A 115343-nucleotide genomic window follows, 5' to 3' on the forward strand; every position below is an offset into this window, starting at 1 on the left:
GGTTGGTTAAAAAGCCGAATTCGAAAGCTCCTTCCCCATGACGATGGCTTGCGCGCTGCCATGGAGTCAATCCTTAAGCAAGCCGTGTCCTAACCTAACCGGCTTTAGCTATATCTTCAGGCCAGATTTAATGATTAATTGCCATAATGTTTTTTCTGGGAAACTTCTGCGCAGCATTACTAATTGTGCTTAAGGCAAAAGACTCAGTTAAAGCATAAAAGATGCCTCTGTAAGCCGGGCGAATGCACCCCTACTGCATTTGTTGCCGAAAGGCCTCTGCCTTTTTAGAATCGGGAATTTCTGCCGTTAGGCGAATCACTAAATCCTGGGGTGAGAGGTGAGGAAAATCGGCTAGGGTATCCTCGATCAGGTAGTTGGCCATGGGGCCAATACAGCGGGTTAGCACTTGCCGACAGCGGTTCACAAATTCTGGACTGGGGTGCTCTTTGGCGGGAGCTACGGCATCTAATATTGACTCTGGGTCGGCAGCCGTAAGCTCCTGAGAAGTATCGATTAGGCTGGCGGTATTGTCGTCTACGGCAACTTGAACGCGGCTCACAAAATCTGTGGCCTGACGTCCATTGGATAGCTGACTCGCCAAAATTTCAACAAATTGCTCCGGCGTGGCCTGGGGGTGTTGCTCCATCATGTCTTCGACAATCACGCTGGCCATGGGACCAATGCAGCGGGCAAGTTCCTGGCGGCAGGCCTCCATAAAGGAAGGATTGTGTAGCTCAGAGAGGGCTGTTTTGGGGGTAGCAACGGCAGAGGAAGGGCGCCGATGGCCAGACGAAGCCCAAGCCGGTTCAACAGTTAAGGGAGATATGGGGGCTTTAATCGCCTCTGCTAAAGGCGCTAAGCGCTGCATCACATCGCGGGCTGTTTGAAAACGGGCTTTTGGTTTCTGCTGCACCAGCTGGGTGAGAATATTGGCCAAAATTGGGCTCACGCTGGTATAGGTTTGCCAGTGCCACTCCAGCGACTCTCGATCGATCAGGTCACGGGGGTAGCGGCCGGTCAGCAAAACGATCGCTGTCACCCCCAGAGCATAGAGGTCGCTGGAGGGAAAACTCTGGCCCAGGTGAATCTGCTCCGGCGGTGAGTAGCCAAATTTGCCCACCATGGTGGCGGGCTGGGCATCGTCGGCTGCGGTCACCTCGTCCGATAGCAGAGTGCTAATGGCATCGCTGACTAGGCCAAAGTCGATCAGCACCGGCAGGCTGCGATCGCGACAGTACATAATGTTGTCCGGCGAAATATCGCGGTGCACAATGCTCAGACCATGGAGATAATCCAGCACCTGTAGCATCTGCATTAGCCACTGAATGACCTCGGCCTCAGAAAAATGGCTGTTTTGCTGACGGCGCTGCTTAATCAGCTGGGAATAGGGCACGCCATCGATATACTCCTGAACAATGAACAGGCGCTCTTTCTGAGTGAAGCAGGCCAGAAACTTGGGCACCTGGGGGTGATCGAGCTGGTACAGGGTTTTGGCTTCTCGCTTGAATAGATCTAAAGCCTTTTGCAGGTTGCTCCCCGACTTTTTGGTGGGGAAAAACTCCTTCAGCACGCAGGCCTCACCAAACCGTTGAGAATCTTCTACTAGGTAAGACCGGCCAAAACCGCCCTGCCCTAGCACTCGCTGAACGATATAGCGCCCGCCTACCTTAGTGCCAGGAGCCAGGAGCCTTCGGTCTGTGGAGGCTTCGGCAGTTGGCTCAAGCCCTTCTTCTGTAGTGATTGCCGAGGGGCTGGCCTCATTGGGCCCTCTCGGCAGGGCATGGACATGGTAGGCCGGCACTAGCTCTTGAATATTTTTGAGCTGTAGCGGCCCAGCGTAGGTGGTGTCTAAATCTAGGCGTGACTTGACCACGTCGTAGACAATTTTAGAAATGCAAATCCCGCTAGGGTGCGCTTCGGTCTGAAGGCGAGCGGCAATGTTGACCCCGTTGCCCATGACGTCAGACTGACTAAAAAAGACGTCGCCTAAATGGATGCCGATGCGGTGTAGCAGGGCTGGCTCACCCTCAGCATTGACATTGATGCGGTGCAGTTCTTTTTGAATTTCGAGCCCGCAGGTGACGGCCTGCACCGCACTGGCAAAGTACATCAGCAAGCCATCGCCGGTTGACTTCAGCACTTTGCCCTCAAACTGCTCGCAGAGCGCTTCCATCAGCGCCTGATCGCGCTGGAGCTGGGAGAGAGTTAATTCTTCACGTACTGACATGCGGGCGCTAAAGCCGACCGCATCGGTCAGCATAATAGCGGCTAGGGTGCGATGTCCGTGGGTCACACGAGTCAGCTCCAAGGGTTGCTAGATACGTCTAAACAGCTAACGGACCGATGCGGTTAACTACCGTGAACTTCACCCCATGGGCGGCGATTTCTGAAGCCTCCCAGACGGTGATGATGGTATAGCATGCACCCTTACACCTGAGATCTATCGTTTCAGCAGCCGTTTTGATGGCAAAACACCGACAAACTACCGATGAACAATGTTCCTCAGAAAATGGCTTTGGCCCTAATTCTAGCCTACGGATAGACCTCGCGCCGGTCCACAACTCACGCTCCAGAAACCTTGGTAAAGGCGATAGGCGAAGGAATTCACGGGCGCAGTGTTTACGGCTAGGAGCCGAGGGTTAGCACCGCAGGCTGCTCTTTGACGCGAGATTCTAACGGCCGCACTTTGTTGACTAAGGCGATCAGCTGACTTAAATCGGGTGGAGGCGCGTTGGGAATATAGCCCGCATCGGCGGTGAGGTTGGATGGGGCGTTCTGCATGGCCCGCTCAAGGTACTGCTGCTGGTTGCGATCGACGTTGGGGCTGATTAAGACCGCCCCTGGAGGAATGGCTCGGCTGGTATGCAAAATGCGGAAGGTGTCACCCGCAAACGCGTTGCGGTACTGCTGAAAGCTGTCTTCTGACATGGCCCCTGCGGTCACTCGGCCGCCGGCAATCCACTCCAGTGCCGTAGCGGGGGTGGAGGCGAACTCAATGGCCTTGAGAGTGAGGCCGTAGAGATCGTATAGGGGAAGATAGTAGCCTGTTGCGGATCCGGCTTCCCCTAGGGCGAGGGTTTGGTTGGCGAGGTCGCCTAGCGCCTGAAACGGGCTATCGTTGCGCACCACCAGCACCGACTTTTGGTTGGGGGCACCCAGCATGGGGAAGATGGGGAGATAGTTGGCTTCGGCCATGGCGATCGCCGCCAGCCCCGAGGGGGCAAACACCAGCGACCAGTTGGCATCACGAATTTGCTCAACGGCGCGAATTTCGTTGAATACGGGCTCTAGCTCAACCACCGCCTTTAGCTGCTCGGCCAGGTAGGTCTGGAAGCGCTGATATTTTTCTAATGAGCTGGCGCCGTCGTCGTAGCTCACGAGCCCTATGGTGAGTCGCAGGGGTTGGTCGGATACTTTGGCTGTGCCGCAGCCGCTTGCCTGGAGCACCACTACGGCCATCAGACCCACCAGGCATAATTTAAAGAAACGACGCAGACGACTCATAAAGATCCACAAAGTTGAGCGAGGTTTCTACCCGAAACTCTGCACCAGTGTTTGCAGCTTAGATCGACGGCTTTAATAATCCAGCTCTTCTTTGTATTCTGTGACGTTTGGGCTGCTGTGGGGCGATCGCGCTACCCAAAGTAGTCCGGTTCATTGCCTGGCGTCCACTTGATATTGCAGCCGATGCTAGGTTTTTGGTGGCCGGGCATCGCTTCAGCTGCCAGCACTGCATCTAGCGCCGCTCGCAGGTCTGCACCCGTTACGGGCACGTTGTTGCCCGGGCGGCTATCGTCGAGCTGGCCCCGGTAGGCCAGGGTTTTGGCCTCGTCAAACACAAAGAAATCGGGAGTACAGGCAGCGGTGTAAGCCTTGGCAACCTCCTGCGTTTCGTCGAAGCAGTAGGGAAAGGTGAAACCCACATCTTGGGCCTGGGCCTTGAGGTGTTCTGGGCCATCTTGGGGATGGGTTTGCAGGCTGTTGGCGCTGATGGCGACGATGCCCACGCCCTTGGGGCCATAGTCTCGGCCAAGACGGGCCAGCTCTTGCTCCACATGCTTAACGAAAGGGCAGTGGCGGCAGATAAACATCACCAGCAGGGCTCGGGCGTCGGCAAACGTGCCGAGGTTAATGGTTTGGCCGCTGACGACGTCTCTGAGTTCAAAGTGGGGGGCAGCGGTGCCCAGGGGCAGCATGGTAGATTCCACCATAGCCATGGGTTGAAGTCTCCAGGGTGAGTTTTCTTTATCGTACTGAATCCTATTGAGGGATCTGGCTATGACCGCTGATGCTTTGCAGGCTATTCGCAACTACCTGGTGCTTTCGCCTACCCTGGGCACCGCTGGGCAACCCACCGCAGAGCAGTTCAAAGCGGTGGCCGAGGCCGGCTACACGGTCGTGGTGAATCTGGCGCTGTCGACCTCCGACAACGCCATTCCCAACGAGGCAGAAGTGGTGAAAAGCCTGGGGATGACCTACTTTCACATTCCGGTGGTGTGGGAAGCGCCGACCCCGGTAGATCTGGCGATCTTCTTTAAAGTGATGGAGCGCAATCGCGATGTTAAAGTCTTGGTCCACTGTGCTCTCAATATGCGCGTCTCTGCCTTCGTCTATCTCTACCGCGTGCTCCGCCTAGGTATAGACCCTGCGGTGGCGATCGCTGACCTACACCGCATCTGGCAACCCAACCCCACCTGGCAAACCTTCATCGATCAGTCCTTAGCCTAATCCCTCACCCATCCACCCCCTACCCCCCACCCATCCACCTCCTACCCCCCACCCATCCACCTCCTACCCCTTACCCCCCACCCCCTCCCTCCCCTAAAATGTCTCTATGGCAAACGAGACCCATTACCAAACCCTCGATGTGCACGAGTCGGCGACCCAGGCAGAGATTAAACGCGCCTATCGTAAGCTGGCTAAGCAATATCACCCCGACAGCAAGAGCGATCAGGCCTCCCACGATCGCATTGCTCGCATCAACATTGCCTACGAAGTCATTGGCGATCCGTCGCGGCGTACGGTTTACGACCAGCAGCGCCAGGGGTTTGTGGCCGTTGACCCAGTGGAGAGTGCCGCCAATCGAACGAAGCGCACGGCGGATATGCAGGCGGTGTATCGCTATGCTCGCGAGGCAACGCAGTCGTCTGAGGCGCGGGAAGATGCTTGGCTGAAGCTGGTGTATGGACCGGCGGACAGGCTGATAGGCAAAATTCTATCGCCTCTAAGAACGGAGATTCGCAAGCTGTCGGCTGACCCCTTCGATGATGAGCTGATGGAGGGGTTCATGGCGTATCTGGAGCAGGGCCGCACTTGGTTGGGGCAGGCTCAGAGCAAGTTTAACTCGATGGCTAATCCGGCGAGTATGGCGGGGGTGGCGGCGGATATTTACCACTGCTTGGGGCTGCTGGAGGATGGCCTAGATGAGCTGGATCGCTTCACGATGAGCTATGAGGAGAGCTACATTCACACCGGAACGGAACTGTTTCGGCGGGTAAAGCAGCTGCGGGCGGATGCGAAGGAGCGGTTGAAGCGGTTGGTGTAAGGTGTCTCGTAGGGTGTATCCGTGCAGCGATGCACCATCTTCAGGAGACCTTCCCACAATAAAACTGGTATGAATCAAGGATGGGTTTACACCGATCGCATCACCCCCACCGAAGCCGGTCTCTCCGTCCTCGACTTCTACAGCAATCGCTACAGGCACTTTAGTCGGGCAATATGGCGCGATCGCATCACAGCTGGCCAAATTCGCCAAGACGGCATTGCCCTAGCCGCCGACGATCGCCTCAGTGCAGGGGACAGGTTGGACTACCATCGACCCCCGTGGGAGGAGCCGGAGGCACCGCTGGAGTTTGAGGTGCTGTATGAGGATGGGGATTTGATGGCAATCGCCAAACCGTCGGGTCTGCCGGTGCTGCCGGGCGGAGGCTTTCTCACCCACACGCTGCTGCACCAGCTCAGGCGGCGATATCCAGAGAATCCGCCCATTCCGGTGCATCGGCTGGGGCGGGGCACGTCGGGGGTGATGATTTTGGGGCGATCGCCTCTAGCCCGTTCTACCCTCAGCCGTCAGCTGCGCGACTCCACGGCTACCGCCCACGATCCCCAGGCACCGCACCCCATTCGTAAAACCTACCGAGCGCTGATTGGGGCCAGCGATTTGTCCGATGCCTTCACCCTCACGACCCCCATTGGCAAAGTTGATCATCCAGTGCTGGGGTATGTGTATGCGGCCTTGCCCACCGGTCTGCCCGCCTACAGCGAGGGCAGAGTTATCCACCGCACCGCAGACTCTACTCTAGTAGAAGTTACCATCCGTACCGGGCGACCCCACCAGATTCGCATTCACCTCGCGGCGGCAGGGTTTCCGTTAATCGGCGATCCCCTCTATGTAGTCGGTGGCTTACCGCTACCTATCGAATCCTCTGTGGATGGCATTCCCGTCCCGGGTGACATCGGCTACCATCTCCATGCTTACCGCTTAGAACTACCCCACCCGCGTACTAACGAACCCTTGGTGTTTGAAAGTTCAGTACCTTCGGTACTGCAGGGGTAGATGAGCGGATGGGTAGAAGGCGTTTTGCGTTTTTTCTTCCTTACTCCCCTACCTCCTACCCCCTACTCCCTCATCCCCGAGGTCGTACCATGAGCAGCTGCTCAGCCTGACTAAAGCCATAGCGTTCGTAGAAAGGCTGCATATCGGTTGTGCAAAACAGATGAATACATTCCACTTGGGAGAGCTGAGGGTGGTGGATCACCTGCTCAATTAGCTCTGCCCCTAAGCCCTGCCCTCGATAGTCTGCCGCCACAATTACATCAAATACGATCGCCCGATATACCCAATCCGTCAGTACTCGACAAAAGCCCGCCAGGCGCTGCGCCTCCTCGTCCCATAGGCCAAAGATTAGGTCGCTGTTGGCTAGCAGAGGCGACACATCCGCTAGGTCGCGTTTGTTGCTCCACCATTCCTGCAAATACATCTGGTGAAGCTGCTCAACCTGGGCGGAGGTGAGCTGATGGATGACAGTAAACATGAGTAAATTGCGATCTTTACAGTACGGATATCCTGACCCAGCGGCTTAGAGAAAGGGCTACGATCGAGGGGTTAGCACAGGCGCAAGACCTATCTTACTGCCGATGGCAATGGCTGAGGCCACCGATACAGTTTGGGTATAGCTGCAACACAATTCCCTTCCCTGCTTAAAGCAGACTGCACGCGAGATTGAGGGGCAATAGCAAGCTACTCCCGTCAGCTAGGGCCAACTAATGTAGCGCTGGCACTGATTACCCTATAGCGGAGGATGCCTCCATGAAATTTACTCTACTCGCTGGAGCCGCGATCGCCATCCCGTTGGCGCTCGGTCTACCTGCTCAGGCCGAAAACCCAGCCCACGTCCAGCAGCTCCTCGAAACCAACTTCTGCCAAGGCTGTGATCTGTCGGGGGCTGATTTAACCCAGGCTCACCTAATTGGTGCCGACCTACGCGATGCCAATCTGGAAAGCGCAACTCTCCTGGAGTCCAACCTAGAAGGGGCTGATTTAAGCGGTGCTAACCTGACTGGTGCCAATCTCACCCGCGCCTTTTTGACCAATGCCCTGCTTGAAAATGCTACTTTTGACCAGGCTAATTTAACCGAGGCATCCCTTTACTTTGCCGAGGTTACTGGAGCGTCGTTTCTTAACGCTAATTTGACCAGAGCCGACATTGTAGGCACCCCAATTAGCGTTGGCGGTGACTAGCATCCTATCAATAGGTTTGAGTGATAGATGCAGTCAATTAACCATTTTGGCCAACAGAGATCTCTGTTGGCCAAAATAGTTTAAAGCGACGCTCTTCTCTACAGGAGCGGGAGTTCAGGTTGCTGATTGAAGCCACACAACGTGTCTCGTACGATGCACCAATGTAGTGGAAACTGAGAATAGCGAAAATCCAATTAAGGGATGCAAAACGGCGAGGGGAACCGGCACTAAAGACGGCATTTGAAGGTGAATAGTTAAAAATTGTAGTCCCAGAAGAATGGGCAAACCTGTGGCAAGGGCCTTAACACGCTGCGGTAGAGGTAAGTACCAGGCTCCGCCCAGCAAGAGCAAAGACACCCCACTATAGCCTCGCACTAGCCAAACATGGAGATTCCACCAGGTAGGGTTGTAGAAGTAAGCAAGTCCTACGGTTAAAACTTGAGCAGTTAAACAGAGATTGAAGAAGACCACAGCCGCATAATAAACCCGCATTACGGGCTGAGCCGAAGGCTGATGTTCAGCAATTTGATCTGGTAGCTCAGCGGAAAGTTTCATTGTTGATGGTTCCATGCTTAATCAATTGGTTGGTTGAGCTTACGGTTGTCGTTAGTCTCCTGTAACGCGATCGCAGGCACATTGAGAAAAACACAGGGCAATCACCGCAGCAAAACTCGAAATAACGCTGAACGCTGTAATAAGTGGTAAGACTTAAAAGAGTTTCAAGTATCGAGTTTGCTCAATGATGTCAATAGCAATGTAGCCTTTGCCTTGAGTCAGAGATAGACCTCGAACGGGTACACTTTGCTTTTACGGCAGGGGATGTTGCAAATGAGCAGCGCCGCAAAGGTTCTGCTACAGTTGCTTTCTGGGGCGAGCGCCCAAATCTAAACCGAGCTAACCTCAAGCAGTCGATTATGGCTGCGCTAGGCGAATACTTTGCCGCCCGTCGGTGGATGCCGAGCTTTTCACCACGTCACGAGCCGAAGTGGTGGCAAGACTGTCTGTCTATTAGCTTAGGAGCCTAGACCGGCTTTGTTTCCTTCACAAAAGCGAAATTAGTCTGCAAATGCAGCCTATTTGGCTCTTAGCTTATCTCAAGGCGACACCCGGATTCGAACCGGGGGTGGAGGTTTTGCAGACCTCTGCCTTACCACTTGGCTATGTCGCCGCCTTATTCAGCTTTCGAGTATAGCAAACTCGGGGCGCAATCCGGCGATCGCGCCACGCAGCCTTTGGCAAATCATCTTTTCTAGCCCAGAGACCAACAGATTAAATCGGTTAAGTTTCGAGGGGCGATCGCAACAGGCCTGTTCCTTAAACCTCTAGGGCAAATAGGCCGAGTCAGTGTGGGGCTGGCGAAATCGATAAATATCCTCCAGTGCTGTCGCCCAACTGGCAGCCAGAGAGGTGAGGAGCTGCTCCCCTTTTTCCCCAGTGGCTATAGTTGGGTCTCCCAAAACTCCGCTGGCGCTCAGATCGCGAGTTACCCAGGCAAAGGGCAACGCTCCCTCCATGGTGAGCCAGCTATCTGTCGGCAAATTTTGGGGAAACTCGGCTTTGGCTGCAGCCATGCGCACTTGCTCAGGCATAATCGACAGCATCAGGCTAGTTTCGGCATCCCCAGCGTGAATGCCCAGCTCCATCTCTTTAGGTGTCAGCAAATCGCCAGCGCAGTTGGGTACTGCCCATACAAATAGAGGAAACACCATCAAATCATTGTGGATTTGGTGCAGATCTCGTGCGGCAATTTCTAGCACCTGGGGCTGGCCGCCGTGGGCATTGAGCAGCACCAGCTTGCGAAATCCAGCTCGGTAAATGCTTTCGGCGACATCATAGATAACCTTTAGCAGGGTTTCAGCCGAGAGGGTGATCGTGCCCGGAAAATGCCAGTGCTCGTTAGATTTGCCGTAGTACAGGGGCGGCAGGCTGTAGACCGGTACTGCGTCATCTAGTTGGGCCAGGGCGTTGCCGAGCACGGTCGTACAGACGGCGCTGTCTACGGCGAGGGGGAGGTGGGGGCCATGCTGCTCGATGGCTCCCATCGGCTGCACAATCACCGCGTTGGCGCGATCGGGCATGGCTGCAATGTCAGTCCAGGTGAGATAGGCAAAGTAGTGGTGGGGAGGAATAGGACCGTGCATAGCTTTTGAAGATAAAGAATTTGAAGCTGCTCACATAGCTTTAGCATCTGGAACGCGGAACTTGGCTATGCCTTAGATCTAGAGCTGTGAAGCCGATGGTGGGCTTGACATTTATAGGTAAAACGGTAACAATGAATACAGAAACAAATCGTTCATCTCTCTGTGAGAGACGGAAGTAGAGCTCCAGCTCGAAGGAACGCGCCTCTGTTTATACACCTTCATTCATTAAGGAGAGGCGAAGGATGTCCTTGAAATATCGCGGCGTTGATTACGAACCGGCTACTGCCCAGGTCAATGTCTCTGAAGAAATTATCGGTCGCTACCGCGGCGCTGTTGCTACTCGCCATGTAGCACCCCAGGTTCAGGCCGAGCATCCCCAGGGTCTCAAGTATCGTGGGGCCACTGTTCGATAGATTGAGTTTGCCCGGTTAGGCTAAGCGGTGGTTCTAGCTGTAAAGCTGGGGCTGCCGCCGACTATTTCTAGGGTAGGAGATCACCTGAGTCGTCATTTTACTGAAGCACCTCTGTAGGGGTGCTTTTTTGTGCGATAGGCTTGGACAAGACGTGATCGCTGCGGCCAGGGAAAAGCTTGGTTATTTTTGCATTTCTGTTGGGGCTAGCCGCGGGAGCGCTACTGCTATTGTGGCAGCAGCGGCAGCAGCGGCGCCGTGAGCGACGCTTGATTGAGACCCTGCAAGCCACCGATTGGTCTACAGCCTTAGGGCAGGTTGAGCAGCTGGTGAAAACTCAGCCTCAGCAGCAGCGGCAGCTGCGATCGCTAGGCACCAGCCGCGACACCCTAGAGCGCATTTTACAGACGGCTCCCATTGGCTATCTACAGGTCGACGAAGAAAACCAGCTGATCTGGTGCAACGACCAGGCCAACCGTCTGCTCAAGATGAATCAGCCCCTGACAGGGCCGGTGCAGCGCCGCCGTCTGCTGCTAGAGGTAGCCCGCTCCTATGAACTCGATGCGCTGATTGAAGAGACCCGAGAGAAGCAAACCTGCTGTCAGCGCGAGTGGATGCTCTATCAGATTTCGCCGGATCCACTGCATCCTAAAGAAGAGCCTACCTTTCCCCTGCGGGGCTATGCCATTCCCCTCGACGGGGGTGAAGTCGGCGTATTTTTGGAGAACCGCCAAGAGGCCGCGTTGTTGGTGCAGCAGCGCGATCGCTGGACTTCTGATGTGGCCCATGAGCTCAAGACCCCCCTCACCTCCATTCGCCTAGTAGCCGAAACCCTCCAGCCCCGCGTTGATGAGAGCCAGCGCCGCTGGCTCGACCGTCTGGTCAACGAAACTATTCGTCTCAGCAATTTAGTCGAAGATCTGCTGAATCTCAGCCGTCTCCAGGGAGATCAGTTTCAGGGCCTGAGCCTCAAGCCTGTTGATCTGCCTCAGCTGGTTCAACGGGCCTGGGTTAGCCTAGAGCCTCTGGCCGAGGTCAAAGCGCTTAAGCTAGCTTACGCAGGTCCCTCCCACTGCCTCGCTAGTCTCGATGAGCCGCTTTTTCATCGGGTGCTGCTGAACCTGATTGACAACGCTATTAAGCACAGTCCCAGCCGTGCCACTGTATATGTTCGGTTGTCAGAGCCAAGGTCTGCCCTAACCTTGAGTTACGATGCCGAAGATGCAGAGCCAGATACGCTAATCCTCGACGTGATGGATATGGGGCCGGGCTTTAACGCTAAAGATCTGCCCTATATCTTTGACCGCTTTTATCGGGCCGATCCCTCGCGCACCCGCACTGACCCGCTGGTTGACCTGGCTCCTATAAATGCCGGGACCACTCCAGAAATTGGCCGGGGTACGGGGCTGGGCCTGGCCATTGTGAGCCAAATTATAGAGGCCCACAATGGCACAATTACCGCTGCTAATCACCCCGAACTAGGCGGCGGCTGGCTGCGGCTGCGGCTACCGGCTACCCAGTCCGAGTAACCTGTTATGGGAGGCGTTTTGTCGCCCTTGCCTGCTCACCTACTGGCCGAGTTGAGCCGCGATACTTAGAGATCTTAGTAAGAACTTATACTCAGATGCTCTAGATTGCTGCCATAATTGTTAAGCAGGATGACTAAACCCTGCCGGGGTTACCCTATCTATGCGTTACCACGTCATGGCAGAACGGTTACAAAAAATCCTCTCTCAGTATGGGGTTGCCTCCCGGCGGCAAGCCGAGCAGATGATTGAGGCTGGGCAGGTTCGAGTCAATGGGGTCGTGGCCTACTTAGGCCAGCGAGCTGACCCTAGCTGCGATCGCATAGAAGTCAATCAACAACCCCTCCAGGCCCATCATCGGCCTACCCGGCACTATCTGCTCCTGCACAAGCCCCTCGGCATGGTGTCTACCTGTGCGGATCCCCAGGAGCGCCCTACCGTGCTCGATGCTCTACCCCCTGAGCTGCAAACTGTTGGCATTCACCCCGTGGGGCGACTAGATGCCTACACAACTGGAGCGCTGCTGCTCACCAACGATGGTGACTTCACCTTTCGGCTTACCCATCCCCGCCACGACGTCTCCAAAACCTATCAGGTGCGTCTTGATGGCCAGCTGTCGCCCTCAGCTCTCGACGCTTGGCGACAGGGTATCTGGCTCGATCGCCAGCTTACCCGCCCTGCCCAAGTTCGAGTGATCGCCACTAACTCAAACCAAACCCAGCTTGAGGTTATTCTTCAAGAAGGGCGCAACCGGCAAATTCGTCGGGTGGCCAAGGCCTTAGGTCATCGGGTGATAGACTTACACCGGACCGCAGTGGGTTCAGTTACGCTGGGCAACTTAGGTGTAGGGGCTTACAGGGCTTTATCATCTGCCGAAATTGAGGCATTATTAGCTGAGTCATTGGTTCAATCAACCCCTCAGCAAACTGCCTCCGTCACTAGTTAGCTGTTCGCCGTCTTGAGCTAGATTTTCTCTGTATGAAGACAAAAGAGTTGGTTGATCCTAACGCCCTCTACCGAGAACAGCTCTCGGAGCTTGGCACTCTGCTGCGATCGGCTCGCCAGCAGCAGGAGCAAAGCCTAGAGGTCATGGCTGAAAAAACCCTGATTCGTCCTAGCCTATTGACCGCCATTGAACAGGGCGATCTAGACGGGCTGCCCGAACCGGTGTACATCCGTGGTCTCCTGCGCCGTTATGGTGATGCCCTCAACCTCGACGGCGAGACCCTCGCCAGTCAGTTTTTTACTCCACCCCGCATCCAGCGGACCTCTTGGAAAGAGACTCCAGCAGCGCAGCTCCGCCCCTTGCACCTCTATGGGGCCTATTTCGTGCTGCTAGTGGCAGCCGTTAGTGGATTGTCCTACGTGCTGCGTCAGACGGCTCCAGAGGTTACGGTGCTGCCTCCTTTGAACCCTCTTGAGGGGGTTGAGGGGCCGTCTAACCCAGGCCCAAACAATACTCCTGCCCCTGCCGCTGCCGAGCCTGAGGATCCCAACGCTCCTATCAAAGTCAAAATGACGCTCACTGCCCAGTCTTGGCTACGCATCACCTCCGACGGTAGAACCGAGTTTGAAGGTATTTTGCAGCCCGGTGACACCCGTCTGTGGACCGCAGACCAGGTATTAACAGTGCGAGCGGGCAATGCCGGTGCCGTTATGGTCAGCTACAACGACAAACAGGCTCAGGCCTTAGGCCAGCCTGGAATGGTGCGAGAAATCACCTACTCCCCCATCGAAGCCATCAGCTTAGCCTGGTAGAAACCCGTCCTGACGGCCTTTGACCCACTGGCGCTGTTTAATGGCGCCAGTGGGTCAAAGTCTTTAGTCTTTAGGCCATTGAATTAGCCTGGCTTGTCTGTCTCGTCGCCGGCAGCTTGTTGTAAGTCAAAGAGGAGCGGTACGTTGCTGCCTTGACCCATCACCAAGACTCGGGGTACTTGAGCACCGCCTCCTTTCCAAGCCTCGATCGCCTCCTTTTGCAGAACGAGCTGACCGCCCTTAGCCTTTAGGGTTTCAGCGATCAGACGCTGGGCTTCGGCGCGGCCTTTGGCGCGGTTAATTTCGGCCTGGGCTTCCTGTTCTGCCTCTTGGGCGATGTAGACGGCGCGGCGAGCGCGCTGCTCGGCAATCTGCTTGTCTTCGACGGCCTTGGCAAACTCGGTTGAGAATGTCAGATCGACCACGCTGGTATCCAGCACTAAAATGCCGTACTTGTCGAGACGAAAGGTTAAGGCATCATCAAAGTCTTGCTTGAGTTCAGCCCGCTGGGTAATCGCCTCCTCAACGGTGCGACGGGCAGCCGCGATTTTAAATGACTCCTGGGTCTGGGGTGCCACAATTTTCGACACAATGTTTTCGAGCGTGCCCTGGGTGCGACGAATGTTCACCACCTCAGTAGGGTCAAGGCGAAAGTTGATGGCAAAGCGGCCGGAGAGATCTTGCAGGTCTTTGGTGGAGCTTTGGGCTGGCACCTCAAACTTCTGCACCGTTACATCGTACACATCGACCGTAGACACTAGGGGCGGCTTCAAGTGAATGCCTTCTAGCAGCACCCCATCCTGAGACTTGCCGAGAATACTCAGCACTCCAGCTTGGCCTGGGTTAATAATTACAAAACTGCTGGTTACCAGGGCTAAACCCACAATAGCGAGAAAGCTCAGCACCACCGGTGGCCAGTTTAGAGTCGAAGATTTCAACGGATGTTCCTAAAATATGCTGCCCCTCTACGGTATCGGCTATTCAACCAGAACGGGGTAGTTCTTCAGCAAGGCTTTGGATCAACGCTGTCGCTGGGCGACGCTGTGGTGCTCAGGCAGGCTGAGGCTACTCGGGCAGGCCGGCTACCGACCCCGACCCAGAGATCACCTCGCCCACCAGATAGGCCTCGACTTGGTGTTGGGCCAACCAGGAGAGGGCGCGATCGCTCTCTTGGGGAGGAACCACCAAAGCAAAACCCAGACCCATATTAAACGTGTTGTAGAGATCGGCGGCGGGTACCTGTCCCGCCTCTGCCAACCAGCTAAACACCGGGGGCACCGGCCAGCTGCCCTGCTGGATGTGAATGCTCTGCTCTGGCCCCAAGCAACGGGGCAGATTTTCGGGTAGCCCGCCACCAGTGATGTGGGCCATGCCGTGGATGGTGAGCCCTTCCCGGCGAGCCTTGAGTACGGGCTCTACATAGATGCGCGTGGGGGTCAGAAAGATTTCCCCTAGGCTGTGGTTGCCCAGAGCCGGTACGGTTTCGTCCCAGGTATAGCCGGTATTGGTGGCGTCGGTGCGCTGGCCCTCAGCCACTACCTTGCGCACCAGGCTAAAGCCATTGCTGTGCACACCGCTGCTGGCAAGACCAATGATGCGATCGCCCACCTGCACCTGGCTACCATCTAGAATCTGAGACTTCTCGACTACACCGACGCAGAACCCCGCCAAGTCATATTCACCTGGGCCATAGAAGCCAGGCATCTCCGCAGTTTCGCCCCCCAGCAGAGCACAGCCGGCCAGCCGGCAGCCAGCCACAATGCCCTCGACCACCTCCGCTAGGGCAGCAGGCTCAAGCTTGCCCGTAGCTAAGTAGTCGAGAAAAAATAGCGGTTCTGCCCCGCTGGTAAGAATATCGTTAACGCACATGGCCACTAGATCGATGCCGACGGTGCTGTGGCGCTGGGTGATCTGGGCAATTTTGAGCTTGGTCCCCACGCCATCGGTGCCCGACACCAACACCGGTTCACGGTAGCCAGCGGGCAGTTCGCAGAGGCCACTAAAGCCCCCCAGACCCCCTAACACCTCTGGACGGCGGGTGCTGTCTACCAGGGTGCGAATGCGCTGCACAAAGCTACGCCCTGCTTCTACATCTACACCAGCATCCCGATAGTCCATGGGGTCAATCTCCTGTATAGCCAGTCTCTTACCTTAGAAACGGGGGTGAGCTTCGTCAATGGGCAAGGGAGTCAGCGGCGGCGATCGCCTCAGTTAAAACCCTCATCTTCTAATTTTTGGATCCAGAAAATACTATTTCTGGGCGGCTATTTAAGCCGTTAATAGGGCTAATTTTGACTTTAACAGGGCAGCAGCAGCAGGGGCATTTAGTAACCAAAAGCACGCTCAGAATTCCGGCAACTTCACGTCTTGTTGACAGAATTCCTCCAAACAGTGAACAGATTGATTAATCTTACATAACTCGCTTGACCCTATAGATAAATAATTTGAAAGTTGACCGAGGTAGGTTTAAACCCGGCAAGCCCATCTACGGTAATGGATTGAGCCGGTTACCGCAGGTCAGCTACTTTTTTATTTCGTCACGGAGGACTACCCCTGCCGGTAGATGCCCGGATTCGCAATGTCATCCGAACGTGCTAAGTTACATTTCGTCAAAAAACCGAAGACCAATTTGCAATGGGTATGGGATTTAAGGCAATTCCTGTGCTGCCTGTTCTGAGTCATTTTCGTGAACCAGGATCTATCCCCTGCTCTTTCTGTTGAATTCTTTTGGTGTAAATGAAACATCGCGTATTGGGCGGACTGACGGTTGCCGTCGCTATGTCCGTCTTTGGAGCACCTTTGCCTACCCAAGCCCAGGATAGCGGCGACAACAGCCTCCCCCTGGATCCGGAATCAGAGCATCATGCTGACGTTCTTCCTCAACCCCCTGAAGCAGGTTCGCCAGCGGACTCTGACTCTTCAACTTTTGAGCCTAGCCAACCTGACTCAGCGTTATTACTTCAACCCTCTGATTCCACCGACGACATTCTCGAGACAGCTACTGTCTTTCCCCACGCCCTAGAGGCTCGCCCAACCGTTCCTGCTGAACCTGACTCAGCACTATCGCTTCAGCCCTCTGACTCCACCAGCGATACGCTCGAGACAGCCACTGTCTTTTCCCACGCCCTAGACTCCCGTCAGGCAGCGACCGTCTATATTCGCTCGATTCCAGTTGTCACCTTGGTAGGCGGCGAGCTAGAAACCCTGAGTGCCAGCCTTGGTACCGTTGCCTCAAATGCCCAACCCCAGCACCGAGCCGAGACCGTTGTGTCTCGTCTACAGGAACTGGCCGCTAACGGCAATGCTGACGCTATCGTGGCCCGTTGGGACAGCGACGACGAGTCGTTTGTGGTGGCTTGGGGAGAAGAAGCCCTAATCACCCTTGATGGCGAGACGATTTTGCCCGATACCACCGACAACCCTGGTGAAGATGCACTCCAGATCGCCAATCGACTGCGACGGCTGCTAGGCGATGCCCCTCCCCTAGCTAGCGTTGAGGGCCTACCCGAACCTGCGGCTCCTGACACCCGAGTTGGCATAGTAACCTCTACCCTCACCGGCATGGCCTCCTGGTATGGGCCTGGGTTTCATGGACGACGTAGCGCTAGCGGTGAAGTGTTTAACCAAAACGACCTGACAGCGGCCCACCGCACTTTGCCCTTTGGCACTCGAGTGCGGGTGACCAACGTATCTACGGGGCAATCTGTCGTTGTGCGCATCAACGATCGCGGCCCCTTCAGCCACGGCCGGGTGATTGACCTATCAGCCGCTGCAGCCTCTAACATTGGGTTAAGGGCCAGTGGAGTGGCACGGGTACAGCTAGAGGTGCTGTCGGCCGAGTAGTTGATCTGCCCAATTTTGCTGCTCTGGAGGTTGGTTCTCCGGGGGGTAAGCTAGCCCTTTCCAACCAAGTTGGTGGAGAGGGCTTTTGATGGTGTGCCCTAGCCTTGGCGCTACAAGAGAGCTGAAGTAAAGTCATGGCAAAGCAGGGCACTGGCGATATGTCCATGACTTTAAATCTGGTACGGTATTACCTTTGGAGCGGGGTGGCCAGAAGTTCAGCTGTCACACACTCACGCAGTAGAAGGTAGGAAATTGTGCGAGTACTCAAGACGGTTGAAGGAGTAAGATGCTATCTGGACCGAGCCCGCCGCAAGCAGAACGCGGCGGACGGCGTCGCGGTAGGGCTGGTGCCGACGATGGGCAATTTACACCGAGGCCATCTAAGCCTAATTGAACGGGCTCGGCTGGAGAACACGGTAGTTGTGGTCAGCATTTTTGTGAATCCACTGCAATTTGGCCCCCAAGAAGATTTGGCGCGTTATCCCCACACCCCCGAGCAAGACCTGCGTCTGTGTGAACAGGCTGGGGTCGATGCGGTGTTTATGCCCACTGCCGCTGCCTTCTACGGCGCTGCTCAGCCCCAGGCTGAGGCCATGACTCGAGTAGTGCCCCCCAAGCCGATGGTGACGGTGCTGTGCGGCCCTCACCGGCCGGGTCATTTTGAGGGGGTGGCGACGGTAGTGACTAAGCTGTTGAGTTTGGTAGCTCCCGATCGCGCCTACTTTGGCTATAAAGATGCTCAACAGTTGGCCATTCTCAAGCGCTTGACCCGCGATCTAAACTTGCCTGGCCAACTGGTCGGCTGCCCTACGGTGCGCGAGGCGAGCGGTTTGGCCTTGAGCTCCCGCAACAGCTATTTGAGCGAGGTTGAGCGGCAGCAGGCGGCAGTCATCTACCGCGGGCTATTGGCAGCCCAGCAGTGTTTCCAGGCCGGTGAACGGTTGAGCTCAGTCCTAACAGCGGCTGTGGATGCGGAATTGGCCCAGGAGCCATCTCTGCATCCTCAGTATGTAGAACTGGTGCACCCCGAAACCCTGCAACCCCTGGAGTGGGTGGAGACGCTGGGGATGCTGGCAGTGGCGGCTCGCCTGGGCACCACGCGGCTAATTGACAACATTTTGCTACGCGATCGCCAGCCGATTGTGGCCATTGATGGGCCGGCTGGGGCTGGTAAGTCAACGGTGGCTCGCCAGGTGGCCCAACGGCTAAACCTGCTTTACCTCGACAGCGGCGCGATGTATCGGGCGGTGACCTGGCTGGCCCTGGAGCGCGGCATCGATGTACAGGACGAGGTTGCGATCGCAGAACTCGTGCAGGACTGCGAAATCCGGCTAGAGGCCTCGGGCCATGACTCTGCCTTTGCTGCCTACCCCAGTCGCATCTGGCTCAACGATCAGGAAGTCACCCAGGTTATTCGTAGCGCAGCCGTCACGGCTGAGGTCTCGGCGGTGTCAGCCCAGCCTGCGGTGCGCGAGGTTCTCCTACGCCAGCAGCAGCAGTACGGCATCACCGGTGGTGTTGTTATGGAAGGTCGAGACATCGGCACCCAGGTGTTTCCCCAAGCGGAGCTGAAAATTTTTCTCACCGCGTCGGTGGGTGAACGGGCTCGCCGCCGCCAGAGCGACCTCGCTGCCCAAGATCAGCCAGCCGTATCCCTCAGCGACCTGGAGCAGGCCATTGACGAGCGCGATCGCAAAGATAGCAGCCGCCGGGTATCGCCCCTGCGTCAGGCCGATGACGCGATCGCCCTCAACACCGACGGCCTCTCCATTGAAGATGTGGTGAACAAAATAGTTCAGCTCTTTGAATCGAGGGTAAGGCTATGAGTAGATGGCTAGGACGATGGGGGAGGTAGGGGAGATAGGGCAGTAAATTCAACGTTCCTAGATAAACCTCGATCGTTCTGCTCCTCATCTCCCTCACCCTCCTCATCTCCCTCACCCTCCTCATCTCCCTCACCCTCCTCACCTTCCCCATCCCCTCACTCCCCAATCCCATGCCCATTACCGGAACTACCCAAATCCTCGGCGTCATTGGCGACCCGGTCACCCATTCCCTGTCACCCGTAATGCACAATGCTGCGCTGGCAGAACTTGGGGCCGACTACGTCTATGTGGCCTTTCCAGTAGCGGTAGACGTGCTCGAGGCGGCGATCGCTGGCTTTAACGTCATTGGGGTGCAGGGGTTCAGTATCACCATTCCTCATAAGCAGGCTATTCTGCCTCTGTTGGCGACGGTTACTGACGAAGCTCAGGCGGTAGGGGCCGTCAACACGGTGTGGCGCACCGAGCAGGGTTGGGCCGGTACCAATACTGACGTAGCCGGGTTTGTGGCCCCGCTCAAATCATTCAGACCTTGGGTTGGATGCACGGCCTTGGTCTTGGGCAACGGCGGGGCAGCCAGGGCTGTAGTAGCAGGCTGTGCGCAGCTGGGATTTGAATCGGTGCAGGTGGTAGGTCGCAGGGCCGCAGCTCTGGATGCCTTTCAGCAGGGCTGGGTCAATTCACCTCTGCACCCTCCGCTCACAGTTCATTCCTGGGAATCGTTGCCAACCTTGCTGCCCACTGCCGATCTGATTGTTAATACCACTCCCCTTGGCATGCACACCACCGCCGGGCAGACGCCCTTGGCCAAAGAGGATCTGGCTTTAGCTCCGTCCCATGCCGTAGTCTATGACCTAATCTATACGCCCAGGCCTACTCAATTGCTGGCTCTGGCCGACCAGCGCGGGTTGGCCACCCTAGACGGGTTAGAAATGCTGGTCCAGCAGGGGGCCGCTGCTTTGGAGATTTGGCTAGACTGCCCAGCACCTGTGGCCACGATGCGCCAGGCCTTGGTCGATTGGCTGGAGCGATAGCTAAACGTTTGAGGCAGCTTTTCTGCTGTGTAGAGCGGTTGAATCGCCTGACTCGTCTGGGTTATACCGAGTTCAAAGGCGATCGCTCTCTCAGGGCAAGAAGGTTCTAGGATGGGTAGTTGCATCCTCCGCTCTGGCTATCCCATGCTCAAAGCCGTTGTGGGTGAGCAAGTGCTGAATGACCCCAGCAACAATCTTTTGCATAGCCGTGTCGTTGCCGCTGTAGTCGAGGGTAGCGGAGATGATATAGCGCTGACCGTTCACCCTGACCGCTGTAGTAGTGCCCAGCACCTTAGAATTGCGGCCGGTCTTTTCCCCCAACCAGTCAACGGGGGGATACACAGCTGCGTGGCCTAGATTGCGATCGCGCTGGTTGACCAAAGCCGCTTCTATCAGGTGGGCTCCCGAAAACTCCCGGTTATAGATAGCTACCATCATGTCGGTTAGCTCGTCGGTAGTGATGACGTTGGGGGCGCTACCGGCGTTGGCGGGGTAGGTCGTTTCTCCCACCAGCTTTCTGGTGACGCGAGTGGCCTGGTAACCTTGGCTGTGTAGACTTTGGTTGACACCATCCCACCCGATGTAGTCGATCAGCTGGTTGGTGGCAATATTGCTGCTGGCACTAATCATGTCGGCCATGATTTGCTCCAGGGGATATGCGGTTCTGACTCCAATGGAACCGGCATCCTCGGTCCAGTTGCTGGGGCTGACCCAGATAGCTGTACGGGGGGCAGTGCCCTCCTGGTGAAGCTTGGTCATGAGCGCGATCGCTACCGGCACCTTAATCAGGCTGGCAGAGCTAGCTGGCGGACGGCTGCCCTGCCACCGTCGGCACTCTCGCCGCAGCGAGCACACGGTCAGGCGCACCCGCGAGGCTAGACCGGCTTGTTCAACAATGGGCTTTAGGAACCCTGAGCGGGCCGTGTCGTAATGGTAAGCAGCGATCGCTCGCTGCCGCTCGTACTGCTGTTTTTGAGCTACTGCCTGGGCGGCTCCAAACGTGTCGGCAGGAACCTGGTTCAGCGCCGCTACGGCTTGGCCCCAGTGGATGTAGGCGGCGGCTAGTTCCTTGGCGGTCAGGGCGGTGGGAGCTCCTAGGGCGATCGCGGCGGTGGCAGCTTGCTCGGCTCGCTGCTGAAGCTGTCGGGCGGTTTCTTCTTGCTGTAGACGAAAGTTGATGGCCCCCAACTGCTCCAAGAGAGCAGCGGGCGGTGGCTCAACCGCTCCCAAAATTGTGGGGTAACGGCTGAGTTCAACCCCTAGGCGATCGCGCAGACGATGCAGCTCCGCTAAGGTTTTAACCTTGGGCAAGGCGACCGTTGCCTGGAGGTTTTGTTCAGGTGCCGCTACCGGAAACTTGGGCAGCGCCACATTGGCCAGCAAAATACCCACTATGACTGTGGGCTTTAACACCTGCAACCAGACAGAGTGCATCCCCCGAACCTCAGTACGGTATCGAAATTGCCTGAGGCAACCAGATGTTACGAAACTTAAGCCCTTTCTGAGCCAAAAAAAGCCAGCTAAGGCACAAAATCTCGGTTTCTGAGCGTTAGGTGAGGGTTGGTGCTAAATTTTGCTGCAAAATCGCTTGCCAGCTAGCGCTTAAGTCGTCATCGCTGCGGTGGGCCTCCCAAGGGCCGGCGTCGAAACCGCCAATACTCCACTGCCCGGTAATGTAGTCACCGTCTTCAGACACTGTTCCTATGTAGTCGATGGCCGCTTGCCCCTGACCCAAATAGCGTTTGACAAACTGGACCCGGCGCCCAACCACGGTGCCGCTGAGTTGGGCCTCGCCCAGATAGCCGCTGTCGAGAATGCTGCCGCTCAGGGCGTTCCCCCCCTGCACTAGGGTGGCCTCAAAGCGGGTTGGGATGTCCCGCTGCCAGTAGGTGCCCAGCCACATGCCGCTCAAATCTGCCATTGCCCACCTTACATTCACAGCCTTACACGTACAATTTAAATACTGAGCAACCTTAGGAGTTTGTCCCCATTTACACCCGTCCCCTGGCTCGACTGATCGAAGAATTCCAGCGGTTGCCGGGGGTTGGCCCTAAGTCGGCCCAGCGGCTGGCGCTACACGTTCTCAAGCGCCCCCAAAATGAAGTGCAGGCCTTAGCCCAGGCGCTCCTGGAGGCCAAAGCTCAGGTAGGGCAGTGCTCGGTGTGCTTTCATCTGTCAGCCGAGCCAGTGTGCGATATCTGCCGAGCTGCCAACCGCGATCCTCAAACCCTCTGTGTGGTCGCCGACTCGCGTGACGTAATTGCTATTGAGAAAACCCGCGAATATCGAGGCCGCTACCACGTGCTGGGCGGCCTGATCTCACCTATGGATGGCATTGGACCTGAGCAGCTGAACATTGGTCCCCTAGTGCACCGGGTCAGCAAAGAGGGCACCAAGGAGGTGATTATGGCCATTAGTCCCAGCATTGAGGGCGACACCACTACTCTCTACGTGGGGCAGCTGCTAAAGCCCTTTACTCGGGTAACGCGCATTGCCTTCGGTCTGCCCATGGGGGGAGATTTGGAATATGCCGATGAGGTCACCCTGGCCCGTGCCTTAGAGGGGCGCCGAGATCTAGACTAGGCCAAGATTTGGCTGAGCCTTATACAATTCTGAACCTGTTCTGGGTTGCCCGGCCCGTAGGTTAGATTAGGGATGATCAGCCCTTTGCCGTAGGTTGAGTATTTTGGGCTTGCTGGGCGAAGGTGGTTCCAGGGCACTACCGCGATTGTTTACCGCCAGGCACCAATGGGAGTTTTTCTCTATTTTTTACGGCACGGCCAAACCGCCTATAGCCTCACGGGGGGGTACTGCGGTACGCCCGAAAACGACCCTGGCCTCACCTCCGAAGGAATAGCCATGGCCCAGGAATTTGCCGAAACTTATGCCCATTTGCCCTGGAGCGCCGCCTACGTCAGCCCTCTGCGGCGGGCGGTAGAGACGGCTCGACCGCTGTGCGATGTGCTGAACTTAGAGATGCGGCTGCGCGACGGGCTGCGGGAGGTGATGTATGGCCGCTGGGAGGGCATGCACCCGACCGCTGTCGACCGCGAGCACCACGACGAGTATGTGGCCTGGCTAACCGACCCAGCTTGGTACGCTCCGGTGGGTGGTGAACGCGCTGTAGACATCGCCCGCCGATCGGCCCAGGTACTGGACGAAATTGAGCGCACCCATGCCAGCGGACATATCTTGCTAGTGTCTCATAAGGCCACCATTCGCATTATGCTCTGCACTTTGCTGGGCATTGATGTGGGCCGCTACCGCGATCGCATGGATATGCCGGTTGCCGCCGTGAGCGTAGTCGAGCTGGGCTCGCGGGGGCCACTTTTCCACACCATTGCCGATCGCTCTCACCTGAGCGACCAGCTGCGATCGCTCCCCTCCACCTGAGGTCAATTGCCCTATGCCCCTGAGGCTTTACCTACTCCGCAACGCTGAAACCGAGTACTGCCGTACGGGTCGCTACTGTAGCCAAGATGGGGTAGCGCTGTCGGCCCAGGGGCAGCAGATGGCCGATTATTTTGCCAAGGCCTACCACCACCTCGACTGGAGAGCGGTTTTCTGTAGCCCGCTCAGCCATGCTGCCGCCACCGTGCAGCCCCTGTGCCAGATCACGGGGCTGACGGTGCAACGTCGCGAGCACTTACGAGAGCTGTCCTTTGGGCGGTGGGAAGGTATGGCCCCCGCCGAGGTCAACACTACGTTCCACGACGACTATATTCGCTGGCTGGCTGACCCCGCCTGGAATACGCCCACCGATGGTGAAAAGGCCATGCAGGTGGCCCGCCGCAGTTCCGATGTGCTGGCCGAAATCGAAGAGGCCTATCCCGACGGTAATGTGCTGATCGTTTCCCACAAGGCTACCCTGCGGATTATGCTGTGCACCCTACTGGGGATTGATGTTGGTCGATACCGCGATCGCCTGGCCATGTCCGTCACCGCTGTGTCGCTAGTTGAGCTGATGGAGTACGGCCCCTTTGTGCGCCAGCTCAACGACCGTGCCCATTTGCCCCTTCACCTGCGGCGTCCCTGGGCTGGCAATGGCTCTGACGGCTGAGGGACGTTCCTGGCTCGGCAGCTCTGTCTGTGGGTAGATGGCGCTGGCTATAGACCCCAGGGAGATTGGTTATGGAGTGCAATCGCGATCGCTAGCGGTCACTCACTTTTTTTACCACATATGTTTCGGTTGCCATGGTGTCTAATCGGTTTACCGCTATATTCGCACCCTGTCTTGTACTGTTGGCCCTGGGCAGCTGCGCCTCAGCCCCTAGCCCCACCGCTCAGGCTCCGACCGACACTGCCCAAGTTGAACCTACCGAGGCTCCAGCCCAGCCCAGCCCTGAGCCAGTGGTGAATCGTGTTGAACCTGTCACGGTTGTGGAGGGTCTAGAGCATCCCTGGAGCATGGTCTGGCTACCCAACGGTGACATGCTAATCACCGAGCGACCCGGACGGCTGCGCCGGGTCAGTAACGGCGCCCTAGACCCTACTCCTATTGCTGGGGTACCCGAGGTGTTAGCTTTTCGTCAGGGGGGGCTACTAGATATTGCCTTGCACCCCGAGTTTGAAAACAATGGTTTTATCTACCTAGCCTACGCCGACGGCACTCAGCAGGCCAACCGCACCCAGGTGGCCCGGGCACGGCTAGAGGGCAACACCCTCACCGACTGGACGGTAATTTTTACTAACAACCGCGACAAATCAGACGGCCAACATTTTGGGTCACGCCTGCTGTGGCTGCCCGATGACACTCTGTTGGTGGCCCTGGGCGATGGTGGTAATCCCCCGTTACGACTTGATGGTGAGCTGATTCGTAACCAAGCCCAAAACCGCCAAACTCTACTGGGCTCGGTGGTGCGCCTGACCGACGAGGGCGAGGCTCCTGGTGACAATCCCTTTGTGAATGATGCGGGCGCTAACCCGCTGATTTGGAGCTACGGTCACCGCAATATTCAGGGCCTGGCCCTTGACCCTGAAACTAGCCAGGTGTGGTCTACAGAGCACGGCTCTCGAGGCGGGGACGAGCTCAACCGCCTGGAGCCCGGCAAAAACTATGGCTGGCCAGTGGTGACCTACAGTGAAGAGTATTCGGGCGGTCCGGTTTCCACCGAGCGCTCGCGTCCAGATATGGTTGATCCTCTGACCTACTGGACGCCCTCTATTGCGCCCTCAGGGCTGGCGGTGTATCGGGGCGATCGCTATCCCCAGTGGCAAGGGCAGCTGTTTGCCGGTGGGCTAGTCTCCCAAGATGTGCGCCGCATTGAGGTAGATGCCAATGGCGCTGTGGTCGATCAGGTTTCAATTCCCATTGGTCAGCGGGTGCGAGATATACGCCAGGGACCCGACGGGTTTCTTTACGTACTGACCGACGATCCCAACGGTCGCTTGGTTCGTCTAGAGCCAGCCTCGTAGCTCAGCAACCCCTAAGACTGTACGAAACGCGGAAGGGCGCTCCAACAGGGGCGCCCTTCCGCACATTTATAGCTGCCCCCTGGGCATTGTGACAAAGAATCGTTCGGTGGTTGTAGCCAGCTGTTCCAGGTTTGGCAGCAAATTAATCAGCTGTGTCCTCGGTCAGCTGGCTAGGGCTACAAAGCTTGGCTTGGCGATTAATTGAGCGTGGTGCAATCAGTGCCTAAGCTTTTACAACAACCAAAAATTAAAATTTGGGCGATCGCCAAGCTCTAGCTATGGCAAGGCGTTAACTTACAGAATCCGATAATTCATCCTTAGCCTGACGGGATTCCATCTGAGTCTTGGACATCAAAAACTTCCCGCCCAATTAGGCAGCATAGTCAAACACTGCGTCTAGGTATAGACGATTGATGCGGCGATCGCTGATGCCGTTCTGCATCAGAAATAGTGACAGCGCCGCACAGAACACCCGGTGTTGGCTCCACGATGGGTGGGTCTCTACATAGTCACGCATGGCCTCAAACAACTCCTCCGGCACTTCTACACTGAGGCTGATTCTCGATGCCATAGCCGCCATTGATTGCTCACTCATCTTCACTTCCCCAATCTGAAACTAGACAGCAAAATACAGCCCCTATCAACTGTTTAACAGGCCGGATCCCTTGCTGGAAGGGAACTTAGAGCCTTTAGACAAGCTGGGACAGAAGCGTTGTGTAAGCTGGTCGCACCATTGTCACCACAGGGCAGGGGGATGTCAATCTTGCCAACTCCACCTCAATCCGCTACTCCCCATCTTTGTCAACGAGGACTCAAGGGTTTCAGCGATCCCCATTCAGGCTATTTGTAATTGTCAACACACAAGCGATCTAATGTACCTGTGGAGAATCCCGATTCCCAGTTTTGGACTGAATTACTACTCTGCCATTGATTTCTGGGGAAAACTCTGCCAAATCTGGGGAAAACCCTGGGGAAAACCCCACAAGAAAAGAAAAAAAATATAAAATCCATCAGGGTTTCAAATTTTTAATATCTAGGCAAGCAAAGCGTCAGAATGTTTCACAAGTCGGCAACCCTAGACTTTGGGGGCTGCCCCTTATCTGACGCTCTTTTCATCTAACTGCAAGCGATTAACTAGCGCTGAGTAGCCAGAACCCTACGATTGGATTCTGGTCAGCACTAAATTCAAGCCCAATTTGACTAGCTCAGGCCGTTGTTCTCGGGCCAGTCACCGTCGCTAGACTGCGGATCAAGACTATCGTTAGATCCATCTAGGTCGTGGCGTAGATAGTCAAGCCTTTGCTTTTGGTGGCGGCGCGATGGGCGACGATATTTTTTGGTCTGAAGTCGGGGCTCCTGGCGTTGCTGCCCCTGCTCTCCCGTTCTGAGCTTAAGGGGGGCGTCGGGGTCGCGCTGCTGCTGTTGGCCCTCCTGGTACTCAAGAGCTTCCTTCAGCAGGGTGAGGTAAAAGTCATAGCGGGGCCAGTGGGGGTCGACGGCGCAGCCTGGTGCATCCCGGTGTAGACAATCGTTGAATTGGCAGATACCCTCAGCTAGGCGGGATCGAATTTCTGGAAAACACTGACCCAGGACCAGCGGAGTCAGGGCCAAATCGGGTTGGTTAAAACCAGGGGTATCCGCTAAAAAACCGCCCCCCGGCAGCTCGAATAGCTCTACGTGGCGAGTGGTGTGTCGGCCTCGCCCCAGCTTGCCAGACACCGCTCCTGTCCTCAGGCTGGCCTGGGGAATGAGCCAGTTAATTAAGCTTGATTTACCTACTCCAGAGGGCCCTGAGATGATGGTTGTGCGACCCTGTAGCCGAGGTAGCAGCGCTCGTATCGTTTCATCTTCTTGAAGGCTGATCATCGTGGCTGGGTAGCCCCAGTCGTCGAGCTGCTCCTGCCAGTAGCGGCGGGTGTCGGCGCTCACTAGATCCTGCTTATTGAGGCAGAGGTGAACAGGCACCCCCGTCGATTCGGCTTTAACTAAGAACCGCCCAAGCTGCTGGGGGTCAAGGTCAGGCTCGGCTAGGGCAAAGACTAGGAGAATTTGATCAGCGTTGGCTACGGGTGGACGGTCTAACACCGAGCGACGGGAACCGACTGCAGCGATCGCGCCCCGTCCGTCGGCCCAGTCTATGGCCTCTAGCTGCACGCGATCGCCCACCATCACCTGCTGACCAGTTTTCCTTAAGCGCGCCCGGCGGGTACACAGCAAGATTTGACCTGCAATCTCATCCCCAAGCAGGTCGCTGGTTGTATCCAATCTCACTCGATAGTAGTTGGCTTGTATAGCTACTACCAGACCCCAGAGGCCTGATCTCGACTCAGTTAATACCGTATCATCAAGCTCAGAAGGTGCCATCACCTAATTGGGGCGGCGCACATAAACAACAAAATAGTCAGCGCAATCCTCTAAATGCTCTACTTTGTAACCTTCCATAGTGAGACTGTCAGGTACCTGCTCAACAGGTTCCCCAGCATCAAGCCATACCTCTAGCAAAGCTCCAGGCGCCATTTTCTCCAGCCGGAGCTTCGTCCGCACAAAGTTGATGGGGCAAGGTGTGCCCCGCAGATCTAAACGCTCATCGGCGGCCGTAGAGTAGCTCATCCGCGAAACAGCCCCCCCAAAAAGCCCTCAATACCACCTCGGTTGACCTTCTCACCACGAATTTCTGCCAGTTTTTCAACCAGCTCTCGCTCCTCTGGCTTCATGCGGGTGGGAATGTCAACCTGTACAGTGATCAAGTGATCGCCGCGGCTAACGGGGTTGCCCAGCTTAGGCACACCACGATTGTCGAGGGTGAGAACTGTACCAGGCTGTGTACCGGCAGGTACGTCTAGCTCTTCTGGGCCATCAACAGTATCAATAGTCAGCTTGCAGCCCAAAATTGCTTGAAGATAGCTGATTTTGAGATCAGAGAGAATATTGATGCCATCCCGCTTAAAGGCAGCATCTTCGGCTACAAACAAATAGACGTACAAATCTCCAGCAGGACCACCCCGTAGCCCAGCGTCCCCCTCATTAGATACCCGCAGCCGAGTGCCATTATCGACGCCAGCCGGCACAGTAATTTTGAGTTTTTTGGTTTCCTGATTCTGCCCGCTACCACCGCACACGTCGCAGCGGTCTTCAATCACCTCGCCTGTACCATTACAGGTCGGGCAGGCCGATACTTGGGTAAAACTGCCAAAGGGAGTGCGGGTAGCCCGGCGAACTTGGCCAGTACCGCTACAAGTGCCACAGGTAGAAGGGCGAGTACCCGGCTTAGCACCACTGCCTGTGCAGGTGCCACAGGTTTCCAGATGGCTAATTTTAATTTCTTTCTCGCCGCCAAACACCGCTTCTTTAAAGTCAAGCCTGAGGTCAAGGCGGAGATCATCACCTCGAGTTGGCCCTCGTCGCCGAGTACCTTGGCCCATGCCTCCCGAAAAGCCGCTAAAGAAGCTCTCGAATATGTCGGCGAAGCCACCCATGTCACCCATGTCTTGGTAACCGCCAGCACCAGCACCAAGCCCAGCTTCTCCGAAACGATCGTAGCGAGCCCGAACTTCGGGCTCAGAAAGCACCTCGTAGGCTCGGTTGATCTCTTTGAAGGTGTCTTCAGCCCCAGGATCTTTGTTGACGTCGGGGTGGTATTTGCGGGCTAAGCGCCGGTAGGCTCGCTTAACATCGTCTTGATCGGCGTTGCGCGAAATACCGAGAATCTCATAGAAATCACGGGCCATAGGGGGCTACCTAGACAACTCCAGCAACAATCAACATTAAACCATTTTAAAAGGAGTGCCCACCTTGGGTAGGTGGGAATACCCGCCCCCTTAGCCTTAGTCTATGGCTTCGTAATCGGCAGTAACGGTGGCGTCTAGCCCCATATCATCGTCGTAGTCAGGGTCATAGGTCTCTTCGTTCCCCGCTTCAACGTTGGCATAGGCTGTTGCCGGGATGCCCATATCTACCTCGGCTCCGGTGTCTACGTCGCGGTAGACGTTGGTACCGACTGCAAAGATGGCCGACTGTAGGGAATCAATACATCCCTGAAATGTAGCGACATCAATGCTGGGGTTGTGGGTAGCAGCGCGGAGCTGATTGACTTTGTCGTCTAGATCAGCCCGAGTTGCATCATCTAGCAAGTTGCCATGGTCGCGCAAGGTGGCTTCGTAGCTGTAAAACAGGTTGTCAGCTCGATTAGTCAGTTCTGCTAGCTGTCGTCGTCGCCCATCTTCATCGGCATAAGTCTCAGCCTCCAGGCGCATGCGCTCAACTTCGCTGTCGGTTAAACCGCCCGTGTTGGTGATGCAGATGCTCTGGGCACGACCCGTACCCTTGTCGAGGGCCGCCACTTTAAGAATACCGTCGGCGTCGATTTCAAAAGACACCTCAATTTGCGGTACTCCGCGAGGAGCAGGGGGAAGACCGGTAAGCTCAAACTTACCCAGACTTTTGTTGTCCTTCGCCATGGCCCGCTCACCCTGAAGAACGTGAATTTCTACAGAGGTTTGGCCATCGGTGGCGGTCGAGAACACCTGAGACTTACTAGTGGGAATAGTGGTGTTGCGCTCGATAATCTTGGTAAATACTTCTCCCAAGGTTTCAATACCTAGGGAGAGGGGGGTGATATCGAGCAGTAGTAAATCTTTGACTTCCCCCCCTAGTACGCCCGCCTGAATTGATGCCCCTAGGGCTACAGCTTCATCGGGGTTCACAGAGCGATCGGGAGCCTTGCCGTTAAAGTAGGCGCTAACCGCCTGCTGCACGGCCGGGATGCGGGTAGAGCCGCCTACTAGCAAGATGCGATCGATCGCGTCAGGGCTTAAGTCTGCATCCTTAAGGGCCTGCTTAACCGGATCTAGGGTGGCCTGTACCAGTTCCGACGCAAATTGCTCGAATTGAGCGCGGGTCAGCGTCATTTCTAGGTGCTTTGGGCCAGACTCGTCGGCGGTAATAAAAGGGAGGTTGATGGAAGTCGAGGGCATACTCGACAACTCGACTTTGGCTTTTTCGGCTGCTTCGCGGATACGCTGTAGCGCCATGCGATCGGCAGATAGATCAATGCCTTCTTGCTCGCGAAAAGCAGCAGTCATCCACTCAACGATACAGTTGTCAAAATCGTCACCGCCTAGATGGTTGTTGCCAGCGGTAGCCTTGACCTCAAAGACGCCATCGCCTAACTGTAAAATAGACACATCAAAGGTACCGCCCCCAAGATCAAATACCAATACAATCTGGTCTTGGTCTTGCTTGTCGAGCCCGTAGGAGAGGGCTGCAGCAGTGGGCTCGTTGATAATGCGTAGGACTTCTAAGCCCGCAATGGTGCCAGCGTCCTTGGTTGCTTGGCGCTGCGCGTCGGTAAAGTAAGCCGGTACGGTAATAACGGCCTGGGTTACTTCGGCTCCTAGGTAAGTCTCAGCATCCTGCTTGAGCTTTTGCAGGATCATTGCAGAAATTTCCTGGGGCGTAAACGCCTTGCCGCGGATCTGCACGTCTACAGTGTTGTCACGACCGCTAACGCAAACGTAAGGTACGCGGCTACGCTCCGCTTCGGTGTCTTCCCAGCGACGACCAATAAACCGCTTGATGCTGTAGACCGTATTCTCTGCGTTGGTGACCGCCTGGCGTTTAGCCAACTGGCCTACTAACCGCTCGCCGTTTTTACCAAATCCAACAATGCTGGGTACCGTACGGCCCCCCTCAGTGCTAGAAATTACAGCTGGTTTGCCGCCTTCGAGGACAGCGACACAACTGTTCGTTGTTCCTAGGTCAATGCCGATTACTTTACCCATAGCCCACGGTGCTCAACTTAATCGTTCGCTTTACCTTCGAAATTAGCCCAGGCCCACAACGATCTGAGCTAATTGTGATTAGGTTGCCCGCTTACACCAAAGAAGTTATCGTCCACTGCGGTAACTTGTTGACTGCACTGCCCAGATGCGGGTGTTGGTAGAACCTAGAGCACAGTGATAGGGCTTCCTGACCCATCACAACCAGCAAGCACCCAGCTAATCGGTTGATAGATTATTCGAGGGACCCAGAACTCTCAATTTCTGGGTTTTGAGAACTATCCTCTGGGGGAGCAGCTACTTTCACCATAGCGTGGCGCAGCACCCGATCTCCAAGCTGGTAGCCCCGCACGAACTCTTCGATCACCACCCCCTCGGCATGGTCGGCAGTTGGTTCGCGCATGACGGCCTCGTGCAGTAGCGGGTCAAACTCTTGCCCTTCGGCACGCATGGCTGAGACTCCTAAGCGCTTTAGGGTTTCCACTAGCTGCTTGTAAACACTTTGATAACTTTTATGAATAGTCATCTCGGCTTCGGTCTGGGGCTTAATCTGCGATCGCGCCCGCTCAAAGTTGTCAACCACTGGCAGCAGCTCGATAACGGTGTCGCCCTTAATCTGAGTGGCCAACTCGTCTTTTTCCTTGCTGGTGCGTTTGCGGTAGTTCTCAAAGTCAGCTGCAATGCGCATTGATTGGTTTGCCCGATCTTCAAGCTGGGCCTTTAACCCCGCCACTTGGCGCTCTAGATCAGTCACTAAGCCTGCATCAACGCTACCCCCGTTAGAGGGCGGTGCTGCTTCAGCGTCTTCAACCGTAGCTGCTGCGGCTTCGACCACGTCATCAAAGTCAATATCCACAGCGTCTTCTTCAAGAATCTCTTCGATAGCTTCAGGGTCAGAAGCGGGATCGTGGGCAGTGTGATGAATGTCGTCAACCATGCTGATATGTAACTCGGCGGGTGAATGCAACAACTTTGCTTAGGCCCAAGTCTATCTCAGCGACTTGCCTTTAGCACTGCTTTCAATTCTATCGCGGAATGTGGGTTTGACTGCCGTGGGTTGAGGCTCTGCCTTGCTCCCAAAGATTGACGAGCCATTGACCTGCCGTGGTGCAGATAAATTAGATAAGGGTATTATCGACACTACGGGGTCAACACGGGTAAGGCTTGCGATCGGGCAAGCTTAGGGGTATATCCCCCCGTTCAGGGCATACTGCCTGCATACAATTGGGTTTAAGCCTGTTTCACACCAGCACTTTGGCATCAGCGTATGACTAATTCCTCCTCCCGGCGAGCTCTAGTACTTCAGCGGAGTTTTTCGCCCTTCGGCAACAAGCTTATTCAAGCGGGCTATGTTGACTCTGAGCAGATGCAGAAGGCCTTGGCGGAGAGCCGCAAAAGCGGGCAGTCGCTGACTGATGTGCTTGAGTCGCTCACCGGCCAACAGCTATCTCCCGAACTGCTGCGGCAGTACAAAAAACAGCAGCTTTTTGAGCTCAAAATTCTTTACGGGGTTGAATCCCTCGATCCCGAACTCAACGATATCTCCCCAGCTCAAGTTGGGCAGCTAATCGATACCCTGGTGCCGGTTGATATCTGCCGTCGTCACCGCTTGGTGCCTCTTTCCAAGGATCAAGGTGAGACCCCTTCGGTGCTCGTTGCCATGGTCGACCCAGAGAATTTGGAGGCTCAGGACGACCTCAACCGTATTTTGCGGGCCCAGAGCCTCTCTCTTCGGCGCATGGTCATTACCGTTGAAGACTATCAGCGGCTGATGTCTACCTATCTAGATGATGCCGTAGCTAAGCAGAAGAAAGAAGAACTAGATGCCGCCGTTGACGTTAACACTAGCCTGGAAGAGCTCGACTTTGGCGCAGGTAGCTTAGAAGATGTTATCGACGAAGAGGCGGACTTGGGCATGGCCCTTAAGGATGCCGGTGCGGCTCCGGTCATTGCCTTAGTCAACAAAATTTTAGCCAAAGCTCTACAAGAGGGCGTTTCTGATATCCATATTGAGCCTCAAGAGGAATATCTGAGGGTGCGCTTCCGTAAGGACGGGGTGCTCAAGGAAGCGCTGCCGAAGATGCCCAAGAAGATTATCCCGGCGGTTACCGCCCGCTTTAAAATCATTGCCGAGCTAGACATCGCTGAGCGCCGAGCACCTCAGGATGGTCGTATTCGGCGGGTGTTCCAGGGGCGCAAAGTTGACTTTCGAGTCAACACTCTGCCCAGTCGCTGCGGCGAAAAAGTGGTGCTGCGAATTCTAGATAACTCAGCGACTCAGCTAGGTCTAGATAAGCTGATTACTGACCCCGATTCTCTGCGCATTGTGCAGGAGATGGCCTCTCGGCCCTTTGGCCTGCTGCTGGTGACCGGCCCGACCGGCTCAGGAAAGACAACGACTCTCTACTCGGTGCTGTCTGAGCGGAACGACCCTGGTATTAACATCAGCACTGCCGAAGACCCGATCGAATACACGCTGCCTGGTTTAACTCAAGTGCAGGTAATTCGCGAAAAGGGCATGGATTTTGCCTCAATTTTGCGTGCTTTTCTGCGTCAGGATCCAGATGTGATTCTGGTGGGTGAAACCCGCGATCGCGAAACGGCTAAGACGGCCATTGAAGCCGCTTTGACAGGGCACTTGGTGCTGACCACGTTGCACACTAATGACGCTGCTGGAGCGATCGCTCGCCTCGACGAAATGGGAGTAGAGTCATTCATGGTTTCTAGCGCCCTGATTGGGGTACTAGCTCAGCGTCTAGTGCGGCGAGTGTGTACTGATTGCCGCATTTCCTACAGCCCGACTCCTGAAGACCTGGCTCACTTTGGTCTGAGTTCTGCCTCTGAATCAGACATCACCTTCTACAAGGCCAATACCCTTACCGTAGAAGAACTGGTGGCAGCTAAAGATAACAATACTCTCTGTCCAAAGTGTCAAGGTGGTGGCTACAAGGGGCGAGTCGGAGTATACGAAGTGCTGCGGGTCACCGAGCGGCTGCAAAAGCTGATTTCTGAAGGAGCCCCCACTGAAATGATCAAGGAGGCAGCGGTAGAAGAAGGTATGCAGACTCTGCTTTCCTACAGCTTAGACTTGGTGCGACAGGGATACACCACCCTAGACGAAGTGGAACGAGTAACCTTTACGGATACAGGCTTAGAAGCAGAACTTAAGTCGAAGCGTAAAGCTTCTCTAACCTGTGCTAGCTGCGCCGCTGATCTTCAGCAAGATTGGCTCGACTGTCTCTACTGCCTCACTCCCCGCTTCCACGATTAGCAGCTAGTTGACAGGATGTTGTCTCAAATTGGGCATCTTGTTAGCAGCAGCGGACTCTACGGCACCAACTGTTTTATTGGCTTAGCCTAAGCTTTTCTAACGCTAGACTCTCTCGATGTTTCTCAAACCCCATGAGGTAGCCCTATGGAATTGATGATCGAAGACTTGATGGAAGAGGTAATTGAGCGGGGTGGCTCTGACCTACACCTTTCCGCAGGTTTGCCCCCTTATATCCGCATTAGCGGCAAACTTACTCCCACCGAGCACGAGCCGATGACTGCCGAGTCCTGTCAGCGGCTGATCTTCAGCATGCTCAACAATACTCAGCGCAAACAGCTGGAGCAAACCTGGGAGCTGGATTGCTCCTACGGCGTAAAAGGACTTGCCCGCTTTCGGGTCAACGTCTATAAGGATCGAGGTACCTACGCGGCCTGTTTGCGAGCGCTGAGCTCCAAAATTCCGAGCATGGATGCACTGGGGTTGCCCAACATCGTGCGGGAACTGTCAGAGAAGCCCCGAGGTTTAATTCTAGTAACCGGCCCCACTGGTTCTGGAAAGTCAACCACTCTGGCTTCGATGATCAACAACATCAACCTTACGCGGCCCGAGCACATTCTCACCGTTGAAGACCCGATTGAGTTTGTCTATGAGCCTATCAAAAGCCTGATTCACCAGCGCCAGATTGGGGAAGACACAAAGAGTTTTGCCAATGCCCTGCGTGCTGCCCTGCGGGAAGATCCCGACGTAATTCTAGTCGGTGAGATGCGAGACCTCGAAACCATTTCCCTGGCTATTTCGGCCGCAGAAACGGGACACCTAGTCTTTGGTACTCTACACACCAGCTCAGCGGCCCAAACCGTTGACCGCATGATCGACGTATTCCCTCCTGAGCAGCAGCAGCAGATTCGGGTGCAGCTGTCAGGTTCGCTAGTAGCGGTACTTAGCCAAACTCTTGTGCCTAAGGCCAATCCTAAGCCCGGCGAGTTTGGTCGCATTATGGCCCAAGAGATCATGGTCATTACCCCAGCGATCGCCAACATGATTCGGGAAGGTAAAACCCCCCAAATCTACGGTGCTATCCAGACCGGGGGTAAACTGGCGATGCAGACCCTAGAAAAGGTTTTAGCTGATCTCTATAAGGCGGGCACAATTTCCTTTGAGGCTGCCATGTCTAAGACCTCCCGCCCGGATGAGCTGCAGCGGCTGATTGGAGGCGCGCCAGCACCCAATGCTGCTGCTCGTCAAGGGGCGGCGGTTGGACGCCATTAAAACCCTAGGCAAACAACCCCATGTAACTAAACTGGGCACTCAGGAAAATTTGAACTGGGTGCCCTAACCTAGAGAGTGGAAGCACAGTTTTCTATGCCTGTCACTAACTTAGGGTTAGACCTAGAACTAAAGTGACCATGTTGCTAGAGCAAGGCGCACACCACGTGAGTTCGGGTAGATTTAGCGGGTTCGGTAAGCTGGACCCGTCGCTATAATTGCAGTACTTTTAAGCCGTTGAGCTAATAGAGCCATGCCTACCTACGTTGCCATTGGTCGCGATACCAGCGGAGCCCAGCGCAAAGAGCGGATCTCCGCTGAGACTCCTAACGAGGCCCGTAATCTCTTAAAAGATCAGGGCCTTTATGTGATGGATATAAAGGAGGAATCCGGGTTCAATATTGACCTGGAGAGCATTAAAACCTCCATGACCAAGGTGACGGTTAAGGATAAGGCAATCTTTTCCCGTCAGTTTGCTGCTCTAGTTAACGCTGGTGTTGCTCTAGTGCGAGGGTTGGGGGTACTGGCAGACGACTGCTCTAATCCAAAGCTCAAGAAGGCGCTGATGGCCATCAACGCTGACGTGCAGCAGGGCACTAACCTATCTGACGCTATGCGTAAACACCCGGCCTGTTTTGACAACCTCTACGTGGCGCTTATTCAAGCGGGCGAGGTGGGTGGCGTACTCGATGAAGTCCTCAACCGTTTGGCCAAGCTACTGGAGGATTTAGCCCGGTTGCAAAACCAGATTAAGTCGGCTATGGCTTATCCGGTAACAGTAGGATTCTTGGCGGTGATAATCTTTGTCGGCATGACGGTGTTTTTGCTGCCGATCTTTGCTGATATGTTTGAGGACTTAGGGACTGACCTACCAGTTTTCACTCAGATCATGATGATGATCAGTCGGTTTTTGCGCCAGCCCTTGAACTGGGTATTCATGGTGGCGGCGATATCGGCGCTGACATTTGCCTACCGGCGATACTACGCCACCCTCAACGGTCGTCGAGTGATTGACCGTTTGTCTCTCAAGATGCCTCTGTTTGGCGACTTGATTCAAAAAACGGCTACTGCTCGGTTTTGCCGCACCTTTGGTTCTCTTTCAAGGTCTGGGGTCCCTATTCTCACTGCACTGGAGATTGTGCGGGACACGGCGGGTAATCAGGTGATTGCTGAGGCTGTGGATGAGGCCCGTAAGGATGTACAGGGGGGAGGGATGATTAGTCTGGCACTCCAAAAACACGCAGTGTTTCCCGGTATGGCAATCCAGATGATTAGTATTGGGGAAGAAACTGGGGAACTAGACTCAATGCTAATGAAGGTGGCTGACTTCTATGAGGACGAGGTAGAACAGGCTGTGAAGGCTCTGACCAGCATCATGGAGCCGATCATGATTGTGGTGTTGGGTGGCATGGTAGGGTCGATTCTGGTATCGATGTACTTGCCAATGTTCAAGATTATGGATGCGATTGGTTAGGATCCAGTGACCCCTGTGGTCTATCGTTGACAACTGTCTCAAAACAGTGGCCAAGGCATCTTTGCCTTGGCCACTGTTTTGCTGAGCAGCTTAGTAGAGCTAAGACAATAGCCCTTTGCTGAGCCGCTGGATAGCTCTGTGGGCCACCTCGCCATAGCTGACCTCACCACAGAACACCTTCACCATGGTTAGAGTGCTAGAGGGACGTTTCACCCCAGCACGATAGGCCAAGGCTGGTGCGCTGTAGACTAAGCGGGCTATGCGTCTGGCCCAACGCATCTCTTCGCCCCATTCTGTGTTCATTATCTGGCTGTAGTCTGCTAATGCTTGATGCCCCTTTGAGGCTGGGAGTTCACTGTCTTCTTTAAGAGCCTGGGCGATCGCATCTGCGGCCTTAAGCCCGCTAAAGATGGAGGGGCGAATGCCCTCGGCAGTGAATGGATCAACTACACAGGCGGCTTCCCCTGCTAACACGGCTCGATGGGTGTGCAACTCCTGGAACCCGTCCCAAATGAATATAGGATGGCCAAAGTGCTGTACGGTGCTGGCGTTTACGCCAAAGGCGGCAGCATAGTCCCCAACTGGAGTTCGTAGGTCCTGCTTGCGCTGAGCCCCGGAGCGAAAGACACCCCCGCCAATGGAGTAGCCATCGGCTTTAGGAAAATTCCACAGGTAGCCCTGCTGCATGAGGCCCAGGTCAAAATGCACTACGGGCTCGCTGGGAACTTCCAGGCGAGGCTCGGCTTCTAGAGCTGCGGCCAGTTTATACCGACGTTGGGAAAAGCCAAGCCATTTGGCCATTAACCCGCGTGCCCCGTCTGCCGCAATTAAAAAACGTCCCTGAGCTGGGCCCTGAGTAGTGTTGACCTGCCAGAAATCCCCATGGTTTTCGATGCTTTGGGCCTTGGTGCCATCCCAAAGGGTAGCCCCTTGTTTTTGGGCCTGTTGCACAATGAAGTAGTCAAACTCGTCGCGCCGCACCATCCACAGCGCTTTTTCAGCAGGCAGTTCGGCTTCAATGGGGTCGGCCATATTGAAGGTGTAGCGAACCTTGCGCACCTTAACAGAGATAGCAGGAGCAAAGTCAAAGTCAAACCACTGAGCTACCTGTGGCGAGACACCGCCGCCGCAGGGTTTGTAACGAGGGAGTTTGGCGGCATCGAGCAGCAGAACTTGATGACCTGCTTTGCTGAGGTGGTAGGCGGCAGTGGATCCGGCGGGTCCGGCACCGACAATAATGCAGTCGTACATAGGTTTACTATCCTTTACGCTAAGCTGCTTTGCTCTAGGCCAGCCAGCAGGCGAGGGGAAACATTAGGTATTGCAGGAAGAACAGCTTCCAAATGAACTGATAAAACTCGGGATAGGTCAGATTCCTTTGAGCCATGGCATTTTGGCCGCTGTGGGGCACCCGCAAGCTCATCCACCACAGGAAAGCTAGCACTAACAGGTGCGAGCCTGCCAGGAAAGGCCGATTGACCTCATCCAACCAGGGGGTGACTAGCGCCATGCCCAGATAACAGACAGTGAGAATACTCAACGCCAGCTTAAACACGGTGCGCTGACCCAGCTTTAAGGATAGAGTGCTGATGCCGTAGCGGCGATCGCCCTCAATGTCGGGAATATCTTTAAATAGCGCAATAGCAATGCTAAATAGCAGAACAAATGCCGTCAGCGCCCAAACTCGTCCAGGAATGGTGAGGGGAAGACTGAGGCGATCGCTAAAGTGCAGAAATAACCCCAAATTTACAATGGTGCCCCGCACCGCCAAAATACATACTGAGGCCCAAAACGGAAACCGTTTGAGCCGCGCCGGGGGCAGTGAATAAGCAGTGCCGATAATCAGGCTCAGGCCCACCGTCGCCAGCAACCAAGGACCGCCTACGACCGCTAAACCCATGGCCCCTAGGCCTGCTAAGCCAACAATCCAGCGGCCATCAGCAACGGAAAATTCTCCGGCAGCCAGGGGCAGGTGGGGTTTGTTGATGCGATCGATCGCAATATCCTCCAGCTGATTGAGGCCAACAATGTAGAGATTGCCTAGCAGACAGGCTGCCACAGCAATTCCGACTAGACCCAGCAGAGGCTGGAAGGATGCGAGGTTTTCGAAACCTAGATCAGCCAGAACGATGGCGGCAATGCCCACCACGCTGAGACTAGTGCCAATGACGGTGTGAGGCCGCCAGAATTTCCAAAGGGCGTAGAGCCAAGAACGAGGGGACTGGGTAAAGCGCAGCCGCTTCCCCTGGGGCATAGAGGAATTCGGTGGGGCAGCGTTGGTCATAAATTAAATCTTATCGCCAGGGGTTCAGTGTTCTAGCTTATCGGCTGATGGCCTATTTATTGGCCTACTCTAACTGGGCTGGGCCGATTTTCTCAGTCTTGAACGGGTTTCCCTCGCATCGCTTCGATATCCAGCCAGGTGACGATTACCCCGGCCACCGGCACCGCTAGAAAGAGACCCAAAACTCCGGCTACCGTAGCCCCTACAATCAAGGCAAAGAACATGACCACGGGATTAATATCTAAAGAATCTTTCATGATGTAGGGCAGCAGCAGATTTTCTTCAATCTGTTCTACCGCAACGCAAACGACAACGGCTTGGATGGCTAACCATACCCCCTGGGATAGCAGCAGCAAGGATACAATGCTGATCCCCATGGTTGCCCCAATGCCTGGAATCAAATTAAATAACCCGGCAATGACGGCGAGCACCAGCGGAAAGGGCATGCCCAAAAAGGCAAAGACCGCAAAGGTGGAGGTGATAGAAAACACAGCCAGCAGCAGCCGGCCCCAAAAGAAACTCAGCAAATTGTGCTGAATCACGGTGTTGAAGCGCACTTTATTGCGAATGGGCAGGTTATTGAGCAACCACCACCAAATTTTGGCCCCATCCAGCATCATAAATAAAGTGACGACTGCAACGAGAATGGCGAGGACCAGATTGGCCAGGGTTGATTGCAGAAGCCCTAGCCCAGTTGTGAGAATGGCTACGGCCTGGTTTTGTAGCTGAGGCTCTAGACCCTGCAAATCGACGGGCAGATTCAGCGTTTCTAACAGTTCTTCGGCGCTGCTCAGCCAGGGTATGACTGAATCGGAAAAGTTTTGTACGCTGGCAGAAAGCTGCTGCCCTTGGGATAACACCGCCATGCCCAAGGTGAGGGAGAGGCCAACAATAATGGCCAAGCAAGTGAGAAATACAGCGATCGCCGCTACCCCGCGGGGTAGCCATCGGCTGAGCCAGGTGACCGGATGGTTGAGCAAAAACGCCAAAATAGTAGCGGTAACAAACACTACTATTAGTACTTCAAAGTAGGCCAACAGCTGAATAGTGGCCCAACCGCTGGCAAACAACAGCAAGAACCGCACTAGAGTGCTGGTGCCTAAAGCGGCCCAGATACTATCTTTGCTCCGAGGCGACGCTCCTGGGGCAGTTTCTTCCTGGGATTCCTCAGTTTTCATGGACTGGGGCTTCTTGCACGAGCACGAAAGGTTGCACAATCAACGACTGAAACTGCTTTTTAGCGGCTTGATCCCACACTTCTAGCTGTAAGGGTGAGGGCTTGGTGATAAGAGCTTCGGCAATCCAACGGTTGACGGCGGCGGTATTGTCGGTGGCGATCGCCACTCCCACCTCGACTAAATCTAGCTGGCGATCCACCACCACCACCGCCCCCCGATTAGCGTGGGGGCTGATCCAAGCCCAGTCGGCGGGGGCCAGCATATCGGTAAGTTCTTGTTTGAGGTCTTGGGACATGGCTTGGCCAGTGCGATCGCGAACTTTTACAGGCTACCAGATGGGACGGGATGGGGGTGGAGGGGTGGGGAGTGGGTGGATGGGTAGGTGAGGGGATTAGCGGCCAAGGTCGTGGAGGCGGTGAACCTCGGCGGCGCACTGAGCGGTGATTACCTCTAACCCTTCGCGGGCCGTGGAGGGGGGTGGGGCGATCGGGGCACCAATGCGAATCGTAAGGGGAGTGGGGCGGGGTATAGAAGATCCTTTAGTAAAAATGCGCTGGGTGCCCCAAAGGCTGACGGGCAGCAGCGGCACCTGAGCTTTGGCCGCAATCAGCGCCGCGCCGATTTTAGGCTCAGGAATGCGGCCATCGGGGGTGCGAGTGCCCTGGAGAAAAATGCCCACCGCCCAGCCCTGCTCCAGCTGCTTGAGGGCTTCGCGAATGGCGCTGCGATCGGCGCTGCCCCGCTTCACTGGGTAGGCCCCGTAGAGGCGAATGGCCTGGCTGAGCACGGGCACTTTAAACAGCTCTTCCTTGGCCATGTAAGAGACGGGGCGGCGCACGGCAGCAGAGAGCAGCGGTGGGTCAAAGTCGCTAGCGTGGTTGGCGACTACCACCAGTCCCCCGGTTTTGGGCACCTGATCTGTACCGTAGACTCGGCCCCGAAAATATAGGCCCAGCATAGGACTGACCACCGACCATTTGAACAGGTGGTACCACAGCAGGTTAACGGGGGGTTCGCGATCGCGGCTCATCTCGGGCCTATTCTGTAAAACCATCAAAGTCCCTTTGCCTGGAAGACTGGACTGTCGCGCGAGGCTCAGCCTGCACTGGCGACCTGCTCCAGATTACCTACGTTGACCAGCGCGAGTTCTTTGCAGGTGCGCTTGGTCAACCCGGTGAGCACGTTCCCCGGCCCCACTTCGACTACTGTGTCAATGCCTAGTTCTGGCAACGCCAAAGTAATCTCGCGCCAGCGCACAGAGCCTGTCATCTGCTGGATTAGCCGCTGCTTCAACACCGAGCCGTCAGTGGAGGGGGTAGGGTCTACGTTGGAGAGCACCGGCACTTGAGCAGTGGCAAAGGGGATTGGTTCTAAAACTTCCTGAAATGTTGCGGCGGCATCAGCCATCAGCGGCGAGTGGAAAGCTCCGCTAACATTGAGCTTCACGGCTCGCTTGGCCTTCACACCTTCCATCACGGTGGTGACGGCCTCCGGCGTGCCTGAGATCACTACCTGACCAGGGTTATTGTCATTGGCGAGCACCACGCCTGGGGTGGCCTCAATCTTGGCGGCTAGCTCATCAGCGTCGAAGCCCAGCAGGGCGGCCATCATGCCGTCAGAGGCTTGGGCCATTAACTCGGCACGACATTGCACTAGGGTCAGCCCGGTGGCAAAGTCAAAGACTTCAGCGGCGTAGAGGGCAACGTATTCTCCCAGGCTGTGACCGGCCACGACCGCTGGCTGATGGCCCTGCTCCTTGAGCAAATCAACCAGAATGCTTTCGATGACGTATAGACAAGGCTGGGTATAGAGAGTGTTCGAAACCTTATCGTCAGCGTCTTGAACCACATCGAGCACCGCCCAGCCCAGGACAGCCTCAGCTTCGGCAAAGCGCGCTTGGGCTAGGGCCACGGTGGCCAGGTCTGTCCCCATGCCGATCGCCTGGGAACCCTGCCCAGGAAATACCCATGCTGCGTTTGTCATACCTCTACCTTCCCGACTTGCGTGGCGATCGCGGCCAGCCCCAATACCTGCTTTGCCCCATCCCATCATCAGGAACGGCTTGCAAAGCCATCAGCGCTGCCAGAACTACACAAGATACTGTCTCACAAAATGCTCACTGAAACCGCCGTGGGAAGGAGAGCGAGAGTGAGGGGAAACCCAAGTCGACTATCTACTTGGCAACAGCAACTGGCCCGATTGTCTAGCCCCACTGAATGATGGCCGAGCCCCAGGTCAGCCCCGCCCCAAAACCAGCGGTAGCAATCACATCTTCAGCTTTTATTTTCCCGGCCCGCACGGCTTCGTCGAGGGCAATAGGGATAGAGGCGGCGGAGGTGTTGCCGTGATGAGCCATGTTGCTAACCACGCGCTCAGCGGGCACGTCTAGGCGATCGGCCACGGCGTCGAGAATGCGCTGGTTGGCCTGGTGGAGCACCAGCCAATTGATATCGGCGGTGGTGAGGTTGGCGCGGAAGAGAGCTTTTTCGATCACTTCGGGGACGCGGTTGACGGCGAACTTATAGACTTCGCGTCCATTCATGGTGATGGGGGCGAAGGTGCCTTTCTGAACGGTGATGTCTCCAACCAGAACATCGGATTCAGGTTGGTAAGCCAGGTTCAGGCAGTGATTTAAGGAGCCATCACTGCACAGCTCAAAGCCAAGCAGGCGATCGCGCTCAGCCGCCCGCAGCACCACGGCCCCAGCCCCGTCGCCAAACAGCACGCAGGTGGTGCGATCGTCCCAGTCTGTCCAGCGAGAGAGCACGTCGGCCCCAATCACCACCACGTTCTTAAACACCCCGGTGCGAATGTATTGGGCGGCCGTCACCAGGGCAAACACAAACCCAGAGCAAGCGGCGGTGAGGTCAAAAGCCACGGCGCGAGTTGCCCCCAGCGCCCTCTGCACCTGACAGGCCGTCCCAAATAGATCGTCGGGGGTAGAGGTAGCCAGCACAATTAAATCGACCTCTTCGGCGCTCACTGCGGCCATGGCTAAGGCATTGCGGGCGGCCTCCGCAGCCAGAGACGCAAGTGAGTCCTGAGGAGCTGCTACATGGCGCTGACGAATGCCGGTGCGAGTCGCAATCCAGTCATCGGAGGTGTCAACGCGCTGGCTTAGATCGTCGTTGGTGAGTTGTACGGTTAGGCAGGCTGAACCACTGCCCACCAGTGACACACCGGGCATGAACTGTTCCACGGGTTATTCTCCGTCTGCTGCGGGGATGGCCACCCGCTGGTACTGGGCCTGAATCCGGTCTTGAACGCGGTTGTCGACCGCCTCTTTGGCCAGCCGAATAGCGTTAAACACCGAGGGTGCCTGGGAGCTGCCGTGGCTGATCACCGTCACCCCAGCTACACCCAGTAATAGGCCGCCACCATGCTCGGCGTGGTCGACCCGCTGCTTAATGCGGCGCAGGTTGGGCTTAAGAATAGACGCTCCAATCTTGCCGCGAACGCCCTGAGGCAGCTCTTCTCGCAAAATTTGCAGTACCGATTCACCCACTGCCTCGGCAAACTTGAGCAGCACGTTGCCCACGAAACCATCGCAGACCACCACATCAAACTGGCCCGAGAGAATATCGCGCCCCTCAGCATTCCCCGCAAAGGGAATGTTGGGGTTTTCTTCAAACAGTTGGTGAGCCTTTAAGGCCAAGTCGTTGCCTTTGCAGGGCTCTTCGCCAATGTTGATTAGCCCTACACGGGGGTTGTCGACTCCCAGCACATAGCGGGAATAGATGGTGCCCATGATGGCGAACTGTTCTAGATACTTGGGGCGGCAGTCGACGTTGGCCCCCACGTCTAAAATCAGCACCGATTTGTTGGCAACTACAGTGGGAAATACGGCTCCGATCGCCGGTCGATCAATGCCCTTCAGCCGCCCCAACCGCAGCAGGGCGGCAGCCATCGCTGCCCCGGAGTGCCCCGCCGATACGACCGCATCGGCCTCGTTACGCTTGACCAAATCCATGGCCACGTTGATCGAGGCTTGGGGCTTTTTGCGCAGGGCGCTCAGCGGCTCTTCGTGCATTTCGATGCTGCCCTCGGCGGGCACTAGCTCAATGCCCACCAGATGCTCCGGACTGGCGGTAGATGCTTTGATCTGCTCGATATCGCCGACCAGGGCGACATCGACATCTAGCTCAGCCTTGGCGCGAATGGCACCTGCAACGATTTCGCCTGGGGCAAAATCTCCCCCCATGGCATCAATAGCAATGCGTGCCCGGTTAAAACCCATCTGCTAAATCTGTTAAAAACCTGAGGAAATTCTAGCAGACTACCCTACCGACTATTCTTCGCCGGGCTCCACTATGCGCTGAAACAGGTAGCCGGTACCTCGAGCGGTGAGAATCAGCTCTGGGTTGCTAGGGTCGTCTTCGAGCTTAGCCCGCAGGCGAGAAATATGCACATCGACCACGCGGGTATCGACGTGGCGCTCGGGGGTGTAGCCCCACACTTCCTGCAAAATTTCGGAGCGCGAGAAGGGCTCCCCGGAGCGGCTGACCAGCAGCTCTAGCAGGCTAAACTCCATGCCGGTCAGGCGAATGCGCTCGTCGCCCTTGTACACCTGGCGCTTGTTGGTGTCGATGCGAATGGTGTTGACAGAGATGACGCCGGAGCTAGGAATGCCGGTCATGCCGGTTTTGTCGACCCGGCGCAGTACGGAGCGAATGCGGGCCTCTAGCTCTTTGGGCGAGAAGGGTTTGACGACGTAATCGTCGGCCCCGAGTTCTAAACCGGTGATGCGATCGGCCACATCCCCCAGGGCAGTGAGCATAATAATAGGAATATCAGACTCTTTGCGGAGCTCTTGGCAGACGCCGTAGCCGTCGAGCTTAGGCATCATCACATCGAGCACAACCAGGTCAGGAGCGGCGTTGCGAAAGGTTTCTAGGGCCTCTTCGCCATCGGCGGCGGTGACGACGTCATAGCCGATCATCGATAGGCGGGTCTCAAGAATTCGCCGAATGCTGGCCTCATCGTCGACCACTAGAATTTTTTCTTTGTTGTTTTCCAAGGCTTTCAAGGCTCCCTACATAACGTCATATTCTATAAACAATCGCAACGTTTAATGATTAACTTTTGAAAGCTAATTAGTTGATTGAGCTAAACAACCGTGGCTACGGGCAAAGCAATGCCCTCAAACGTTGCCAAAGCAGAACCTACAACGTTTGATTATTCTATGTGTATTGATTCATGCCGCATGCGTGGAACATCTGTGCTTCAGGCTTTTTTAAGGTTTATTGCGCAGTAGCGGTCGTGTTTTAGAGCCAAGTATCGCCCTGGATAATCGGCAGGGCAGGGGTAGTTATGGCTAAATCTCGTTCAATTTTTGTCTGCAACGAATGCGGAGCTGAGTCGCCCCAGTACTTTGGCCGCTGCCCCGTGTGCAACAGCTGGAATGCTTTGGTAGAGCAGGCTCAGCCCGCTAAGGAGACGACCGCTCGGGCCTCTGCTCTGGGGCGTAGCCGGGGTGGGCCGACGACGGCTAAGGTCAGCCAGCCGCGCTTGGCCATGACCCTAAATCAAATTCAAGACCATCCCCAGGCGCGACTGCCTTCGGGCTATGGGGAACTCGACCGAGTGCTGGGCGGCGGCATTGTACCGGGGTCACTGGTGCTGCTGGGGGGTGATCCCGGCATTGGCAAATCTACCCTGCTGCTCCAGGTGGCGAATCAGCTAGCGTCACGGCAGCGGGTGCTGTACGTGTGTGCAGAGGAGTCGGGACAGCAGGTGAAGCTGCGGTGGCAGCGGCTGGGGCCGGTGGGGAAGGTGGAGGGTAATGGGGGTGATGGGGTAGGGAGTAGGGGAGGCAAGGGAAGAAAGAAGAGGGAAGAAAAAGAAGAGGCGGAGTTTGAGGAGTTTGAGTCTGCTGGGGTGGAGGCGGTGGATTCGCAGTTGTTTTTGCTGCCGGAGATTGACTTAGAGACGATTCTGATGGAGCTGGAGTCGCTGAAACCGACGGTGGCGATTATCGACAGTATTCAGGCGTTGTACTATGCGGCGCTGACCTCGGCCCCTGGTTCGGTGTCGCAGGTGCGGGAATGCACGTCGGCGCTAATGCAGTTGGCGAAGCGAGCGAATATTTCACTGTTTATCGTGGGTCACGTGACCAAGGAGGGGGCGATCGCCGGTCCCAAAGTGCTGGAGCACCTAGTCGATACGGTGCTGTACTTTGAGGGCGATCGCTTCGCCAGCCACCGACTGCTGCGATCGGTGAAAAATCGGTTTGGGGCCACCCACGAGCTGGGTGTGTTTGAAATGGTCGATCGCGGCCTGGCGGAGATCAGCAACCCCTCGGCGCTATTTTTGGGCAATCGCGATGAGCAGGTGCCAGGCATCGCCACCATCGTCGCCTGCGAGGGCACTCGGCCCTTGGTGGTGGAGCTGCAGTCACTGGTCAGCCCCACCAGCTATAGCTCACCCCGGCGGTCGACTACAGGGGTCGAGTACAACCGGCTGCTGCAAATCTTGGCGGTGCTAGAGAAGCGGGTGGGCATTCCCCTATCTAAGCTGGATGCCTACGTGGCATCGTCTGGCGGGCTGGCGGTGGGGGAACCGGCGGCGGATCTCGGCATCGCGATCTCGGTGGTGGCCAGCTTTCGCGATCGCCTCGTCGATCCAGAACTCGTGCTGATTGGCGAAGTGGGCCTAGGTGGTCAGGTGCGACCGATTTCGCAGCTAGAGCTGCGGCTGAAGGAGGCGGCGAAGCTGGGCTTTAAGCGGGCGATTGTGCCCAAGGGGCAGTTGGTAAAAGTAGACGGGCTGGAGATTGTGGAGGTGTCGCGGGTGGTGGATGCGATCGCCCACGCGCTGAAGGGAAGTGGGTGAGGTGAATTTTAAGGTGAGGGAGATAGGGAAGATGGGGGAGACGGGGGAAAAAAATTTGTAAACTCTCCTCACCTCCCCGCATGCCACCGCCAGCCTGTAAGCATGCCTATCGAACTGTGGACGTGGTGAAGGTGCTGAGAAGACTAAAATAATGTAAAGAACCTTAAATACCGCCCCTGGAGGTGCGCGCTATGACCCCTACCGTCGAAATCTACACTTGGAGAAGCTGCCCCTTCTGCATTCGCGCTAAGCGATTGCTTGACCAAAAAGGTATTGAATACACCGAATACGCCATTGACGGCGATGAGGCGGCCCGCAACAAAATGTCTGAGCGAGCTGACGGGCGGCGATCGCTCCCCCAGATTTTCATCAATGACCACCACGTGGGCGGTTGCGACGACCTCTTTGCCCTAGATGCCAAGGGCGGCGTAGAACCTCTCCTAAGTGGTTCCCCTGCTTAGCAACGCTGGCAGCAAAGAACCTGAGAATTATTCTGCGGAAAGACAGCCACCTGAGACGGCTCACTCAAAACCTTAAGGTTTATCCATTACGAAAGCCCCAGACTCCTATTTGGAATCTGGGGCTTCTGGTTGGTGTGCAATTCACGCAGGGCTAGCTGTGAATAGTGGCTTCAGCGGCCTGCTGAGCTTTGTGCCCGTTCTGGTGGCCGTTTTGGTTAGGCTTGCGAGGTTGAATTAACCCGTAGCCACCGTGGTTCCGCTCGTAAATCACGTTGATTTCTTCGGTTTCTGCGTTGAGGAACATGTAGAAATCGTGGTCGATGACCGCGAGCTGCTCCAAGGCATCTGTCACAGACATAGGAGACATCGCGAAGTACTTAGTGCGAATTACCTCTTCAGGAAGCTGGGGCTCGCTGGTATTGAGCACGTGGGTGACATCGGTCAATGGCGCTTCGTTGAGGTAAGCCTCAGTCGTTTTACCCAAACTGCCCTGCATGCGGGTGTTGCGCTTTTCTTTGAACTTGCGCAGCTGGCGGCTAATTTTGTCGGCTACCAAGTCGATGCTGGCGTAGAGGTTCTCGCTGCTTTCTTCGGCTCTAACAACGGCTCCGTCTACGAATAGGGTAACTTCAGCGGCCTGATTGGCTCCAATTCTGGGGTTTTTGGCTACGGATAGGTGGACATCGACCTCGTTGGTGAGGTGTTTGAAGTGACTCACCGCCTTGAGGATTTTTTGCTCTACATGCTCCCGAATCGCGTCTGTGATCTCAATATTTCTGCCATGGATTACCAGCTTCATAAAGCGGACTCCTTGATACGTCGGCTTGGTTTCACCCTAACACCTTGTATTCTGCACAACAGCGTCCGTTAGAATCCTTTGCATGGGTTGATAATTCTTGATTGCAAAACCCAGGAAAAATGGGCTATTCCCGCTGATTTACGCTTGACAGGAATGAATCAAAACCACGGGGAAGCAATGCCCCGTTGCGATATTTACGAGCTGGGGGTCATGCCTTTTGCCGCAGCTTGGACACTGCAAAAGACCCTGGTACAACGTCACCGCGAGCATCCTCAACCCGATCGCCTGCTGCTTGTCGAGCATCCGGGTGTCTACACCTTGGGTCAGGGCTCAACCCTAGACTACCTCAAACTTTCGGCTGAGGAATTGCCCTATCCTCTGTTTCGCACTGAGCGGGGGGGCGAGGTCACTCACCACTGCCCCGGTCAGCTAGTGGGCTACCCCATTCTCAACCTGAAGCAGCACCAGCCCGATTTGCACTGGTATCTGCGCCAGCTTGAGGAAGTGCTGATTCAAACTTTGGCCCAGTTTGGGGTGAGCGCCGGGCGACAAGCCGGACTAACCGGCGTGTGGGTGGGCAACACCAAGCTGGCGGCGATCGGCATTAAGGTCAGCCGCTGGGTGACGATGCACGGCTTTGCGCTCAATGTCTGCCCTGATCTGTCCGGGTTTCAGGCGATCGTGCCCTGCGGCATTGCCGACAAATCGGTGGGCAGCCTGGCCCAGTTTTGCCCAGGCATTACGGTGGAGTCGGTGCGACCCGTCGTGGTCACTTGCTTTGCTCAGGTGTTTGGGGTTAAGCCCGTCATACAGAATGTCGCCCAACTGGGCCTTTGAGCCCTTTGACGGCGCAAATGCTGCACCGTCCCCAGCGCTTGAGTTCCCCCGTGGGGCAGTGGCACTGACACTGGGGGCAGAGGGGCTGCTGGGCCGCCAGCTGTTGGGTCAGGTCGGCCCAACGCTCAAAGCTCTCTTCGGCTGTTTCTGGCCGCTGGGGCGATCGCGGGATCGCTCGGGGCTCATAGCTGGGATGCTGCCGCAGCCAATCAGGTAGTTCTAAGGCCGCCGCCGCCGTTTTGCCCGGCTGAGCCGATTTATTTCGCCGATACCAGTCGCCGCTCGAAAAGCGAATGTCGCTGAGGTTGAGATGGAGGCGATCGTTGAGCTTGGCTAGAATTCGCCGCCGCTCCAAGGTCAGGGTTTGGGCCCACATCGGGTTGACTACCGCCACGTGCAGCACGTCTTGATCGAGCCGCACGGGGGCGGCCTGGCGAGCTACCCCGTCGCCCACAACGGCAGCCCAGCTGTTGAGCACCTGGCGAAACTGGCCTCGACCACGCCAGCGAGGCTGCTGTTCAAACTGGTGAATGACGTTGTTAATAGAGTCGAGGGGCATGGGCGATCGCAGGTTGCGCTGTTGTTTAGGGGGAATGACCACCAAATTTCTATAGAGGAGAGCGCTGCCGATCTCGTCACCTGCTCGCTCTACCCAGAATGGATTTAGCTTAGCCTGCCCGTGCCAAATGATGGCCGCTGCTGCATAGGAGGTTCGGCAATTTTAGGAAACACAGATTACTCTAAATGAGGGCCTTTCGCTTTGGGGCCAGCTCTCAATCGTCGCAGAAATTCACTCCTGACCCATGGCTTCCATTCTTGACCCGCCCATTTTGACCAAAGTCGCCAAAATGAAGGAGCGGGTTTGCTGGCAGCACCCGATGTTAATGCAGCGCCGCATCGACCAGACGCGATTGATTTTGGAGGATGGTCGCAGCGACGATAGAGAATTTTCGTTTTTGGTGATTGGCGATAGCGGCTCTGGCCCTCACCCCGACCATCACCCCCAGCGGCGCATTGCCAAGCAAATGCTGCCCCACCTGCAAGACTGCCGCTTTTTGCTGCACACGGGCGATGTGGTGTATCAGGTGGGCTCCAGTGAGCAATATCCAGAAAATTTCATCAAGCCCTACCGGGAGTGGCTGGTGGGGGGCGATCGCCCCGAACGCATCGCCTTTGACGATATGGTGTTTCAGTTTCCATTTTTGGCGGTACCGGGCAACCACGACTATTACAACTTGCCCACGCTCTACAGCATTTTGGTGCAGCTGACCCGTCCCGTGCGCAAGCTGCTGGGGCTTAACCTCAATCCAAACGTCGGCTGGCACGGTTCTGGAATCGGCGATGCCTATGCCCGCGCTTTTTTAGACTACTTAAAAACGCTATCGGATGAAGATCTAGACGCTCACCTCGAGCGCCACTATGGTCCCTGGGGCGAGACAACCCTGGGGCTGCGCTACCAGCCAGGGCAGTTTACCCGGCTGCCCAATCGTTACTACACCTTTCGCTACGGCGGCATCGATTTTTTTGCCCTCGACAGCAGCACCTTTAACGACCCAGCCCTGTCGCCCCAGCGGGCTTCAAATGCGGCTTATCGGGGCCGGTTGTTGGCTCAGCGAGAGGCGATTCAGCGCCAGCAGCAGGAGGTGCGCGACGAAGCCATGCACCTGCAACGCACTGATCCCCACGCCCAGGAGCGCTTAGACGACCTGCAGGCCAAGATAGAGCAGATGGAGGAAGTGCTGCTCGATATTGAAAAGCAGGTGCACCCTCGACCCACTACTCTGGTCGATACTGAGCAGCTGCTGTGGCTGCGGGACGGGCTAATTGCCTCTTGGCAGGACAAGGCAGTGCGGGGGCGCATTCTTTTCTTTCACCACCCCCCCTACGTCACTGAGACCACTAAGTGGGGCCAGGGGCAGACGATGGCGATTCGCCAAAACCTGCGCTGGGTGCTTGACCAGGTGGCGGCAGCGGTGCCTGAAATCAGCGCACATCGCCCCTCGGTCAACCTGGTGCTCAACGGCCACGCTCACTGTTTTGAATATCTCAAAACCGAGGCCACGGGCTACGCTGACAGCCACATGAACTATTTAGTCTGCGGCGGCAGCGGTCTGAGCCTGCGACGGCAACGGCCGGAGGGCACCATGCTCTACGAACCCCTGGGGGCCGACCCCGATGGGCAAATGGAGTTTAAGCTGGTGGCAAAATCGCAGTTGTATAAGGGCCTAACCGGCCATAAAGCCGAGCGGCGGCGGCCTTACTCCTTTGTGCGCATCGATGTCACCCAGGATGAGATGCCCAAATTCATTGTGACGCCCCATATTTCGGAGCGATCGCACCAAAACTGGGAGGACTACGCGCTGGATCCGCTGGTGCTGGAGTAAGTGAGTAGATGGAGCGCTGGGAAGCGGTTCTGCGATTCTGGTTTGGCGACCCAGAGGATCCTTGCAGCGAGTATGGCCAGCAGCGCCGGGTCTGGTTCAAGAAAAAACCGGCGTTTGATGACACGATTCGGCGGCAGTTTTTGACTGACTATGAGCAGGCTTCAACTGGCGCTTTAGCGACGTGGCGGCAGGAACCGCGATCGTGCCTTGCCCTGGTGATCCTGCTAGACCAGTTTCCGCGCAATCTGTTTCGGGGCGAGGCGCGCAGTTTTGCGAGCGATCGCGCTGCCCGAGACACCGCTAACTATGCCTTAGCCCAGGGCTATGACCAGCAGGTTTTGCCGGTAGAGCGCATCTTTTTTTACCTGCCGCTAGAGCACAGCGAAAACCTGGCCGACCAGGAGCGCTCGGTGGCACTGGTGCGATCGCTCCACGCCACTCACCCCGGATTTGAGTCCAGCCTTGACTACGCCCTGCGCCATCGAGACGTGATTCAGCGATTTGGTCGGTTCCCCCACCGCAATGAGATTTTGGGCCGGGAAACGACTCCTGAAGAGGCGGAATTTTTGCAGCAGCCAGGGTCGAGATTTTGAGGGGTGCAAGGTTTCAGGTATAGGGTGACAACTCGGCCCTAAACCCTGAACCTTGCACCGTTGCCCTAGCCCCCTAGCCGATACCCTTTGCCGTAGACCGTGTGGATAATTGGCGCAGTGCCTTTGGGCTCTATCTTGCGGCGCAGTAGGCGCATTTGGGCGGCGACCACGTTGCTGCTGGGTGCGTCCTGGTCATCCCAGACGCTCTGGTAAATCTGTTCGTGGGTAAGCACCTGATTGGCGTGGCGCAGCAGGTAGGCCAGCAGGCGGGTTTCTTTTTCAGACAATTCGGCGGGTTGCCCCTGGCGGTGGGCAAGCTGGTTGGCTTCGTCGAGGGTAAGATCGCCGTAGGTCAAGCGTGGCGGGGTGGATGTTTCGAGGTTGGGCGATCGCCGCAGCAGCGCCCGCACCCGCGCCAGCAGTTCCCGCAGCTCAAAGGGTTTGACCAGATAGTCATCGGCTCCGGCATCGAGGCCATCGACGCGATCGTTGAGGGTGTCTTTGGCCGTGAGAAAGAGCACGGGGGTGTTGTCCTGGCGCGATCGCACCTGCCGACAGATCTCTAGCCCGCTCAGCCCTGGCAGCATCCAGTCGAGAATTAGCAGGTCGTAACCGCCTTGACCAGCTAGGTTACAGCCCGCTTCTCCGTTAGTAGCCACATCCACCTCATAACCTTCCCGGTTGAGTAAGCGACTCAGCGGGTCGGCGAGTTCTACTTCGTCGTCAACGAGCAGGATCTTCATGGACAGGGTAGAGGGTGAGGGGTGGAGGGTAGTAGAGGGTGAGGGGTTGAGGGTAGAGGGTGAAGAGTCGTTAATGCCAAAATTCCTCTGCTAGCAGGGTTGTGTGGATCTCGGCAGGAACATTTATGGGGAATTCGTCAGCAGGATACGCGGCGATCGCTTCCGTCAAAGTATCCTGACACACCTCTTCAGCACGTACTAAAAGTAGGCGTCTTGGGCATAGCACCCAAGCTTGAAAGAACTACTCATCAGTTTACGCCACGCCAGTGATGGATAAGCCATTACAGACAGTCACCAATGGCCTGCTCCAAAATGGCCAATCCTTCGTCTAGCTCTTCGTAAGTGACAGTTAGCGGCGGGGCGATGCGCCACACGCTGCCCATACCGGGTAGGGCGGTAATGTTCATGCTCAGCCCTAGTTCTAGACAGCGGCGGGTAATAGTGGCACCTTTTTCTGGGTCGGGTTCACGGGTCGCTCGATCCTTCACCAGCTCTACCCCCAGCAGCAGCCCATGGCCGCGTACATCGCCGATCGCCTCGTAGCGATCCTTGAGTTTGAGCAATCCATCCTTCAAGTAGGCCCCCATGGTTGCAGTCCGCTCCGTCAGGTTTTGGCTGGTCAACACCCGCAGCACCGCCAGCCCCACCTCTGCGGGCATGGGGTCAGACACGTGGGAGGTGTAGTAGATAAAGCCTTTTTCGTAGCAAGCGGCCTCGATCGCCGCGCTGGTCACGGTCGCCGCCAGGGGCAGGCCTCCCCCCAGTGTTTTCGACAAGGTGAGAATATCGGGCACCATGCCCAGTTGTTCAAAGGCAAAGAAGCTGCCTAGGCGACCAAAGGCGGTTTGAGCCTCATCCAAAATCAGCAGCATGCCCCGCTCTTGGCAGTAGCTCTGCAACCGCTGAAAGTAGCCCTCTGGGGGCACGACTACCCCCCCAGCGCTGAGCACGGGTTCCACAATCAGCGCGGCGTAGGCTCCTACCGACTGACTGTCGACTAGGTCAAAGCCTACGTCTAAACAGGTCATATCGCACTGGTCTTGGCAGTGGCGAATAGGGCAGCGATAGCAGTTGGGCGTGGGCAGTGCCAGGTTGCCTGGAATGGTGGGGCCGTAGCCTTTACGGGCCGAGATAAAGGTGCTGGCGCTAGCTCCGGCGGTCATGCCGTGCCAGGAGGCGCTAAGCCCAACCACCTCGAAGCCGCCTGTGTGCAGTTTGGCCATGCGCAGGGCGGCTTCGTTGGCCTCGCTGCCGGTGTTGAGAAATAGGGCCTTTTGCAGGGTGGACGGCAAGAGCTGGCAGAGCGACTCGGCCAGCTCTACCACGGCTGGCGACAGCATGCCGCTGAACAGGTGCAGTACGTCTTCGCAAGCCCTATGAATGGCCTGCACCACATCGGGATGGTTGTGGCCTAGGGTGGCGCACATCTGCCCGGAGGTGAAGTCGAGAATCTTGCGGCCCTGGCGATCGTAGAGGTAGCTGCCCCGCGCCCGCTCGATCAGCATAGGAGCAAAACTGCCCCCGTAGCGCACCAGGTGATGCTCAACAAGGTCCCACATCTCCTCATCTGAAGGGACGTTTGCCGCAGGGGCTAGATCTGAACTCGTAGGGGTGGGAGTGGTGCTGACGTCAGGAATGGAGTCGGGCATGGCAGATAGGAGAAAGGGGGATGTCCCCTAAGATTAGCGGGAATCTCAGGCGGCTTGGAAACCCGTCCCGCTAGCTAGCCCAGCCCTTGGCCCGCTCGACTGCTTTCGCCCACAGGGCAAAGTTTTCTTGCGCTGCGGTCTGGCCCGCACCGGGTTCAAACACGCGATCGATCGCACGGCCCTCCACAAGAGTGCGGTAATCATCCCAAAAGCCGACCGCCAGGCCCGCGGCAAAGGCGGCTCCCTGGGCGGTGACATCGAGCATCTGGGGGCGCTCAACGGGAATGCCTAGCACGTCGGCCTGGAACTGCATGAGAAAGTCGTTGTTGCAGGCCCCACCGTCGACCTTGAGCTGACGAATGGGGGTGCCGGCATCCTGGTTGACGGCGTCGACGACTTCTTTGACTTCGTAGGCGATCGCCTCTAGCACCGCCCGTACCATGTGCTCTCTCTGGGCACCGCGCGTCAGCCCCAGAAAGGCACCCCTGGCGCTCATATCCCAGTGGGGGGCACCGAGGCCGCTGAGGGCGGGCACAAAGTAGACGCCGCCGTTGTCGCGGGCGTTGCGGGCGAGAATTTCGGTTTCCGCCGCGCTGGAGATAATTTGCAGGCCATCGCGCAGCCACTGAATACAGGCCCCAGCGGTAAACATGCTGCCCTCGATCGCATAGCCGAGATGGGGCCGCAGCGGATCGAGCGTCGCCTCAGACCAGGCCACGGTGGAAAGCAGGTGGTGCTGCGATCGCGCCACGTCATCCCCCGTATGCGACACCAAAAACGCCCCGGTGCCGTAGGTGCACTTGAGCAGGCCGGGGCGATCGCAGCCGTGGCCGTAGAGCGCCGCCTGCTGGTCGCCAAAGATTGCCGCGATGGGAATTTCGGCCCCAAAAACAGACGCATCGGTATGGCCAAATACCCCCACGCTGGGCTGAATCGTGGGCATGATGTGGGGCGGAATGCCAAATAGCTCCAGCAGGGTGTCGTCCCACTGGCCGCTGGCCAGGTTAAGCAGCATGGTGCGGCTGGCGTTGCTGTGGTCGGTGGCGTGCACCTGCCGCCCGGTGAGGTTCCACAGCACCCAGCTATCGATCGTGCCCGCCAGCACCTGGTCAAAGTCAACCGGCGGATCCACCTCTTTTTTAGCCTGCTCCAGCAGCCAGGCTAACTTGGTGGCCGAGAAGTAGGCGTCAAGGACTAGGCCGGTGCGATCGTAGATGTCCTCGGCCTTTCCCTCGTCTCGCAGCTGGTTGCACAGGGGTGCGGTACGGCGATCTTGCCAGACGATCGCATTCGCTAGAGGGCGACCGGTGCGGCGATCCCACAGCAGACAGGTTTCACGCTGCACGGTGAGGCCAATGGCGGCAATGTCGCTGGGCTTGAGGCTGGCTTTGGCGATGGCTGACCCCATGGCCCAGGCGATCGCCTCCCAAATCTCACGGGCGTCGTGCTCAACCCAGCCGGGCTGCGGATAATACTGGGTGAGCTCGCGGTAGGCCTGACCGGCGATCGCCCCTTCCCGGTCAAAGATGATCGCTCGGTTGCCGGTGGTGCCCAAATCTAGGGCCATGATGTAGTTAGCAGTCATCTAGAACTCTCGTTGCTGGCTTCCATCATGCTATTCAACCTAAGCCTTCGGCCTTAACCACTCGGAAGTACGGTATCCCCCTCCCCCACCGAGTGGGCAATTGTGAAACAATTTTGATCAATCGACGGGATACTACCCCCTTGCTGTTGTGCGTCGAATTCGCTTTATGAGGTCTGCTCCCTTGAAACAAGGACTCTGGATACCCCTAAGACGGCTGCTGGCCACAATCACGGCGGCGGTGCTGATGTTGAGTGGCGCGATCGCATCTCCGGCTGAGGCCCAGTCGGCGGCAACAGCAGCGATCGGCAACGAAAGTTTTGTGGCGGCGGCTGTGCGCCAGGTTGGCCCGGCGGTAGTTCGCATTGACACCGAAAAAACTATCACTCGCCAGTCCCGCGATCCGCTCTACGAAGACCCTTTTCTACGCGATTTCTTTGGCGGCATGCCGCGTCAGCCCCAGGAAGAACTGTTGCGGGGTCAGGGGTCAGGGTTCATCATCGACGACACTGGCAACATCTTGACCAACGCCCACGTGATCAACGGCGCTGACCGGGTGGTGGTCACTCTTAAAGATGGCCGCAGCTTTGACGCCGTAGTGGAAGGGGTGGACGAAGTCACCGACCTGGCTGTGGTCAAAATCGACGATGGCGAGGACGATGTGCTGCCCATCGCTACCCTGGGCGACTCTGATCAGATCGAAGTGGGCGACTGGGCGATCGCCGTCGGCAACCCCCTCGGCCTCGACAACACCGTGACTTTGGGCATCGTCAGCACCCTCAAACGCACCAGCAGCTCCGTAGGCATCCCCGGCAAGCGGCTAGAGTTTATTCAGACCGATGCCGCCATTAACCCCGGCAACTCGGGTGGACCGCTAGTCAACCAACGGGGTGAAGTGATCGGCATCAATACCGCCATTCGCGCCGACGCCATGGGCATTGGCTTTGCCATTCCCATCAACAAGGCCAAAGAAGTTAAAGACATGCTGGCTCGGGGCGAAACGGTGGCTCACCCCTACATTGGTGTGCAAATTGCCAACCTCACCCCCGAGCAGGCCAAGCGCAGCAACGAAGACATCAACTCAGGTATGTATTTGCCCGAGGTCGATGGTGTCCTGATTATTCGGGTGCTGGAAGGCACCCCCGCTGCCGACGCCGGGCTGCGCCGTGGCGACGTTATTTTGCAGGTCAACGGCACCCCTATTCGCAGCGCCGATGGGCTGCAAATCAAGGTTGAAAACACCAAGATTGGCGATGCCTTAGAACTCAAAATTCAGCGGGGCGATCGCCCTTTGACGGTGCAAGTTAAAACCGCCGAGCTTCACGAGCAGGCTAGCTAGCGCCGACCAATTCCCCCTTTTACCTATCCCTTGAACTAGGAGACTTTCAATGCATTCCACCGAAGACACTGGCACTCGCAAAATCCTCTCCGCCGTTAGTCACGGCTCGATTTTCTTCAACACTTTATTAGTGTCCGTTGGTGTTCCTATCGCCATTCTGCTAATTTCTGACGACTTAGTCGTTAAAGAGAATGCTAAGGAAGCCATCAACTTCCACCTAAATATATGGTTTTGGAAGGTAGTTGCAGGAATTTTGGCCTGGGTGCTGATCGGCATTCCGCTGTTGTTGGTTGTGTTTCTTGTGGACTTGATCATGCCTATCTTTGGCATCTTCCACAGCCTCACTAACCCCAACACACCCTTTCGCTATCCCCTCATTCTGCGCCTGTTTTAGTGAGATCTTTGGTAGGGGCATTGCTGCAGTGCCCCTACATTGCGTTATCCACCCACCTGCTCTACCCAGTCCAGCGCTCGGTTCCACGCCCACCAGGGGTCGCTGTCCCCAGCTTGGCGTTGACCGGCGCTGCTGTTGTAGTAGCCCACGTGGCCGCCGAACTCGGTGAGCACCAATTCGATTTTGGGGTTGGCCGCGCAAACTCCCTTAAGGTCAGGGATGATCTCGGGGCTGAAAAGGGGGTCATCGGCGGCATAGAGAATCAAAGTGGGAATCGTCAGTTCGGCCATAAACGGGAGCGGGCTGCTGGCGTTGTAGTAGTCTTCGACCGAGGCAAACCCCAGGCGAGGAATCACCAACTCGTGGTCAAAGCCCCAGATGCTGTTGGCGCGATCGATCGCAGCTAGGTCAAAGTGGTCGGGGTGGGCTTGGTGAAGACGCTGGGCCAGGCGCTTGAGTTCTTGGGCGATCGATCGCTCTAAAAACTTGCCCAGCGGATCGGCGGTTAGGTAGCGCAGCGATCGGTTTGAGTCGAGGCTGGGGCAGACCACCACGACTCCGGCAATGTCTCCCGGTGCTAAACCGCTGTCAGCTGGAAGCTGCATGGCCGCTTTAGCCCCCCACAGCGCCAGCTGCCCACTGAGGGAATAGCCCATAAACCAGAAGGGTGGCGCACAGCCAAGCGCCTTGGCCTGGGCGGCCAGGGCCACGTAGTCATCTCCCTCGTAGATGCCGTCGGAGGTGAGGGTGGGTGAAAGTTCGGCGGTTTTGCCGTGGGCGCGCCAGTCAAACACCACCAGGCCGTAGCCCTGATGGTGGGCCTTGCGGCCCAAAATTTCGAGCTGCCACTGATCGTCAAGGCTGCCGGTAATGCCGTAGGTGGCGACAATCGTGCCCTTTGACCGGTTGGGCACTGACCAGCGACCAAAAATCGGCACCTCCCCCTGACCCTTGAAAATATGGTCTTGGTAAGGGACGGGCGGCAGGTCAATGCTCTGGGGCCAGGTTTGGCTTGACACCAGGGCGGTGTAAAGGGTCATGGCTAGGCCATTTTGCAAAAACCAGGGGGGCACAAAGGGGGGCATAGGGTCGTGCTAATACTGCCTTCAGCATTCCAGAGAACCCGTTGCAGCACCATCCCCCCGCTAGAGAAAAACGTACTATGGCGGTGGTGACATAACTGAGGAACGGGTGATGGCAACCCCCAGGGTTAAGGGCGATGTAGTGCGAGTTGGTATGGTCGGCACGGGCTTTGTGGCGCGGCTGCGGGCCGATGCGCTCCAGGCGAGCGATCGCGCCTCCCTGGTCGCCGTGGCCGGCCACAACACCGCCGATACCCAAGCCTTTGCCGCACAGTACAACGCTGTCGCTGTGGACGACTGGAAAGCCTTGATCAATCGCGCTGACCTAGATCTAATCGTGGTCTGCCACATCAACCGCGACCACAGCACTGTCGTCGCCGCTGCCCTAGAGGCCAACCACCACGCGGTGGTGGAATATCCCCTGGCGCTGAGTGCCGACGAAGCTCAACCCCTGCTCACCCTGGCCCAGGCTAAGCAGCGCCTGCTGCATGTCGAGCATATTGAGCTGCTGGGGGGCACCCATCTGGCGGCTAAGGCTAATTTGCGGGCGATCGGTCAGCCCTTCTACGCCCGCTACTGCACCCTATCCCCTCGCCGCCCTGCCCCTGCTACCTGGACCTATTGCCCTGAGCTGTTTGGCTTTCCTTTGGTAGGGGCACTGTCGCGCCTGCACCGGCTGATCGACTGCTTTGGCCCGGTGGCGCGGGTCTACTGCCAAAACCACTACGGCGGCCCCACCCCTAGCCCCGAGGGCCTGACCTGCTACACCACTTGCCTCTGCACCGCCCAGCTCACCTTCGCCTCAGGGCTGATCGCTGAGGTGACCTACGGTAAGGGTGAGGCCCTGTGGCAGGTGACGCGGCGGCTAGAGGTGATCGGCAGCGACGGATCGCTGTGTCTGGACGGCGACCAGGGTACTTTGACCGATGCCCAAGGCACCCGTGCTCTAGAGGTGGGCTCCCGTCGGGGGCTGTTCGCGGCCGACACGGCCCAGGTGATCGAGCACCTGCTTACGGGACGGGCACTGTACTGCACGCCCGAGGCTAGCCTCTACACCTTACAGGTGGCGACCGCCGCCCAGCGGTCGGCGGCGACGGGGCGCGTGGTCGATGTGGCCGCGTCTAGGCCTGTACCGTATAGCCTGCCTTCTGAATCGCCTCGGTAAGCGCCTCGGCAGTGACGCTGGCGGTAATGTCTACCGCCTTAGACCCCAGGTCGGTTTTAACCTCGGCACTGGGGTCAACAGCTTGCACGGCTTGGGTAATGGTGCTGACGCAGGCCCCGCAGGCCATATCGGGCACGGTTACAGAAAGGGTGGTCATGGGAAGTCGGAGAAATCGAGGACTCAACTACTCTAGGCGATCGCAACACTGTCGCTACCCCCACTGGGTTGACAGCAGCGCTAAGGTTGATTAGATGATTTGGTAGCGTTGATTCTAAGGGGGTTAACGCCCTTGGCATCATAGGTCAGCAAACGGGAGCGACAGTATTATGACCGCATGTGAGTACAGGCCCGGTTTAGAGGGTGTACCGGCCACCCAGTCGAGCATTAGCTATGTGGATGGCCAAGCGGGAATCTTGGAGTATCGCGGCATTCCCATTGAAGAGTTGGCCCAGCGGGGCACCTTTCTCGAAACGGCCTACCTGTTGATTTGGGGCGGGCTGCCCTCCAAGCCGGAGCTGGATGCCTTTGAGTACGAAATTCGCTACCACCGCCGCCTCAAGTACCGTATCCGCGACATGATGAAGTGCTTCCCTGAGAGCGGCCACCCGATGGATGCTCTGCAAGCCTGTGCGGCTGCCCTGGGCCTGTTTTACTCGCGCCGGGCATTGGATAACCCGGTCTACATTCAACAGGCGGTAGTGCGGCTACTGGCCAAAATTCCCACCATGGTGGCGGCGTTTCAGCTGATGCGCAAGGGCAACGACCCGGTGCAGCCTAGGGACGACCTCAACTACTCCGCCAACTTTCTCTATATGCTCAACGAGCGCGAGCCCGACCCCCTGGCGGCGCGGATCTTTGATATCTGTCTCACCCTCCATGCCGAGCACACCATCAACGCCTCGACCTTTTCGGCCATGGTGACGGCTTCGACGCTCACTGACCCCTACGCGGTGGTGGCTTCGGCGGTGGGCACCCTGGCGGGGCCGCTCCACGGCGGGGCCAACGAAGAGGTGATCGACATGCTGGAGGAGATCGGCTCGGTCGAAAACGTGCGCCCCTACGTGGAGCGCTGCATTGCCGAAAAGTCTAAAATCATGGGCTTTGGCCACCGGGTCTATAAGGTCAAAGACCCCCGCGCCACCATCTTGCAGGGGCTGGCCGAGCAGCTGTTTGCCAAGTTTGGCCAAGACGAGTACTACGCGATCGCCCTAGAGATGGAGCTGGCCGTTTCCGAAAAGCTCGGCGCGAAGGGCATTTACCCCAACGTTGACTTCTACTCGGGGCTGGTCTACCGCAAGCTGGGCATTCCGACTGATTTGTTTACGCCGATCTTTGCGATCGCCCGGGTGGCTGGCTGGCTAGCCCACTGGAAAGAGCAGCTCGGCGAAAACCGCATCTTCCGGCCTACCCAAATCTATACTGGCCCCCACAGCCAAACCTATATCGACCTAGCCAATCGTCCCCACATTTGGGATAAACAAGGTTTTTCGGTGTCTGCACCCACCTGATGGGTCAGACCCCCCTGGGCACTCTTCTCCCCTGCGCAGATTATTGATCTAGTGACGATTTTCAGGAACTCCTGCCCCTCTGGCGCTTGCGCTGGGGGGCTTTTGTTTTGGGGGCTTGGAGAGGTTTAAGGTGCAAGGTACAGGATTACAGGAGACTATGAGAGAGATTTTGAGTGCAGCAGCTATAGGGACCTCCCCCTGGGTCCTATACCCTATACCTCAGACCCCTCACCCCCTAAATCTGGAACCCTTTACCTACCCCTCCAACCAGCTCCTCAATTCTTTCCCGCCAAAACTTCCTATGAATCCCACCTGTCCGGCTCGGTGGATGGGGGAAGATGACGGTAGAATCTAAAGTGTTTTCTCTCTACCAGAGTTAACTGTACCGTTGCTAAGGACTGGCCCATGAATCAAGGAATTGACCTACAGGGTAGTTTCGTCAGCGCCCTCGTCGACCTGGGACTGCCCACTGGAGCGGCCAAGGCTCTGTGGTTGCCCCTGCCCATGGTGGTGATTCTGATTGGGGCTACGGTCAGCATTTTTGTGACGGTATGGCTAGAGCGCAAAATTTCTGCGGCCGCTCAGCAGCGAATTGGGCCTGAGTTTGCTGGGCCTCTTGGCACCCTTCAAGCCGCTGCCGACGGTATCAAGCTGATCTTCAAAGAAGACATTACCCCCGCCAAGGCCGACCCAATTCTGTTTACGCTGGGGCCGGCGATCGTGGTGATCCCGGTGTTTTTGTCGTACCTAATCGTGCCCTTTGGCCAAAATCTGGTGATCACCGACATTGGCGTTGGCATCTTTTTGTGGATTGCCCTCTCCAGCATTGCCCCCATTGGCCTGCTGATGTCGGGCTATTCCTCCAACAACAAGTACTCCCTGCTGGGGGGGCTGCGGGCGGCGGCACAGTCGATTAGCTATGAGATTCCCATGGCGCTGGCGGTGCTGGCGGTGGTGCTGATGTCGAACAGCTTAAGCACCATCGACATTGTCAATCAGCAGTCGGGCTACGGCATTTTGGGCTGGAATATCTGGCGGCAGCCCGCTGGCTTCTTGATTTTTTGGATTGCCGCCCTGGCGGAGTGCGAGCGTCTGCCCTTTGACCTGCCAGAGGCGGAGGAAGAGCTGGTGGCCGGTTACCAGACCGAATACACCGGCATGAAGTTTGGCCTGTTCTACGTAGGTTCCTACGTCAACCTGGTGCTGTCGGCGCTGATCGTCTCGATTTTGTATCTGGGCGGCTGGGAATCTCCCATCTCGGTGAGCTGGTTAGCCAGTTTGATTGGGGTCAGCGAAACTACCCCCTGGCTCCAGGTGATCACTGCTTCCCTCGGCATTGTGATGACCCTGTTCAAGGCCTACGCCCTAGTCTTCATTGCGGTGCTGCTGCGGTGGACTGTGCCCCGCGTTCGCATTGACCAACTGCTTGACTTTGGCTGGAAGTTTCTGCTGCCGGTAGCGTTGGTCAACCTGTTGCTGACTGCGGCCCTCAAGCTGGCGTTTCCGGTTGCCTTTGGTGGCTAGCTCAAAGCGCTTGCTCTACCCTGTAAATAGGTGGCTGCTGGTAGCTAGCCTCTGCTGAAAGCTCAACTACCCCACTGACAACCTGTACCACTGCGGAGATTTTCCCCATGCTGGGTTTTCTTAAACAAGTCGGCGATTATGCCAAAGAGAGCTTACAGGCGGCCAAATATATTGGCCAGGGGCTTTCTGTAACCTTTGACCATATGAGTCGCCGGCCGGTGACGGTGCAGTACCCCTATGAGAAACTGATCCCCTCAGAGCGGTTTCGGGGACGCATTCACTTTGAGTTTGACAAGTGCATTGCCTGTGAGGTGTGTGTGCGGGTGTGCCCCATCAACTTGCCTGTAGTTGATTGGGAGTTTGATAAGGCGACTAAGAAAAAAGACCTGAAGCACTACAGCATTGACTTTGGGGTTTGCATTTTCTGCGGCAACTGCGTGGAGTATTGCCCCACCAACTGTCTGTCGATGACTGAAGAGTATGAGCTGGCTGTCTATGAGCGCCACGAGCTGAACTATGACAACGTAGCCCTAGGTCGTTTGCCCTACAAGGTCACCCAAGACCCGATGGTCACTCCCCTGCGGGAACTGGCCTACCTGCCTAAAGGCGTCATGGGTCCTCATGATCTGCCGGTCAACGCTCGGCGGGCGGGCCAGATGCCCCAAGAAATTTTGGAGGCGGCCCAAAAAGAGGCTAAAGCGGCTGAAGGCGAAGCCAAGCCTAAGGAGTAATGCACGCGTCAGGGTTCCGTGGTACATTCGCCTAAGCTAAGACCACGGCTGCGATCGCTCAATTTTTACAGGAGTCAAGACTGTGACGCTAGCGGAAGGGGTACAACTCGTTGCCTTTGGCATACTGGTTGCAATGACGCTGGGGGGTGCCCTGGGGGTCGTGCTATTAGATAACATTGTCTACTCGGCGTTTTTGCTGGGAGGCGTGTTCACCAGCATGGCAGGCCTTTACATCTTGCTCAATGCGGGGTTTGTAGCTGCTGCTCAGGTGCTGGTGTATGTGGGTGCAGTCAGCGTGCTGATTCTGTTTGGGATCATGCTGGTGAATAAGGAACAGGAGTTCACCCCCATGAAGCAGGCCTGGGTGGGCAAGATCGCTACTGGCGGAGTTTGCGTTGGTCTGTTTGCGCTGCTGACAACCTCAACTCTAAATACGCCGTGGGCTATTTCTACCGAGGTGCCCCAGGGTGAGCTAGCCACTGTCGCCATTGGTATTCACTTTTTTACCGATTATCTGCTCCCCTTTGAGCTGGCTTCGGTGCTGCTGCTGATCGCGCTGATTGGGGCGATCGTGCTGGCTCGCCGCGAATTGATTCCTGACGTAGCTCCTGGGGAGACTGCCTCTGAAGCATTGCAGCTGCCAGAGCGGCCGCGCGAACTGGTGTCGTCGGTGGCAAGCCCAGAGTCTGATTAGACCTCTGTTTGTCAGCCTTGTCAGGCTGAGGAACTGCTGCTTGAGGCTCAAAACTGTTGTTAGGTACTGGAACGAATTCTTCTTTAGCCATGCAACTTGAGTATTTTCTGCTTACTGCCGCTGCCCTGTTCTGTATTGGCATCTATGGCCTGGTTAACAGCCGCAACGTCATTCGCGTGCTGATGTCCATTGAGCTGATGCTGAATGCCGTCAACCTGAACCTGCTGGCGTTTTCGAACTACCTCGACCCGGTGGGCATTAACGGTCAGGTGTTTGCGGTGTTTGTGATTAGCATTGCGGCGGCAGAGGCGGCAGTGGGGTTGGCTATCGTGCTGTCGATCTACCGCAACCGCGACACAGTAGATATGGAGCAGTTCAATTTGCTCAAGTGGTAGAACTGCCGAAGCGTAGGAATGTCTGGATTGTAGAGGGGGTGGCATTGCTCCCTCTACAATTGTTTTTAAAGCACTGGGGTGTCGCTGTCTAAGAACGCTGGAGACGGTGTACTCTCTCGCTCTGTACTATCAACCCACGGCATTTTGTTGTGCAACTTGAGCAAGTCATCATTGTCCATAAGGCTGGTAATCGGCTGAGCCAAAAGTGGGCCGAGAAGTGCGCCCACCAGCTAGAAGCCTTGGGAAGTAAGGTCTTGCGCGGCCCCAGCGGGCCTAAGGACAACCCCTACCCGGTGTTTTTGGCCTCGGTGAGTCAGCCCATTGATCTGGCTATTGTGTTTGGTGGTGACGGCACAGCGCTGACGGCGGCTCGTAACTTGGCCGCCGAGAATATTCCTATCTTGGCGGTCAATATTGGCGGTCATCTGGGGTTTTTGACCGAAAGTTCTGAGGAGATGGATGACACCGAGTCGGTGTGGGAGCGGTTGCTGAGCGATCGCTTTGCCGTTCAGCGGCGCATGATGCTCCAGGCCCGCATCTACGAAGGCCACCGCACCAACCTCGATCCCCTCAGCGAGGTCTACCTGGCCCTCAACGAAATGGCCATCAAGCCAGCTTCCCCCGATCGCATGATCACCTCCATGCTCGAAATGGAGATCGACGGCGAGGTGGTAGACCAGTACCAGGGCGATGGTCTGCTGATCAGCTCCCCCACGGGCTCGACCGGCTACACGGTAGCGGCAGGTGGCCCGATTATTCACCCCGGAATGGATGCGATCGTGGTGACGCCCATTTGCCCCCTCAGCCTGTCGAGCCGCCCGATTGTGCTGCCGCCCGGCTCAGTGGTCAGTGTGTGGCCCCTGGCCGATCCCGACCTCACCACCAAGCTATGGACCGATGGAATTTTGGGCACCGCCATCTGGCCCGGGCAGCGGGTGGATGTGCGCAGCGCTGAGGCCATGGCCCAGTTTATTATTCTGAGACAGGACCATTCCTACTACGGCACCCTGCGCAACAAGCTCAACTGGGCTGGCACCCGCGTCAACTATGTGAACAATCATAGAAACTAGGTGACCCGTTGTAGAAAGAATGAAAAACGAAAAGCCGTACTCCTCTTCGTTCTTCGCCTTTCTGTTTTTTCCTACGAGCTGTGGCGATCGCGGTGGATATCATAAATCGCTTTTTCCCAGCACCACTGCTCGCTCTGGTTGGGGTTGCGCAGCTGCACCTGCTCGACTAACCGCTCGGCTACGGCTTGGTTGCCTCCTACCAAGCGCAGGAGCTGCCGTTGGGTGCGGCCCCGCACCGACCGACTTGGGGCGCTGGCGGTTGGTGAGCGATAGGCGGCGGGCCCTCGTCGGCCCTGGCGACGATTCAGCCAGAAGAGGAGCGCGATGATGAGCGCGATCGCCAACAAAAAAGATAAATCCATTCCAGCGGCATAACGTGGCTATGACCCTCGGAGCCCTTGGCTAGACGCAGGCTACGGCCAGTGGCTCACGTCTAGGGTCGAATTGAGCTAACTCTAGTTCTACCCAAAAATGCCGTCTGTCGGCAGGTGGTCGCAATGCCGCTGCCATTAAACCGCCAGGGTTTGCTAGTGTAATTTATATATTTGTCTAGCCTAGGCCCCCGAGCAGCTGCTGCGGCAATATTACCGCCGTCGGGCTTAGGTAAGCGTTAAGTCCCTCATTTGCGCGTCGCTACCCATGCCAAGAACCCAACGCAACGACAACTTCATCGACAAATCCTTCACCGTCATGGCCGACATGATTTTGAAGATGATGCCCACTAAAAAGAGCCAGAAGGAGGCCTTCGCCTACTACCGCGACGGCATGTCTGCTCAGGCCGACGGGGAATACGCTGAAGCCATGGAAAACTACCGCGAAGCCCTGCTCTTAGAGGAAGAACCCTACGACAAGAGCTTCATCCTTTACAACATGGGCCTGATTCACGCCAGCAACGGCGAACATGAAATTGCCCTAGAGAAGTACAAAGAGGCGCTCGACCTCAACCCTCGCCTATGCCAGGCCCTCAACAACATCGCGGTGATCTACCACTACAAGGGCGAGCAGGCCGAGGCCAGTGGCGACACCGACACCGCCGAAAATCTCTTTGACGAGGCGGCCCGCTACTGGCTAGAGGCTATCACCATTGCCCCCAACAACTACATCGAAGCCCAAAACTGGATGAAGAACACCGGCCGCATGAAGAACGATATTTTCTTCTAAGGCAAGCTCTGTAGCCCGTAGGGTGGGCACTGCCCACCACCGCTTGTCGCTTGTATCAGTTGAATTTTGCCCTGGTTTTCCCCAGCTCGATGCGTTGGGTGACCTAGCGTTTCACCCAACCTACAACTGACGAGACTCAGTCCTCTTTTCTGGATTACGTTTCCATGATCGATCTCGAACAGGTTCGCAAAGTTGCCCTGCTGGCCCGCTTAGAACTCACTGCCGAAGAAGAAGATCAGTTCACCGGGCAGCTCAGCGGCATTCTCGACTATGTGGAGCAGCTCAAGGAGCTCAACACCGACGACGTAGAACCCACCACCCGTGCTATTGAGCTCAGCAACATCACCCGCACCGATAGCCTTCAGACCTTCGCTGAACGCGATGCTATTCTCGACTGCGCTCCCGACTGCGAAGATGGCTTCTTCAAGGTGCCTAAGATTTTGAGCGAGTAGCACCGAGTTAAAACCCAACTAATTCAGCCCTACTGGCCGCCCAGCTCGCTGTCTGTTAAGTAGGGACTGTTTTCTTACGATTTCCTACTGATAGCGCTGACAGATCTCAACCTATAGGACAATCGACCTCAGTTTGAATAGTTAGCAGTTGTCAACCGATAGCTGCGGCTCTACTTTGTCCTGGGGTTTCCCTACGTTGAGGTGCCATGAAGCGTCGGCAGTTGGTTAAAACGACAACCTGGGGCGTGGCGGCGGCTACGACCGCAAGCCTGGGGGCCTGTGCTGGGGCCTCTTCCTCTGGGGTCGAGGGCGCCGCTGAGGATCTGCCTCGGATCGATTGGCAAATGGCCACCAGCTGGCCTGCCGCCCTCGACACAATTTTGGGCGGGGCTCAGACCTTTGCTGATCGCGTCAGCGCTATGAGCGGCGGCCGGTTTACCATTTCACCCCGCTCCGCTGGCGAAATTGCCCCACCGCTAGAAGTGCTCAATGTGGTTTCCCAGGGGGCGGTGCCCTGTGGCCACACGGCCTCGTACTACTACGTGGGTCGCAGCCCGGTAATGGGCTTCGGGGCCAGCCTGCCCTTTGGCCTGACCCCTCAGCAGCAAAACGCCTGGCTCTACGAGGGGGGCGGGCTGGAAAAGCTTCAGGAGTTTTACGCCCGTCAGTTCAACGTGATTCAGTTCCCCGCTGGCAATACCGGGGCGCAGATGGGGGGGTGGTTTCGCCGCGAGATCGCCAGCGTCAGCGATCTGGCCGGGCTCAAGATGCGCATCCCCGGGCTGGGGGGCCAGGTGATGAGCAAACTGGGGGTAACGGTGCAGACACTGCCGGGGGGCGAGATTTTTCAGGCCCTGCAAACCGGGGCGATCGACGCTGCCGAGTGGGTCGGCCCCTACGACGACGAAAAGCTGGGACTGAATAAGGTGGCTCAGTACTACTACTACCCCGGCTGGTGGGAGCCGGGCAGCACCCTGGAGGTGCAGATCAACCTCGACCAGTGGAACCAACTGCCCGAGGTCTATCAGCAGATCGTGCGTACGGCGGCCTTTGAGGCTAATACGGAAATGCTGTCGCGCTACGAAACCCGCAACAACGAAGCCCTTCAGCGCTTGGTTGACGGCGGCGTGCAGCTGCGCGAATACAGCGCCGAGATTATGACCGCCGCTCAGGAGGCCACCTTTGACCTCTACGACGAGTTTGCCGCCGGCGATGCCGACTTTAAGGCCATCTATGACGACTGGCGCGGGTTTCGCGATCGCATCTATGCCTGGAGCCAGCTCAACCAGGGGGCCTTTGAACGCTTTGTCTACAGCAATCTGAAGGCTGGGGGCGAGGCACCCGCCTAGGTCTCATGGAGCTGACGGTGAGCTACTGGAGCGATCGCTCTACCAGCCAGCTTACCGTCTGGGGAAACACCATCACGACTACCAGCACTACCAGCTGAATGGCCATAAACGGCAGCGCGCTGCGGTGAATTTCGCGGGTGCTGATTGTCTTTGGGGCCACGCTCTGCAAATAAAACAGCGAGAACCCGACGGGTGGCGAAATAAACGCCGTCTGCAAATTCAGCGCCATCACCACCCCAAACCACACCATGTCGATGCCTAACGCCTGAGCGGCGGGCACCAGCAGCGGCATGGCGATAAAGCAAATTTCAATAAATTCTAAAAATACCCCCATGGCAAAAATGACTAGGTTGGCCACCAGCAAAAAGGTCAGGTAGCCTCCCGGCAGATTTATCAGCAGGTTGGTGATCAGGGTTTTGCCTCCCAGCGCATCAAACACCAGGCCAAAAAACGACGAGCAAAACAAAATAATCAGCACGACCCCGGTCACGATCGCTGTAGCGTGGGCGGCCTCTTGCAGCAGCTTGAGCGACAGCCGTCGGTTCAGGGCGGCCAGTCCGCAGGCTCCCACGGCCCCGACCGCGCCCGCCTCGGTGGGGGTAGCAATGCCAAAGAAAATGCTGCCCAGCACCACAAAAATCAGCAGTACTGGCGGCACGATCGCCTTCAGCGCCCGCTTTAGCAGCTCCCAGCGGCTGATCTGGCGCATTGCTAGGGGCAGCGATGGGGCTGTACCGGGTTTGAAGTAGGCCACCACTAGCACATAGACCGCGTAGGCTGCGGCCAGCATCAGCCCCGGAATCAGCGCCCCCAAAAATAGATCGCCCACCGACACCCCCAGCTGGTCGCTCAGCACCACCAGCACCAGGCTGGGCGGAATCAGCTGCGCCAGGGTGCCCGAGGCAATGATGGTGCCAGCGGCCAGCTCCTTGTCGTAGCCGTGGCGCAGCATAATCGGCAGCGAAATCATGCCCATGAGAATGACCGTGGCGGCCACCACCCCAGTTGTCGCCGCCAGCAGGGTGCCAACCAGCACCACCGCCAGGGCCATGCCGCCGCGCAGGGGGCCGAGCACCAGGCCGATGGTCTCTAGCAGTTCCTCCGCTAGGCCCGACTTTTCGAGCACCGCGCCCAAAAACACAAAAAACGGAATCGCCAGCAGTGTGAAGTTGCCCATGGTGCCAAACCAGATGTTGGGCAGCAACAGTAGTCGGGCAGGCTCAAAGGCCCCCAGCAGCCAGCCCACCAGGCCAAACACCAGCCCCGTACCGGCAAAGGAAAACGCCACGGGGTAGCCGCTCATCAAAATCAAAAAGAAGCCAACGAACATCGCGATCGCCAACCACTCGTAGCCCATGGCGCACCTTACAAGGGGGACTCAAGAAACTGCATGCTGAAAACTGTGGGATTGCCCATGACCGCTCACTCTAAGGGAGGGAGATCAGCCTCAGCCTCCGGCAGCTGCCTGCCCTCGATATAGCCGCACCACACCGCCCAATACTTGATTGCCTGGGCCACGGCTTGGAGCAGCAGCAGCCCGAAGCCCACCAGCACCATCGATTTGATCGGTGCCCTGGGCAGCCCGCTGGCGTCGGGAGAAATCTCCCAGCGGCCCCAAGTGCCATCGGGCAGCAGCCCCCACGACTGCATCACTGGGTTCACCGTCACCCACAGCCCCAGCACGCAAAAGGGAATCAGGAACAGCACCGTGCCCCAAAAGCTGATCATGGCCTTGCGGCGATCGCTCCAGCTCGCCTCCAAAAAATCGACCCGCACATTTGCCCCCTGCTGGAGGATGTAGGGAAAGCTGAGCAAAAAGGTGAGCGAAAACAGGTACCACTGCAACTCGAGCAGCCCGTTAGAGGCCAGCTGCAAGCCCAAAAAGCGGCCAATGTAGCGAGCTATGACGTTATAGAAACCCACGGCAACAGTGAGTAGTACCAGCCAGCTCAGACTTTTGCCAATCCACTCGCTCAGGTCATCAATGGCCTGAGCCACGCGCAACAGCCGTCCAATTATCCCAGGACTCAGCACTCTTAGCTCCCTCGCCGACTAGCGTTGGAGTTGATAATACCGCCTAATGGAATGGGCTAGATGGGAGTCAACTCGCTAGCCCGGTCATAAATGACTACCCCAACGCGATCGATGTGGTCAGTCAACGGCTGGTCCAAGCCGCTGTAGTGAACAACGTCGAAGAAATAGGGCAGCGGCAGCTCTTCATTGAGAAGGTCAGCGAACTGAGCAATGGTGCGGTGGGTGACGCGATCGCCCTTCACCGCCAAATCTACATCTGACCCTGGCTTGTAGTTGCCCTTGGCTCGCGAGCCAAACAGCACCACCGCCGCAATTTCCTCAAATTGGCGGCTAGCCCCAATGATCTGAGCCATATCGCTCTCTGTGAGACCGTGGGCGTTAGCCATTAGCCTTCACCTTTAGGACTTGGTAAAGTTCGGTCAGCAAGGGAAAGTAGTCGTTGCGAATGCTGGTTTCGACTGCGATCGCCGTGGCTTCGTTGTAGGTATGCGTGGTCAAATTGCGGTCTTGTAGCGCGCTCATCCAGCCGTGCCCTTGACTAATCAAGCCGATCTGAAATCCCTGCTTGATGGCCTCCCTGGGAGTTTTGACCAGAATTCCCTCAGCTTCTTCATAGTCTTTCATCACCTTCCAAGCTAGCTCAAAGGCCAGCTCAAAAAACTGAATGATCCCCGCCCTCTCCACCAGCGAGGGCGACTCAATTGTCAGGGCATCGCGCAGCAGCAAAAACGTGCGCTCGAAGTTCGCGAATCGCTGGACCCAGCGGGTATCGAGGGGATGCATGGGCGCGCTAGGCAAGGTGAACTCTTTCAGGTTAGGCGGGTTTGTGGTGCTCGTGCCAGTGGCGGGCGATGTCGACGCGGCGGCAGATCCAGACGCGATCGCGCCCCTGCACATAGTCCAAGAACCTCGCCAGCGCTGCTGTGCGCCCCGGTTTACCCGCCAAACGACAGTGCAAGCCAATGCTCATCATTTTGGGGCACTCATCGCCTTCAGCATAGAGGGTGTCGAAGGCATCGCGCAGATAGGCAAAAAACTGATCCCCCGAGTTAAACCCGGCGTAGGTGGCAAAGCGCATGTCGTTGTTGTCGAGGGTATAGGGAATCACCAGGTGCGGCCTACCGTACTCAATATTCCAGTAGGGCAGGTCGTCGGCATAGCTATCGGCATCGTAGAGAAAGCCGCCGTCTTCAACCACCAAAGCGCGGGTATTCGGGCTGTTGCGGCCCTGGTAAAAGCCCAGGGGGCGGCTACCTGCCACCTGCGTGTGAATCTCCACCGCCTTCCGAATGTGCTCGCGCTCGGCCTCAATGCCGAAGTACTGGTAGTCAATCCAGCGGTAGCCGTGGCTGGCGATCTCCCAGTCGGCCTCGGTCATGGCGGCGACAGCTTCGGGGTGGCGGGCCATGGCCATGGCCACGGCATACACCGTCAGCGGCAGGCCGCGACCCGTGAATAGCCGGTGCAGCCGCCAAAACCCAGCCCGACTGCCGTACTCGTACATCGACTCCATATTCATATTGCGCACTCCGGGCAGCGGTGCAGCCCCGACGCTTTCTGATAGAAACGCCTCCGAGGTTGCATCGCCGTGAAGAATGCAGTTTTCACTCCCTTCTTCGTAATTGATCACAAACTGCACTGCAATTCTGGCGTTGCTGGGCCACTGAGCGTGGGGCGGAGTGCGGCCGTAGCCAACCAGGTCGCGGGGATAGGAAGGAGTAATTGCCATAGGAGATGGGGAATGGAGTCTGCAGCGCAATTTAGGCTGGATTTTAGGGGTTACATCACGTTTTGGTCTAGTCAAATCACTGCACAAACTCACATCTTATTCATCACAAAAGGGATCCCCCAAATTCGGTTTCCCGTAAAAAAGCGGTTTAAGGTCACGAATTGTCCCTTCTACGCTCGTTTATGATCTACAGATCGGCTAATGTCGAAATATGGCTACGGGCAGAGAAGAATACAGTGGACTGAGCTACGGTGTAGCATGAACTTTGTGTTCTTAAATATCAATTAACGCTGCTGGCGGTCTGACTGACAGCACAATCACCACAGAATTGTGGCACTGGAGCTACGACTTTGTTGAACGGAAGGAGTAAACCCATGTCAGATGTCGCACTCTTGCCCAGCAAGAGGCAAGCTGCCCCCGTTCTTGACCTCGATGCCATCAATCGAGAGTGGGGAGAGGCGGACGCCACCAGTTTGGTGCAGTGGGGCCACAATACCTTTGGTGATGGTCTAGTTCTCAGTACTAGCTTTGGCATTCAGTCGGCGGTGATGCTGCATCTGGTGACCCAGGTAGTGCCTCAGATTCCAGTTGTTTGGGTTGACACCGGCTACCTACCGGCCGAAACCTACCGCTTTGCTGAAGACCTCTCGACCCGTCTCGACCTCAATCTCAAGGTCTACCAGTCGCCGCTCAGCCCGGCCCGCATGGAAGCACTGCATGGCCGCCTTTGGGAGCAGCACGATATAGAGGCGCTCAACCGCTACGACAAAATCCGTAAGGTAGAGCCCATGCAGCGGGCCTTAAGCGACCTCAACGCTACTGCCTGGCTCACCGGGCTGCGATCGGACCAGACTGATCACCGCAAGTCGCTGGGGCGGGTGGGCCAGCAGGGTGGGCGCTACAAGCTGCTGCCCATTCTCAAGTGGACCTCTAAGGATGTGTACGACTACCTCGTGGCCCATGACTTGCCTTACCACCCCCTGTTTGACCAGGGCTATGTGACCGTGGGCGATTGGCACTCTAGCCGTCCCATCACGGCGGCCGATGACAACGAGCGCGACACCCGGTTTAAGGGGCTCAAGCAAGAATGTGGTCTGCACCTGCCTCAGTCGCCTGAGGAGGCGGCTAGCTTAGACTCTAGTTCGCTATAATCGCCCCCTCGCCCACTGCCACTTTGGCTCCCGCTCAGTATCCTGACAGCGCCTCTCTGTTTAAGTGTGCCACTGTTGCTGGGGCGAAAAGCGCTCCCGCTAGGAGATTCTAAACGCTGAATTAGCACCAGACTCTGCGGTATTGACTGCCGCTGATTAAGCGATTAGCCCTTAGTGTAAGCTGTGAAAAGTTGAGGCGATCAGCCAAATTAACCCGCTTCTATGGAGAAGTGAGGCAAAATTTTTGCGTCTGCTGCTTGAGTGAGCCAGCAAAAGAAGATGCAGGCATGGCTAAGTTCAAAAGCATAGCTTTAAGCCTGTTTAAAGTTTGGGATCAGTTGTTAAAGCTATGGCAGCATTAGGCATGGGCACCGCAATGGCTAGCCAATTGCAGCTAAAAGTAGGTTTAACCAAATGTGTACTGTGTTGAGATTGTTAAGATTAACGTCTGCCCGAGGGGTGATGTCTTCTTGTCTAAATTCTTCTAGGCTTGGGGGATTGTACCAGAGATGTAACTTCTAACCAAATTCTCAAAAGCGCCCATCAACGGCATAGCTTATCCTTCTTGGTACATGCCCTTAACCCCCAATGTCCTCAGCTCTTTTACCCAACGACGAAGCGGGACGGTTAGAAGCCCTGCGGCGTTACGAAATTTTAGATACTCCTCCCGAAGCTGGGTTCGATCGCATCACTGCTTTGGCAGCACGATTATTTAATGTGCCGATGGCCCTAGTTTCCCTAGTGGATGAAACTCGGGTTTGGTTTAAATCTTGCTATGGGTTTGAGGGGCAAGAAATTCAGCGACATAGTTCGTTTTGTAGCCATGCGCTGCTGTCTGAAGACGTGTTGGTCGTACCTGAGGCGCGCCACGATAGCCGCTTTGCCGATAACCCCCTAGTGCAGGCTGAGCCAGGGCTGCGCTTTTATGCCGGGGCTCCCCTACGAAATCAAGACGGCTTTATCTTAGGCACTCTGTGCGTGCTTGACACTCAGCCACGAGACGATTTTGGCCTTGATCAGCAGGCGATGTTGTCGGATCTAGCCGCCATGGTGATCGATGAACTCGACCTGCGTTTGGCAGCCCACCGGGTGGCTGCGATCGACCAGGCCCTGCTGGCGGTCACCCAGGGGGTAGCTACCCAAACGGGGGATGCCTTTTTCCCGGCGCTGGTGCTGCATCTGACCCAGACCCTAGGGGTTGACTATAGTTACATTGGCCTGATTAAAGGCGATAGGCAAGATGCCATTCAAACCATTGCTGCCTGCGCCCAGGGGCAACTTATCGAAAACTTTGAATATTTGCTGCACCATACTCCCTGCCATCAGGTGTTGCTGAAACGCGAATTGTGCTGTTATGCCAGCGGCGTTAGGGTTCAGTTCCCGGAGGCGCCGCTATTGCACCCCCTGGGGGTTGAAAGCTACGCGGCGATTCCCTTTTTTGACCCCGAGGGCAATCCCCTGGGCCTGCTGGGAGTGATGGATGGCAAACCCTGGAGCAACGTGCAGCTGATTGAGGCGCTGCTGCCTATTTTTGCCCTGCGCATTGCCACCGAACTCGACCGTCAGCGCACCGATGCTGCTCGGCTCCAGGTGCAGCAAGACCTTGAGCACCTGGTGGCCCAACGTACTGCCGAGCTCTCTCAAACCAATCACCAACTGCAGCTAGAGATTGAAGAACGGCGACAAGCCGAAGTCGCCCTAGAAAAAGAGCAGGAGCTGCTGCGAGTGCTGCTCGAAAACGTGCAGGCGGGCATTGTGGCCTGCGATGAAGCAGGCATTTTAAGCCTGTTCAACCAGGCAGCGCGAGACTTCCACGGCCTGCCGAAAGAACTGCTGCCCCCCGACCAGTGGGCCGACCACTATGACCTCTACCATCCCGATGGCAAAACGCCCCTGGCTAAGGAGGCAATTCCGCTGTTTCGGGCGCTGCAAGGCGAACGTGTGGTCGGTGCTGAGATGGTGATTGCGCCCAAGGGGGACAAGGCTCGAACGGTGCTGGCGAGCGGACAGGCGATCGCAACGGGAGACGGCAATAACAGGGGTGCCGTAGTCGTTATGCACGACATTACCGAACGCAAGCAGGTCGAAAATGCCCTGCGCGATAGCGAAGCTCGGCTATCCAGCATTTTTGAAACGGTGCCCAACGGCATTATCATTTTTGACGACCAGGGCCAGCTAGTTACCGCAAATTCAACCGCAGAAGAGATCTTTAGGCTGACTCGCAGTGAATTGGCCGATCGCGCCTATAACGACCTGTCTTGGGCCATTACAACAGTGGATGGGCAACCCTTTGTCCCCGAAGACCTGCCGTTTGCCCAGGTGATGCGCGCTAAAGCACCGATTCACGGCATCGAATATGCAATTACCCATGCCGATGGCACCCGCGCAATTCTTTGCATTAACGCTTCCCCGTTATTCGATGCCAATGACCAGATTACCAATGTGATTACGTCGATTACCGACATTACCGAGCGGCACCAATCTGCAGCTACTCTCCATGCCTCTGAAGAACGCTATCGCTCGGTGATTGAGACTGTCGCCGAGGGCATTGTGCTACAGCATGCCGATGGCAGCATTTTTACCTGCAACGCTAGCGCTGAAGAGATTTTGGGCCTAACCGCTGAACAAATGATGGGGCGCAGTTCTCTCGACCCCCGCTGGTCGTGTATCTATGAGGATGGTTCTCCCTTTGCTGGCGATCAGCACCCCGCCATGGTCACGCTGCAAACCGGGGAGCCGCAGTCTAACGTGATCATGGGAGTGCGTAAACCCGATGGCACTCTCACCTGGATCTCGATCAATACCCGGCCGCTGTTTCACCCCAACGATCCCACGCCCTTTGCCGTGGTAGCCTCGTTCTCAAACATTACTGCCCGCAAACTGGCTGAGGCTGAGCGGGCTCAGCTGATTCGCGAGCAGGCAGCCCGCCTCGATGCCGAAGTTGGCCAGTTTCGTTCAGCGCTCCTGGTGGATATTAGTACTACGCTGGCCTCGCTGCTCAACCATACAGACACCCTGGAACGGGTTGCCGATCGGGTGGTGCCGTTTTTTGCCGACTGGTGTGCGATCGATCTGCTGCACCCCGCCCAGGGATCGGGGCAAAGCATTGAGCGGGTGGCGATGGCGCACTGCGATCGCGCCAAGGTCGAGCTGGGCTGGCAGCTGCATCGCCAATACCCACCGTCACTGGTCGCGTTAGAAGGAGTGCCCAAAATTTTGCGCACGGGTCAAACCCAACTGGTGGCGGAGATTCCGCCAGCCATGCTAGAGGGGGCGGCTCACGATGCTGAGCACCTGCGTTTGCTGCAAGGGCTAGGTCTAAAGTCCTGTATTATTGCCCCGCTAATTGCTCGGGGGCAAACCCTGGGAGCGATTTCCTTTGTGATGGCTGAAACTGGCCGCCGCTATGCCGCCAACGACCTGGCTCTGGCCGAGAACATCGCCCATCAAGTGGCGATCGCAGTCGATAACGCCCGCCTCTATCAGGCGGAGCAAACCGCGCGCAGTGAGGCCGAGGCGGCTAGCCGCATCAAAGACGAGTTTTTGGCGGTGCTCTCCCACGAGCTGAGGTCGCCCCTCAACCCGATTTTGGGCTGGTCGCAGCTGCTGCAAAAGCGATCGCCTGATGCTACTACGCTGATGCGAGGGCTACAGACCATTGAGCGCAACGCTAAACTGCAAACCCAGCTAATTGCCGATCTGCTTGATATGTCCCGTATTTTGCAGGGCAAGCTCAGTTTGGAGGTAGCGCCAGTGCAGCTTCAGGCCACCGTCGAAGCGGCTATGGAAACCGTGCGGCTGGCGGCAGAGGCCAAGGCCATTGAGATGCGCGCCCAGTTTGACCCCGCCGTTGCTCCTGTGATGGGCGATGCCGGGCGGCTCCAGCAGGTGGTTTGGAACCTGCTAGCCAATGCGGTGAAATTTACCCCTGAGGGTGGCCGCATTGAGATTCAGCTGAGAGCTATTGCCTCAGTCAACCAGCGGGCTGGGCTGCCCGCTGCCGGTCACCTAGCTCAGGCCGAGCTGACGGTGACCGACACCGGCAAAGGCATTGCCCCAGAGGTGCTACCCTACGTTTTTGAGCGCTTTCGCCAGGCTGACGGCAAGACCACACGCCAGTTTGGCGGGCTGGGTCTGGGCTTGGCGATCGCCCGACAGCTGGTTGAGCTGCACGGGGGCACCATCAGCGCCGGCAGCCCCGGCGATAACCAAGGCGCTACGTTTACTGTGCGTCTGCCCCTTCAGCGCCGCCCAAGCAATGGGTCGAACGGCACAAGCCATGCATCCTACCCATCAAGTTTTTTGAGTCAGACAAATACACTAGCCGGCATCCGCATTTTGGTAGTTGAAGACGAAGCCGATGCCCGCGAGCTGTTGGGGTTTGTGCTCAAGCAGGCCGGAGCCGCCGTCACCGCCGTAGCCTCTGCTGAAGAGGCGCTGAAACAGCTGCCCGATCTAGGAATAGATATCTTGGTCAGCGACATCGCCATGCCCCAGATGAATGGCTACATGCTGATGCAACAGATGCAGGCTGAGCTAAACCGTCGGGGGCAGCGGTGCAAAGCTATCGCTCTAACCGCCTACGCCAGTGATGTGGACCAGCGGCAGGCTCTCGCGGCGGGGTTTCAGCGCCATCTCAGCAAACCCTTTGAGCCAGCGGAACTGATTGAGGCGATCGCTACCCTAGCTGCTGAATAGATGTAGCCAACCCCCTCAAAAATATGGCTGATTCCTAGTTATTAAAAAACTTTTTATTGCGGTTTAACCCTGCACTTGTCGCCATAACTCTAGGTTTAGTTTTAAGCGTTAGTATCCAGTTTTGGTGTTGCTAAATTGCAGCATGAATGTAGGTAGGGGTAAGCGATTATTTTCTTCTACGAGAGACGTTGCAGTTTTGATTCATACCTATACCTAGCAAAGCTCCACTTTGTGTTAAGCAAAAGGCCAAAGTGCAAGGTTTAAGTACGCTGTGTTTCTAAAACTCTAAACTTTGCACTTTGGTCTTCTCCAGTCCATCAAAGTAAAGATGATGGCCTACCGATAGGCTTAAGCTAATATTGATCTGCTGTTCCCTCTCGGGCTTAGCGCTTTGGTGCTGTCCTGGGCCTGGAGAACACAAATCTCATTATTACCTGGGTAGCTCTTCAATGGTGATGATTGGCCTCTAGCAAGGCCGCGACCTTAGTGAGCAACTGGTCAAACTCAATCGGCTTGCGAATGAAATTGTTGGGTTCTAACGCCAGCCCCTGATTGGTCTGGAGGGTGTCGTAGGCTGTAACAATTAAAATCGGCATTAGCGGCAGGGCAGGATTTTGCCGAATCTTTTTAGTGACTTCATAGCCATTCATATCTGGCATCATCACATCCATCAAAATCAAATCTGGCGGAGCGTTTTCAACCTTGGCTAGGGCCGAGCCACCATTGCCAGCGGTCTCAACTTCATAGCCTTCTGTTTCTAAAACAGTTCTTAGCAAAAACAAGTTATCTTCTATGTCGTCGACGACTAGAATACGAAAATCAGAAGGGGTGCACACAGCAAAGGTTTGAATAGGGTTATGTGAATATAGCTAGTTTAAGGGATAAGTTATTCTACCTACCTCGCACTTGAGACACAGATCAAAGTCATAAAAAAGGTAGGCTTATGCCTACCTTTTATACTGTCTGCTGTGTTGACAAAAAAGCCGTTGGCGTTAACGAGGAGCAGCGCCGTAGGTGCGGGGGTTACGAGCACCTGTAGCAGCACCAGCAAGGGAAGCCACTAGGCCCAGCAGAGACCCTAGAGCAAATGACCAACCAACCTTGGCAGCATTGCCAGCAATGTTTTGGGCTTGCTCTTGACTCACGTTGGGGTCAGCAGCATTGGGCAGAGCATCGGTGGGCACCTGATTAACGACGGCGTCGGCTCCCTGGGCTACTAGACCAAAAGCACCAGCTACGCCACTCGAAAGCAGCCAGGCGCTAACGGCCAGGGTGGTTGCCCACAAAATAGCGCCGTTGAGCAAAGCGGTTTTGCGGTTCATGGGGCCGCAGGCGCGAGAGGTAACGTAGCCGCCTAAGAACAAGGCAATCAGCAAGCTGATAATTGACCAGATGCCTACGGCAGTACCAACGTCGCCGGCGTTACTTTGGGCAGCATCTGAGCCAGCTATATTGGTGAGGCCCACGGCCGCACCTAAGGCAGTGAGCACAAGCTGAGTGGCGATCGCCACAACTAGACCGGCAATAATTGGACCCCAGCGTACCAGGTCATGGTAGCCGGTAACGGCAACGGGCGCTGCGTCTGCTATGCGCTGGCCCGGGGCGGTGCCGTAAGCAACAGGCTCTTCTCTATAAGCGCCGGGTTCATTGGTGTAGGACATGGAAACTCTTTACCTCTCTGTGGGACAACTCTAGGGGTTGATAAATCTTGTCCCTAATTTATGACGTTGTCTGGATGTGGCCATCTACACAGAGACGCAAACTAAAACACCTAAAGAGGTAGATGCGGTGTGGCCGTATTGGAATAGCTTAAAAAAATAACCTCAGCAACCCTACCGGTAGTGTTAAGAAAACGTTTATAGACATATATAGAAATAAGAAAAGGACTATTGAGCTTTTTTATTTACAAAAAGCAAGCGACTTCCCTCAGCAATTCTGCCCTTAGGTGTATGCCTCAAATGGGGTAATACTTCACCCTGGGAAAAGCTGCCAAGCGGCGATCGCCCTTTGGTGGGTGAGTTGGGCGGTTAGTTGTCGTGGCGATCGAGCGTGATTTAAGGAGATGTTGTGAATAAAGTATTAGGTATTGTGCTGGGCGGCGGTGCTGGAACCCGTCTCTATCCCCTGACCAAGACCCGGGCCAAGCCGGCGGTGCCCCTAGGTGGCAAACATAGGCTAATTGATATTCCTATTAGCAACTGTATCAACTCAGGTATCTCGAAAATCTACGTTCTTACGCAGTTCAACTCGGCTTCACTGAATGCCCACATTTCCCGAGCCTACAGTTTTTCAGGCTTTCAGCAGGGCTTTGTAGAAGTATTAGCAGCCCAGCAAACCCCCGAAAATTTAGACTGGTTTCAGGGTACTGCCGATGCCGTGCGACAGTACCTACCGCGCTTTGAAGACATGGATGTAGATGAATACTTGATCCTGTCGGGTGATCATCTGTACCGCATGGACTACAGCGATTTTGTAGAGCATCATCGGCGCACCAATGCTGACATTACCCTGTCGGTGCTGCCGGTTGACGAGGCTCACGCCTCCAGCTTTGGTCTGATGAAAATTGACGATTCGGGCCGCATCATCAACTTTAGCGAAAAGCCCAAGGGCGATGCTCTCAAGCAAATGCAGGTCGACACTACCACCCTAGGCCTTTCCCCAGAAGGGGCTAAAGAAAAGCCCTATATTGCCTCCATGGGCATCTATTTGTTTAAGCGAGATGTATTGATCGATCTGCTTAAAAAGCAGCCTCAATCACCTGATTTTGGTAAAGAGATTATTCCAAATTCTGCTAAAGATCACAATGTGCAGGCCTATCTCTTTAACGACTATTGGGAAGACATTGGTACAATCGAGTCGTTCTTTAACGCCAATTTAGCTCTGGTCAAGCAGCCTAACCCGCTGTTTAGCTTTTACGATGAGGCGGCCCCTATCTATACCCGCGCTCGCTATCTGCCACCGACTAAACACCTTAAGTGTGATATTGCCGAGTCGATGATTAGCGAGGGCTGCATTCTTAAGGAATGTCGTATTACCAATTCGATTATTGGCATTCGCTCTCGCATTGAGTCGGGCTGCACTATTGAGGACAGCCTGATTATGGGAGCCGATTATTACCAAGACAATTTTGAGCGGCGCGGTAGTTGTGACACAGCCAGGGTTCCCCTCGGTATTGGTGCCAACACTACCATCAGTCATGCCATTGTCGATAAGAATGCCCGCATCGGCTGTAACGTGAAAATTCTCAATAAAGATCGCGTTGAGGAAGCCGAGCGCGAAGACGAGGGCTTTTACATTCGCAGCGGCATTGTTGTCGTTTTGCGGGGGGCTGTTATCCCCGACGACACGGTTATTTAAGCTGGGTTAACTGAGACGTATAAACCACAAAAAAGAGGCCTTGGTCGCGACCAAGGCCTCTTTTTTGGCATGTTGTATAGCTGTATTGATGCATAGCGTTGATAGCCGCGCTTAAGAGAGTCACTACCACTGGCAAAACCTAGGGCGGTGCATGATGTGTAGCCCATCGCCCAAGAGGTTATGCAGAGTCTCCTAACACAGCTGGTGATGACTGTAATTGGGTATGACAGAAAAGGCTATAGGCTTGAAGTTTGATGTTCTGAGTTGCTTTAGTAATGCTGCTGCTGCGATCGCTTCAATGATTAGGCCGTCTCAAGTCTGCCTACAGCCCTGCCTTGCTGTGTGAGGTAAGCCTAATGCTTGGATATTGAGGGTTTGAGGACGACCCATATACCTCACCAGCTTTTTGAGAAGGCAGTAAAAGTCTCGCTTTTCAAGGAGATGTTCACTTTTGCCGCAGGAAACAGAACCTTTCAAACGTCCGCTTCGACTTGTGCAATTCATCAATGGCTGGTTTGGATTGAGGTGGGCAACAAAAAGGGCGATCGCGCTACTAACGCGATCGCCCCTATCTGTCGGTGCTCTATATCTAGCTCACGACTGCCAGACCACCAGCGGCGGCAGCACAGATGGCTGAGATCGTAGCGGTAGCAAAGATCCACCAGGAGGCAGCAGCGGCGGTTTTGCGGGTGTCTTCCACCTGCTGGTAGGCCTGGTGCTTGATCTCGCTCAAGCGGTTCTCGACTGCGTGTTCGAGCTGTTCGGCTTTGCTGAGAGCGCTGCTGCGAACATCTTCGATCTGGTCAATGATGCGGTTAGCATCGCTTTCTGAAATCGCATCGTGGGAACTCATAAGCGCCACTAGCGTACCGCGATCGACCTGGCCGAGGCGCACTTTGAGAGACTCAAAGCCTGCCTGGGGGTCATCCATGAGCTGCTGCAAGTCGCGGCGAATGCCGTAGTAGTCAAGCTCGGGGCGACCCAGCGAGTCGAGGTAGGTGCGAATCCGCGACAGAATGCCGTTTACCAACGACGAAATGCGAGACTGCACATTGCGAATCTGGGCCACGAACTGGCTCCGCACCGATAGCACCTGATCGACTGCCGCTTCGGCTTCGGCCTGGGTCATGTCGGGACGTTGGGCCAGCAGAGCCACAACGGTGTCACGATCGATTCTTGACAGGCGAGCTTGCAGACGCTCGGCCCCCAGGCGAGGATCATTGAGCAGCAGCTTGAGATCGCGCTTGATGTCGTCGGGGTTGAGCGCTGCTTTGTTGGTGTTGCGCAGATAGTCTTCCAGGGCGGTTTCAAAGGAGACAACCTGGGTCTGGGCCCGACGAGCCAGCCGCTGAGGCATGTGCAGAATACCGCGAATGGTACCTAGCACATCGTCAATGATGCGATTGGCTTCTGCTTCGCTGAGGTCCTCGCGCTGGCTGAGTAGCTGCACTAGGGTGTCGCGATCCATGGCCGATAGGCGATCGCGCATAGCCCCCATCCCCGCCTGAGGGTTGTTCACCAACAGCTCCAGGTCGCGCTTAATGCCCTCGGGGTTGAGTTCGGGCTTGCCGGTTTCGAGCAGATAGCGCTCGATCGCACTGGTGGCTTCATCGTACTTGGCCTTGGCCTGGGCCGTCAGCGCGCCGGGTGCGTTAATCGTCTTGTACCAGGTCGACTCAACCTGATCGAGAGTGCGGTTGATCTCAGCTTCGGAGAGATCTTGACGCTGGTTGAGCAATTGCACCAGGGTGTCGCGATCGAACTGGGCCATGCGCTGGCGCAGGCGGTGCACACCAGCATCGGGCTCGTGGAGCAGCGTAGCAAGGTCGGCCTTGATGCCCTCAGGGTTAAGCTCAGCTTTATTGGTGTTTTGCAGATAGTGCTGTAACCCCATCCACTGGTTCTCAACCCGAGCTTTGGCCGAGGATTGCAGCCCGGCGGCATCGGACCGCACGTTGTTCATCACCCCTTCTAAACGGCTGGCAACAGCCTGTATTTCTGCCTCGCTCAGATCGCCACGGGTGCTTAGGGTCTGGGTAAGAGCTTCATAGGTGAAGGGGGCAAACCGCTCTTGCAGGTCGTCAGCATCGGCGTAGGGATCGTCTAGCAGGCTGCTGAAGGCGCTGCTACCCGTTTCAGACAGCAGCTCTTCGCGCGGGGTTTGACGCAGAAAAGTATAAACCTTAGTCTGTGCATCCTTGGCCGCTTCGATCCGGTAGCGCTCAGAAACTTCGCCTAGGGCTTGAAGCCGCACAGCTTCGAGCTGGCGCGAAACATCGGCAATTTCGCTCTTAGTTAGCAGCCCTCGCGAGGCCAAAAGCTCGGCGAAGAATGACTGATCTAGGTTCATCAGCTCTTGGCGCATCAGACCCGCGTCAGCAAAGGGATCGTAGATGACATCCCAAAACTCTTTCTGCATGCGCTGGGTGTTGAGCTGCCACGGGTAGGCGTTGAGCAGGTAGGTTTCGACGTCAGCTCTGACCACGCTGTAGCGATCGCTGCCGCTTACCTGGCTAGTGAGCGTGTCAGCTTGGCTGGTGACATCGTTCTTGAGCTGCTTAAAGCGCTCGGTGATCTTCTCCACGTCCAGGTCAGAGAGGTCGGCTCGACCCATCACCACACCCATCAGGGTGCTCAACCCCTGGTTGAGCGGGTTGGTTTTGGCCTCTTTGCCCTTGCGCTGCTGGCGCAGTTCGCCCAGAAACTCGTCTAGGCGGCTGCCCAGCGAGTCGGCCAACAGTTCCTCTGGGCGGGCTGACTTGAGGTAGTTGACCAGTTCACCAAGGCTGTCGTTGCCAGAGGCCTTGCCCAGCGCTTTGTTCCAGGTGCTGTAGAGGCGATCGGCGATGCGGCTAGCTTCTTTGCGCGACAGATCGGTACGGCTGCTGACCAGCTTCTCAAAGCTGTCGCGGTTGAGCTGGGATAGAGTATCGCGATCGGCCAACGATGTTAGGTCAGACTCGTGAATCAGGCGCTCAAACTCAGCCTCTAACCCTGCGATATCCAATGCTGGGGATGTGAGGGAGCTAACGTAATCGCGCAGGGTGTCCTTGATATCGCTGCCGCTCCAGCCGGCGGTGAGTTCGCGGCGCACAGCGGCGGCGGTGGCTTCGGCGGTCTCAATCACCTGGTTGCTGGCCATCTTGGCCCCCACAGCCCCGGTGGCTGCCCCTAAGAGGGATTGAAAACTAGAGGTTGCGGTTTTGACCACTGATCCAATCAGCGACCCAACGGTAGTTGAGCTAAACCAAAACAGCAGGCAAAAGTAGGTGCCCCACACCACCAAACCGGTAATAGCCCCTAGCAACGCACTGCTGTAAAGGCTGAGCTTAACGGCCAAAAAGCAGGCACAAAAAAGGGCCAAACTAACCGTGATCACGGTCCAAATACCAACTTTGGTGGCAATTTTTTTGTCACCGCTACCAGAGCTGCTGCTGCTACTACTCGATGAAGACTGGCCGATGTAGGTGAGGCCAGCGGCGACCGACAGGTTGGTTAGCAGAAGATGAAAGCCGAAGGCCAAAATTACGCCCGAAAGCAGGGCAATGAAAAACTGAGGCCCCGAAAAAATAAGGGCAGCATCTTCAGGGGTGGTGACTCCTGGAGATACTACCTGTGCCAGAGGGCCGCTTAGTATGTTTAGTCCAATGTGCTCAATCACGGTACTGTTCCTTTGAAAATTGCAACTGTCTCGATGCCGCTTGGTCTACCCGTTTCTAGTAACTGTTAGTGGAGATACTGAGAATGCAGTTTGGTCTGCCAAAGACTAGAAGGCTATATGTGTGAGTCAGCTCGGGCGATCGCTCTTCGCTCTTCGGGACATAAAACCGATCGAGCGGGGCCAGACTCAAACACACAAAAAATAGACTTAAAAAATGAAAGAATCTGAGTAGTCTGAGTCGCAACTCTAGATACCTCAGGACAACGAATACAGCCTCTAGGCTTACATCAAACTCTATTAGTCCTAATAAAGCATCTATCCCACTGCGTAATTCTTTGGGGGGATAATATGTGGGCGTAATCCTGTCTAGGTCTGAGGTATGGCTGATGGTTGGTCAACCTTTGGAGGGAGCGATCGCCCCATAGCCCAGTCCGGCACTGCTAAAAAATAAAGTTCTTGCGACCCATGGGCAAAGGCTTTAGCCTCTGCTCAGTTGTCTAAATCTGTTTGACTAGATTGCAGCATCTCTTCAATAGCACCGTGATAGAGTGCCGCCGAAGTAAAGTGTTCCTCTTGACGGATGGTACCTATAAACCGTGTTTTTAGACTGTACAAAGTGAAAATCAAAAAAGTAGAGGAATAACCAATGAGTATTCAAGATAGAGCCGAAGCTACCGGCAAGAACATTCAAGGTAAAGCGCAGGAAGCGGCCGGCAAAGTAACCGGGAATACCTCCGACGAAGCGAAAGGTAAGTCCAAGCAGGGCGAATCCAGCGTTCAGCACGCCAAAGAAGATGTCAAAGATCAAGTCAAGAAAGTTATTGACTAATATCGTCTGACAATCTGCTGTAAGCCATAGAAGGGAGAGCACTAAAACTGCTCTCCCTTTTTTGATCAGATTCTTGGGGTTTAAATGTTTTTGAGCCGACCAATTTGTTTGACCTCCTTCAGTTCATTTGCATAGAGTGCGCAAACTATAGAACCACAGCATTAAGCTTCTTTTTAAGGGCTGTTTAGGAAGGGATCGGTATCAAATTTAATCGTCTGCCAATTTTTCTGCTCCCAGTACTTAGACTTAAGCACTTGCTTGAAAGAAAAAATTGAGAGACTGTAATTTTCTCGCAACAGAGTCAAAACTCTTGTGACGACCTTTCGATGGGCACTGCTCTCTAGCCTGAACTCTATTAATAGACAGATTTATTCTGAGAGTTAAAAATTATAAAGTTTATAAAAATTTATAAATGAGCTAAGGAGATATCAATGGAGCTTGGCATTAAAGACAAAGTGGCTGTTATTACTGGCGGAGATTCTGGCATTGGCCGCGCTACCGCTAAGCTGTTAGCTAGTGAAGGGGTAAAAGTTGCCCTGGTTGACAAGACAACGACACAGCTCCAAAACACAGTAGATGAAGTCAGCGCCATTGGTGAGGCCTTGGCGGTGCAGGCCGATCTACGCAGTCTGGCCGACGTTGAAGCGGCTCAAAAAGAAATTTTGAGCCGGTTTGGTCAGGTCGATATTTTGGTTAATTGCGCGGGCATTACTGGGGCCACGGGTGACTTTTTAGACATTGGCGATGACGATTGGCAGCAGGCACTCGACATCAATTTGATGGGAGCTGTGCGTGTATGCCGCACGTTTATTCCGGCGATGCGAGAGGCAGGCTGGGGGCGAGTGGTGCTGGTAGCCTCAGAAGATGCGGTGCAGCCCTACGTCGACGAAATGCCCTACTGCGCCTCTAAAGCTGGGGTACTAAATTTTGCTAAGAACCTGTCGAAGGCCTACGCCCAAGATGGTGTGCTGGTGAACTCGGTGGCTCCGGCCTTTATCGCTACCCCAATGACCGACGCCATGATGGAGCAGCGGGCTGAAAAAATGGGCACTACTGTTAATCAGGCGATCGCTACCTTTCTCGATGAAGAGCGGCCTCACCTGGAGCTGAAGCGCCGGGGCAAAGCTGAAGAGGTCGCGGCGGTAATTGCCTTCCTCTGCTCTCAGCAGTCAAGCTTTGTGGTGGGAGCCAACTATCGGGTAGATGGAGGCTCGGTAGCTGGCGTAGGGCTGTAGAGAGCTTGCCTTGGTCGAAATGCGTCTTGTGAAAGATGTGTTCAGGGCTACACCCCTAGCAGGATAAACGAGATTTAGCTCATAACCCCGCGCGATCGCCATGGATCTCGAACCCCCCAGTCTGCGTCTGCTAATTACGATGAATTTAGGCTTTTGGGGGGTGCAGATTGGCAACGGTTTGCAAACTGCCCACGCTAGCGCTGTTTTTGAGAGCTTGGGGGCCGAGGCCAGCCAGCTGCCCCTGCTGTGGCTAGGGGCACCGCTGATGGGGCTATTGGCCCAACCCATTGTCGGAGAACTGAGCGATCGCACCGTCAGCCGCTGGGGCAGACGGCAGCCCTACTTCCTGGGCGGGGCTGTGATTGGGGCGGCGATGCTGCTGGCAATGCCTATGGCTACCAGTTTGGTGCAGGCGGTAGCGCTCTATTGGGTACTACAGCTAGCCCTTAACGTCAGCGTTGCCCCAAGTCGCCCCTTTGTGGGCGACTTGCTGTCTCCGGCCCATCGCACCCTGGGCTACTCGCTCCAAGGGTTTTGCATTGGTCTTGGCACCATCTGCGCGGCAGGGCTGCCCTGGATTTTGGAGCATGTGTTTCGGCTAGAACCGGTCTCCCACATGGGCATTCCAGACGTAATTCGGGCGGCCTACTGGGTGGGGGCAGCGTTCTGTTTAGTCGGCACCCTGGTCACCTTCTGGGCCGTGGATGAACCCGCTCCCCAGGTGGCGCTTTTCCATGAAGATGAAGAGGAGGGCAATCGCTTGCCGATGCTAGGGGCGATCGCCCAGGCGATGGCAGAACTGCCGCCGATGATGCGGCAGCTAGGGATGGTGCAAGCCCTGAGCTGGGCTGGTATCTACTGCATTTTTTTGTACTTGCCCAATGCGATCGCCCTCAATGTTTTGGCCACCCCCGATCGCTCCCTAACTAGCTACTCCCACAACGTGGAATGGGCTGGCCTTTGTACAGCCTTCTACAACCTGGTCTGCCTAGGGGTGTCGTGGGTAATCCCCTCCCTGAGCCAGCGCTGGGGTCGGGTGACGGTGCACGCCTGCTGCCTGATGGCTGGGTCTGTAGGGCTGCTGTCGCTCCTGCTGGTACACAGCCGCTACCCGGTTTTGCTCTCGATGGTCGGACTGGGTATCGCCTGGGCCAGCATCCTAGCCATTCCCTACTCGCTGCTGATGGATGACCTGGCAGAGGGCCAAAGCGGGGTCTATATGGGAATTTTTAATGGCTTTATTACCCTGCCTCAGATCGCCATGTCCCTAGGATTTGGTTGGGTGATGAAGACCCTGCTGCAAGACAATCGCCTTTGGGCTTTGGCCTTAGGGGGCATCTTGCTAGGTCTAGCGGCTCTGCTGATGCTGCGAGTGACAGAACCCGCTAGAACGGGTGGAAACGAAGCGGTTGGCGCCCTAGCCCCAGCGACAAAATAGCTACAACGAGAGACTTGGACCTGCCTCCTTTGAGCGATGTAGCGAGTACCCCAAAAGCATTAGTTTATGCTCATGCAAACGCTACTCAAAGAGGTAGAGTCCATGGATAATCAGAATTCTGAAGAGCGTAAGCCAATCAGCCAGCCCCTCACCCCCGAGGAAGTTTCCCCAGAGCAGCGGGCGGCCATGAAAGAGGCTATGGACAAAGGAGATCTGGTGCTCAACCCCGGTGACTACGTCACTGAGGAAAAGACCCTTGAAGAGAAATCGAAGCAGGTAGCAGTTGATACGGCTGACATTACCGGCGATCGCATTGTAGTACCTACCTACTTCGTCGTCGACGACCCAGAAGAAGGCCAGAAAGCGCTGCACCACATCAAAGATGCAGAGGAAATTTCCGACGTTATTCGTCAAGCTCGCATTGACGAAGACGGCAATCGCACCTGGCGCTAAGGTTTGAGCAGGCGCTTGGTGACGGCCTCAGAGGCTTGGGTTTAGGGTTCAAGGTCTGCCCGTGAACCTTAAACCCTCAGTCTATCTAACCGGTCACCTTTAGCTTGGCTGGCTACCACTGTCTACTTTGGCTTCGTTTGACCATGAAAAACAATGCCCGTCAGCCCAACCCCTCTGACCTGTCAGTGAGGGCTCAAAACAGCAGCATGTCTGCTTTTGTGACACGGGTTTCGCTGTCGCTTTTAGGGCTGCCGTTAGGAGGATACATTCTCGGTAGCATTGTCGACAGGCAGCTACAAGGGGAAATTTCCTGGGCGATCGCAGCGGCCCTCCTGGGCCTAACTGCAGGGCTGATCAACCTTTGGATGTGGATGAAACGCCCTGCACCCGAGGCTGATGTTTCCTCTACGCGGCCCTAGGAATGAGTCTTGCCCTCGCCAGAAAGGGGTAGGGCAAATGTTACTCTATAGGCTGGTTTGGCATATTGCTGAACCAGCCAGCTGTCGTGTTTGTCCTTGGTAGGCTCTAGGTCAAAATGGCTCGTCTGAACGATCGGCGATCGAGGCGTGGCCGATGCCTCTTTCAGAACGGCAGCTGAATCGATGGACTGTATTGCTACTGCGCCCCTATGTTAGAATCCTCGCTGCTGCGCGCCCTAGTCTGGACGGACTATCGACTGGCGGTTTTGTTCACCGTATTTTTGCCCCTAGTGCTGCTGATTTGGGCCTTTGTGCAAAAAAACGAATCCATTCAGCACCTGCTTACCATCTACTGGAGGGTGGCCAGCCTGCTGATGATCACCGTCTATCTGATGATTGGCGGCTTCAATATCAGCTTCCTCGCGGGGTTGATGGCGCGCATTCTGATTCCGGTGGGGCTGTGGTTTTGGGTAGACCTCAACGAAGAAATTCGCGAGCAGCCCGACTCGCTGCTCAAGCTTCTCTTTAGTGCCTGGCGCTGGGCCATTACCCTCTTCAACATCATTGGTGGGGCGATTTTGCTCGGCTTTTTGCCCTGTGCCTTCTCCAACGCCCGCTTTGGCGCGGTCGATTGCCAAACCTGGCTAGAGCCACCCTTGCTCTACAAAGAATATTTCCACGCTGGCTATACCAACGGCTTCCTAGGGTTCTTTGGCATTTTGGGGCTGATCATCTACATGGCGTCGCTGGCCTGGTTTGTGTTTGTGCGCCTGGGCAAGCAGGGTCGTCAAGCGATCAACTAAACCCGCCATGATCCCCGGTTTTCGGCTAGAGCAATTTACCCTCAGGCGCCCCCAGCTAGTGCTGCTGGTGCAGGCCGTTGTTGAGGGCGAAGCCGACGAGGTGCTGATTTTTCGCGGCTTCTCTAGCTCACTGATGCACCCTACCGCCGCCGACCCCGACGTGCCCGTACTACCTGGAAATGCCGTTATCAAGACCATCGATATCATGGCTGGCCCCTACAATCCTGCTACCCCTCAATACCTGCACCGGGGGTTAGCCTGGACTGACGTGCTGCCGCTGTTAGAAGCGGCCGGGGTTTAGGGGTTGTTTGAGGGAAAGGCAAGGGTACAGGGGGAAGAGGATATGAGGTTTAGGGTGCAGGGTATAAGGATTAGGAGCCAAGCTCTGCGCCTTCCACCTTAAACCCTACACCTTGCATCCTATACCCTCTTACTCTTCTGTCTTCCCTTCCCGCAGATGCTTGGGCTGCCACCCTTCGTGGTTTTTTTGCGGGGCGCGGGAGACGACGAGGCAGTTGTCGGGAGCATCCTTGCGCACTACTGACCCGGCGGCGATGGTGACGTCGTTGCCAATGGTAACGGGGGCAACGAGGACGCTGTTGCTGCCGGTTTTGGTGCGATCGCCAATCACAGTCGGGTGCTTCTTGTAGCCGTCGTAATTTGCCGTAATCGTCCCTGCTCCCACATTTACCTTATTGCCCAGGGTGGCATCGCCCAGGTATGACAGGTGAGCTACGTTGGTGCCCGCCCCTAAGGTCGATTTCTTGATTTCCACAAAGTTGCCGATGCGACAGCCGTCGCCCACTACCGCCTCACCCCGCAGGTGGGCGTAGGGACCAACCCGCACGCCGCTGCCCACGCTGCTGTCGCTGACTACCGAAAAGGCCACAGTGGCGTTGGTTCCAATCTGGCTATTTTCAATTAAGCTGCCGGGGCCGATGCGACTGCCGGTGCCCACTACGGTTTTGCCTCGTAGATGGGTCTGGGGCTCGATGATCACGTCGGGTTCGAGCTGGACTGTAGTGTCAATGGTAGTGCTGTCGGGGTCGATCAAGGTGACTCCCGCTGCCATCCAGTAGTCTTTGATGCGGTCTTGTAGAATGGCGTAGGCCTCGGCGAGCTGCTTGCGGCTGTTGATGCCAAAAATCTCTTGGCAGTCTTCCACATCTACCGCCATGGCTGGGGTTAAGTCCTTGACGACGTCGGTAAGGTAATACTCCTGCTGGTCGTTGTCGGCGCTGAGGTGGGGTAGCACGGTCATTAGCTGAGCCCAGTTAAAGCAGTAGACCCCGGCATTAATACGCGGGTTTTGGCGCTGGGCGGGGCTACAGTCGCGGTGCTCGACAATTTCGGTAATCAGGTTTTGCTCGGTGCAAAACACCCGCCCGTAGCCCGTCGGGTCGGTGAACTGAGCCGTGAGCAGGGTGGCGGCGTTGCCCTTATCCCGGTGGGTCTTGACCAGGGTTTGAATAGTCTCAGGCCGCAGCAGCGGCACATCGCCATTGAGCACCAGCAGATCGCCATCAAACCCTTCTAGGTGAGGGATCACCTGCTGCACGGCATGGCCGGTGCCGAGCTGTTCGGTCTGTTCCACAAAGGTGAGGCCGGGGACGTGGGCCAGGGCGGTTTTGACCTGGTCTTGACCAAAGCCGACGACGATGATGGTGTGGCTAGGGTTGAGGTCGGCTAGCCCATCCAGCACGCGTTCGACCATTGATTTGCCGCCCACCGAGTGCAGCACCTTGGGCAGGCTCGATTTCATGCGGGTGCCGCGCCCGGCGGCAAGAATGGCGACAGCGACCATGGGTGATGTCCTTAGTGGGGATGGCTCGAAGGAGTATATCGCGGTTTGGGGAGGGGGTGAAGGGTAAATGGGTGGGTGAGTGGATGGGTGGATGGGTGGGTGAGTGAGGGGTAAGGGGGATAAGGAAGGTGGGGGAGGTGGGGGGGTAGCCTGATGGGTTTGGGTTAGGGGGTGGGGGATGGGGTGGTTGGGGGGGGGGAGGGGTTGAGGCTGCGGAAGTAGCGGCTGCCGACAAGGGCTAAAAAGCCCAGGTAGGCGATGATCTGAAGTAGATATAAATGATCGCGGTAGCCGAGCAGGGTTTTGAGGACGATGCCGGGGAATTGGCGCTCGGGTAGGATGCTGCTGCCATCCCAGACCAGTGGGCCGAGGATGCAGGAGCTTTGGGCGAAGCAGAGATCGGCGGCGGGGTTGATTTGGCTGATGGCGGCTAGGGCTGCATCTAGATTCTTAAAGACTGATACCACCAGGCCGCCGACGATCAGGAGGAGGAGTACCCCCATCACCTGAAAGAAGCGCTTGAGGTTGATGCGCAGACCCCAGCGAAAGAGCGCCAGGCCGATGAGCACGGCACCGAGCAGTCCACCCACAGCCCCCGCGACGGCAGACACACTGGTTTCGACATTGGTGAAGATAAACAGCACGGTTTCAAACCCCTCGCGCAGCACGGCGATGCAGACCAGGCTAAAGACGCTCCAACCAGCGGTTTGGGCCTCGTCGAGGGCCGATCGCACGGTGCCTTCAATTTCGCCTTTGAGACTGCGGGCCTGACGGGTCATCCACAGCAGCATCCAGCTCAGCATGATGATGGCGATCGCCCCAAACAGCACATTCAACAGCGGCTTGATCACCGTTTGCAGACTGGGCAGCACCTGCTGAATCTGCTGAAGCCCCAGCCCCAGCGCAATGCCGAGCATGACGCTACCGGCCAGCCCGGCAGCGATGCCCGCATAGGCCCAGGGGTTGAGGCTTTGGCGGTTGGCCTTGGCCAGGCAGGCCAGCACAATGCCGACGACCAGGGCCGCTTCTACCCCTTCGCGCAGAGTGATAAAAAACGTGGGCAGGGCAGCGGTGAAATCCATGCTTAGGGCCATGCTGGGTTTGGTTATGGGGCTATTGGTATTGTGTCAAACAACCTCACCCTTTGCCGTGAATCTGGGCTGGGCCAGCGGCACGAGGTTGGCATTCGTGGTTGGAAATGCGTTGGCCCTAACTATCGACCACGACCCAGGCTCCCCCCCGACGACCGTCGCCTATCCCTGAGAGAGTGCCATCGGGGTCAACCGCTACGGCATGGACGCCGCCAAAAAACATGCTGGGAGCCTGCCACCAGGTGCAAACGTCATCGCCGGTAATGCCTTGGGCAGCGATCGCCGCCTGTTCGTAGCCCGGCTCTAAATGTAGTGCCCCTCGTTCCCAATGGAGGCGGGGCGCGCTGACGGCGGCTTCAATATCCATGCCAAAGTCGAGTACGTTCGACACTACCTGCAAAATCGCGGTGCGAATCCGGTTAGACCCACCCGAGCCCAGCACGATATGGGGTTTGCCGTCTTTGAGCACTATGGTGGGGGCCATCATCGACGACATGCGCTGATTAGGTGGCCATTGGTGAAAGCCCTGAGGGCTGAGGTCTTCTTCGCCCAGCATATTGTTCATCATGATGCCGGTGCCGGGGATGATGCAGGCTGAGCCTTCGCCGTTGGAGGTGGTGAGGCTGGCGGCGTTGCCCTCACCATCGATCGCGCTAATGTGGGTGGTGCTGCCCCACCGATTGCCGCGCTGGCTGAGGGTGGCCCGGAGCTGTTCTAGATAGGGGGCCAAGTGGGCCGGGCTAAGAAACTCTTCAGCAATATCGGGGCGGTAGAGGTGGTCGTCGTAGCCCCGCTGGCGAGCCAGGTTGGTCAGGCCCATGACGTCTCGCAAAATGGCCACGTGGCGGGGGCTGCTGTGGGGAGTGCAGGCGGGCGACACCTGTGACAACAGGTGCAGCGCAAAGGCGATCAGCGTACCGCCAGAACTGGGGGGCGGGTTAGTCAGAATCGTGTCGCCGCCGTAAGCTACGCTCAAGGGGTCGCGCTCGATCACGCGGTAGGTTTGCAGATCCTCCAGGCTCAAGTAGCCGCCGTGGCTCTGGCAGTCTTGGGCAATCGCATGAGCCAAATCGCCCTGATAAAACCAGTCGGCTCCGTAGCGCACCAGGTCGTGCAGAAAGGCAGCGAAGTCGGGCAGATAGAGGCGATCGCCCTGGGTTAGCAAGTCGCCCTGCGGCGCATAGATTGCCCTGGCAGCAGCGGTAGCCGTGAGAATAGGCGCTAGGATCTTAAAGCTGTAGGCGCGAAAGGCATCGACCTCAAAGCCGTGAGTAGCCCAATGCTGAGCTGGAGCGACAATTTTCTCTAGCGGCAGTCGCCCTAGCTTTTGATGGACATGGAGTAGCCCTGCGATCGCCCCAGGCACCGCCATCGACCCTAGTCCAATGTGAAACTCCTGGGTGGTATCGCCAAAGTTAGCGTGGATGGGGTAGAAATCGGGCGATCGCTCAGTTTTCTGCGACCGGGGCGTCTGGCAAAAAAAGTCGAACAGCCGGTTGTCGCCCGCCGCCGTATGGGCTAGCAGAAAGCCGCCCCCTGCCAGGGAGGTCAACGATGATTCCACCACGCAGGCGGTGAAGGCAGCGGCGATCGCGGCATCAAAGGCATTGCCGCCCTGGCGCAGCATCTCTGCCCCAGCTTCGGCGGTAAGGGCGTGGCCCGCCGCGATCGCGCCCCGGTTAGGCTTAAGACTACTCATAGCTGGCTAGTATAGCCTTAGCTCCAGTCTTCGCGGCCTCGGCCTAACCCCTTGTAGACTTCGCCCTGCTGATGGATGGCGCGGGTTTTCTCAAATAGCTCGGCCTCGGTGAGTTGCCAGCGGGTAAGAGCTTTTTTAAGGTCGGTTTGAATGTCGCGAGCCCCAGGGAACCCCTCATAGCGAGTCATCAGCCGGGCTAGCTCGACGAGGTTGAAATCGTTGGCTTCTCCAGCCAAAAGCTGGTTTACCACCTGGCGATCAGTCTTGTACTGAGGATGTTGCTGGTCTTTAGTGATATCAGACATAGTGGGCCGTTTAGTGGCTAAGAAGGCTGGCTTCGGTCACGGGGTAGACAGCTCAGGGACAGCGGCCTCAATCAGGCCGCCGCCAAGCACCCGATCGCCGTCGTACCACACCGCTGCCTGGCCAGGGGTAACACCAAACTGAGGCTCGTCAAAGACAATACGAACGCGAGCGCCCGTGCCATCCCCACTCGGCAGGGGCACCAGCGTGGCCCCCACCGCTTCGCTGCGATAGCGAATTTGTACAGAGACCTTCATCGGTTCTTCGGGAGCGGCGATCGAGACCCAGTTCACCCGCTGCACGGTGCAGTCGGGCAGGTGGGCATCGCTGCGATCGGCCACAATTACATGGTTTTTGCCCATGTCAAAGCCCACCACGTAGAGCGGGTTGGCGGCAGCAATGCCCAAGCCTTTGCGCTGGCCAATAGTGTAGTGGTGAATGCCCGTATGCTGACCGAGAATACGGCCTTCGGTGTCGACAATGTCGCCGGGCTTGGGAGCCAGGTATTTATCCAAAAAGGTTTGCATCGAGCCGTGGTGCTCGATCAGGCAGAGGTCTTGGCTGTCGGGTTTGGCGGCGGTGTGCAGGCCCAACTCAGCGGCCATACGACGGGTTTCGGTCTTGGTTTGGTGGCCGAGGGGAAAGTCGCAGGCGGCCAGTAAATCCTGGGTGAGGTCGTAGAGAAAGTAGGACTGATCTTTGGCCGGATCGACGGCGCGGCGCAGCTCATAGCGTCCCGTTTCAGCATTTTGGGTGATGCGGGCGTAGTGGCCTGTGGCAATGCGATCGCACCCCAGCTCCTCCTTGGCGTACTGCAACATCGGCCCAAACTTGACCGCCCGGTTGCACTGCGAGCAGGGCAGGGGCGTAATGCCGCTGCCGTAGCCTTCTACTAAATAGTTAATGATTTCGCGCTCAAACACCTCGCGGCTGTCCACCACGTGGTACTCAATGCCCAGGTCTTCGCAGAGTTTGGCCGCATCGACCATGCCCTCAGAGCAGCACTGACCCTTGCCCTTCATCAGCCACAGGGTGAGACCTACCACGTCGTACCCCTGCTGGTGCAGGGTGGCCGCCGCTACAGAGCTATCTACGCCGCCGGAGAGCCCGACTACAATCCTTTCCATGGCCAAAATTCTGCGCCTAAACCGCTAGTGAGAGTTCACGGGTGGAAATTTCACCTTGTAGGGCAAAATTTCAATCTAGCCTCCCATTCTAGCTCACGGCCTTTAGCCCTACAGAGAGGTTGGCGTAGCTGGGGCTAAACCGTCAGCGGCACGGTTTCAATCAGCGGGCAAATATCTCCAGGTTGCGGGTGGGGCTGCGACTCTGCCCAGCGATCGCGATAGTCCTCTAAATCGGCTTTAAACGCCGTCATCTGCTGAATCTGGTCTTCTAGCTGCTGAATTTTGTCTTGCAGCAGCGATTGCACAAACCCACAGGGCACATCTCCCCGCTGGTGAACGTTGAGCACATCCCCCACATCTTCTAGGGAAAAGCCCAATGCCTGAGCCTTTTTAATGAACTGCACTTGGTGTACCGCTGTGGGCGAATAGTAGCGATAGCCGTTATCACCGCGCTCAGAGTGCAATATGCCCAGACTTTCGTAATAGCGCAGTGCCCCCACTGCAATACCGGTTTGTTTAGCGACATCGCCAATTTTTAGTCGGGTTGCCACAGTCATAGTGAGCCTTCGATATCGACATCCCTATCCTAAACTCTCCAGTTTCCTGGAGGGTCAAGGCATTCTCTCGCCGATCGCTTTTCCTAGCGAAAGCGGCTAATTGTGCGACCGGTAACCGCAACTTCTAGCCCACCCACAGCTTGCCGCCGCTACACTGGTCAACAAGACCTATGTTGATAGTTTTGCCAAGGAATATGACTCGGACTGCACGATCTAAGCGCCGCCAGACCTCTTCTAAAACGCTGTCGTTGATTCTCGGGCCTTTGGGGATAGCAGCGCTCATGGTCGCCCTGCTTGGCGGTCTGTGGTACCGCAACCGCCCACAAACTGTGGCCTTTGAGCCCAACACCAGCGTTGGCGAAGCGGCGATGGCGGCGATCGAAACCTTCCCCGACCAAGGGCAGGCCCACGTTAGCCCTGGTCAGGCAGTCAACTACGACAGCGACTTCCCCACCTCTGGCCCCCACGACCCCAATCCCGTACTGCCCGGAGTTTATACCCAGGAACAGCGGCTAGAGCAGCTGGTGCATTCCATCGAGCACGGCAACATCGTGATTTATGTTGACCAGCCTGGTCAGGCCGCGATGGACACGCTCACGGCCTGGGCCAGCGAATTTCCAGGCCTCTGGGATGGGCTTGTGGTGGTGCCCAAGGCCGGTTTAGGAAAAGAAGTCGTGCTCACCGCCTGGACGAAGAAGCTGATTTTGCCGGAATTTGAGCCAGAAGCCGCTGCCACCTTTATCGACACTTATCGCGGACGCGGCCCTGAGAACCCGGTGCGGTAGGTCGGGGAATGGGTCAAGAGGAGGGAATTTCGCACCGAGAACCCCTCGCCCCGAGCGGTCGTCACAGTAGGGGCCAAACGGTTGTTTGCCCTCCTCAGGGAGATTTGCCCCGAGCCATGTCCTTAAGTTTCATGCCGTAGCCAGCGTTGGCAGATCGCGCTGGGCACCCTAGGCTCAGCACTCTGTAAGGTTGGCTAATGCTGACATCATCGCCCCATCAATTGTTTATGGTTAGCGGCAAGGGCGGCGTGGGCAAAACCACCCTTTCCTGTGGGTTTGCGCGGCAGCTAGCTCAACAGCACCCCAACGAAACGGTGCTGCTGCTCTCCACCGACCCGGCCCATTCTCTCGGGGATGTGCTGCAGCTTGCCGTCGACAACACGCCCACCCCCCTGCCCGATTTGGCAAACGTGCAGGTGCGTGCCCTGGATGCGGCGGCACTGCTAGAGCAGTTTCGGGCTGACTACGGCACCGTGCTGGAGCTACTGGTTGAGCGGGGCAGTTTTGTGGAGGGCGATGATCTCAGCCCGGTGTGGGATATGGGCTGGCCCGGCCTCGATGAGCTGATGGCCCTGCTAGAAATTCAGCGAATTCTGCGCGATCGCGAAGCCGATCGCGTCGTCGTCGATATGGCCCCCAGCGGCCATACCCTCAGCCTGTTTGCCCTGATGGATTTTCTCGACACCCTGCTGGAGGCGCTGGGGCAGTTTCAGCAAAAGCACCGCACCCTGACCGAAACTTTGGCGGGTCGCTATACCCCCGATCGCGCCGACCAGTTCATCGCCGACATGCGCCACGATCTAGAGCAGGGCCGAGCGCTGATTCAAGACCGCGATCGTGCGGCCTGCTGGGTGGTGGGCATTCCCGAACCGATGAGCCTGGCCGAGAGCGATCGCTTCATCACTGCCCTAGGGCGATTGGGAGTCCCCCTGGGGGGCCTAGTGATCAACCGCGTGCTTCAGGAGTCTGGTCATATTGACGATACCCACCGCCGGGTGCTAGCTCAATTTGAGACGATCGCCCAGGGGCACCCGGTGCTGTGGGTGCCTGCCCAAACTCAGGAACCACTGGGCGGCGTTGCCCTCGATACCCTCATGCTTCAGGTTAAGCCCCTGACTCCGGAGCAGACCGTAGCTGATCCTGTCGTCGGACAATCTCCAGTACTCGCATGGCCACAGCCAATTTCCCCTAGCGTAGAAGACTTGGTAGCGGCGGGACGGCGGCTGATTGTGGTTGGTGGCAAGGGCGGCGTAGGCAAAACCACCGTGTCGGCAGCCCTGAGCTGGGGGCTGGCCGAGCGCCATCCCGAGGCCAACCTGCGAGTCATGTCCATCGACCCGGCCCACTCCTTGGGCGACGCCTTTGGCCAGCCCCTGAGCCACGAACCCACCCTGCTGCGGCCTAACCTCCAAGCCCAGGAGGTCAGCGCCGACATGGTGCTCGACCAGTTTCGCACTGACTATCTGTGGGAACTGGCCGACATGATGGCGGGCGATGGCGACATTGCCAGCGGCATTCAGATGGCTTACGGCCCCGCCGCCTGGCGGCAGATCGTCGCCCAGGCTTTGCCCGGCATTGACGAAATGCTCTCGCTAATCACTGTCATGGATTTGCTGGAGCGCAATGAGCAGCAGCTGATTGTGCTCGACACTGCCCCCACTGGTCATCTGCTGCGGTTTCTAGAGATGCCCACCGCCCTGGGCGACTGGCTGGGATGGATCTTTAAGCTTTGGATTAAGTACAAAGATGTGGTGGGCCGGGTGGAGTTTATGGGCCGCCTGCGTACCCTGCGGCAGCGGGTGCTGGCCGCCCAAGACAAGCTCAAAGACCCCCAGCACACCGAGTTTATAGGCGTGGTGCAAAACCAGTCGGCGATTTTGGCTGAGGCCAGTCGGCTAAACCACACCCTGGGCGATCGCGGCATTGCCCAGCGCTATATCGTCCACAACCGCTACCAAGCTGGCAGCGATTTACCGGCTGAGCTGTTTCCCCACCAGTGTGTGGTGCGGCTCCCGGCGCTGGTGCCCTGCCCTAGCGCTTTTGACCAGGTGAAGCAGGCCGCCTATCTGCTGCTCGCTCCAGAGTCGCCCCAGGCTTAGGACAGCCAACTTTAGCCCAGTATTTCTAGGGCCGCACCTGTCAGTTTTGAGGTTCAGCAGGGCATACTAAAGCCAGTTCTGGGCTAAATTGGGCGGGGCGGTAGCAGGGTATTTGAAACCCACACTTAGCTGTCGCTATATTCTTCGGCCCCAGCACAGACTTTCCGGAAACCTGAACTATACTTAATGGCACCGCCTACCATGGCCTTCGACACCGCGAGAGGAATCAACTGTGGCAAATCATAGGATTTTGGTCATCGATGATAGCCGGGTGATTCGCATGCGGGTGCGCGACATGCTTCCCCAGGGCAATTTTGAAGTCATTGAAGCCCAAGATGGTGTAGAAGGCATGGATGCCATTCGCAGCCAACGCCCCAACCTGATCATGCTCGACTTCTTGCTGCCCCGTATGAGCGGCTGGGAAGTCTTCCAAGAAATTCAGGCGAACCCAGACCTTCAGAATATTCCCCTGGTGCTGATGTCGGGCCGCAAAGAAGAAGTTACCGAAAAAATTACCGAGCCCTTCGAGTACTTCGAGTTTATTCAAAAACCCTTTGAGCAAAAAGAACTAATCGAAGCCATCAAAGCGTCGATGGTCAAGGCCCGCAAGCCACGTCGTACCCCAATGACAGCCCCCGCCTCAGCAGGTACTGCGGCGTCATCCGGTGGTGGCGATGTGAGTGCCGCCGAATTCCAGGCTCTCCAGGCCCAGGTGACCCAGCTGCAAGGCGAGGTGGCCCAGCTCAAAGGCCAGCTAGGCAAAATGCTGGCCTATATCAAACAAAAGCTGAAGTAGAGCAATTTGGAGCGGCGGCAATACAACAGGCATTGTGCTGCCGCCGCCCATCGGAATGGGTACTGCACCCTAAGCTCAGCAAACTTTTAGGCTCATAAACTATTAGCGGGGTTCAATAGCCCCGCTTTTTGCGGTGTGGGCGCCATCACCATTGTGGTTGTGGTGTTCTGCGCCGTTAGGCAGCTCCGTAAACGCCTGCTGGGGTACCCCGATGGCAATGCCCGCCTTATCAAAGGCGATGCGCAAGCGGCGGCGAAACTCACGTGCCACCAAAAACTGCTTGAGGGGTCGGGTGCGAATCCAAATCAAAAGGGTGAGGCCTGCGTGGGTCATGCTCTCAACCCCCAGCATTTCGACTGGGTTGAGAATGGCGTAGCGCCACTCGGGGTCACTGGCCATAATCTGGGCGGTTTCATGTAAGACCCATAGGGCTTCATCAACGTTGGTACCGTAAGCCACATCAATGAGAATATTGGCCCGCGACCAGCTGCGACTGAGGTTTTCGACCTGGGCAATGAGGCTGTTGGGCAAGGTGACCAAACGGCCATCTTCGCCGCGAATTTGGGTAATGCGCAGGTTGAGATTTTCCACAATGCCGGTGGTGGTGCCGGTAGTGACCAGATCGCCAATGGCGTACTGATCTTCCAGCAAGATTAAGAAGCCGTTGACTAGGTCTTTAACCAAATTCTGGGCCGCAAAGGAAATGGCCAGGGCAGAAATTGCTCCAAAGGCCAGCAGCGACGCTGGAGCAATTCTCAGAGTCTGTAGCACTAGCAGGGTAGCTAGGGCGTAAATGACGGCTGTCTTGAGTCCTTTGAGGGCACCGATAATGGTCGAAATGCGCATCGATTTGCGCTGAATGTCGTCCAAATCGCCCAGTTCGTTTTTGCTCCAGGCCTGGGCTACTCGCTCAATGGCCAGATTGGCCAGTCGGTTGAGCAACCCGGTGAAAAACCAGGTCAGCAGCAGCAGCACCGGAATTGAGAACAGCCCAAAGGCATAGCTGCGGGTTTGCGGAAAAATGTAGAGCCCGCTGGCGATGCCCGTAACCCACACGAAGGCAATGCCCCAAAACATGAGCCAGCGCAAGAAGGCTACGACCTGAAGCCGCTGGGCCAGGGTGAGCTGGTAGCTAAACACCTGCAAGAGCTGCTGCTCGGGGACATCGGCTCCGGGGGAAATGGGGAGATTGTTTTGGGCCGTTTGCTTTTGCTCTAGCTCACTTTTGCGCCTGCCCAGCACTCGCCAAATGGCAGTTAGCACAAGGGTTAGCAGCAGGCTGGCTAGCAAAATCCAGAGGGTGCGGCGAATTTGCCGTCGGCGAGCTTCGGGCAGGCGACTGTCGACTGCCTGCCGCAGCGAGGCGCGCAGCACAGCCTGCCAGCGTTCGGCCAAGTCGAGTTGCGACACGCCGTTGTACTGAGCATCGGTGTCGGTAATGGTGAGCAGTACTCTCGGCTCGATCAGGCCTGCTCCATTTGCAAATAGCACCGGCTGGCCGCTAATGGTTTCAATGCTGACATCAATGGCTGAGCTATCGACGGCGTTATCGTCATACATCATCTCCAGGGTGCGGTTGACCACCTGGTTGAGATTGGTCTCGATCTGCCGCGCGCGCACCTCAACGGGCACCTCCGCGCCCGCTTCGTTGCGGTTAAATACCGCAGGGGAGGCAATGTCGAATAAGGGGGTGCCATCGAGGGCAACGACGGTGGTCTCAAGCAGGCCAATGCGCTCTACCCCAGCTGGGGGAAGGGTGCTGTTGCCGCCGAAGGGGTTGGAGATCTGGGCCACGGCTGGGGACAGGCCCCAGCCTAGGGTGAGTAACAGTCCCAGCAGCGCTAGCAGCAGCTGCATCCACCGTTGGGGACGGCTAGACCTAGTCGTCGGTTTGGGTGTGGGTCTGGGCATAGAAGAACGCGATCGCAACAATAGGGCGGGGCAGGGTTACCCCTGGGTTGTTTTAGCATCCTGACAACCTCAGTTGCACAGCCTAGTCTACAACTGCGTCAAACGTAACCCTGTTTTTCCCACTGTCACATCAGGATCCAATTCGCTCAGATTAGCCCCCTGACGGCATTGCCCAACGCCGGTACGATTGTTCCCGACTCACATCAAAATACGCCTTTGGAGATATTTTGAGAGGGCTAGACTCTTCGGAGCCTCCAAACTTGGGCAACCAATACCTATCGCCTATGCCGCCAGGGCAGCACAGGCAACAGGCTAAAAAAACAGCCGTAGTCAAGCGGAGTCGTTACCCCAGTTTGAACATCACGTTATTAGGAGCAAAGGGTGTTTACCCCGCCCTCAAGGCCAGGAGCTAGAAAAACCAGCCGTAGCTGTGCAGCCCTTTGCCGAGAATGTTTACCCCCAGATAGCACACCCACACCACCACAAACCCTGTGGCAGCGAGAATCGCTGGCCGACGTCCCTGCCAGCCCTTGGTGATGCGGGCGTGGAGGTAGGCGGCGAACACCAGCCAGGTAATTAGTGCCCAGGTTTCTTTAGGGTCCCAGCTCCAGTAGGAGCCCCAGGCTTCATTGGCCCATACTGCCCCGGCAATGATGCCGATGGTGAGCAACGGAAAGCCCAGGCCAATCATGCGGTAGCTGATGTTGTCGAGGGTGTCGGCCAAGGTCAACCGCTGGGGTGAAAGGGTGACGGTGGCGGGTTTTTCGAGCACCGCTGCGCCCCCAGTGGACATGGTCATCACCGTAGATGCTTCAGCGGCATCCTCAGCCCGACGCAGCTTAACGTTGCGAAAGCCGCCGGTGCCTACGGAGCTGCCTTTGAGCTCTACTGCCTGGCCTCGGGTGACGAGGAGGAATGCGATCGCCAACAGCGCTCCTACCAGCAGCGCCGCATAGCTCAGCAGCATCACGCTGACGTGCATCATCAGCCAGTTCGACTTGAGGGCAGGTACTAGCGGCTCTGAGCCCTGCATGGTGTCGGGCAGGGTCAGAGTGGCAAAGGCGGCGATCGCCATGGCAATGGGAGCAGTGACGGCCCCCACCAGAGAGCTGCGGCTCATGCGCTCGGCCACCAGGTGCATAGCGGTAATGCCCCAGGTCAAGGCAAATAGCGATTCGTAGAGGTTGCTCATGGGGAAGTATCCCCCCTCGATCCACCGGGCCCCGAGCAGAGCGGCGACGGTGAGGTTACCCACGGCCATGGCGGCAGTGCCCAACGATGGCAGAACGGTGGCCTTGGGAAAGGCTACGCCGCACCAGTAGAGCAGCATTGCCGCAAACAGCACCGCAAAGGATGCATTGTCAAGCCAACCCTGGAGCGCAATCAGATCCATGTTCGGTAGCCATGAGGAGTCTTTCCTATCGTACCGATTTTTCGGACCGACTTTTGCGGGTTGAATTGTCGAGGCGGCGGTGAGAGTTATTGGGGCGTGGAAGGAGCGGTATCGGGAGCGGCCTCGGGGGTGGCTTCTGGAGTAGGAGTGGCTTGGGGCTCGTCTCCGCCGGGGAGGGGGCCCGGGCGATCGCCTCGCTTGAGCGCCGCCGTTATGTCGTAGCGCACCTGGCGATCGCTGAGCACCGTCGCCGTTACCCCAATCGCCTCAATGGCTTCAGAACTCAGCAGCCCATCCTGGGGCAGGGGCGGCAGCAGCAGGTTGTTTTCCACCCCGGTGAGAGTCTCTAAGTTAATAAAAAAGTGGCCGTTGTTGGGGCGCGGTGCGTTGCCGGTAGTGGTCTGGAAGAGGTCGTTTTCGCCCAGGCTGCGGTTAGGGGTTGGGGCCACCTGCTCGGCAATGCCCTGCCCCACAGTCAAGAACGCAATATCGCCGTCGAGCCAGCCGTGGGCCATCACCAATGAGTCGAAGGGCGAGGTCCAGCGGGTGACGGGCACGCCGCCTAGCTCCGTGGTCTCGATCGCAAAGCGGTAGCGGCTCTCCATCACGGCGTCGAGCTGTTCAAAGGTGGCAGTGGCGGCCTCGCGATCGTTGGTTTTGACCATCAGCACCAGGGCCGGGTTCGGCAGCGGTGGGGCACTGCCATCCCCAGCTGGTGGAGGTGGGTTGAGCACCCCTAGAGCAAATTCTCCAGCCATCCAGGGCAGCAGGTTTTCTTTCAAACTTAGGCCAGTGGCGGTTTGCAGCCCCAGAGCTAAATCGTTGGCCCGCAACGGCAGCAGGGCCGAGAGCTGCTCGCCAGCCTCAAAGTCTTCCCAAAACTGTTGAAAATCGCCCCCAGACACCGCTACCAGAGTGCCCGTGGGCAGCCGCTGGGGCATTTGGTCGGCCTTGTTGCCGGTGGCCAAGGCCTGGGGGCCGGGTTCTAGCCAGCTAATGCCCTGAAGACCGACGCCGCGGCTTTGCAGCGCGATCGCCCCTACCAGACCCCGCGGGGTCTGAAACGCCCGCAGCCGCTCAGGGGCAATGGGTGGGTCGGCCGCCGCAGCTACGGTTTGAGACAGGGCTGGCACATCCACATAAAAGCGGGCTAGAGGCCGAGTTTCGGTAAGTTGCTCAAAGGCTTTGCCCACCCCAGGGCGGGTAACCAGCGACTCGCCCCCCCGATAGGTATCGATTGCCCGCTTCAGCAGGGGCAACTGGGGACTGAGCACCGCCGTCTCGGCGTCGAGCACGGCAGCGTAGAGAGGAGTGTCTGCCTCGCCGTTGAGCTGCTGTAGCGTCACGCCACGGTAGGGCTCTTCTACTGCCTCAGCATTTCCCAGCCGCTCGCCCAGGTCGTTTTGGGCGCGGTTGGCATCGGCAATGGGGATGACCACCAGCAGGTTTGAGGCCAGGGCCAGTTCAGGAGCGGGCAGCGATGGGGGCAAGTCGCTCGAGCCGGTCTCAACGGGCAGCACCGCCAGGGTAATCTCGGGGCCAACCCAGGGCTGAATATCGCGGGCAAAGTTGAGGTCTTGCTCGCCCAGCAGGCGATCGCGCCACTGCACTAGCTGCTGGTCAAACTGGGCCTGGGTGGTCTCGGTACCAAACTGCCGCAGTCGTCGCCACTGAGCTTCATCGCTGCTCAGGGCCACCACCGCCAGGGCATCGGCCGGAATGGCGTTAGCCCCAGCGGGCAATGTTTTGGCTAGTTGCCCGTGCCGGGAGGTGGCCCAAAAGGTCAGCGCGCCGCCGCCAATAAAGAGGAGAGCTGCGCCTATGGGCAACAGCAGCGGAGGCTTTTTCTGCAGCAGCTTAGAATGCAACACGATGGGAGCCTGGCCAATTTGCCCTGCCACTCTAGCAAAGAACTTCGCCAACGGACCACGGGTTGCGGCGCGCCCTAGCGAAAGCGAAAGTCGTATCCGGCGTAGCGATCGCCCTCGTAGAGCACCACCAACCAGGTTTGCGGGTCAAACTCCAGGGGGTAGGCCTCGCGCTCTGCGGGCAGCCCCGCCTCGGTTTTGCCCGGCGATAGAACGCAGTAGGGCACCTGAAGAAACTCCTGCACCGTGGCCTTGGGCGCTTGCAGCTCGGTTTCTAAGAGCTTTTTAATTTGGTCGCGCGAGACTAGCGCCTTGGGCTGCTCTTGCCGAATGCAGGTAAAAGCCTCGGCCTCCTGCACCTTGCCCTGATCGGGGTTGGGTGAAATCAGCAGCGCTGCTAAAGCGAGCATTGAGCCCCCCGCCATGCCTCCCGCCATCAGCACCTGGCGGGGCTGAGGACGGTCTGAGAAGGCTCTATGGGCAGTCCGTCGCGGTCGGGACGCGTAGGCATAAGGGCCAGGCTGAGGCCGCACCGATCGCGGCGGCATCGCCTGATGGTTCACCGGGCGAGGATGCACCGGCTGGGGCTGGGGTGGCTGATAGTGGGCCGACACAGGGTAAGAAGAACGTTGAACCATGGCGTTGACCTTTGCTATTTACCGTTTGAGATAAGGAAGTGCCCAATGCTGGGCAGCCAAAGTCTTTACTCTGGCTTTGCGAGCTTGCTTGAAACAAAGAACTAGCACGGGGTCCTTGAGCACAGGTGTTCTGCACTCAGGGTCACCTGGGGCTAAAGGTGATTGGCCGCCGAGGGGTATAGCCCCGAAACGGGGCCTAGGTGGCAGCGAAGAGGGTGGGAAATTGATAGACTCAAGTATAGTACAAGAATACTATTTGGCAATCAGGTAGGCCAATTGTTTTTTGTTACGGTTTGAGAAGTGCTGTCTTGTTTTTTTGTGTTTCCCTAGGGGCTACTGAGGCTAAAGCCGAAACGCTATGAACAGAACCATCGTCTGGTTCCGCCGCGACCTGCGCATTTCTGACCATGAGCCGCTGCTGCGGGCGGCCGGACGGGGGCTAGTGGTGCCGGTGTTTGTGTTCGATCGCGCCCTGCTGCACCATCCTGAAACCGGCTCGGCTCGGGTGGCGTTTTTGCTGGCCGCCCTGCACGCTTTGGATGCAGACCTGCAAGCTCTGGGTGGACGGCTAATTGTGCGATCGGGCGATCCAGTTCAGGTCTTGCCCGATTTGGTCAAGGAAACCGGCGCTGACGGCATCTATGCCCACACCGATGTTGAGCGTATCTATGGTCGGGTGCGCGATGCCCGCCTCAACCAGGCCCTCGCCCAGCAGGGAATGAAAATCCGCTGGTTTGAGCCCACGGCCAGCGCCGCCGAACTCATCCCTTACCCCCAGTATCGTGAGCTGTGGCATCGGGAGATGGGCCAACCCCTGGTGCCCACGCCCCAACAAGTGCTCGTACCGCCCGAGATCCCTAGCGATCCATTACCTGCTCTGGATGCCTTAGGCCATCGGGCTGACGAAAAGCCTATTCCCCTCGCCAGCACCGCCGCTGCCCGTGCCCTGCTGCAAAGCTTTTTGACCGACAAGGCCGATCGCTACTACTGGCAGCTGTCGTACCCCAGTGCCGAGGCCACTACGGGCCTTAGCCCCCACATCAAGTTTGGCGTGATCTCGGTGCGAGAATGCGTGCAGACCATTCGCAGCGCGCCTGATTTTGGCGACAGCCGGCTCCGCCGCAGCCATCAACAATTAATCTCGCGGCTGCGGTGGGGCAACGGGTTTACCCAGCGGTTTCGGTATCTGCCGCAGCTAGAGCTGCGATCGCTCTACCGCACTTTTGACGAGGATGGCTGGGCCTTTGATCCCGATCTCTACCAGGCCTGGCAGACTGGCCACACCGGCTTCCCAATTGTGGATGCCGCCGCTCGCTGCCTGCAGGCCACGGGGGGGTATTTAGCGCTGAACTTTCGCACCCGCGCCATCTATGCCAGCTTTCTCAGCAACCTGGGCGGCATCGACTGGCGCTACGGGGCGCTGCACTTTATGCGCCACTTAATAGACGGCGACTGCCCCATCGACCATTACCAGTGGGCGATGCAGTCGGGGGTGACTCACTGCATCGACAAAACCTGGACGCGCATTTACAACCCTGGCCAGGTGGCGGTCGATCGCTGCGACCCCGAGGGCGAGTTCATCAAGCGCTGGGTGCCGGAGCTGGTGGATGTGCCCCCCGCCCAGCTCGGTAGTCCGCCGACTCTCTCGGGCTACCCCGCCCCAATTTTGAACTATAAAGCGGCTCGCCAGCGCCGGGTCAAACTGCTCGAAGCCCAGCGGGGCAAGTTTCTCAACGCTAGCAACCTGCTGCCTCACCTGGCGCAGATGCCAAAGGATCTGACGCCCTTTGGCGTTGAAGTCTATGGGGGTGAGGTGGCTTGGGCTAAGGATGCGATCGCCCATCTCTTCCCCGCCGCGCTGCCGTTGGCTGACCTGGATGCCGCGCAAGCGGCGGCGCTACGCACCTGGTTTGTGGCCCACGTGAGTGTGCTGCCGCCGCAGTCGCGGCGACGAAAGCCGCAGGCTTTGGCCACAGACTCCAACATTCGCCAGCTCACGTTGCTGGGGGATATCAAATAGCAAAATTCTGGCGGTATTGAGGTGAGTTAGACAGAGCTTAGGTCTTGCCCCTAGCTCTGCAAACCCCAGGCTTTTTTGAGCCCCTGGAGCCGATAGTAGGCGGCTTTAGGCCGGTTTTCGCGATTGAGCAGCCCGCCAAAGGGCCAGAAAACAGCCTGGTCTGACAAATCCCACCAGGAGACCACTTCGATTTCGGGTTTGCTGTAGCCCAGGGTGTAGATCTGCTCGACCCAGTCGGCCTGAACCTGCTCGCTCCAAGGGGCGTGCCACATACCTTCAGCCTCGCCCATGATCGAAATTTCATCGATGCCGGTGTTAGAAGAACAGCCCATTTCGGTGATGTGGATGGGCTTGCCCAAGCCGACGAAGCGATCGAGCATGCGATCGATTTCGAACATATCCTGGTCGGGATAATAGAGCTGTAGACCAATCACCTCAAAGTCGATGGCGGCGGCCAGACAGGCTTGGAGGTACTGATAGGGGCTGCGCTGGGGCGGGCCGTAAATCGCCACGTTGCGCGCCCATAGGCAGCAGCTATTAATGACGCGCTGCACGGCGGGGTAGCCCTCCTTTGCCGCATCGCAGGCCATACGGGTGAGGTCGAGAAATTGGTCTTGGTCGTAGCCTAACTCGTTGCCCCAGGGGACGATATGGCCTTCATTAATCACGTCGTAGGTGGGGATTTGGCTGCTGTACCGCCGCGTGATCTCCACGATGCGCTGATGCAAGGCTGCTTTAACTTGCTCGTAGGGCAGTGGGCGTACCCAGTCGGGCACGCTGACCTCGTGGAACCAGGTGAGCGGGTGACCCTTGGGGGCAATGCCCGCCTGCCGTAGCCATGCTACCTGAGTATCGACTTCGGTATAGGTGGGTTGGCCCTGCTCAGGTTCAAAGGGTTTCCAGTAGAAGGGCACTGTGGCAGTAGTGAAAAGGGCCTCAAAGTGGCGATCGTACTCCGCTCCCAAGCCGGGGTGGGCAAAAGCATTGCAGCCCAGTTTGAAATTCTGGCGCGGTGGAGTGCGGGCAATGCGCTGGCGGGCGCGGCTGAGGGCGGCTTCTTCTCCAGCCCATAGCCCTTCCACCAGGGCGTTGTTCCACAGCGGAATCTGGGTTTGCAGGTCGGGGGATTGGCTGGTCTGGGTGAGGTAGGCCTGGGCGCGGTGGAGACGATCGCGCACACTCTCAGGAATACCGTAGCCCTGACGCTGCCAGCGATCGCACGCTTGGCTAACTCGATAAAGGCGATCGCGCGCAAATGCCCCGTTCAGCACTAGCGGAAAATCCGTTGGTGTAAAGCCGCGCCCCTGGTTGTCAGCGTAGAGAGTGATGTCGCCAAAGCCCTCGACGGGGAGCTGAAGGGCGATCGCGAAGCGGCCCGCTGGCGGCTGGGTAGTGAGAATGCCGTCCTCTACGGCGCGATCGGGGTGGGGAATGGGTTCGTCGTCTAGACCTAGAAAGTAGAGGCGGCTGAGTTCAAACTTGGGTAGCGGATCACTGTTGGGCAGGTAGGCGCGCAGGGTGAGCGGCGGTGGACCAGCGAGAAGTTCACCTGAGACATAGCCTAGACCTGAAACTGTGAGGGCAGTGGTCGTGGTATAGCGCAAAAAGGGGCGACGTTTCATGGGGTGCTTCCCAAGTAGTAGACGATATTTTCTCCCTAGTTTCGCCCGGTACCAAGATAGTCACTTATCCAGTAGCCTCGAAAATGCCGTTATTGCGCAGCAGTGATACATAAACTACTCCCAGCGTGAGTCGCTCCCAGTTCGGTTGATTTAGGGTCCAAACGATTCCACCGGCCCAGGCTGTCCACCCGACTGGGCCTAACACTAGGGCGATCGTCTGGTTCATGCCCATATACACTGCAAACGGCAATGTCAGGCCCAAGGAATTCGTCAGCCCACCCAGCACCGTATTAGCCATCAAATAGACGCCAAACCCACTCATCTTAGCCGCCGCGATCACTCCACTGCTCAGCAGTAATGCTTCTAAGCGAGGGTCATCGCTTTCTCGCTGCATCTCCATCACGACCTTTTGCTGCTGCTCGGGCGAAAGCTGGTCGAACATATCGTGAAACAGCTTGGACACCACCGCAGCCTCAATTTTCTGAGTGGGTAACTCATACCACTGCCGCCCGGCAAGCAGCGCTAACCAGTTAATCCCTACATGGTCAGCGACATCTGTCACCACCTGCTTCCATGACGACTGCCAAAACAGCTGCCTAATAGTGCCAGCCCGCAAATATTTGATGTGATCGCAGAGCGTATCTGGCTGGCTGCCAAATCCTGAGCCGATGAGTTCGCCCAGTTCATGACGCTGCTCATCTGTCGCGGCTTGGACGATATCGTAGAACTCGCGCATGGTGAACCTGAAGCGACTAAAGGCTATTAATGCTTTCAGGTTGCGCCGCTGCGGTCGGGATACATCTTCTACTGGCTACACCACTCGATTTTCTTCAATGCAGCGGGCGTACCAGTGGTAGCTGGCTTTGGGGATGCGCTGCTGGGTGGCAAAGTCCACGTAAGTAACGCCAAAACGGCGATCGCGCCCATAGGCCCATTCAAAGTTATCCATAAAGCTCCAGAGGAAATAGCCCATCAGCGGATAGCCCTCTTGCACAGCGCGGTGGGCCGATCGCAGATACTGCTGTAAGTACTGGATGCGGTCTAGATCTAGCACCTCTCCAGCAGGCGTGAGTTCATCCTGGGCGGCGCATCCATTCTCGCTGATGAAGACTCGCAACTCGGGGCGCTGAAGGGTATCGCTGATGTGGCGCACGCCCCAGTAGAGGCTGTCGGGCAAAATGTGCAGCCAGGGCATGTGCATGCGCGGGTAGCTCTGGGGGAAGGGCAGCGCCTCAAAGCCTCTAGCGTTGTCAGCCGCTCTCACATAGACCCCGGTGTAGACGTTGAACCCAAGGGAGTCCAACGGTTGGTGAATAGTGGCCAGGTCGCCAGGCAAAATATCGGGGGCATTCTTGCCCAGGTCTGCTAGCAGTTGAGGATTGTATTCTCCGGTTAGGGCTGGGTAGATAATGCCGCCGTTGGTGCCCGTCAGGGGAAAGGCCGCCTGGGCTGCCGCGATGTCCGCTGGGGTATCGGTGAGGGGGACGGTGGCGAGGTAGTTATCGACTAGCGCCACCTGGCAGGGCTGGGGCGAGGCGGCGCGAATGGCTTGACAGCCGAGGCCGTGGGCCAGCAGGGCGTGGTGGGAGGTCTGCCAGACTTCTTTGCTAGTTTTGACGACGGTGCCGGGGGCCATTTCGGGAACGTGGCCAACGCCGTAGCCAATGTGGGTAAAGCAGAAAATTTCGTTGAGGGTCATCCAGTGGGTGATGCGATCGCCCAGCTTTTTCACCACCACCGTGACGTAGTCGACATAGTCTTGCGCCATCTGGCGACTGCGCCACGAACCATACTCGTCTTCGAGCGCTTGGGGACTATCCCAGTGAAACAGGGTGGCGTGGGGAGTGATGCCAAACTCCAGCAGGGTGTCGACCAGCTCGCTGTAGAAGGCCAAACCAGCGTCATTCACCGCGCCGCGCCCCTCGGGGATTATGCGAGGCCAGGAGATGCTGAAGCGGTAGTGGCGCACGCCCAGGTCAGCCATCAGGGCGATGTCGTCGCGGTAGCGGTTGAAATGGTCGCAGGCGATCGCCCCAGTGTCGCCATGCAGCACCCGCCCTGGGGTCTGGCTAAACACATCCCACACGCTGACCCCGCGAGCCTCCGAGGCCCCCTCGATCTGGTACGACGCCGTCGCTACCCCCCACTGAAACCCTGGCGGAAATGTGTATACCATCGCTTTGTCCTAATCCTGTTTTGTACGCCGCGTTACTCAACTGAGGGACGCTTTGAAAAGCTTGGGTGATGGCTTAGATTTTTCTAGCAAGGGCACAAAGTTTGCTCTAGAGCAGAAGTGGGGAACTAAAACCCTGCAAAAACGTCGCCTCAAAAACTCTTAAAGCTGACCTCGTGGGCCTAAGTAAATACTACCTAAGGCTGATTTTCATCAAGTTTTATTGCATGTATTCTGAACGAAATGTTACGCTCGCTGCTGCTTGCGCGATCGGTAGGTTTTTCTCAATTGATAGCTATGCCCGAGCGACAGTTTTCCCGTGAGTCGCGCCTGTGGGCATAGCGGCGTTTACTGGTTTAACCCACTCTAGTAACCCTTGTGTAAATGAGGGCTTAGAGCGCTTCGAGGCCAAACTTACTGAAGTCGTCGGTTTATGTCTCAATTCAATTCTAAGCATTATCAGCCTTCGAAACAACGGCTCAACTGGCTAGAAGGTATTCGGCTATTAGCGGCCGTTGGCATTTTGCTCTACCATGCCCAGCTGCTGTTTACCAAGTATGCCTATACTCCCCAGCCCACCGGGCTGCGAGCCAACTGGGCTGCCATTGTCGAGGCCAACGCTCATCTCGGTCAAAATGCGCTAGCTTCTGCGATCGCGCTGCCGGTGTGGTTCGGCTTTCAGGCAGTCGATATATTTATTTTAATTGCTGGCTTTGTGCTGGTTTTGTCGCTGCGCAGCAAAGCCTCTGCTGTCGGTGCAGGCGAGTTTATTCAAAGTCGTCTGCTGCGCATTCTCTGGCCGTTTTGGACCGTAGCCTGGCTGGCCTATCCAATTCTTTGGCTGATTGGTATTGCCACCAACAGCTATCGACCCTCGCCGTGGGATACCTTTGCTGGGGCTACATTTCCGCTGCTGTTTGGCTTTGATGGCGAACGTTTGCTGGCGACCAGCGGCCCCTGGTGGTTTATTCCTTTAATTATTAGTTTTACGCTAATTTCTCCTGTCCTCTGGCACCTTCTGAACCGCTGGGGAACCCGCAATTTGCTGCTGGTGAGTTTAGGGCTCACGCTGCTCTATCGCTACGGCGCGGTCTACCACTTTGGTGGACATCTAACTTACTCCATGTTCGACACGCCCAATAACTGGCTGCCCTTTGTCTCATTTGCGGCCAAGCTGAGCACCTTCGTAGTCGGCATGGCGATCGCAGAGGCCTACTGTCAGCACCGTGGCCCTTTGTTTTGGCGTCCTCAGCGGCTGCTTTGGGTGGGGCTCCTGGTCTACGCTCTGGGCTTTGTAGCGCAGTTTTATAAAATTGGCTGGGTGGTCTGCGATCTGCTGTTGCCTATTGGTTTTGTCATGGTGGCGGCAGTGGTGCTGCGATCGCTCAGCAATGTTCCGGCGCTGTCAGCGGCGATGGGGCAGCTGGGCGTGCATAGCTATAGCTACTTTTTAATCCACGGCTTTGTGATCGATCGCACGATTAATCTGTGGGTGCAAGACAGCGTTTGGCGCTACTGGGTGGCTCTGCCGCTGATGGTGGTTGGCACCTTAGCTCTGGCCATGATTGCCGATGCGGCGTGCCCGTTCATTCAGCGCAGCGCTGTGCAGCTGTGGCGCGACATTGACTATCTGCTGATGCAGAACCCAACGACTGAGGGAGCTAGCTGGCGGCCAGTGGTGGGCGATCGCGTCAGCTACAAGGGCAGCCGAGACTGGATTGTGCAGAAGATTGAAACTCTGCTCGACGAAGGCGAATCCTATCTTTGCCAAATTTCAGAGGGTCGCCGAACAATTTGGGTCAACGCCAACCAGCTGAGCCTAATTGAGGCCACACCGAGGGTTCAGAGCAGCCCCTACGCCCCGATCAAAACTGTTGTTTAAGCCAGGAGTTGCACCGCAGTGGCCAAAACATGGTCTAGCGAAATTCAAAAGGTCATCTTTACCCACGTGCTGCTGATTGGTCTG

105 protein-coding genes, 1 tRNA gene and 1 riboswitch (1 of these 107 running past the window's edge) are annotated in these 115343 nt (G+C 56.7%); of the genes, 51 read left to right on the forward strand and 55 right to left on the reverse strand.

The window, feature by feature from the left end; genetic code table 11:
* Nucleotides 1-250: 250 nt before the first annotated feature.
* The 3 genes from H6F75_RS06555 to H6F75_RS06565 all read right to left on the reverse strand — a co-directional run bounded on the left by H6F75_RS06555 (nt 251) and on the right by H6F75_RS06565 (nt 4217).
* On the reverse strand, nt 251-2293 hold the full coding sequence (locus H6F75_RS06555; protein WP_190750426.1) for a protein kinase: 2043 nt from the start codon (nt 2291-2293) through the stop codon (nt 251-253).
* 332 nt (nt 2294-2625) lie between these two features.
* Nucleotides 2626-3504, reverse strand: coding sequence for a PhnD/SsuA/transferrin family substrate-binding protein (locus tag H6F75_RS06560; RefSeq protein WP_190750428.1), 879 nt, complete (start codon nt 3502-3504; stop codon nt 2626-2628).
* A gap of 131 nt (nt 3505-3635) precedes the next feature.
* Nucleotides 3636-4217 carry a thioredoxin family protein gene (locus tag H6F75_RS06565; protein WP_190750430.1) on the reverse strand — a complete coding sequence of 194 codons (582 nt, stop codon included), beginning with the start codon at nt 4215-4217 and terminating at the stop codon, nt 3636-3638.
* A 61-nt stretch (nt 4218-4278) separates the two neighbouring features.
* Here H6F75_RS06565 and H6F75_RS06570 point away from each other — a divergent pair, with 61 nt between their 5' ends.
* The 3 genes from H6F75_RS06570 (at nt 4279) to H6F75_RS06580 (ending at nt 6556) form a co-directional block, all read left to right on the forward strand.
* Nucleotides 4279-4728 (forward strand): protein tyrosine phosphatase family protein, encoded by a 450-nt coding sequence (locus H6F75_RS06570; RefSeq protein ID WP_190750432.1) that lies wholly within the window; start codon nt 4279-4281, stop codon nt 4726-4728.
* 106 nt (nt 4729-4834) lie between these two features.
* Nucleotides 4835-5545, forward strand: coding sequence for a DnaJ domain-containing protein (locus tag H6F75_RS06575; protein WP_190750434.1), 711 nt, complete (start codon nt 4835-4837; stop codon nt 5543-5545).
* Between the two features lie 69 nt (nt 5546-5614).
* Nucleotides 5615-6556: a pseudouridine synthase gene (locus H6F75_RS06580; RefSeq protein ID WP_190750436.1), complete on the forward strand. Its 942-nt coding sequence runs from the start codon at nt 5615-5617 to the stop codon at nt 6554-6556.
* A 70-nt stretch (nt 6557-6626) separates the two neighbouring features.
* Here the strand turns inward: H6F75_RS06580 and H6F75_RS06585 are convergent, their stop codons facing one another.
* Entirely contained in the window at nt 6627-7034 is a 408-nt protein-coding gene (locus H6F75_RS06585) for a GNAT family N-acetyltransferase (RefSeq protein WP_190750438.1), read from the reverse strand.
* Between the two features lie 275 nt (nt 7035-7309).
* Between H6F75_RS06585 and H6F75_RS06590 the strand changes: the two genes are divergently transcribed.
* A complete protein-coding gene (locus H6F75_RS06590) occupies nt 7310-7741 on the forward strand; it encodes a pentapeptide repeat-containing protein (protein ID WP_190750440.1) in 432 nt (143 codons plus the stop codon).
* Nucleotides 7742-7855: 114 nt separating this feature from the next.
* Here H6F75_RS06590 and H6F75_RS06595 read toward each other — a convergent pair whose 3' ends face one another.
* The 3 genes from H6F75_RS06595 to H6F75_RS06605 all read right to left on the reverse strand — a co-directional run bounded on the left by H6F75_RS06595 (nt 7856) and on the right by H6F75_RS06605 (nt 9882).
* Nucleotides 7856-8233 carry a DUF6220 domain-containing protein gene (locus H6F75_RS06595; protein ID WP_190750620.1) on the reverse strand — a complete coding sequence of 126 codons (378 nt, stop codon included), beginning with the start codon at nt 8231-8233 and terminating at the stop codon, nt 7856-7858.
* Nucleotides 8234-8838: 605 nt separating this feature from the next.
* Nucleotides 8839-8909 (reverse strand) — tRNA-Cys (locus H6F75_RS06600).
* 154 nt (nt 8910-9063) lie between these two features.
* Complete coding sequence (locus H6F75_RS06605) at nt 9064-9882, reverse strand: creatininase family protein (protein ID WP_190750442.1); 819 nt, start codon at nt 9880-9882, stop codon at nt 9064-9066.
* Between the two features lie 147 nt (nt 9883-10029).
* Nucleotides 10030-10085, forward strand: a riboswitch (Glutamine riboswitch).
* Nucleotides 10086-10124: 39 nt separating this feature from the next.
* Between H6F75_RS06605 and H6F75_RS06610 the strand changes: the two genes are divergently transcribed.
* The 4 genes from H6F75_RS06610 to H6F75_RS06625 all read left to right on the forward strand — a co-directional run bounded on the left by H6F75_RS06610 (nt 10125) and on the right by H6F75_RS06625 (nt 13576).
* Nucleotides 10125-10295, forward strand: a complete 171-nt coding sequence (locus H6F75_RS06610; protein ID WP_190750444.1) for a DUF4278 domain-containing protein — start codon at nt 10125-10127, stop codon at nt 10293-10295.
* 176 nt (nt 10296-10471) lie between these two features.
* The gene (locus tag H6F75_RS06615; protein WP_190750446.1) at nt 10472-11821 is read left to right on the forward strand and encodes a PAS domain-containing sensor histidine kinase; all 1350 of its coding nucleotides are present in this window, start codon (nt 10472-10474) and stop codon (nt 11819-11821) included.
* A gap of 175 nt (nt 11822-11996) precedes the next feature.
* Nucleotides 11997-12764 carry a pseudouridine synthase gene (locus tag H6F75_RS06620; RefSeq protein ID WP_190750448.1) on the forward strand — a complete coding sequence of 256 codons (768 nt, stop codon included), beginning with the start codon at nt 11997-11999 and terminating at the stop codon, nt 12762-12764.
* A gap of 32 nt (nt 12765-12796) precedes the next feature.
* The gene (locus tag H6F75_RS06625; protein ID WP_190750450.1) at nt 12797-13576 is read left to right on the forward strand and encodes a RodZ domain-containing protein; all 780 of its coding nucleotides are present in this window, start codon (nt 12797-12799) and stop codon (nt 13574-13576) included.
* Between the two features lie 83 nt (nt 13577-13659).
* Here the strand turns inward: H6F75_RS06625 and H6F75_RS06630 are convergent, their stop codons facing one another.
* The gene (locus tag H6F75_RS06630; RefSeq protein ID WP_347710618.1) at nt 13660-14481 is read right to left on the reverse strand and encodes a prohibitin family protein; all 822 of its coding nucleotides are present in this window, start codon (nt 14479-14481) and stop codon (nt 13660-13662) included.
* A gap of 160 nt (nt 14482-14641) precedes the next feature.
* Nucleotides 14642-15694: a phosphoribosylformylglycinamidine cyclo-ligase gene (gene purM / locus H6F75_RS06635; protein WP_190750454.1), complete on the reverse strand. Its 1053-nt coding sequence runs from the start codon at nt 15692-15694 to the stop codon at nt 14642-14644.
* Nucleotides 15695-16312: 618 nt separating this feature from the next.
* Here purM and H6F75_RS27890 point away from each other — a divergent pair.
* The 3 genes from H6F75_RS27890 (at nt 16313) to H6F75_RS06650 (ending at nt 20276) form a co-directional block, all read left to right on the forward strand.
* Entirely contained in the window at nt 16313-17419 is a 1107-nt protein-coding gene (locus H6F75_RS27890; RefSeq protein WP_190750456.1) for a septal ring lytic transglycosylase RlpA family protein, read from the forward strand.
* 254 nt (nt 17420-17673) lie between these two features.
* Nucleotides 17674-19245: a bifunctional pantoate--beta-alanine ligase/(d)CMP kinase gene (locus H6F75_RS06645; RefSeq protein WP_190750458.1), complete on the forward strand. Its 1572-nt coding sequence runs from the start codon at nt 17674-17676 to the stop codon at nt 19243-19245.
* Between the two features lie 170 nt (nt 19246-19415).
* Nucleotides 19416-20276: a shikimate dehydrogenase gene (locus H6F75_RS06650; protein ID WP_190750459.1), complete on the forward strand. Its 861-nt coding sequence runs from the start codon at nt 19416-19418 to the stop codon at nt 20274-20276.
* Nucleotides 20277-20366: 90 nt separating this feature from the next.
* On the opposite strand, the gene H6F75_RS06655 is transcribed toward H6F75_RS06650, so the two are convergent.
* Nucleotides 20367-21710, reverse strand: coding sequence for a serine hydrolase (locus H6F75_RS06655; RefSeq protein ID WP_190750461.1), 1344 nt, complete (start codon nt 21708-21710; stop codon nt 20367-20369).
* Nucleotides 21711-21825: 115 nt separating this feature from the next.
* A complete protein-coding gene (locus H6F75_RS06660) occupies nt 21826-22197 on the reverse strand; it encodes a hypothetical protein (RefSeq protein ID WP_190750463.1) in 372 nt (123 codons plus the stop codon).
* A gap of 68 nt (nt 22198-22265) precedes the next feature.
* Here H6F75_RS06660 and recR point away from each other — a divergent pair, with 68 nt between their 5' ends.
* The 4 genes from recR to H6F75_RS06680 all read left to right on the forward strand — a co-directional run bounded on the left by recR (nt 22266) and on the right by H6F75_RS06680 (nt 25691).
* A complete protein-coding gene (recR, locus tag H6F75_RS06665; protein WP_190750622.1) occupies nt 22266-22859 on the forward strand; it encodes a recombination mediator RecR in 594 nt (197 codons plus the stop codon).
* A gap of 165 nt (nt 22860-23024) precedes the next feature.
* Complete coding sequence (locus H6F75_RS06670; RefSeq protein ID WP_190750465.1) at nt 23025-23669, forward strand: histidine phosphatase family protein; 645 nt, start codon at nt 23025-23027, stop codon at nt 23667-23669.
* 13 nt (nt 23670-23682) lie between these two features.
* Complete coding sequence (locus H6F75_RS06675; protein WP_190750467.1) at nt 23683-24336, forward strand: histidine phosphatase family protein; 654 nt, start codon at nt 23683-23685, stop codon at nt 24334-24336.
* 134 nt (nt 24337-24470) lie between these two features.
* Nucleotides 24471-25691 carry a PQQ-dependent sugar dehydrogenase gene (locus tag H6F75_RS06680; protein ID WP_190750469.1) on the forward strand — a complete coding sequence of 407 codons (1221 nt, stop codon included), beginning with the start codon at nt 24471-24473 and terminating at the stop codon, nt 25689-25691.
* 370 nt (nt 25692-26061) lie between these two features.
* Here H6F75_RS06680 and H6F75_RS06685 read toward each other — a convergent pair whose 3' ends face one another.
* The 6 genes from H6F75_RS06685 to grpE all read right to left on the reverse strand — a co-directional run bounded on the left by H6F75_RS06685 (nt 26062) and on the right by grpE (nt 32405).
* Nucleotides 26062-26286: a DUF2811 domain-containing protein gene (locus H6F75_RS06685; RefSeq protein WP_242019766.1), complete on the reverse strand. Its 225-nt coding sequence runs from the start codon at nt 26284-26286 to the stop codon at nt 26062-26064.
* Between the two features lie 605 nt (nt 26287-26891).
* Complete coding sequence (rsgA, locus tag H6F75_RS06690) at nt 26892-28055, reverse strand: small ribosomal subunit biogenesis GTPase RsgA (protein WP_190750471.1); 1164 nt, start codon at nt 28053-28055, stop codon at nt 26892-26894.
* 3 nt (nt 28056-28058) lie between these two features.
* Nucleotides 28059-28301 carry a sulfurtransferase TusA family protein gene (locus tag H6F75_RS06695; protein WP_190750473.1) on the reverse strand — a complete coding sequence of 81 codons (243 nt, stop codon included), beginning with the start codon at nt 28299-28301 and terminating at the stop codon, nt 28059-28061.
* Nucleotides 28298-29419, reverse strand: coding sequence for a molecular chaperone DnaJ (gene dnaJ, locus H6F75_RS06700; protein WP_190750475.1), 1122 nt, complete (start codon nt 29417-29419; stop codon nt 28298-28300). Before dnaJ ends, H6F75_RS06695 begins: the two co-directional genes overlap by 4 nt.
* 96 nt (nt 29420-29515) lie before the next feature.
* Nucleotides 29516-31471 (reverse strand): molecular chaperone DnaK, encoded by a 1956-nt coding sequence (gene dnaK, locus H6F75_RS06705; RefSeq protein WP_190750477.1) that lies wholly within the window; start codon nt 31469-31471, stop codon nt 29516-29518.
* Between the two features lie 232 nt (nt 31472-31703).
* The gene (gene grpE / locus H6F75_RS06710; RefSeq protein ID WP_190750479.1) at nt 31704-32405 is read right to left on the reverse strand and encodes a nucleotide exchange factor GrpE; all 702 of its coding nucleotides are present in this window, start codon (nt 32403-32405) and stop codon (nt 31704-31706) included.
* A 330-nt stretch (nt 32406-32735) separates the two neighbouring features.
* Between grpE and H6F75_RS06715 the strand changes: the two genes are divergently transcribed.
* The 3 genes from H6F75_RS06715 to H6F75_RS06725 all read left to right on the forward strand — a co-directional run bounded on the left by H6F75_RS06715 (nt 32736) and on the right by H6F75_RS06725 (nt 37479).
* Nucleotides 32736-34739, forward strand: a complete 2004-nt coding sequence (locus tag H6F75_RS06715) for a GspE/PulE family protein (protein ID WP_190750481.1) — start codon at nt 32736-32738, stop codon at nt 34737-34739.
* 144 nt (nt 34740-34883) lie between these two features.
* Nucleotides 34884-36008 (forward strand): type IV pilus twitching motility protein PilT, encoded by a 1125-nt coding sequence (locus tag H6F75_RS06720; RefSeq protein ID WP_190750482.1) that lies wholly within the window; start codon nt 34884-34886, stop codon nt 36006-36008.
* A 250-nt stretch (nt 36009-36258) separates the two neighbouring features.
* On the forward strand, nt 36259-37479 hold the full coding sequence (locus H6F75_RS06725) for a type II secretion system F family protein (RefSeq protein ID WP_190750484.1): 1221 nt from the start codon (nt 36259-36261) through the stop codon (nt 37477-37479).
* A 99-nt stretch (nt 37480-37578) separates the two neighbouring features.
* Here H6F75_RS06725 and H6F75_RS06730 read toward each other — a convergent pair whose 3' ends face one another.
* The 9 genes from H6F75_RS06730 to rpaB all read right to left on the reverse strand — a co-directional run bounded on the left by H6F75_RS06730 (nt 37579) and on the right by rpaB (nt 45958).
* Nucleotides 37579-38730: a geranylgeranyl reductase family protein gene (locus H6F75_RS06730; RefSeq protein WP_190750486.1), complete on the reverse strand. Its 1152-nt coding sequence runs from the start codon at nt 38728-38730 to the stop codon at nt 37579-37581.
* Between the two features lie 34 nt (nt 38731-38764).
* Nucleotides 38765-39763 carry a homogentisate phytyltransferase gene (locus H6F75_RS06735; RefSeq protein WP_190750488.1) on the reverse strand — a complete coding sequence of 333 codons (999 nt, stop codon included), beginning with the start codon at nt 39761-39763 and terminating at the stop codon, nt 38765-38767.
* A 92-nt stretch (nt 39764-39855) separates the two neighbouring features.
* Nucleotides 39856-40941: an AI-2E family transporter gene (locus H6F75_RS06740; RefSeq protein WP_190750490.1), complete on the reverse strand. Its 1086-nt coding sequence runs from the start codon at nt 40939-40941 to the stop codon at nt 39856-39858.
* Nucleotides 40931-41236 (reverse strand): DUF2288 domain-containing protein, encoded by a 306-nt coding sequence (locus H6F75_RS06745; RefSeq protein WP_190627503.1) that lies wholly within the window; start codon nt 41234-41236, stop codon nt 40931-40933. Before H6F75_RS06745 ends, H6F75_RS06740 begins: the two co-directional genes overlap by 11 nt.
* Before the next feature lie 96 nt (nt 41237-41332).
* Entirely contained in the window at nt 41333-41971 is a 639-nt protein-coding gene (locus H6F75_RS06750; RefSeq protein ID WP_190750624.1) for a lysophospholipid acyltransferase family protein, read from the reverse strand.
* A 65-nt stretch (nt 41972-42036) separates the two neighbouring features.
* Nucleotides 42037-42924: an ACP S-malonyltransferase gene (fabD, locus tag H6F75_RS06755; protein ID WP_190750492.1), complete on the reverse strand. Its 888-nt coding sequence runs from the start codon at nt 42922-42924 to the stop codon at nt 42037-42039.
* 220 nt (nt 42925-43144) lie between these two features.
* Nucleotides 43145-44128 carry a beta-ketoacyl-ACP synthase III gene (locus tag H6F75_RS06760; RefSeq protein WP_190750626.1) on the reverse strand — a complete coding sequence of 328 codons (984 nt, stop codon included), beginning with the start codon at nt 44126-44128 and terminating at the stop codon, nt 43145-43147.
* Between the two features lie 15 nt (nt 44129-44143).
* Nucleotides 44144-45178, reverse strand: coding sequence for a phosphate acyltransferase PlsX (gene plsX / locus H6F75_RS06765; RefSeq protein WP_190750494.1), 1035 nt, complete (start codon nt 45176-45178; stop codon nt 44144-44146).
* Between the two features lie 51 nt (nt 45179-45229).
* Nucleotides 45230-45958 (reverse strand): response regulator transcription factor RpaB, encoded by a 729-nt coding sequence (gene rpaB / locus H6F75_RS06770; RefSeq protein ID WP_026072530.1) that lies wholly within the window; start codon nt 45956-45958, stop codon nt 45230-45232.
* A gap of 293 nt (nt 45959-46251) precedes the next feature.
* Here rpaB and radA point away from each other — a divergent pair, with 293 nt between their 5' ends.
* Together radA and grxC are read left to right on the forward strand one after the other, a co-directional pair.
* Entirely contained in the window at nt 46252-47772 is a 1521-nt protein-coding gene (radA, locus tag H6F75_RS06775; protein WP_190750497.1) for a DNA repair protein RadA, read from the forward strand.
* Nucleotides 47773-47963: 191 nt separating this feature from the next.
* Complete coding sequence (gene grxC, locus H6F75_RS06780) at nt 47964-48233, forward strand: glutaredoxin 3 (protein ID WP_190750500.1); 270 nt, start codon at nt 47964-47966, stop codon at nt 48231-48233.
* A gap of 151 nt (nt 48234-48384) precedes the next feature.
* Here the strand turns inward: grxC and raiA are convergent, their stop codons facing one another.
* Nucleotides 48385-49032, reverse strand: coding sequence for a ribosome-associated translation inhibitor RaiA (gene raiA / locus H6F75_RS06785; RefSeq protein ID WP_190750502.1), 648 nt, complete (start codon nt 49030-49032; stop codon nt 48385-48387).
* Nucleotides 49033-49185: 153 nt separating this feature from the next.
* On the opposite strand from raiA, the gene lipB reads away from it, so the two are divergent.
* Nucleotides 49186-49869, forward strand: a complete 684-nt coding sequence (lipB, locus tag H6F75_RS06790) for a lipoyl(octanoyl) transferase LipB (protein ID WP_190750503.1) — start codon at nt 49186-49188, stop codon at nt 49867-49869.
* On the opposite strand, the gene H6F75_RS06795 is transcribed toward lipB, so the two are convergent.
* Nucleotides 49838-50470 (reverse strand): DUF721 domain-containing protein, encoded by a 633-nt coding sequence (locus H6F75_RS06795; protein WP_190750504.1) that lies wholly within the window; start codon nt 50468-50470, stop codon nt 49838-49840. The genes lipB and H6F75_RS06795 overlap by 32 nt on opposite strands.
* A 202-nt stretch (nt 50471-50672) precedes the next feature.
* On the opposite strand from H6F75_RS06795, the gene H6F75_RS06800 reads away from it, so the two are divergent.
* Together H6F75_RS06800 and H6F75_RS06805 are read left to right on the forward strand one after the other, a co-directional pair.
* Complete coding sequence (locus H6F75_RS06800; protein ID WP_190750505.1) at nt 50673-52253, forward strand: metallophosphoesterase; 1581 nt, start codon at nt 50673-50675, stop codon at nt 52251-52253.
* Nucleotides 52254-52261: 8 nt separating this feature from the next.
* Nucleotides 52262-52846, forward strand: a complete 585-nt coding sequence (locus H6F75_RS06805; RefSeq protein ID WP_190750506.1) for a DUF924 family protein — start codon at nt 52262-52264, stop codon at nt 52844-52846.
* Between the two features lie 65 nt (nt 52847-52911).
* Here H6F75_RS06805 and rppA read toward each other — a convergent pair whose 3' ends face one another.
* The 3 genes from rppA to glpK form a co-directional block, all read right to left on the reverse strand.
* Complete coding sequence (gene rppA, locus H6F75_RS06810; protein WP_190750507.1) at nt 52912-53589, reverse strand: two-component system response regulator RppA; 678 nt, start codon at nt 53587-53589, stop codon at nt 52912-52914.
* 281 nt (nt 53590-53870) lie between these two features.
* Complete coding sequence (locus H6F75_RS06815) at nt 53871-55238, reverse strand: aspartate aminotransferase family protein (RefSeq protein WP_190750508.1); 1368 nt, start codon at nt 55236-55238, stop codon at nt 53871-53873.
* Between the two features lie 70 nt (nt 55239-55308).
* Nucleotides 55309-56823 (reverse strand): glycerol kinase GlpK, encoded by a 1515-nt coding sequence (gene glpK, locus H6F75_RS06820; protein WP_190750510.1) that lies wholly within the window; start codon nt 56821-56823, stop codon nt 55309-55311.
* Between the two features lie 238 nt (nt 56824-57061).
* Between glpK and H6F75_RS06825 the strand changes: the two genes are divergently transcribed.
* Both H6F75_RS06825 and H6F75_RS06830 read left to right on the forward strand, forming a co-directional pair.
* Nucleotides 57062-58159: an HhoA/HhoB/HtrA family serine endopeptidase gene (locus H6F75_RS06825; RefSeq protein ID WP_347710619.1), complete on the forward strand. Its 1098-nt coding sequence runs from the start codon at nt 57062-57064 to the stop codon at nt 58157-58159.
* 49 nt (nt 58160-58208) lie between these two features.
* Complete coding sequence (locus H6F75_RS06830) at nt 58209-58553, forward strand: DUF4870 domain-containing protein (RefSeq protein WP_190750512.1); 345 nt, start codon at nt 58209-58211, stop codon at nt 58551-58553.
* Between the two features lie 44 nt (nt 58554-58597).
* On the opposite strand, the gene H6F75_RS06835 is transcribed toward H6F75_RS06830, so the two are convergent.
* Nucleotides 58598-59638, reverse strand: a complete 1041-nt coding sequence (locus H6F75_RS06835) for an alpha/beta fold hydrolase (RefSeq protein ID WP_190750514.1) — start codon at nt 59636-59638, stop codon at nt 58598-58600.
* A gap of 109 nt (nt 59639-59747) precedes the next feature.
* Between H6F75_RS06835 and H6F75_RS06840 the strand changes: the two genes are divergently transcribed.
* Entirely contained in the window at nt 59748-60800 is a 1053-nt protein-coding gene (locus H6F75_RS06840) for a Gfo/Idh/MocA family oxidoreductase (RefSeq protein ID WP_190750516.1), read from the forward strand.
* Here H6F75_RS06840 and H6F75_RS06845 read toward each other — a convergent pair.
* On the reverse strand, nt 60757-60957 hold the full coding sequence (locus tag H6F75_RS06845) for a heavy-metal-associated domain-containing protein (protein WP_190627534.1): 201 nt from the start codon (nt 60955-60957) through the stop codon (nt 60757-60759). The genes H6F75_RS06840 and H6F75_RS06845 overlap by 44 nt on opposite strands.
* A 169-nt stretch (nt 60958-61126) precedes the next feature.
* Here H6F75_RS06845 and H6F75_RS06850 point away from each other — a divergent pair, with 169 nt between their 5' ends.
* From H6F75_RS06850 to H6F75_RS06875, 6 genes are all read left to right on the forward strand, one after another.
* Nucleotides 61127-62308 (forward strand): citrate synthase, encoded by a 1182-nt coding sequence (locus H6F75_RS06850; RefSeq protein ID WP_190750518.1) that lies wholly within the window; start codon nt 61127-61129, stop codon nt 62306-62308.
* A gap of 405 nt (nt 62309-62713) precedes the next feature.
* The gene (nuoH, locus tag H6F75_RS06855) at nt 62714-63832 is read left to right on the forward strand and encodes an NADH-quinone oxidoreductase subunit NuoH (protein WP_190750520.1); all 1119 of its coding nucleotides are present in this window, start codon (nt 62714-62716) and stop codon (nt 63830-63832) included.
* A 110-nt stretch (nt 63833-63942) separates the two neighbouring features.
* Nucleotides 63943-64563, forward strand: coding sequence for an NAD(P)H-quinone oxidoreductase subunit I (gene ndhI, locus H6F75_RS06860; RefSeq protein WP_242019779.1), 621 nt, complete (start codon nt 63943-63945; stop codon nt 64561-64563).
* 82 nt (nt 64564-64645) lie between these two features.
* The gene (locus H6F75_RS06865) at nt 64646-65257 is read left to right on the forward strand and encodes an NADH-quinone oxidoreductase subunit J (RefSeq protein ID WP_190750524.1); all 612 of its coding nucleotides are present in this window, start codon (nt 64646-64648) and stop codon (nt 65255-65257) included.
* 89 nt (nt 65258-65346) lie between these two features.
* Nucleotides 65347-65652: an NADH-quinone oxidoreductase subunit NuoK gene (nuoK, locus tag H6F75_RS06870; RefSeq protein WP_073606437.1), complete on the forward strand. Its 306-nt coding sequence runs from the start codon at nt 65347-65349 to the stop codon at nt 65650-65652.
* A gap of 149 nt (nt 65653-65801) precedes the next feature.
* On the forward strand, nt 65802-66722 hold the full coding sequence (locus H6F75_RS06875; protein ID WP_190750526.1) for an NAD(+) kinase: 921 nt from the start codon (nt 65802-65804) through the stop codon (nt 66720-66722).
* 71 nt (nt 66723-66793) lie between these two features.
* Here the strand turns inward: H6F75_RS06875 and H6F75_RS06880 are convergent, their stop codons facing one another.
* Nucleotides 66794-67084: a hypothetical protein gene (locus H6F75_RS06880; protein WP_190750528.1), complete on the reverse strand. Its 291-nt coding sequence runs from the start codon at nt 67082-67084 to the stop codon at nt 66794-66796.
* A 277-nt stretch (nt 67085-67361) separates the two neighbouring features.
* Between H6F75_RS06880 and H6F75_RS06885 the strand changes: the two genes are divergently transcribed.
* The 3 genes from H6F75_RS06885 to H6F75_RS06895 all read left to right on the forward strand — a co-directional run bounded on the left by H6F75_RS06885 (nt 67362) and on the right by H6F75_RS06895 (nt 69684).
* Nucleotides 67362-67883 carry a photosystem I assembly protein Ycf3 gene (locus tag H6F75_RS06885; RefSeq protein ID WP_190750530.1) on the forward strand — a complete coding sequence of 174 codons (522 nt, stop codon included), beginning with the start codon at nt 67362-67364 and terminating at the stop codon, nt 67881-67883.
* Nucleotides 67884-68047: 164 nt separating this feature from the next.
* The gene (gene gatC / locus H6F75_RS06890; RefSeq protein WP_190696578.1) at nt 68048-68335 is read left to right on the forward strand and encodes an Asp-tRNA(Asn)/Glu-tRNA(Gln) amidotransferase subunit GatC; all 288 of its coding nucleotides are present in this window, start codon (nt 68048-68050) and stop codon (nt 68333-68335) included.
* A 206-nt stretch (nt 68336-68541) separates the two neighbouring features.
* Nucleotides 68542-69684: a TRAP transporter substrate-binding protein gene (locus tag H6F75_RS06895; protein WP_190750532.1), complete on the forward strand. Its 1143-nt coding sequence runs from the start codon at nt 68542-68544 to the stop codon at nt 69682-69684.
* Nucleotides 69685-69706: 22 nt separating this feature from the next.
* Here H6F75_RS06895 and H6F75_RS06900 read toward each other — a convergent pair whose 3' ends face one another.
* The 5 genes from H6F75_RS06900 to puuE form a co-directional block, all read right to left on the reverse strand.
* Nucleotides 69707-71041 carry a TRAP transporter large permease subunit gene (locus tag H6F75_RS06900; RefSeq protein ID WP_190750534.1) on the reverse strand — a complete coding sequence of 445 codons (1335 nt, stop codon included), beginning with the start codon at nt 71039-71041 and terminating at the stop codon, nt 69707-69709.
* 65 nt (nt 71042-71106) lie between these two features.
* A complete protein-coding gene (locus H6F75_RS06905; RefSeq protein ID WP_190750630.1) occupies nt 71107-71700 on the reverse strand; it encodes a TRAP transporter small permease subunit in 594 nt (197 codons plus the stop codon).
* A 74-nt stretch (nt 71701-71774) separates the two neighbouring features.
* Nucleotides 71775-72104, reverse strand: a complete 330-nt coding sequence (locus tag H6F75_RS06910; RefSeq protein WP_190750536.1) for a nucleotidyltransferase domain-containing protein — start codon at nt 72102-72104, stop codon at nt 71775-71777.
* On the reverse strand, nt 72097-72501 hold the full coding sequence (locus H6F75_RS06915) for a nucleotidyltransferase substrate binding protein (protein ID WP_190750632.1): 405 nt from the start codon (nt 72499-72501) through the stop codon (nt 72097-72099). Before H6F75_RS06915 ends, H6F75_RS06910 begins: the two co-directional genes overlap by 8 nt.
* Before the next feature lie 31 nt (nt 72502-72532).
* Nucleotides 72533-73441 (reverse strand): allantoinase PuuE, encoded by a 909-nt coding sequence (gene puuE / locus H6F75_RS06920; protein ID WP_190750634.1) that lies wholly within the window; start codon nt 73439-73441, stop codon nt 72533-72535.
* A 380-nt stretch (nt 73442-73821) separates the two neighbouring features.
* Here puuE and H6F75_RS06925 point away from each other — a divergent pair, with 380 nt between their 5' ends.
* Nucleotides 73822-74598, forward strand: coding sequence for a phosphoadenylyl-sulfate reductase (locus tag H6F75_RS06925; RefSeq protein ID WP_190750538.1), 777 nt, complete (start codon nt 73822-73824; stop codon nt 74596-74598).
* Between the two features lie 588 nt (nt 74599-75186).
* Nucleotides 75187-79296 (forward strand): PAS domain S-box protein, encoded by a 4110-nt coding sequence (locus H6F75_RS28020; protein WP_190750540.1) that lies wholly within the window; start codon nt 75187-75189, stop codon nt 79294-79296.
* Between the two features lie 446 nt (nt 79297-79742).
* On the opposite strand, the gene H6F75_RS06935 is transcribed toward H6F75_RS28020, so the two are convergent.
* The gene (locus H6F75_RS06935; RefSeq protein WP_190750542.1) at nt 79743-80132 is read right to left on the reverse strand and encodes a response regulator; all 390 of its coding nucleotides are present in this window, start codon (nt 80130-80132) and stop codon (nt 79743-79745) included.
* A 156-nt stretch (nt 80133-80288) separates the two neighbouring features.
* Nucleotides 80289-80957, reverse strand: coding sequence for a hypothetical protein (locus H6F75_RS06940; protein WP_199303798.1), 669 nt, complete (start codon nt 80955-80957; stop codon nt 80289-80291).
* Between the two features lie 406 nt (nt 80958-81363).
* On the opposite strand from H6F75_RS06940, the gene H6F75_RS06945 reads away from it, so the two are divergent.
* Entirely contained in the window at nt 81364-82653 is a 1290-nt protein-coding gene (locus H6F75_RS06945; RefSeq protein ID WP_190750544.1) for a glucose-1-phosphate adenylyltransferase, read from the forward strand.
* A 589-nt stretch (nt 82654-83242) separates the two neighbouring features.
* On the opposite strand, the gene H6F75_RS06950 is transcribed toward H6F75_RS06945, so the two are convergent.
* Nucleotides 83243-86314 (reverse strand): YrzE family protein, encoded by a 3072-nt coding sequence (locus H6F75_RS06950; RefSeq protein ID WP_190750546.1) that lies wholly within the window; start codon nt 86312-86314, stop codon nt 83243-83245.
* Between the two features lie 646 nt (nt 86315-86960).
* Here H6F75_RS06950 and H6F75_RS06955 point away from each other — a divergent pair.
* The 7 genes from H6F75_RS06955 to H6F75_RS06985 all read left to right on the forward strand — a co-directional run bounded on the left by H6F75_RS06955 (nt 86961) and on the right by H6F75_RS06985 (nt 91792).
* Nucleotides 86961-87143, forward strand: coding sequence for a CsbD family protein (locus tag H6F75_RS06955; protein ID WP_190750548.1), 183 nt, complete (start codon nt 86961-86963; stop codon nt 87141-87143).
* A gap of 431 nt (nt 87144-87574) precedes the next feature.
* Entirely contained in the window at nt 87575-88378 is an 804-nt protein-coding gene (locus H6F75_RS06960; protein WP_190750550.1) for an SDR family oxidoreductase, read from the forward strand.
* Between the two features lie 100 nt (nt 88379-88478).
* Nucleotides 88479-89816 (forward strand): MFS transporter, encoded by a 1338-nt coding sequence (locus H6F75_RS06965; protein ID WP_190750552.1) that lies wholly within the window; start codon nt 88479-88481, stop codon nt 89814-89816.
* A gap of 102 nt (nt 89817-89918) precedes the next feature.
* Nucleotides 89919-90269, forward strand: coding sequence for a hypothetical protein (locus tag H6F75_RS06970; RefSeq protein ID WP_190750554.1), 351 nt, complete (start codon nt 89919-89921; stop codon nt 90267-90269).
* A gap of 143 nt (nt 90270-90412) precedes the next feature.
* Nucleotides 90413-90688: an AtpZ/AtpI family protein gene (locus H6F75_RS06975; RefSeq protein ID WP_190750556.1), complete on the forward strand. Its 276-nt coding sequence runs from the start codon at nt 90413-90415 to the stop codon at nt 90686-90688.
* 209 nt (nt 90689-90897) lie between these two features.
* A complete protein-coding gene (locus tag H6F75_RS06980; RefSeq protein WP_190750558.1) occupies nt 90898-91491 on the forward strand; it encodes a DUF3177 family protein in 594 nt (197 codons plus the stop codon).
* A 7-nt stretch (nt 91492-91498) separates the two neighbouring features.
* Complete coding sequence (locus H6F75_RS06985) at nt 91499-91792, forward strand: hypothetical protein (RefSeq protein ID WP_190750560.1); 294 nt, start codon at nt 91499-91501, stop codon at nt 91790-91792.
* Nucleotides 91793-91921: 129 nt separating this feature from the next.
* Here the strand turns inward: H6F75_RS06985 and glmU are convergent, their stop codons facing one another.
* From glmU to H6F75_RS07015, 6 genes are all read right to left on the reverse strand, one after another.
* Entirely contained in the window at nt 91922-93295 is a 1374-nt protein-coding gene (glmU, locus tag H6F75_RS06990) for a bifunctional UDP-N-acetylglucosamine diphosphorylase/glucosamine-1-phosphate N-acetyltransferase GlmU (protein WP_190750562.1), read from the reverse strand.
* 164 nt (nt 93296-93459) lie between these two features.
* Nucleotides 93460-94377: an FTR1 family protein gene (locus H6F75_RS06995; protein ID WP_190750638.1), complete on the reverse strand. Its 918-nt coding sequence runs from the start codon at nt 94375-94377 to the stop codon at nt 93460-93462.
* A gap of 127 nt (nt 94378-94504) precedes the next feature.
* Nucleotides 94505-96085 (reverse strand): gamma-glutamyltransferase, encoded by a 1581-nt coding sequence (gene ggt, locus H6F75_RS07000; protein WP_190750564.1) that lies wholly within the window; start codon nt 96083-96085, stop codon nt 94505-94507.
* Nucleotides 96086-96102: 17 nt separating this feature from the next.
* The gene (locus tag H6F75_RS07005; RefSeq protein ID WP_190750566.1) at nt 96103-96390 is read right to left on the reverse strand and encodes a DUF3288 family protein; all 288 of its coding nucleotides are present in this window, start codon (nt 96388-96390) and stop codon (nt 96103-96105) included.
* A gap of 36 nt (nt 96391-96426) precedes the next feature.
* Entirely contained in the window at nt 96427-97515 is a 1089-nt protein-coding gene (gene mnmA / locus H6F75_RS07010) for a tRNA 2-thiouridine(34) synthase MnmA (RefSeq protein WP_190750567.1), read from the reverse strand.
* A 134-nt stretch (nt 97516-97649) separates the two neighbouring features.
* Nucleotides 97650-98072, reverse strand: coding sequence for a heavy metal-responsive transcriptional regulator (locus H6F75_RS07015; protein WP_190750569.1), 423 nt, complete (start codon nt 98070-98072; stop codon nt 97650-97652).
* A gap of 194 nt (nt 98073-98266) precedes the next feature.
* Between H6F75_RS07015 and H6F75_RS07020 the strand changes: the two genes are divergently transcribed.
* From H6F75_RS07020 to H6F75_RS07030, 3 genes are all read left to right on the forward strand, one after another.
* On the forward strand, nt 98267-98857 hold the full coding sequence (locus H6F75_RS07020) for a DUF3105 domain-containing protein (RefSeq protein ID WP_190750571.1): 591 nt from the start codon (nt 98267-98269) through the stop codon (nt 98855-98857).
* A gap of 197 nt (nt 98858-99054) precedes the next feature.
* Entirely contained in the window at nt 99055-100956 is a 1902-nt protein-coding gene (locus H6F75_RS07025; protein ID WP_242019771.1) for an ArsA family ATPase, read from the forward strand.
* Between the two features lie 232 nt (nt 100957-101188).
* The gene (locus H6F75_RS07030; RefSeq protein WP_190750573.1) at nt 101189-101752 is read left to right on the forward strand and encodes a response regulator; all 564 of its coding nucleotides are present in this window, start codon (nt 101189-101191) and stop codon (nt 101750-101752) included.
* A 102-nt stretch (nt 101753-101854) separates the two neighbouring features.
* Here H6F75_RS07030 and H6F75_RS07035 read toward each other — a convergent pair whose 3' ends face one another.
* The 4 genes from H6F75_RS07035 to H6F75_RS07050 form a co-directional block, all read right to left on the reverse strand.
* Nucleotides 101855-103663: a mechanosensitive ion channel family protein gene (locus H6F75_RS07035; protein WP_190750575.1), complete on the reverse strand. Its 1809-nt coding sequence runs from the start codon at nt 103661-103663 to the stop codon at nt 101855-101857.
* A 409-nt stretch (nt 103664-104072) separates the two neighbouring features.
* A complete protein-coding gene (gene ccsB / locus H6F75_RS07040) occupies nt 104073-105056 on the reverse strand; it encodes a c-type cytochrome biogenesis protein CcsB (protein WP_190750577.1) in 984 nt (327 codons plus the stop codon).
* A gap of 86 nt (nt 105057-105142) precedes the next feature.
* A complete protein-coding gene (locus H6F75_RS07045; protein WP_190750578.1) occupies nt 105143-106978 on the reverse strand; it encodes a DUF3352 domain-containing protein in 1836 nt (611 codons plus the stop codon).
* Between the two features lie 23 nt (nt 106979-107001).
* On the reverse strand, nt 107002-107562 hold the full coding sequence (locus tag H6F75_RS07050; RefSeq protein WP_190750581.1) for a hypothetical protein: 561 nt from the start codon (nt 107560-107562) through the stop codon (nt 107002-107004).
* Between the two features lie 358 nt (nt 107563-107920).
* Here H6F75_RS07050 and H6F75_RS07055 point away from each other — a divergent pair, with 358 nt between their 5' ends.
* Nucleotides 107921-109582, forward strand: coding sequence for an FAD-binding domain-containing protein (locus H6F75_RS07055; RefSeq protein WP_190750583.1), 1662 nt, complete (start codon nt 107921-107923; stop codon nt 109580-109582).
* Between the two features lie 50 nt (nt 109583-109632).
* Here the strand turns inward: H6F75_RS07055 and H6F75_RS07060 are convergent, their stop codons facing one another.
* From H6F75_RS07060 to H6F75_RS07070, 3 genes are all read right to left on the reverse strand, one after another.
* Nucleotides 109633-111204, reverse strand: a complete 1572-nt coding sequence (locus tag H6F75_RS07060) for an endo-1,4-beta-xylanase (protein WP_190750585.1) — start codon at nt 111202-111204, stop codon at nt 109633-109635.
* Between the two features lie 64 nt (nt 111205-111268).
* On the reverse strand, nt 111269-111940 hold the full coding sequence (locus H6F75_RS07065; protein ID WP_190750587.1) for a hypothetical protein: 672 nt from the start codon (nt 111938-111940) through the stop codon (nt 111269-111271).
* A gap of 75 nt (nt 111941-112015) precedes the next feature.
* Entirely contained in the window at nt 112016-113380 is a 1365-nt protein-coding gene (locus H6F75_RS07070) for a GH1 family beta-glucosidase (protein WP_190750589.1), read from the reverse strand.
* Between the two features lie 430 nt (nt 113381-113810).
* Here H6F75_RS07070 and H6F75_RS07075 point away from each other — a divergent pair, with 430 nt between their 5' ends.
* Both H6F75_RS07075 and H6F75_RS07080 read left to right on the forward strand, forming a co-directional pair.
* Nucleotides 113811-115259 (forward strand): acyltransferase, encoded by a 1449-nt coding sequence (locus H6F75_RS07075; RefSeq protein ID WP_190750591.1) that lies wholly within the window; start codon nt 113811-113813, stop codon nt 115257-115259.
* Between the two features lie 18 nt (nt 115260-115277).
* Nucleotides 115278-115343: the 5' end (the start) of a glycosyltransferase family 2 protein gene (locus H6F75_RS07080; protein ID WP_190750593.1), read on the forward strand. The gene runs 1371 nt beyond the window's last position; the window shows 66 of its 1437 coding nt (coding positions 1-66); the start codon lies at nt 115278-115280; the stop codon falls past the right edge of the window.

Origin of the sequence: Nodosilinea sp. FACHB-131, from assembly GCF_014695395.1 — a bacterium.
Classification (GTDB): Bacteria; Cyanobacteriota; Cyanobacteriia; order Phormidesmidales; family Phormidesmidaceae; genus Nodosilinea.

Bases quoted from the DNA above. Each gene is read 5' to 3' on its own strand.
- purM (WP_190750454.1), bottom strand. From the start codon at position 15,694: ATGGACTATCGGGATGCTGGTGTAGATGTAGAAGCAGGGCGTAGCTTT.
- H6F75_RS06595 (WP_190750620.1), bottom strand. From the start codon at position 8,233: ATGCGGGTTTATTATGCGGCTGTGGTCTTCTTCAATCTCTGTTTAACT.
- nuoH (WP_190750520.1), top strand. From the start codon at position 62,714: ATGAATCAAGGAATTGACCTACAGGGTAGTTTCGTCAGCGCCCTCGTC.
- H6F75_RS06725 (WP_190750484.1), top strand. From the start codon at position 36,259: ATGCCTACCTACGTTGCCATTGGTCGCGATACCAGCGGAGCCCAGCGC.
- H6F75_RS06975 (WP_190750556.1), top strand. From the start codon at position 90,413: ATGAAAAACAATGCCCGTCAGCCCAACCCCTCTGACCTGTCAGTGAGG.
- H6F75_RS06900 (WP_190750534.1), bottom strand. From the start codon at position 71,041: ATGGGCTACGAGTGGTTGGCGATCGCGATGTTCGTTGGCTTCTTTTTG.
- H6F75_RS07035 (WP_190750575.1), bottom strand. From the start codon at position 103,663: ATGCCCAGACCCACACCCAAACCGACGACTAGGTCTAGCCGTCCCCAA.
- H6F75_RS06845 (WP_190627534.1), bottom strand. From the start codon at position 60,957: ATGACCACCCTTTCTGTAACCGTGCCCGATATGGCCTGCGGGGCCTGC.
- H6F75_RS07065 (WP_190750587.1), bottom strand. From the start codon at position 111,940: ATGCGCGAGTTCTACGATATCGTCCAAGCCGCGACAGATGAGCAGCGT.
- H6F75_RS06590 (WP_190750440.1), top strand. From the start codon at position 7,310: ATGAAATTTACTCTACTCGCTGGAGCCGCGATCGCCATCCCGTTGGCG.
- H6F75_RS07060 (WP_190750585.1), bottom strand. From the start codon at position 111,204: ATGAAACGTCGCCCCTTTTTGCGCTATACCACGACCACTGCCCTCACA.
- H6F75_RS06970 (WP_190750554.1), top strand. From the start codon at position 89,919: ATGGATAATCAGAATTCTGAAGAGCGTAAGCCAATCAGCCAGCCCCTC.
- H6F75_RS07070 (WP_190750589.1), bottom strand. From the start codon at position 113,380: ATGGTATACACATTTCCGCCAGGGTTTCAGTGGGGGGTAGCGACGGCG.
- H6F75_RS06735 (WP_190750488.1), bottom strand. From the start codon at position 39,763: ATGACCAACGCTGCCCCACCGAATTCCTCTATGCCCCAGGGGAAGCGG.
- H6F75_RS06995 (WP_190750638.1), bottom strand. From the start codon at position 94,377: ATGGATTTCACCGCTGCCCTGCCCACGTTTTTTATCACTCTGCGCGAA.
- H6F75_RS06815 (WP_190750508.1), bottom strand. From the start codon at position 55,238: ATGCCCGACTCCATTCCTGACGTCAGCACCACTCCCACCCCTACGAGT.
- H6F75_RS27890 (WP_190750456.1), top strand. From the start codon at position 16,313: ATGAAACATCGCGTATTGGGCGGACTGACGGTTGCCGTCGCTATGTCC.
- H6F75_RS06715 (WP_190750481.1), top strand. From the start codon at position 32,736: ATGACTAATTCCTCCTCCCGGCGAGCTCTAGTACTTCAGCGGAGTTTT.
- rsgA (WP_190750471.1), bottom strand. From the start codon at position 28,055: ATGGCACCTTCTGAGCTTGATGATACGGTATTAACTGAGTCGAGATCA.
- H6F75_RS07015 (WP_190750569.1), bottom strand. From the start codon at position 98,072: ATGACTGTGGCAACCCGACTAAAAATTGGCGATGTCGCTAAACAAACC.
- glmU (WP_190750562.1), bottom strand. From the start codon at position 93,295: ATGGTCGCTGTCGCCATTCTTGCCGCCGGGCGCGGCACCCGCATGAAA.
- H6F75_RS07005 (WP_190750566.1), bottom strand. From the start codon at position 96,390: ATGTCTGATATCACTAAAGACCAGCAACATCCTCAGTACAAGACTGAT.
- grxC (WP_190750500.1), top strand. From the start codon at position 47,964: ATGACCCCTACCGTCGAAATCTACACTTGGAGAAGCTGCCCCTTCTGC.
- H6F75_RS06625 (WP_190750450.1), top strand. From the start codon at position 12,797: ATGAAGACAAAAGAGTTGGTTGATCCTAACGCCCTCTACCGAGAACAG.
- H6F75_RS06805 (WP_190750506.1), top strand. From the start codon at position 52,262: ATGGAGCGCTGGGAAGCGGTTCTGCGATTCTGGTTTGGCGACCCAGAG.
- nuoK (WP_073606437.1), top strand. From the start codon at position 65,347: ATGCAACTTGAGTATTTTCTGCTTACTGCCGCTGCCCTGTTCTGTATT.
- ccsB (WP_190750577.1), bottom strand. From the start codon at position 105,056: ATGGATCTGATTGCGCTCCAGGGTTGGCTTGACAATGCATCCTTTGCG.
- H6F75_RS06940 (WP_199303798.1), bottom strand. From the start codon at position 80,957: ATGTCCTACACCAATGAACCCGGCGCTTATAGAGAAGAGCCTGTTGCT.
- plsX (WP_190750494.1), bottom strand. From the start codon at position 45,178: ATGGGTTTTAACCGGGCACGCATTGCTATTGATGCCATGGGGGGAGAT.
- dnaJ (WP_190750475.1), bottom strand. From the start codon at position 29,419: ATGGCCCGTGATTTCTATGAGATTCTCGGTATTTCGCGCAACGCCGAT.
- ggt (WP_190750564.1), bottom strand. From the start codon at position 96,085: ATGAGTAGTCTTAAGCCTAACCGGGGCGCGATCGCGGCGGGCCACGCC.
- grpE (WP_190750479.1), bottom strand. From the start codon at position 32,405: ATGGTTGACGACATTCATCACACTGCCCACGATCCCGCTTCTGACCCT.
- lipB (WP_190750503.1), top strand. From the start codon at position 49,186: ATGAATCAAAACCACGGGGAAGCAATGCCCCGTTGCGATATTTACGAG.
- H6F75_RS06915 (WP_190750632.1), bottom strand. From the start codon at position 72,501: ATGCATCCCCTCGATACCCGCTGGGTCCAGCGATTCGCGAACTTCGAG.
- H6F75_RS06565 (WP_190750430.1), bottom strand. From the start codon at position 4,217: ATGGCTATGGTGGAATCTACCATGCTGCCCCTGGGCACCGCTGCCCCC.
- H6F75_RS07020 (WP_190750571.1), top strand. From the start codon at position 98,267: ATGACTCGGACTGCACGATCTAAGCGCCGCCAGACCTCTTCTAAAACG.
- H6F75_RS06585 (WP_190750438.1), bottom strand. From the start codon at position 7,034: ATGTTTACTGTCATCCATCAGCTCACCTCCGCCCAGGTTGAGCAGCTT.
- H6F75_RS06750 (WP_190750624.1), bottom strand. From the start codon at position 41,971: ATGAGCCGCGATCGCGAACCCCCCGTTAACCTGCTGTGGTACCACCTG.
- H6F75_RS06965 (WP_190750552.1), top strand. From the start codon at position 88,479: ATGGATCTCGAACCCCCCAGTCTGCGTCTGCTAATTACGATGAATTTA.
- H6F75_RS06835 (WP_190750514.1), bottom strand. From the start codon at position 59,638: ATGCCCCCCTTTGTGCCCCCCTGGTTTTTGCAAAATGGCCTAGCCATG.
- H6F75_RS06575 (WP_190750434.1), top strand. From the start codon at position 4,835: ATGGCAAACGAGACCCATTACCAAACCCTCGATGTGCACGAGTCGGCG.
- glpK (WP_190750510.1), bottom strand. From the start codon at position 56,823: ATGACTGCTAACTACATCATGGCCCTAGATTTGGGCACCACCGGCAAC.
- H6F75_RS06580 (WP_190750436.1), top strand. From the start codon at position 5,615: ATGAATCAAGGATGGGTTTACACCGATCGCATCACCCCCACCGAAGCC.
- H6F75_RS28020 (WP_190750540.1), top strand. From the start codon at position 75,187: ATGTCCTCAGCTCTTTTACCCAACGACGAAGCGGGACGGTTAGAAGCC.
- H6F75_RS06955 (WP_190750548.1), top strand. From the start codon at position 86,961: ATGAGTATTCAAGATAGAGCCGAAGCTACCGGCAAGAACATTCAAGGT.
- H6F75_RS06760 (WP_190750626.1), bottom strand. From the start codon at position 44,128: ATGCCCGGTGTGTCACTGGTGGGCAGTGGTTCAGCCTGCCTAACCGTA.
- H6F75_RS06910 (WP_190750536.1), bottom strand. From the start codon at position 72,104: ATGGCTAACGCCCACGGTCTCACAGAGAGCGATATGGCTCAGATCATT.
- H6F75_RS06830 (WP_190750512.1), top strand. From the start codon at position 58,209: ATGCATTCCACCGAAGACACTGGCACTCGCAAAATCCTCTCCGCCGTT.
- H6F75_RS07025 (WP_242019771.1), top strand. From the start codon at position 99,055: ATGCTGACATCATCGCCCCATCAATTGTTTATGGTTAGCGGCAAGGGC.
- H6F75_RS06730 (WP_190750486.1), bottom strand. From the start codon at position 38,730: ATGTACGACTGCATTATTGTCGGTGCCGGACCCGCCGGATCCACTGCC.
- H6F75_RS06850 (WP_190750518.1), top strand. From the start codon at position 61,127: ATGACCGCATGTGAGTACAGGCCCGGTTTAGAGGGTGTACCGGCCACC.
- H6F75_RS06650 (WP_190750459.1), top strand. From the start codon at position 19,416: ATGCCCATTACCGGAACTACCCAAATCCTCGGCGTCATTGGCGACCCG.
- H6F75_RS07055 (WP_190750583.1), top strand. From the start codon at position 107,921: ATGAACAGAACCATCGTCTGGTTCCGCCGCGACCTGCGCATTTCTGAC.
- H6F75_RS06925 (WP_190750538.1), top strand. From the start codon at position 73,822: ATGTCAGATGTCGCACTCTTGCCCAGCAAGAGGCAAGCTGCCCCCGTT.
- mnmA (WP_190750567.1), bottom strand. From the start codon at position 97,515: ATGGAAAGGATTGTAGTCGGGCTCTCCGGCGGCGTAGATAGCTCTGTA.
- dnaK (WP_190750477.1), bottom strand. From the start codon at position 31,471: ATGGGTAAAGTAATCGGCATTGACCTAGGAACAACGAACAGTTGTGTC.
- H6F75_RS06620 (WP_190750448.1), top strand. From the start codon at position 11,997: ATGGCAGAACGGTTACAAAAAATCCTCTCTCAGTATGGGGTTGCCTCC.
- gatC (WP_190696578.1), top strand. From the start codon at position 68,048: ATGATCGATCTCGAACAGGTTCGCAAAGTTGCCCTGCTGGCCCGCTTA.
- H6F75_RS07075 (WP_190750591.1), top strand. From the start codon at position 113,811: ATGTCTCAATTCAATTCTAAGCATTATCAGCCTTCGAAACAACGGCTC.
- raiA (WP_190750502.1), bottom strand. From the start codon at position 49,032: ATGAAGCTGGTAATCCATGGCAGAAATATTGAGATCACAGACGCGATT.
- radA (WP_190750497.1), top strand. From the start codon at position 46,252: ATGGCTAAATCTCGTTCAATTTTTGTCTGCAACGAATGCGGAGCTGAG.
- H6F75_RS06685 (WP_242019766.1), bottom strand. From the start codon at position 26,286: ATGAGTGAGCAATCAATGGCGGCTATGGCATCGAGAATCAGCCTCAGT.
- H6F75_RS06675 (WP_190750467.1), top strand. From the start codon at position 23,683: ATGCCCCTGAGGCTTTACCTACTCCGCAACGCTGAAACCGAGTACTGC.
- H6F75_RS06800 (WP_190750505.1), top strand. From the start codon at position 50,673: ATGGCTTCCATTCTTGACCCGCCCATTTTGACCAAAGTCGCCAAAATG.
- rppA (WP_190750507.1), bottom strand. From the start codon at position 53,589: ATGAAGATCCTGCTCGTTGACGACGAAGTAGAACTCGCCGACCCGCTG.
- H6F75_RS06695 (WP_190750473.1), bottom strand. From the start codon at position 28,301: ATGAGCTACTCTACGGCCGCCGATGAGCGTTTAGATCTGCGGGGCACA.
- H6F75_RS06560 (WP_190750428.1), bottom strand. From the start codon at position 3,504: ATGAGTCGTCTGCGTCGTTTCTTTAAATTATGCCTGGTGGGTCTGATG.
- H6F75_RS06660 (WP_190750463.1), bottom strand. From the start codon at position 22,197: ATGGCAGATTTGAGCGGCATGTGGCTGGGCACCTACTGGCAGCGGGAC.
- H6F75_RS06960 (WP_190750550.1), top strand. From the start codon at position 87,575: ATGGAGCTTGGCATTAAAGACAAAGTGGCTGTTATTACTGGCGGAGAT.
- H6F75_RS06740 (WP_190750490.1), bottom strand. From the start codon at position 40,941: ATGAAAACTGAGGAATCCCAGGAAGAAACTGCCCCAGGAGCGTCGCCT.
- H6F75_RS06720 (WP_190750482.1), top strand. From the start codon at position 34,884: ATGGAATTGATGATCGAAGACTTGATGGAAGAGGTAATTGAGCGGGGT.
- H6F75_RS06895 (WP_190750532.1), top strand. From the start codon at position 68,542: ATGAAGCGTCGGCAGTTGGTTAAAACGACAACCTGGGGCGTGGCGGCG.
- H6F75_RS06570 (WP_190750432.1), top strand. From the start codon at position 4,279: ATGACCGCTGATGCTTTGCAGGCTATTCGCAACTACCTGGTGCTTTCG.
- H6F75_RS06985 (WP_190750560.1), top strand. From the start codon at position 91,499: ATGATCCCCGGTTTTCGGCTAGAGCAATTTACCCTCAGGCGCCCCCAG.
- H6F75_RS07050 (WP_190750581.1), bottom strand. From the start codon at position 107,562: ATGGTTCAACGTTCTTCTTACCCTGTGTCGGCCCACTATCAGCCACCC.
- H6F75_RS06670 (WP_190750465.1), top strand. From the start codon at position 23,025: ATGGGAGTTTTTCTCTATTTTTTACGGCACGGCCAAACCGCCTATAGC.
- H6F75_RS06610 (WP_190750444.1), top strand. From the start codon at position 10,125: ATGTCCTTGAAATATCGCGGCGTTGATTACGAACCGGCTACTGCCCAG.
- H6F75_RS06840 (WP_190750516.1), top strand. From the start codon at position 59,748: ATGGCAACCCCCAGGGTTAAGGGCGATGTAGTGCGAGTTGGTATGGTC.
- H6F75_RS06880 (WP_190750528.1), bottom strand. From the start codon at position 67,084: ATGGATTTATCTTTTTTGTTGGCGATCGCGCTCATCATCGCGCTCCTC.
- H6F75_RS06680 (WP_190750469.1), top strand. From the start codon at position 24,471: ATGGTGTCTAATCGGTTTACCGCTATATTCGCACCCTGTCTTGTACTG.
- fabD (WP_190750492.1), bottom strand. From the start codon at position 42,924: ATGACAAACGCAGCATGGGTATTTCCTGGGCAGGGTTCCCAGGCGATC.
- H6F75_RS06980 (WP_190750558.1), top strand. From the start codon at position 90,898: ATGTTAGAATCCTCGCTGCTGCGCGCCCTAGTCTGGACGGACTATCGA.
- H6F75_RS06885 (WP_190750530.1), top strand. From the start codon at position 67,362: ATGCCAAGAACCCAACGCAACGACAACTTCATCGACAAATCCTTCACC.
- H6F75_RS06605 (WP_190750442.1), bottom strand. From the start codon at position 9,882: ATGCACGGTCCTATTCCTCCCCACCACTACTTTGCCTATCTCACCTGG.
- H6F75_RS06655 (WP_190750461.1), bottom strand. From the start codon at position 21,710: ATGCACTCTGTCTGGTTGCAGGTGTTAAAGCCCACAGTCATAGTGGGT.
- H6F75_RS06745 (WP_190627503.1), bottom strand. From the start codon at position 41,236: ATGTCCCAAGACCTCAAACAAGAACTTACCGATATGCTGGCCCCCGCC.